Below are 115343 nucleotides of genomic sequence, written 5' to 3'. Positions count from 1 at the left end.
CTCGACCTTGTCGAGCATGGCACGGTGGATGAGGATTTCCTCGCCAAACAGGTCCGCCATGCCGATAGGACCGATGGTGAAATCGATACGCTTTCGGCGCGTATCGCCCAGATCAGAACATGGACCTATGTGTCGAACCGGCCCGGATGGCTTGCCGATCCGACACACTGGCAGGAAAAGACACGGAAAATAGAGGATCGGTTGTCGGATGCACTGCATGAGAGGTTGACGAAACGCTTCGTTGACCGCAGGACTTCCGTGCTGATGAAGCGCCTGAGAGAGAATGCGATGCTTGAAGCTGAAGTGAGCGTGAACGGGGATGTCTTTGTGGAAGGACATCATGTGGGGGAACTGGCGGGCTTTCGTTTCAAAGCCGTGACCGGCGCCGAGGGGCCGGATGCCAGGGCGATCGAGGCTGCCGCGCTGAAAGCGCTGGCGCTCGAATTCGAGGCGCGGGCCGCGCGTCTGCACGCCTCCGGCAATTCCGACCTGGTGCTGGATTCCTCCGGAACGGTGCGGTGGCTCGGCGATCCGGTGGCCCGGCTCGTTGCCTCCGAAAATGTCTTGAGGCCGCGCATCGTGCTGCTGGCCGACGAACAGTTGACTGGCGCGGCCCGCGATCATGTCGCGGCCCGCATCGAGCGCTATGTGGCGCACCAGATCCAGACGGTGCTGAAGCCGCTCGATGATCTCGCCAACGCCGATGACATCGAGGGGCTGGCGCGCGGCCTCGCCTTCCAGCTGGTCGAGAATTTCGGCGTGCTGTTCCGGCGCGATGTCGCCGCCGAGGTCAAGGCGCTCGATCAGGATGCGCGGGCCTCGCTTCGCCGCTACGGCGTGCGCTTTGGCGCCTATCACGTCTTCATGCCAGCTCTCTTGAAGCCGGCGCCGGCCGAGATGATCACCCTGCTGTGGGGTCTCGCCAATGACGGCCTCGACAAGCCCGGCTATGGCGAACTCATTCCGGTGCTGGCGGCCGGTCGCACTTCGGTCGTTACCGATCCGGCTTTCGAACGCGCCTTCTACAAGCTTGCCGGTTTCCGTTACCTCGGCAAGCGCGCCGTGCGCATCGACATTCTCGAACGCCTCGCCGACATCATCCGCCCGCTGACGCAGTGGAAGCCGGAAGCGGGTGGCGCGCAGCCGGAAGGCGCCTTCGACGGCCGTCGCTTCGTCACTACGCCGGCGATGATGTCGATCCTCGGCGCAACGCCCGACGACATGGAAGAGATCCTGAAGGGCCTCGGCTATCGCGCCGATGTGGCAACGCCCGAGGAAGTCGCGGCGCTTGAGGCCGTTCAGGCCGAGCGCGATGCCGAGAAGGCCGCAAAGCAGCATGCAGGCGTCGCCGTCGAGACGGTTGCCCGGCGCGCCGAGAAACCGGTTGCCGCAGAGCCTGCCGCCACGGAGACGCCGGCGGCTCCGGCTGCTGAAACGCCCGCTGAAGACAGTGGCGCGGTCGAGAAGGCCGATAAACCCGCTGCCGAAGCTGCGGAAGCCTCCGGCGCGCCCGCCGAAATCGCTGCGTCAGAGCCCAAGGAGGAGGAAGAGCCAAAGCCCGTCCTGCTCTGGCGTCCGGGCGCGCGCGGCAACAACGAGCGCAACCGGCAAGGCCATCAGGCGCGCGGCCAGCGCAATGAGGGTCGCGGTCGCGGTCAGCCGGGTCGAAAGGGCGGTGACGGCGAGCAGCACGAGCGTTCCGGCAAGCCCGGCGGCAAGGGCGGTAAAGGCGGCAAGGGACCGCGCCGCGATCGTGGCGAGAACGAGGGCAACAAGCCGCGCGAGCAGCGCCGCGAGCGCGACAAGCCCGTCGATCCGGATTCGCCCTTCGCCAAGCTTGCCGCGCTGAAGGCGCAGATGAAGCGGTAAACCGATGGCTGAGGGCGAAGCAGCGGAACGCCAGCGCGTCGACAAATGGCTGTTCTTCGCGCGCATCGTCAAGTCGCGGTCACTGGCGCAGAAGCTGGTCCGCGACGGCCATGTGAAGCTCAATGGCGCGCGCATCGTCCGCCCCAGCGTCGACGTGGCGGTTGGCGACAGGCTGGTGGTGGTCCTTGAGCGACGGGACGTGCATCTCGTCGTGCGCGCGCCCGGTCATCGGCGCGGTCCTTTTTCGGAAGCGCAGGAACTCTACCGGGATGTGAGCCCGCCGCCGGCAGCGCGCGAGAAGCTTTCGGCGTTCGAGCAGGCGCAGCGCGTGCCGGGTGCCGGGCGTCCGTCCAAGAAGGAGCGCCGTTCACTGATGCGGCTGCGCGGCGAGGAGTAGAGTTTTCCTTCGCCTTTGGAAACTTCTACCCGAAGCAGCCCCGTTTGTGGAATGAAATCACCTTGCGGCATGCGCGGAAAGCCGTTACCTCACGGTTCGATTGCTAGCCGGCGCTGCCGGTGGCCCGCCGGCCTGAAACTGATCTCTGGAGCCTTTCATGACCTATGTCGTGACCGATAACTGCATCAAGTGCAAATATACCGACTGCGTTGAAGTCTGTCCGGTGGACTGTTTCTATGAGGGCGAGAACTTTCTGGTTATCCATCCGGACGAATGCATCGATTGCGGCGTTTGCGAGCCGGAATGCCCGGCCGAGGCAATCAAGCCGGATACCGAACCGGGCCTTGACCAGTGGCTGAAGCTCAACGCCGAATATGCCGAAACCTGGCCGAATATCACCATCAAGAAGGAGCCGCTGCCCGACGCCGAGGCCATGGACGGCGTCGAAAACAAGTTCGAGCAGTTCTTCTCTGACAAGCCGGGCGCCGGCGACTGAGAGTGGCCCGCTGCCGGCGCGGCGCGGCCCCCGGCCTTGCCAAGATTTTTGAGCGCGCGCGCAATTTGGGGCTTGGCGAAGCTGCACAATTCGGTTAGGTCTCGGCCAAGCTTCCCTCTCGCCGGCGACGTCTTGTCGCGGGTGCATGGCTCATTGATTTCTGCTGCTTAACGTGCTATATACTGGTCACTGACCCAGAAAACGGCATTTTTGCCTTATAGCCCAAGAAAGCAATCAACCCTAGCGTCGACAAAATCATTCGAACTGCGGATGCCTTTCGAAACAAGGAATTCGTCGCGCTTTTCGTTGTCCGTTTGATGGTTACAGTGGGTGCGACCCTCCAATCCGTCCCACCCGCCGGATCATGCATGTCCGGGACCGGCGCCCGCCGGATGCGTAACAGGGAGTTTTTAAAAGCCTATGACAGTACAACAGAAAAAGTCTGCCGGCCGCCATGGTTTCAAGACCGGTGAGTCCATCGTCTACCCCGCTCACGGCGTTGGCACGATCAACGCGATCGAGGAGCAGGAAGTGGCCGGCATGAAGCTCGAGCTTTTTGTCATCGATTTCGACAAGGACAAGATGCGCCTGAAGGTGCCGGTTGCCAAGGCCATGAGCATCGGCATGCGCAAGCTGTCGGAGACCGATTTCGTCGAGCGCGCTTTGAAAGTTGTGCAGGGCAAGGCCCGCGTGAAGCGCACCATGTGGTCGCGCCGCGCCCAGGAATATGACGCCAAGATCAATTCCGGCGATCTGATCTCGATTGCGGAGGTCGTTCGTGATCTCTTCCGCGCCGATACCCAGCCCGAGCAGTCCTATTCCGAGCGCCAGCTTTACGAGGCGGCGCTTGACCGCATGGCGCGCGAGATCGCCGCCGTCAACAAGCTCTCGGAAACCGAGGCCGTCCGTCTCATCGAGTCCCACCTTGCCAAGGGTCCCAAGCGCGGCAAGGGTGCGGACGAAGAGGACGACGCGCGCGAAGAGGCCGCCTGAGGTCTTTCCGAACAGGCCTTGAACGAATGAGAAAAAATCCGGCCCCGGTGGCCGGATTTTTTGCGTTTTGGCCGCCTTTCACGTTTTTGTGCACGAAAACCTGCCGCCGGCGGTGAACCAAATGGCCGCCCGGCGCGTTTGCATGGTTGAGGAGTGCTGGGGCGGTTGCGGTTCTGACCGGGCCACCCGGTGCTCATGGCCTTGATCGTCTTGCCTTTTCGGGAGTGATGCCATGAATGTCGACGTACAGGATCACCGCATAGCCAGCGCAGCAATGGCCGCGCCCTATCTGACCCGCGAACAGGAAACGGAACTGGCGGCGCGGTGGCGCGGCAGCGACGACAGCAACGCCCGAAACGATATCGCCATGGCGCATCTCAGGCTGGTGGTCGCCATGGCCGGCAAGTTTCGCGGCTTCGGCCTTCCCAAGTCCGATCTGGTCCAGGAAGGCTATGTCGGCCTTCTTGAGGCGGCGGCCCGGTTCGATCACGAGCGCGGCGTCCGCTTCTCGACCTATGCCAGCTGGTGGGTGCGCGCCTCGATGCAGGATTATGTGCTGCGCAACTGGTCGATCGTACGCGGCGGCACGAGTTCCAGCCAGAAGGCGCTGTTTTTCAAACTGCGTCAACTGCGCGCCAAGATTGCCGCACGCGACCGCGGGACGAGTTCCCAGTCGATCTATGAGGAAATCGCCAAGAGCCTCGGCGTTCCGGTCTCGGATGTCCAGGTGATGGATGCGCGGCTTTCCGGCAACGACGCCTCGCTGCAGGCCCCGGTCGGCGGCGAGGGCGAGGAGGGCACCGAACGCATCGATCTTCTGGTCTGCGACCAGCCGCTGCCGGAGGAGCAGGTCTCCGGCATGATCGACGGCGAGCGCCTGAGCGCCAGGCTGAAGCGCGCGCTCTCCAAGCTGTCGCCGCGCGAAAACCGGGTGATCCGCGCCCGCAAGCTCGCCGAAGACGGCGCGACGCTCGCCGAACTCGGCGCCGAACTCGGCATCTCCAAGGAACGGGTGCGCCAGATTGAAACGCGCGCGCTGGAGAAGTTGAAATCGGCGATGACCGCCGATAGCGGCATGATCGCCGTTACGGCCTGAGATTTTCGCGCCTATTGCGAAACGATCTTCACGTCCTGGCCGACCGAAAGGGTTGCGCCGGGGCCAAGCGCGTTCAGAACCCTGAAGAGCGCCAGCTTGCGGCTTGTCCCCATCATCTTGGCCGAGAGGCTCGCCATCGTATCGCCGGGCTGAACCTTGACGATCCGGATTCTGAGCGGCTTCAGGGCGGCAAGCTCCTGCGGCGACATCTTGTGGAAGGACGCGCGGACCGCGCCGGCAATGTCCTCCAGATAGCCGCTGCCGCGCGGCGCCGCCGTCAGCAGCCTGTAAATCTCGTTGCCGTCGCGGATCACCGTCACGTCGAAGGACCAGTCGCCGGCGACCGCGTGGGCCGTCGCAGCCGGCATGCCGTTGACGCTCGTGGTCTCGACCGAGCCGGGCACGAGGCCGGTCACCCAGCCGCTCTGGATATAGTCCTGAAGGTCGCGGCGGCCCTTGGCCTTCACCCCGTCGAAACGGATCGCCACATCATTGGGGCCGGTCGCCACCACGGCATTGGCCTTGTCGGTCATGGAAAAGCCGGGGGGAACCTCAAAGGCGATCTGAAGCTTCGGATGATAGAAGTTGCGATCTCGGATATACCCCTCGTCGGCATTGCTGCCATAGAGCAGGCCATTGATCCCGTTCAGGAAATAGTCATGCCCGACCTCCTTTGCGCCGACATTGGCGTAGAGGGCGGCCTGCTCGTCGGCAAGCTGCACGCGGCGCGGCGTATTGGGGTGGCTTGAGAGAAAGTCGAGGCTCGCATCCTCGGCGCCGGCGGATTCATACTGGGCAAAGGCGGCCATGGAGCGCAGGAACCGCGCGGCAGCCGTCGGGTCGTAACCGGCTTCGGCCAGCATGCGGATGCCGATCGCGTCGGCCTCAAGCTCCTGCTGGCGCGAGAAGGCGGCAAGCCGCATTTTGCCGCGGGCGGCAATCTGCTCCACCGCGGGCGTATCGGGCAGAACCTCGGCGATCACTTCGTTGGAAATGGCCTCGGCCTCTTCGCGGCGCTGGCGCTCGATGCCGTGATTGGCGGTCACATGCGCCATTTCGTGCGACAGCACGGCAGCGATCTCCGAGGCGTCATTGGCAAGCGCCAGAAGACCCCGGGTGACGTAGAGATAGCCGCCGGGCAGCGCAAATGCGTTGATGCTCGGCGAATTGAGGATGGTGATGCGGTATGTCTGCTGCGGATTTTCCGAGACCGCCGTCAGCGCGCCGGCAATACGGGCGACAAGCCGTTCGACCTGGGGATCGCGGTACTGCCCGCCATAGGTCTCCAGGATGCGCGGATGCTCGCGCGCGCCCATGGCGGCATTGGGATCGTTGCGGGTCAGCGCCTCGACGGTCTGCTCGTTGCCGCCCGTGTCCGGCACGATGAAATAGGTGTCGGTCGTCGTGCAGGCGGAGAGCGCAAGCATGGCGGCAAGGGCAAGCGCGGCACGATGCCTGCCGGTCCGGCGGCGGTCCGTCTGCAGGCGGCCAGGATTATTGTTCATGCTTGTTGCGCCTGTCAAAACGCGACCCTTGTCCGGTATTTTTGTGACGGCCGTCAAGCCGCTTCTCCACAATCATATTTGGCGTTCGCGGCCGCAAGGGTCAATAGCGCATCGAAATCGCCTCATTCTCGATGACAAGGCGGTGATCGGCGATCTCTTCGACCTCGCCGGGCTCGTGCGAGACGATCATCACGGTATTGCCGGTTTCCGCGTGCAGTTCAAGCAGGAGCGCGCCCATTTCCCCGCGCATCTCCGGGTCGAGCGCGGCAAAGGGCTCGTCGAGCAGAAGAACCGGGCGATTGCGCACCAGCGCGCGGGCAAAGGCGGCGCGCTGGCGCTCCCCGCCGGAAAGCGAGGCGGGCATGCGGCGTTCAAAGCCTTCAAGGCCGACGCGGGCAAGGGCATGACTGATCTTTTGCCTGTCGTTTCGATCAAGCCTGAGGCGCGCATTCAGCCCAAGGCCGGTATTGGTGAAGATATCGAGATGGGCAAAGAGATTGTTTTCCTGAAACACGACCGTGACCGGACGCTTTGCCACATGCAGGCCATTCATCGCCGCGCCGCCGATGATGACGCGCCCGCTGTCGGGTTCTTCAAAGCCGGCGATCAGGTTCAAAAGCGTGGTCTTGCCGGAGCCGGAGCGGCCGGTCACCGCCGTCACCCGCCCGCCGGCGATTTCGCCGCTGAAGCGGAAATTCTTGTCGCCGAGGGCAAGAGCCGCGGAGTCCAGAACGATTGAGGGAGATTGCGTCACGTCTGTCCTCTTCCAGCGTTTCGGGGCGCGCGCGTGCCGGCGATCATCAGCACGAGGCAAAGCGCGCCCAGGATCAGCGCCAGCCCGTTGGCATCGTCGGTACGATAACTGCCGAGCCGGCTGTAGAGCAGCCAGGGCAGGGTGGTCAGCTGATCGCCGCCGAAAAGGGCAACCGCGCCCAGATCGCCGAGCGACAGCGCCATGGCAAAGGCCAGTGCCGTCAGCACGGGTCTCCTCAGACCCGGCCAGTCAACGATCCGCAAGCGGGCAAGGCCGGAAAGCCCGAGGCTTGCGGCAAGTCGGGCGGTGCGGGACCGATGGACGGCGAAGGCCGGCTGCAGCACGCGCAGCACGAAGGGCAGCGCCATCAGCGCGTTGATCGCGGCGACGATTGCCGGCGCTGCCGTATCGGTGAGGCCGAAGGGGCGCAATAGCAGAAACCAGCCGGTGCCCAGCACGATCGGCGGCACCAGAAGCACAAGCGAGCCCATGGCCGACATGGCGCCGGCGCTGCCGCGATAAAAGGGTTCGGGTGCCCTCAAGGTCCGGATCGCTCCGATGGCGGCAATAAAGGAAAGCGCCACGGCAAGCGCGGCCAGCGCCGCCGACAGGGCAATGGCGAGGCTGGTCGCCGTCGCTCTGAGGAAGACGGGTTCGACGAGCAAACCGATCAGATCGGCGCCCGCGCCCTTTACCACGATGACGGCGAGCGGCAGGATAAGCCAAAGCGTGAAAAGCGCGATCAGCGCGAAATCGAAGCCGCGCGACAGCCGATGGTCCGCATCGGGGCGGCGGCCGGCCTCGCTGCTGGCGCTTGTTCCCGGATCGCCCGCCCGCGGCAGGAAGGCAAGTGCAGCAAGGACCAGCGCTGTCAGCACGATCTGCAGGCCGGAAAGAGCGACGGCGCGGGCGGGATTGAAATCAAACCGCAGCGCCTGGTAGATCGCGACCTCGATCGTGGTCGCCGCCGGCCCGCCGCCAAGGATCAGCACCAGCGTGAACGAGGTGGCGCAGAGCATGAAGATAAGGCCGGCCACGCCCGCGATCAGCGGCGCGATCACCGGCCATTCGATCAGGCGGAACACGCTGCGCTGCGGCATGGCGAGCATCGCTGCCGTCTTGAAATATTCCTGCGGCACGCGTTCAAGCCCCGCCAGAATGAGGCGGGCGGCAAGCGGCAGGTTGAAATAGACATGGGCGATCAGAATGCCCTGCAGGCCATAGATCTGCAGCGGGCGACCGAGCGCGGCCAGATCCAGCATATCGTTGAACAGGCCCTGTCGTCCCCAGATGCCGATAATGCCGAGCGCCCCGATCAGCACCGGAAGCCCGAGCGGCACGGCCATGAGCCGGACGATCCAGATGCGACCGGGAAACTGCGGACGCCTTGCCATGGCAAGCGCTACGGGGATGGCCAGAGCGACGGAGATCAGCGTTGACAGGCAAGCCTGATAGAGCGTGAAGCGCAGGATGCGCCAGACATAGGGCTCGTTGAGGACCGCCGCCGCATCGGCAAGCCGTCCGAAACCGGCAAGCGACGCGACTGCCACGGCGATGAAGCCGAGGACGGCGAGAAGGGCGACAAGGCCGGCGGAAAGGCTGCGGCGGAACTCCGCCCCTGTCAGATACACGGTTACGGTCCCGTCACCGCGCGCTCATGGCGTTCAGCCACTCATCGATCCAGGCCTGACGGTTTTCGGCCACCACGTCGGGGGCGAACTGCAGGGTCTTGTCCGGCATGACCGCGTTCTGGAATGCCGCGGGCAGGGGGTCGGATGTCTGCGCCACGGGCATCATCCAGTTATGCGTCGGGATCGCGTCCTGAAAGCCGGGCGTCAGGACAAATTCGAGGAAGGACTTTGCCAGCGCCGGGTCCTCGGCCATCTCCGTCATGCCAGCGACCTCGATCTGGACATAGAGCCCGTCTTCGATATCGGCCGCCTTGTAGCGGTCGGTCTCCTCGGCAATCTGGTGATAGGCGGGCGAGGTGGTGTAGGACAGCACCATCGGCGCCTCGCCGCTGGTGAAGAGACCGTAGGCCTCGGACCAGCCGGGCGCGACCGTCAGAATGCGCTTTGAAAGCGTCTCCCACTTCGCCGCCGCCTCGTCGCCGTAGACTGCCTTCATCCACAACAGCATGCCAAGCCCCGGTGTGGAGGTGCGCGGATCCTCGATGACGATTTTTTCGTCGCTCGGTCCATTGACGAGGTCATCGAGCGTTGTCGGCGGGGTTTCGATACTCTCGCTGTCGTAAACGATGTCGAAATAGCCGTAGTCGAAGGGCACGAAAATATCGTCGTCAAAGCCGCCGGGAATGGCGAGGTTTTCGGTCGAGACCCCGGATGCGGCAAAAAGTCCCGTCTCCTTCGCCTCGTGGATCAGGTTGTTGTCGAGGCCGAGCACGATATCGGCCGGGCTCGTGCGGCCCTCGAGCTTCAGCCGGTTCAACAGCGCGACGCCGTCTTCCGCGCCGACGAATTTGACGGTGCAGCCGCATTGGGCCTCGAAGGCGTCCTTTACCAGCGGCCCCGGGCCCCATTCCGTGTTGAAGCTTTCATAGGTATAGACGGTCAGCACCTTGCCATCCTGGGCATGGGCGCTGCCGGCTGCACCGAATGCCAGTGCCGCAATCGCGATTTTCATATGGTGGGCTGACATGACGCCTCCTTCGTGCTGTCGCAATCAATAAGGGAAAAGGGCGTCTTCTGGTTCACGCGTCTAATCCCTCCGCCGGTCTTAACCGGATCAGGTTCCTCGGGTTGGTCTTCGTACCTCTCAGCGGTTGACGCTAGGATCAGCGTTCCGCACCCCGTTAGAGCTTTCCGACACCTATCGCGGCCGGGCCGCGAATTCAAGGGCTCCGGCCTATTTGAAATAGTCGGCGAAAGTGACTAGGTATGGGGCACATCCGGATTTCCGGATGTGCCCGCCAGTCGTCATGCAGGAAAGTGTGTCGGCTCAATCCTCTGCAGCGCGCGAGAATGACCTTGTACGCGCTTCAGGAAAGAGAAACGGCGCTACGGCGCGGGCCGGGCATTTGCCTGTCTTTCGCTGTCGCGCTCGGTGTTCAAGGAAGGAGCACACGAAATGGCAGAAGCAAAGAGCGGGGACACCGTTCGTATTCACTATACCGGAACGCTCAACGACGGTTCGACCTTCGATTCTTCGGAGGGTCGCCAGCCGCTGGAGTTCACGGTCGGCGCCGGCCAGATCATTCCCGGACTCGACCGCGAGATCGCCGGCATGACTGTCGGCGACAACCGGCAGGTTCAGGTTCCCTCCGACGAGGCCTATGGGCCGCATGATCCGCAGAAGGTTCAGGTCGTGCCGCGTTCGGCCATGCCGGCGGAGGTCGATGTGGCGCCCGGCATGCAGCTGCAGGCCCGCACGCCAGACGGCCAGACCGTGCCGCTGATCGTTACCAAGGTCGAGGAAGAGCAGGTCACCGTCGACGCCAACCATCCGCTCGCCGGACAGGATCTGAACTTTGCCATAGAGCTCGTCGAAATCGTGAAAGCCGCCTGATAAAAAAGGCGTTTTTCGGCAGCGCCGCCATCTTGACGCCGTCCTCCGGACGGTCGAAAATATTGCGGCGCGAAGAAGGCATATTGCCATGATCTTGCCATTCTTTGGTTGAATGGCTGCCTTATAAATGGGGCTGGAATGCAACGCGGCGTTCCAGCCCCTTTTGGTGCGCGCAAGAATGGGCCCTATCTGTTAACGCATGGAAACTTGCATTGGTTTTTTGCCTGGACGTGGAACCGAACCGGCGCTCCGCCGTTACGGACTCGTCCGCGCGTGCCGCGAAGGCAATTTCCGCGCTGTTTCGGGACAAGGGCAGACCTTTCCAAAGAAGACGTTTCGGCGCTGGATTTGGTGCCATGCAACATTGCGGAAGCTTCTTTTTCAACCGACGGGAATTTGAATGAAGAGACGTTTTTTTCTGGCGCAAACGGCGGTCGGCGCGCTGGCTTTTTCCGGCTTTGCAGGGCGCGCAATCGGGCAGGACGCAGCCGTCGAACCCGCCAAGGTGCCGGACCAGAACGACGCCGTGCAGGCGGAGGCGCCGTCGCCGGACGCCTTTACCTTCGATACGCTGACGGCCCGAATGAAGGCGCGCGCCGCCAAACCGTATCAGGAACCGGCACAGAATGTCCCCGCGCCGTTCGAATCGCTCCATTACGATGACTATCGCGCGGTCCGCTACGATCCGAACAAGGCTATATGGCGGGACCAGTCGGATTTCCAGCTGCAGGCTTTTTCGCTCGGCTGGTTGTTCAAGACACCGGTCGAGATCTACGAGGTTGCCAACGGCAAGGCTGAGAAACTGGTGTTCTCGGCCAGTGACTTCATTTTTCGCGCGCCGCTTGACGCCGAGCAGTTCAAGGATGTCGAACTGCCCGGCGTTGCCGGTTTCCGCATCAACTATCCGCTGAACCGGTCCGATGTTTCCGACGAACTGATCTCCTTCCTCGGCTCATCCTATTTTCGCGCGCTCGGCCAGGGCAATCTCTACGGGCTTTCGGCGCGCGGGCTGGCAATCAACACCGCGACGAACGAGGGCGAGGAGTTTCCGCGGTTCTCCGCCTTCTACATCGTCCGGCCGGCAGCCGAGGGCGAGAAGATCATAGTTTTTGCCGAACTCGACGGTCCGAGCGTGGCCGGGGCCTACCGGTTCGTGATCACGCCCGGCAAGAACACGCGCATGGATGTGACGGCGCGGCTGTTTTTCCGGAACGATATCGCCCGTCTCGGCGTTGCTCCCATGACGTCGATGTTCCTGTTCGGGCCGGCCAACCACCACGCTTTCGATGACTATCGCGAGCGGGTCCACGACAGCGAGGGTCTGAAGATCGTGCGGGCGGACGGAACCGAGCTGTGGCGCAACCTGCAGAACGCGAAGAAGCTCGCCAATTCCTTCTTCGCCGAGACCGATCCGCGCGCCTTCGGCCTTTACCAGCGCCATCGCGATTTCGAGGACTACCAGGATGCCGAAGCCCATTACGAGCGTCGGCCGTCGCTGTTGGTCGAGCCGCTCGGCAACTGGGGCAAGGGGTCGATCTCGCTGGTCGAGATCCCGACCGACAAGGAGGTGAACGACAATATCGTGGCCTTCTGGCAACCGGAGGCGCCCGCCAAGGCTGGCGGTTCGGCCGAATATTCCTATCGCCTGACCTGGGGCGCGATCGAGGAGGACCGCGCGCGGATTGCGCGCGTGGTCGACATCCGAAGCGGCGAAGGCGGCGTATCAGGAACGGAAGCCGATGAGGACGTCCGCAAGCTGGTGGTCGATTTCGCCGGCGGCGCGCTCGATGATCTCGGCGGCGGGTCGGAACTTCAGGAGCGCCTGCACATTACCAATGGCGAGATCGTTCATTCGACGGTTTCGGCGATCAGGGGCGAAGGCGTCTGGCGGCTTGCCATCGATGTTCGCCCGGCCGGCGAGGCGCCGGTGGAACTGGTTGGAGCGCTTTCCGACGGCAGCCGCGATCTGAGTGAAATATGGCTTTATCAATGGAGAAGAGGCGATGACCAGCCAGACTGACGGAAACAAGGATATGACCCGGTTTCTCCCCGAAACGGCCCCGCTGCCGATGCCCGACCAGATGATCGAGCGTCCGCGCCGAAAGGGACTGGTGGCGATCCTGCTGTCGCCGGTTCTTGTCTGGCAGCGCCCGCGCGCGGCGCGATCGTTTTCGAAGGGATAAGGACGGAACGAAAAGGCCAGCACGGGTTTCCGGTGCCGGCGTCAATGCGAGGATGAGCGATGCTGGCTCTCAGGCGAACCATTTCCATTCTGTTTGCGGCTTTCGTGGCGGCGATCGCCTCGCGGCTGGCGATGGACGTGTTCTTCGCCGATGGCACCGACTGGGTGGACTTCGTCAGGATCGCGCTTTGCGCCGCCACGGCCGCCTGGATCGCCTGGGGCGCGTCCCTCGCGCTTGGCGGGCTTTTCGGCGCGCCGATGAGGACGCCGCAGCGCGCAACGCTGTCGGAGGGCGGGCATGCCGCCCGCACGGCCATCCTGATTCCGGTCTATAACGAGGATCCGCGCGCGACCTTTTCCTCCGCCGCCGCCATGGCCGAGAGCCTTCAGACGACCGGACACGCAGATCTTTTCGACATAGCCATCCTGTCTGACACCCGTGACCCCAGGATCGCGGCCGAAGAGGAGGCATGGTTTCTGAGGCTTCATGCGGAGGTCGCTCCGCCCGTTCAGGTCTTCTATCGCCGCCGCACCGATAATTCCGGCAAGAAGGCCGGCAATATCGGCGATTTCGTTCGCCGCCACGGCGCCCGCTACCCCTATATGCTGATCCTGGATGCCGACAGCCTGATGGAAGGCGAGACGATCGTCGAGATGCTGCGCCGCATGGAAGCCGAGCCGAGGCTCGGCCTGCTGCAGTCCCTGCCGAAGATCGTCGCCGCACGCTCATGGTTCGCCCGCGCGCTGCAGTTTTCGGCCGGCCTGTTCTCGCCGATTTTCACGCGCGGTCTCGCGCGCATGCAGGGCCATGAAGGCCCGTTCTGGGGCCATAATGCAATGGTGCGCACGCAAGCCTTTGCCGAAAGCTGCGGCCTGCCGGCGCTGACCGGCGCGCCGCCCTTCGGCGGGCACATCCTCAGCCATGATTATGTCGAGGCGGCGCTTCTGGCGCGCAAGGGCTGGATCGTCCGCGTGGATGCCGATCTGGAGGGCTCTTTCGAGGAGGGGCCGCAGAATGTCATCGACTATGCCAAGCGTGATCGTCGCTGGTGCCAGGGTAATCTCCAGCACATCCGCCTCATCCACGCGCCTGGGCTGAAGGGCTGGAACCGTTTCACCTTCGTGCAGGGCGTGATGGCCTATGTCAGTTCGCCCCTGTGGATGGCTTTCATTGCCGCCTCGATCGTCGCGCCGCTCTTCGCCCCGCCGCCGGAATACTTCCCAAGCCCCTATCTGCCGGCGATCTTCCCGCGTGCGGAGACCGCGCTTGCCGTGACGCTGCTCGTCGGCGTCGGCGGCCTGCTGATCGGCCCGAAACTGCTGATCGCACTGCGCTCCGGCGTCACCGGCGAGGCGCGCCGCTTCGGCGGCTTCATCGCCGTATTCGCCTCGACGCTTGCGGAAATCATCTGGTCGTCGATCCTGGCGCCGATCACGCTGATGTACCAGTCGCGCTCGGTCATGCAGATCATCTTCGGCATGGACGGCGGCTGGCCGTCTTCGGATCGTGAAGGCCACACGATCGGTTATCGGGAAGCCTTCAAGGCGAGCTGGTGGATCGTCCTGACCGGCATCGTCATGCTGACGGGTGCCTTCGTGCTCGCGCCTGCACTGTTCTGGTGGCTGACGCCGATCGCCGTGCCGCAGATGCTTTCGCCGCTGCTGATCGCGGCCAGTTCCTCGCCGGCGAGCGGCCGCCTTGCCGCGCGTTGCGGCCTGCTTCTGACGCCCGAGGAACGCGTGCGTCCGGCGGTCATGCTTCTGCGCGATGCGGTGCTCGCACGCTGGCGCCTCCCGACTGCCGGCGACGATGCGGCGCACGAGGCTCTTGCGGGCGAACCGCAGACGGGCAAGGCCGAACCCGCCTATTCGGCCGTTCAGGGATAGCGGATGTGAAAGAGGGAGGAGCGCAAGCCTTCGTGCGGGTGCCATCGGAGAGGAGCCGACGCGATCCGCGCCTCGACGTATTGAGAGGCCTGGCCCTGATCATGATCTTCATCGATCATGTGCCGGAGAACCTGTATTCGTTCTACACCATCCGCATGATCGGCTTTTCCGATGCGGCCGAGGCCTTCGTGCTGATCTCCGGCATCTCGGCCGGGCTTGCCTACAGCCACCGTTTTGCCGGCGCGATGATGAGCACTGCCAGAGTGATCTGGAGGCGGGCGTTGACGATCTACGGCGCGCATGTGCTGTCCACCCTGCTCGCCCTCTTGATGACGGTGCCGGCCGTCTTTGCCTTCGGCCTCTTCGAGTTCGGCGCGACAAACGGTGTCGACTGGGCCTGGCGTGAGCCTTTCGCGACCGCAATCGGCATCTTCACGCTCTCCTATCAGGTCAGCTATTTCAACATCCTGCCGCTCTATGTGGTGCTGTTTGCCGCAGTGCCGGGATTACTGTGGCTCGGGCGCAGAAGCGTCCTGCCGATGCTCGCCGTCAGCGCCGCGATCTGGCTTGCAGGGCGCTGGAGCGGGCTTAAAATGCCGGCCCATCCGGGCGACTGGGCCTGGTATTTCAATCCGTTCTGCTGGCTCTTCCTGTTTGCGATCGGCTTGGCTGTGGGCATAACGGCGCGTCGGGGCAAGGCGCTGGTGCCGTTTTCGCCCTTCCTTTACGCTGCGGCCGTTGCCTTCGTTCTCTTCGCGGCCTGGTGGCGGTTCACCGGCCATTACAGTTTTCCCTGGCCGGAGGGACTGACGCCGTCTGTCATCGCCGATACATCCAAGGAAACGCTCGGCCTGCCGCGCATCGCCCATATCCTGGCGCTCGCCTATATCGTCGTTTACCTGCCCGGCTTCCGCCGTTTTCTGGAAACGCCCGTGTTTCATCCGGTCAACATCATGGGACGGGCAAGCCTCGTCACCTTCGTGACGGGATCGTTGATCGCCTTCGCCCTGCAGATTTTCCGCACGGTTTATCCGACGGGGCTTCTTGAAGATACGCTGCTGCTCGCCGCGGGTCTCGTGATTCAGTATTGCGCCGCGCGCTACGCGCTGCAAAGGGCCGGCAGGCTTGTGCTGCCTGCCGCGCGGCCGGGGCAGGAACAGGTCCGGTCCATGGAAAATCTCACCGTCACGCCGCCGCGCAAGGCCAACCGGTAGCGCGCCGGTTCAGGCCGGCGACTTGACCGTGCCTGGTCCGTGGTGGGCTGCGCCGAGCGCGATCGGCTTCAGGCTCATCGCGGCGAGGAGGCCTGCAAAGGCGAGGCAGGCTGCGAAGGTGAAGATGGCGGAAAAGGTGTCGGCATAACCGGCAATGGCGGCCGCATGGGCGGCGCCCGTGAGATCGTGAATGGCGACCGGCGTAAGGTCGGCAAGCGGGCCTGCGCCCGGCACAGGCGGCGCCTGGCTGAGGCCCCGTGCAAGCAGCGCGCCATAGATGGAGATCGCCGTTGCCGCGCCGATCATGCGCGACAGCGTGACCGTACCGGTCGCAGCCCCGACATCGCCGCCGCGCGCCGCGTTCTGCACGCCGAGCACCGGCACCTGCTGGCCGAGGCCGACGCCGATGCCCTGAAGCCCCATGATGACGGCGACCGCATAAAGGGGCGCTTCACGGCTGTAGAGCGCCAGCAGCGTGAAACACAGCGTCGAGAGCGCAAGGCCCATGATCGCATAGGGCTTGTAGCGCCCGGTCATCGACATCAGCCGTCCGCTGCTGATCGACCCGATGACGATGCCCGAGGTGATCGGGATGAAGAACAGGCCTGCGGTCGTCGGCGACAGGCCGTAGACGGTTTGCAGATAGAGTGCGAGATAATTGACCATGCCGATGGCCACCGCTCCGCTCGCAATCGAGATGAAGATCAGCAGGGCAACGGTGGGATTTGCAAGAAGCGACAGCGGAATGATCGGCTCCGGCGCGCGCCGTTCGGCCAGCACGAAGGCGAGGCCGCAGAGGACGGCTACGCCGACGACGACAAGGCTCCGGGGTGCGATCAGCGAGCCGAAGATCTCGCTCGAATCGCTCCACAGGACGACGGCCGTGACCGCGACGGCCAGAAGGGCGGCGCCGGCGAAATCGATCCTCGGCTGTCTGTCCGGCTTGCGGTTGGGCAGGAGAAAGAACAGGCCGCAAAGGACGATGAGGGCGAGCGGCAGGTTGATGAGGAAGATCGACCGCCAGCCGAAGGCTGCCGTCATCGTGCCGCCGAGGAGTGGCCCGAGCGCGCCCGAGGTCATGATGACGAGGCTTGCATAGCTCTGGTATTTCGGCCGTTCGCGCGGCGAAAACAGATCGGCGTTGAGCGCGAAAATCGACACCATCAACCCGCCGCCGCCAAAACCCTGCAGCGCGCGCGCGGCAATCAGCGTGTTCATCGAGACAGCCAGACCGCAGGTCAGCGAGCCGAGGAGAAAGATGACGATTGCGGTCATCAGCACATATTTTCGCCCGATAAGGTCGCCAAGCTTGCCGTAAAGCGGCATCACGGCGCAGGAGGCGAGCAAATAGGCCGAGGCCACCCAGCCGAAGCGCTCGACCGCGCCGAATTCGCCGACAATCGTCGGCAGGGCGGTGGAGACGATCTGGTTGTCGAGCGTGGCCAGGAACATCGCCATCAGAAGGAACAGAAAGGCGACGATGCGCAGGCGGGGATGCTCGACCAGCGAAATGAAGGGCTGAGGCGGCGATGAGGCGTGGGTTGTCATTACGCGAATATGTGATAAACGCAAATATATGTCAATGGCATTGAATTGCCCTTGGCATGTTTCAACTCCTCAGGGAATCTGGTATAAAACAGGAATGACCAAGACGATGCCAGCAGCCAGTGAAGCCGAAGAAGAGGCCATGGAACGGATTTCGGGCGCGATGACCCGCAACCGCCTGATGACCCGGCGGCGCATTATCGGCCGCCTCGCGATTGCAAGGGTCGCGCCGGCGCTCGAGATTACCCATCTTGATGTGCTCGATGTCGTCTCCCGCGTCGAGGCGCCGGCAAAGGCCACGATCGGCGCGGTTGCCGAAGGCATGCGTATCGACCCTTCGCGCGCAAGCCGCATCGTCGCCGAGCTTGTTGCCCAGAACGTGCTGGAACGACGCGTCTGCCAGAGCGACGCACGCCGCTCGATCCTGGTGATCACGCCGAAGGGACGCAAGCTTCTCGAGGAGATCCACGCCGTCAAGCGTGGCCTCATCGAGCGCGTCACCGAAAGCTGGCCGGCGGAGGATATCGATGCCTTCTCCCGGCTCTACGACCGCTTCGTCGCGGGCGTCGAGGACTATGTCCGCGAACATGCGGGCGAAGACGAGCGTCATGCCGTCGATGAGCCGGGCGTCCGTTCGGTGGGCTGAAACCGGCGGTCGTTTCCTGGATTCTGCTTTTGTTTGGCCGTGACATTCGATATGGCCTTAGCCTATGAAAGCAGCAGAAACCTTCACCCTTCTTCTGGGCGGCGCGCTTGTCGTGGACTACCGCGTCAGACGGCTTGTCGATGGCAGCCGCGTCATCGCCGCCGATGGCGGTATGGTGCATGCCGAGGCGCTCGGCGTGTCCCCCGAAATCTGGGTCGGCGATTTCGATTCCACCGATGCGGCGCTCATCGAGCGGTTCCCGGATATCGAACGGAAGGGCTTTCCGCCGGCCAAGAACGCGACCGACGGGGCGATCGCGACCGACGAGGCGATTGCTCGGGGCGCGAAACGGATCATCATGGCCGGCGCGCTGCAGGGCGAACGCACCGACCACGGAATGATGAACATGCTGCTTGCCGTGAGGCTGGCGGAAGCAGGCTATGACATGGTGCTGACCTCCGGCGAGGAGGAAGCGCGGCCGCTTCTGACTGGCGCGAGCGAGATCGAGATGCCGGCCGGCGCTCTGTTTTCCGTGCTGGGCTTCTCCGATCTCCATGGCCTGTCGATCGAAAATGCCGTCTATCCGCTTGACGCGTTCGAGGCTCCCTTCGGCCTGCCGCGCACGGTGTCCAACAAGGCGGGCAATGGTGATGGTCCCGTCCGCTTCGGGTTGAAAAGCGGCCGCGGCATCGTCATTTTCCGCCCGCATGATTTTTCGGGAGTTTGAGGCATGGCGCCTCCGATATTAAAACTGGACGACATCCATCTGAGCTTCGGCGGCACGCCGCTTTTGTCCGGCGCCGGCCTGCAGGTCGAGCCCGGCGACCGCATCTGCCTTGTCGGCCGCAACGGTTCGGGAAAGTCGACGCTGCTGAAGATCGCCGCAGGGATGGTCGAGCCGCAATCGGGCGAGATATTCCGTCACCCCTCCGTCACCGTCCGCTATCTCGAGCAGGCGCCGGATTTCGCCGGCTATGCGACCGTTGAGGACTATGTGGCCGAAGGGCTTGCGCCCGGCGATGCCCACTACCGCGCCGACTACATGATGGAGCATCTGGGCGTCGATCCGAAGGCCGATCCGAGGACGCTGTCCGGCGGCGAGGCGCGCCGCGCGGCCCTTGCCCGCGTGCTTGCGCCGGAGCCCGACATCCTGCTCCTCGACGAGCCGACCAACCATCTCGACCTGAACACGATCGAATGGCTGGAAGGCGAGCTTGTCGCCACCCGCTCGGCGCTGGTGCTGATCTCCCATGACCGGCGGTTTCTGGAAAACATCTCCACGGCCACCGTCTGGCTCGATCGCGGCACGGCCCGGCGGATGGACCAGGGCTTCGCCGGTTTCGAGGAATGGCGCGACAAGGTGCTGGAGGAAGAGGAGGCCGAGCAGCACAAGCTGGCGCGCGCCATCGTGCGCGAGGAGCACTGGCTGCGCTACGGCGTCACCGCCAGGCGCAAACGCAATATGCGCCGGCTCGGCGAACTGCACGACATGCGCGCCCGCCACCGCGGCCATCGCGGGCCGCAGGGCACGGTGAATGCCACGGTTACGGAAGCCAGGGACAGCGGCAAGCTGGTGATCGAGGCCGAGAATATCACCAAGTCCTTCGGCGACCGGCAGATCATCAAGCCGTTTTCCTTGCGGGTGGGGCGCGGCGACAGGATCGGTCTCGTCGGCCCCAACGGCGCCGGCAAGACGACGCTCCTGAAGCTTCTGACCGGCCAGCTTGAACCCGACAGCGGTTTCGTCCGCCTCGGCGTCAATCTCGAGATCGCCGTCATCGACCAGAAGCGCGAGGATCTCGATCCCGACGATGCGCTTGCCCATTACCTCACCGACGGGCGCGGCGACACGCTGCTGGTCAATGGCGAGCAACGCCATGTGACCGGCTATATGAAGGATTTCCTGTTCCAGCCCGAACAGGCGCGTACGCCGATCCGCAATCTCTCCGGCGGCGAACGCGCCCGTTTGATGCTGGCGCGCATCCTGGCAAAGCCGTCGAACCTGCTCATTCTCGACGAGCCGACCAATGACCTCGATATCGAAACGCTTGATCTGCTGCAGGAGATCGTCGCCGGTTTCAAGGGCAGCGTCATCCTGGTTTCGCATGACCGTGATTTTCTCGACCGGACCGTGACCTCGACGATCGCGCCCGCCAACCCGCTCGCCCCTGACGGCGCCTGGCTCGAATATGCCGGCGGCTATTCCGACATGCTGGCCCAGCGAAAAGGCGCGGCCGCGGAAGCAAAGGCTCAGGAGAAGCGGGAGAAACAGGCCGCGCAGGAGGAAAAGGGATCGAACGACCGGACGGCAAAAAGCAGGGGCAAACTCTCCTTCAAGCAGAAATTCGCCCTCGAAAACCTGCCGAAGGAGATGGAAAAGCTCGAGGCCGAGATCGCAAGGCTTGAGGAAAAGATGGCCGACCCCACCTTCTTCCAGCGCGATCCCGAAGGCTTCAACAAGGCGGCAGGCAAGCTTGAAGGCCTGAGGGCAGATCTCGCCGCCAAGGAAGAGGAATGGCTGGAACTGGAAGTGCTGCGCGAGGAGCTGGAGGGCTGATGCCGGAAAGCCGCGCCTACTTTGCCTATGGCTCCAACATGCTGAGCGAACGGCTTATTCGCCGTTGTCCCTCTGCGCGCGCGCTCGGGCCTGCCTTTCTGGAAGACCATGCCATCGATTTCGCCAAGCCGGGCAGGGATGGTTCCGGCAAGGCGACGATCACGGCAAAGGCGGATGGGCGCGTATTCGGCGTGCTGTTTTCGCTTCATCCCGACGATTGCGACCTGCTTGACGGGTTCGAGGGGCGCGGCAAGGGGTATGACCGGATCGAGGATTGCACGGTGCGCATGCTCTCCTGTGAGAAACCGGTTTCGGCGTTCACCTATATGGCGCCGCCGGCCTTCCGCGTATCGGGGCTCTTGCCTTTCGACTGGTATCACGCCCTCGTTCTCGCCGGCGCGCGCGAGCACGGCCTGCCGGAGGGCTATGTCGCCGGGCTTGAAGGCGCTGCGGTCTCTCGCGATCCCGAGCCCGGCCGCGCCGCCCGCCTGGAGGCTCTCGATATCCTCTCCGGCCTGACAACCGAAGCGCGCTTGCAGGCGGGGCCGGGACTCCCGTAAATAGGAAGCCGCGCCGCCTTGCAGGCGGTCGTGACAATTGTGAAGGCGAAAGCAAGAATGCCGGAAGCACCGCAAAAGGACCACAGAATGCAACGCTGGATCGGCCAGGCCGCCGTGGGACGCGCGCCGCTGATCCCGTCGGTCACCGCCGCGCGCTGGCTGCTGCTCGGTGTGGCGATCGCTGCGGTCTACTTCTTCCACGGTTTTCTGGTCCCGGTTCTGGCGGCCCTGATCATTGCCTTCGCCTCGCAACCGGTGTTTCGGGACCTCAACCGGAGGCTCGGCAACCGCCGCACGCTTTCGGCGACGATCGCCATTCTCCTCATCCTCCTGTTCCTGATCCTGCCGATCATCTTCGCGGTGATCTACATGTCGCGTGAGCTCGAAGCCTGGATTTCCTGGGCGGCGGAGGCGAACCGCGTCGGCGCACCGGTGCCGGACTGGATATTCAACCTTCCCGTGGTCGGCGCATGGATCGCCGCCAAATGGCAGGAATATCTGGGCAAGCCCGGCGACATCGGCCAGCTGATCCAGGCCGTCAGCGGTGAGAATATCGGCAGCATCTACCGCACCGCCCTGTTCGTCGGCGGCCGGGTCTTCGGCCTGCTCCTCTCGGCCCTGTTCATGCTGATCGCGCTGTTTTTCCTGTACAAGGACGGTGACAAGTTCGCCCGCCAGCTCGACATGATCGGCGAGCGGCTGTTTCCAGACCGCTGGTACCGCATTTCCCGCGTCGTGCCGGCGACGATCTCCTCGACGGTCACCGGCATGACGCTGATCGCGATGGGTGAGGGCGTCGTGCTGGGAACGGCCTATTACTTCGCCGGCGTGCCGAATTTCGTATCCTTCGGGCTGCTGACGGCCGTCATGGCCATGGTGCCGGGCGGTGCGCCGCTGACCTTCACCCTGATTTCTGCCTATCTGATCGCGCGCGGCACGCCCGTACACGGGATCGCGCTTTTCGCGTGGGGCACGATCGAGCTCTTCATCGTCGACAAGACCTTGCGCCCGCGCCTTGTCGGCGGGCCGATAAAGCTGCCTTTCCTGCCGACCTTCTTCGGCCTTGTCGGCGGGGTGAAGACGATGGGGCTGATCGGCCTCTTCGTCGGCCCGGTGCTGATGGCGCTGATCGTGGCGATCTGGCGCGAATGGGTGCTGGAAGCCTCCGGCACGGCCCCGGAAGCCGCCAATCCCAATGCCGAAGCTGCCCCGCCCGCCGGTGATCCGCCGGTAGACGGCGACGAGCGCGTGCCCCGCCCGGGCGCTTATGCCGGCTCTGCTGAAACGACCGCCCCGCGGGGAGGCTGAGGTTCAGCCGAGGACGGCAAGCCGGACGCCGCGCCGCAGATGCGGCAGCAGCACGCGCATGGCCGACGGCGCAACAGCGACGCAGCCGGACGTCGGCTCGAAGCCTGGTCGGGCGAGATGAAAGAAAACGGCCGAGCCCCGCCCTTTGACGCGACAACGCATGTTCCAGTCGAGAACGACGACGATGTCGTAGATCCCGTCTTCGCGTCTCAGCCGTTCATGGCTTCCGGAAAAGGGCAGGCGGACGGGGCGGTTGTAGTTCGGGGCGCCAGGATCGTCGCACCAGCCGTCATCGGGTCTGATCCGGCGAAGGCCGAGCGGGCTTGACGGCAGGATCGGCAGCCGGTCGCGGACAAGGCCGCCGGCCAGTGGCATGACGGCAAGCGGCGTTGCGCCGTCGCCCTCCCGTTTGCGCGCCGAAATGCCGCCGCGTCCTATGGCTGCGGGAAAGCGCAGCGGCCCGAAGGCGAGGATCGCGCGGTGGGATCCGCCCGGCGCGCGGCGCACGGTGATCACGGTCCTGTTGCTGCGGCGCGTTTTGATGGTTTTCTTCACTTTTTTTTGCTTTGTACGTGAAATCATATAGTTTCATAGGACTACGCCCGGCGATAGCCTGCCGCAATATTGTCATTGACGGAACACGCCATGCGGGAGAGCGAATGGCGCATAATCATACGAGAGGGCCGAGTGCATGACGGAGAGGACGATCCTTCTGGTCGATGACGACCAGGATTTGCGCGAAACGCTGGTCGAGCAGCTGGAACTCTACGATGAATTTGCCATCCGTTCGGCCGATTGCGCCGCCCGTTCGCTTAAAATGCTGAAGGAAGAACAGGTCGACCTCCTGATCATGGATGTCGGCCTGCCGGACATGGACGGGCGGGAAGCCGTGAAGATGGCCCGCAAGAACGGGTTCAAGGCGCCGATCATCATGTTGACCGGCCACGACACCGACAGCGACACGATCCTCGGTCTCGAGGCGGGCGCCAATGATTACGTCACCAAGCCTTTCCGTTTCGCCGTTCTGCTTGCCCGCATTCGCGCGCAACTGCGCCAGCACGAGCAAAGCGAGGACGCGACCTTCAATGTCGGGCCTTACGTGTTCAAGCCGGGGCAGAAGCTCTTTACCGGGGTCGGCAACAAGAAGATCAGGCTGACGGAAAAGGAAGCGGCGATCATCCGCTATCTTTACCGCGCCGGCCAGAAGGTGGTAACCCGCGACATGCTTCTGGAAGAGGTCTGGGGCTACAATTCCGGCGTCACCACCCACACGCTGGAAACCCATGTCTACAGGCTGCGCCAGAAAATCGAGGAAGATCCGTCGAATGCGCGGATTCTCGTGACCGAAAACGGCGGCTACAAGCTGGTGCCCTGAACGGCGCTGGCGGTGGGTCGCAAGGGGGCGCGGCCCGGGGGATATGACTGATGGCACTGTCGCGCGATATCGAGACGATCCGCCGGACCGGGCTTTTCTCCGGTTTCTCCGTCGACCAGCTGCGGCTGATCGCCTTTACCGTCACCCGCCTGTCCTGTGAAGCGGGCGAAACGCTGTTCGAGGAGGATGCCGACAGTCTCGGCGCCTATCTGGTCGAAAGCGGGACGCTGACGCTTGAGGCGGCCGGGCGTTCGGCGGGCATCGCCGGCGCCGGCAGCCTGCTGGCCGAGGCTGCGCTGATCAGTCCGGTTCCCCACCGCGTCGCGGCGATTGCAGCCGAACCTGCCGAAATCCTTCTCATCCGCCGCGACCAGTTCCTGCGCCTGATCGAGGAATATCCCGATATCGCGACGGAAATGGACCGCCGCCTGCGTCGCAACTTCTCGGAAATGGTCAGCGCCCTTTCCGCCGTTAAGACGCGGCTTTCGGATTTCTAAGCGGAGGCGGGCTCGCCCTTCGATGCGAACCCGCAACGTCGACCGGCTCTCAGTGCGAAAGCATCACCGTGTCCGCATCGACGCTGCCCTGGCTGAAGGCCTCGAGCGGCACGAGCTTCGGGCCGTTAGCGCCTTGCTTCAACGCGGCAAGATCGAAGGAGACATAGCCGAGGCTTCCATAGGTGCGCAGCATCAGCTTGCCGCCCGCAAGGTCGATCAGCGTGATCCAGGACGTATATTCGGTGATGAAGTCCGGCTTTTCGGCCGCCGCGCCGCCGGTCAGTTTGGTCGCCGATTCCGTCAGCGCGCTTGCCTTGGCGCTGGAATAGACGGACGCGCCCTTCGGCCGGTCGAACTTGTTCATCACATGGCCGAGCTGGCGCAGCGCCGCCTCGGAACCGTCCACCTTTTCGGAAAACTGGGCGTAGTAAACGGCGCGCACGAAACGGTCGACGGCGGTGTCGGAGCCCGGAAGCGTCACCGTGGCGATGCCGGAGTCGGGCTGGATGAAGTCCTTGCCCAGGAATGTCGCGCTGGAATGGTCGACATTGTTGAGATGCGTGTAGTTGTTGAGGTTGGTCAGGTGCCAGTCGAAGCGCGGGCTGTTGGTCATCACGCCGAGCGGGTTTTCGAAGATGTGCCGCTTTCCGTCGAAGAACTCGATGACGATCGAGGCGCCGCTCTTGTCATGAACCGTATAGTGAAAGGGCGGCACCACGCCGCCGAGCGCTTCCAGCGGGTCGACCAGAACCGTCTGCTTTTCCAGTGCGTTCTTCACCTCGGCCACGGTCGAAAACTGCGCCAGCATCCATGCGCCGAGATCGATCGCCGACAGCACCGGCGTGTCCTTTGCTTCCGTGTCGTCCGGACCGTGCGTATCGGCGAAGGCGAGCAGCGAGAAATTGAGCCCCGCCTCGTTCAGTCCCTCGACGACCTTGAGGTCTTGCGCATTCCCGTTCGGAACGACGATGCCGAAAACGTCGTAGCGGCTCTCATAGGTCAGCGGCGCGTGCCCTCCTGCTCTGGAGGCAAGCGGTGTTCCCTTTGGCAGAAAGGCTGCGAAATAGGGCAGTTCCACAGGCAGTTCCAGCGTTCTGCCGGCAAAGACGGAGCCGGACAGGTCGGTGTAGAGGAGGGACGTGCACATGGATGACCTCGCTGAAAATGTTTGTTTGGCGACAGAGTATTGTCGGGCTTACACATACGCAAGACCGCGCCCTTTCGAAATCCCGCCGAACCTGTATACCGGTCACAGGGTGCCCTTTGCCGTCCAGGACGCTAGCGCCGGCCGTAGACCACACATGCCCATCGGGAGGAGATCAGAATGGCCACCTATCAGATTGACCCGAAATACCTGATTGATGACGACGAAGCGCTCAGGGCGCTTCACGCGCCGGTTGGAGGCTTGGCCGCGAAGAAATGCCTTTCCGCGCTTGATGACCATGCGATCGCCTTCATCGAACGCGCGCCCTTTCTCTGCCTGGGAACCCAGGGCAGCGATGGCCGCGCCGATGTCAGCCCGCGCGGCGATCCGGCAGGCTTCGTCAAGGTGCTCGATGCGCAGACGCTCGCCATCCCCGACCGGCCCGGCAACAACCGGCTCGACAGCCTGTCAAACATCATCGCCAATCCGAATGTCGGCCTGCTGTTCATCGTCCCGGGTTTTGACGACACGCTGCGTGTCAACGGCAAGGCCAGTCTTTCGCGCGACCCGGACCTGCTGGAGATGATGAGCGTTCGCGATCGCGCGCCGAAACTCGCCATTGTCGTCAACATCGGCGAAGTCTTCATGCATTGCGCCAAGGCGTTCCGGCGATCGCATCTCTGGGATGCAGCCCACCGCCAGGATCGCGCGAGCTTTCCCACGCTGTCGAAGATCATCCTCGATCAGACGACCGGCGCACCCGAAGACGAGGGCGAGATGAAACGGATCGATGCCGATCTCGAAGATCGCTACAGGAAGACGCTCTACTGACGAATGGTTCAGGCGGCCATGCGCTTGCCGGCTTCGTCGAAAAGGTGAATATCGGCAATGTCGAAAGTGACGTCGATCGATGTCCCCGTCTTGAGGAGATGCTGGCCGGAAAGCACCGCCATCACCCGTTCGCCGCTTCCCGCCGTGCCGTAGACCACGGTTTCGGTGCCAAGCGCTTCGACAAGGGTGATATCGACGGCAAAGCTGTTTTCGCCGTCGCTTGCCAGACGGATATTCTGCGGGCGCACGCCGACGGTAACCTCTGACCCTTCCCGCGGGAGGTCGCCGTTAAGCGGCATGTCGATCGTCTCCTCTCCGAGCAGGTTGAGGGTGATGCCGCCGCCCTCGGCCCTTGTAACGGTCGCCGGCAGAAAATTCATGGCCGGCGAGCCGATAAAGCCCGCCACGAACAGGTTCGCCGGCGTGTTGAACAGGTCCAGCGGCGTGCCGATCTGTTCGACGATGCCCTGGCGCAACACCACGATCCGGTTGGCAAGCGTCATCGCCTCCACCTGGTCGTGTGTCACGTAGATCATCGTCGTTTTCAGCCGGTTGTGCAGCGCCGACAGTTCGCCGCGCATGTGCACGCGCAACTCCGCATCAAGGTTCGACAAGGGCTCGTCGAAGAGGAAAACGTCCGGATGGCGGACGATGGCGCGGCCGATGGCGACGCGCTGGCGCTGGCCGCCGGAAAGCGCCTTCGGCTTGCGCTCGAGATAGGTCTCGAGTTCCAGCATCTTCGCCGCATCCATGACGCGGGCCTCGATCTCCTTTTTGTCCATGCCGGCAAAACGCAGGGCAAAGCCCATGTTCTCCCGTACGGTCATGTGCGGGTAGAGCGCATAGGTCTGGAACACCATGGCAATCCCGCGCTTGGCCGGATCCTCGTCGGTCATGTCCCTGCCGCCGATGGAAAGCGAGCCGGAGGTGATGTCCTCAAGTCCGGCGATCATGCGCAGAAGCGTCGATTTTCCGCAGCCGGACGGGCCGACGAAGACGACGAATTCGCCGGACTTGATGTCGAGATCGACGCCCTTGATCACCTCGATCGACCCGAACGACTTGCGGATGGCATTGAGCGATACGTCAGCCATGGGGAAAACCTCAGGATAGCGTGAAAGTGACGGTCTGGTCAGCAAAGGGCCGGCAGCGGACGGCAAGCGTCAGCGTGCCGGGTTGATCGCCGGCCTCGATATAGAGCCCGGCCGTGCCGCCCTTGAAGCTGACGAGATCCGGCCCGACGATCCGGCCCGGGCCTTCAAGCGACAGGGAAGCCGGATCATCGAAGAAGGGCAGGATATTGCCGGCCTGGTCGAGCGCGCGCAGGATCACCCGGACGCAGTCCTTCTCTCCGGCCTTCAGTGCTGTGTCGTCCGGCGCGATCTCAAGCGTCGTTGGCACCGGATCGGCGGTGAGGTTCATTGTCTTCACGGCCTTGCCGTCGACATAGCCGGTGATCCGGCCGTCTTTCCACACGCGGCCCCACTCGCCGAATTCTTCCGGCGTGACCGAGCGCAGGTCGATGACGACGGGGGGATGCGGCAGATGCGGATAGGTCGCGTGGTCGGGCTCGAGCCTGCGCGGCTCCATATCGCCGAAGCTGAACTCGACATAATCGCAATTGGTGAGGATGATCAGCGGCAGAACGCCGCCGATATTGCGCTCGCCGCGCGCCCAGAAGGTCACGGGTTTCAGCACCGCATTGTTTTCCGGCTCGCCCTGCGAGGCATAGGCATAGGCCGCGAATTTCGGCTCGCGATACATGTCGAGCACGCCGTGATAGCAGATGCGGTCGCCCGAGCCGAAATCCTGATGGGTGTTGTAGTCGAACATGCACCATCCCGTGCCGCCGGCAATCGTCGGGTCGCCGGCGATCGCGTTCAGCATCTGCAGGTGGCGGGTGACGTGCTCGGCCTGGCGCTGCTCCTGGTCGAAGCGCTTGGTCGGATACATGTGGCCGCAATATTCGGTGATCATATAGGGCACATCGCGGGAAAGCCCGGTGACCTTTTTCTGCTCGCGCCGGTGCATGCGCAGATGGTTGCTGCCCGGCATTTCCTCCGAACCGAGGACGAAATCGTTCATCGTATAGACGTCTTCCAGCAGCTCGCTGTCCTCGATGCAGCGCACGCCGCCCGTCGGCCGCGTACTGTCGAGGTCATGCGCAAGCCGGTTGGTCTCTGTGTAGAAGTCGTGGTCGTCGGCCGATTCGTTGATACGCACGCCCCAGATGATGATCGACGGATGGTTCCAGTCGCGCTTGATCATCCGTTCGACATTGGCGATGGACTCCTGTTTCCAGCCATCGCCGCCGATATGCTGCCAGCCGGGGATCTCCTCGAACACCAGGAGGCCGATCTCGTCGCAGCGATCGAGGAAATACTTGGACTGCGGATAATGCGAGGTGCGCACGACATTGCAGGCAAGCTCGTATTTCAGGATATCGGCGTCCTGTTCCTGCCCGCGTTTGCCCATGGCATAGCCGAGATGCGGGTAGCTCTGGTGGCGGTTGAGGCCCCTGAGCTTCAGCGGCCTTCCATTGAGATGGAAGCCGTCCGTGGCAAAGGCGACGGTGCGGAAGCCGAAGCGGGTGGCGACGGCATCGGTGCCGTCTGCCGTTTCCAGCGTGATTGCAAGCGTGTAGAGCGCCGGGTCGTGAATGTCCCACAGCCGGATGTTTTCAAGGCCGTCGATCTCGAACGAGGCCTTGTCGCCGCCGACTGCGATCTCGGTCGTGGCAAGGCTGCGGCCCTCGGCGTCGTAAAGCGTAGCCTTCAGCGTCGCCGCTTCCGGAACCGGCCCTGTCAGGTGAACATCCGCCTGCACGCATTTCTGCGGGGCAAGCGCATCGGGCGTGTCGATCTTGACGTTGTCGATCGCTGTCGGCGTCGTCACCTTCAACCAGACATCGCGGTATATTCCGCAAAAAGTAAGATAGTCGATCATATAGCCGAAGGGTGGGATCTCCGGGTTCTCGGTCCCGTCAATCTTCACCGTCAACAGGTTGTCGCCGTCTTTCAGACGCCCGGTCAGATCGACTTCGAAGGGCGTATAGCCGTCCTTGTGGGCACAGAGTTTTTCGCCGTTCAGCCAGACCACGCTGTCGGCCATTGCCGCGTCGAAGACGAGCGAGACGGACTTGCCTTCGAAAGCGGGATCGCTGGCGATGATCTTCTGATAGGTGAACGGTTTCTGGTAACTGTTCTCGTCGAAATAGTTGAACGGCAGTTCCACGGCGGTGTGCGGCAGCATCACAGCTTCGCCGCCCTGCAGGGCGCCGGTCCAGCTTTCGTCAAAGCCTTCGGTGAAAACCCAATCGCTGTTGAATTTCTCGAATGTGCGCATCGTCATGACCTATTTGACCGAGCCAAGCATGCCCTGAACGAACTGGCGCTGCATGGCGAAGAAGATGAAGAGGGTGGGAAGCGTGGCAAGGATCGTGCCGATCATCACCGTGCCGTAATCGGGGTAGTAGGCCGATGCCAGCGACGAGACGACGAGGGTGATCGTCTTGGTCTCGTTCGACTGCAGCACGATCAGCGGCCACAGATAGTTGTTCCAGTTTAGCATGAAGACGATGACGAAGGCCGCCGCATAGGTCGACCGCATCACCGGAAAATAGATGTAGAAGAAGATCTGCCATTCCTTCAGCCCGTCGACCTTCGCCGCGTCGCGCAATTCCGACGGGAAAGCCTTGGTTGCCTGCCGGAAATAGAAGATGACGAAGGCCCAGGCGATGGTCGGCAGGATGATGGCTATATGGGTGTCGATCAGCCCCGCCTTGGCCATCAGCATGAACAGCGGGATCATGATCGCGGCAAAGGGGATCATCAGCGTCAGGAGCACGAGCGTGTAGATCCGGTCGCGGAATTTTGAACGAAAGATCTCGAAACCGTAACCGGCAAGCGAGGAGACCAGAAGCGTCAGAAACGTGCCGGCGATCGCGATCTTCACCGAGTTCCACATGATCAGCGGCACGTCCACCTGGGTGAAGAACATCTTCAGATTGTCGAGGAAGGCCGCACCGAAGGAGGCCTTGCCGGTGACGATATCGGCCGTGGTGTTGGTTGCCGAGATCACCATCCAGACGAAGGGAAAGACGGAAATGAAGGCCGCAAGCCCGAGCGCGCCGTAGAGCAAGGCGGAGGAGAGGTAGCGGTTTGTATAGCGCGGCATCATTTGCGTTCCCTCGCGGCATAAAACTGCAGGAAGGACAGGATGGCGACAATGACGACGATGACGTAGGAGACCGTCGCCGCATAGCCGAAATTGGGCGTGAAACGGAAGGTCAGGTTGTAGATGTAGAGCGAGAGCGTCAGCGTCGAATTCGCCGGTCCGCCCGTACCCTCGGTCAGATTATAGACCTCGTCGAAGAGCTGCAGCGTGCCGATGGTTGAGGTAATGGTGGTAAACAGGATCACCGGTTTGAGCATCGGGATCGTCAGATGCAGGAACTGCCGCCATTTCGGCACGCCATCGACGCGGGCGGCCTCGTAGATCGACTTGTCGATGTTCTGCAGCGCGGCCAGGTAGAAGATCATGTTGTAGCCTGTCCAGCGCCAGGTGATCGCCAGGATGATCAGCAGCTTGGCCCAGAAGGGATCGGTGAACCACGGGATCGGGATGTCGATGATTCCGAGCGTCTGCAGCGTCGAGTTGATGATGCCGTCGGTGGCGAACATGCTCTTGAAGAGGATCGAATAGGCCACCAGCGAGGAGACGCAGGGCAGGAAGATCGCGGTGCGGAACAGGCCGCGGAATTTCAGCTTCGGACTGTTGAGCGCGCTTGCCAGGATGAGCGCCAGCATGATCATCACCGGCACCTGGATGATCAGGAAGGTCAGCGTGTTGGTCAGCGCCTGCAGGAACACCGGGTCATTGAACAGGCGCTCGATATTCCCGAAGCCGACGAACTTCATCATCATGCCCCGTCCCGAATAGAACGAGAGCACCAGCGAGCGGATGATCGGGTAGAACATGAAGGTACCGATCAGGATGAGGGCGGGGGCAACGAAGGCCCATCCGTTCACATCGTAAAACCGCCTCAGATTGCCCGGTCTGGCAGTCACCATTTTTTGACCTCGCGCCGCATGCGACATTGGGGGAAATTCGCCAAATCATCGGCGGACGGGGTTCCGCCCGCCGCAAAGCCTGCCGGGCGGACGACATGTCGCCCGCCGCGCGCATCTGGCTTCTGTTACTGGATCTGGTACTTCGCCTGCTGCTCGATCGCCTTGAGCACCTCGTCGACCGGCTTGCCGTCGACAAGCGAACGCAGGTTCGCGGTTACGGCCGTGTCGAGCTCATTGGTGAAGATGCCGTAGTCGACCGGCGGGATCTGGTTCAGCCAGTCCGAGAACTGCTGCCAGACTTCCTCGCCGCCGAAGAACGGGTCGGCCTCCTGATAGGCCGGTCCCTCGCGGGCGGCCAGAAGCGAGCCGACGGCGCCGCGCTCGGTCAGGATCTTCTGGTAGAAATCGACATCCTTGGCGTAAATTTCGTTGAGGAAGTCTATCGCCTCGTCCTTCACGTCGGAGGACGAGAGCACATACCAACTCGACCCGCCGAGATTGGAGGCGTGCGACGCGCCCTCGACCCCGTCGAGCGAGGGGATCGGCGCCACGCGCCATTTGCCGGACTGCGCTTCCTGGGCTTTGATCGTGCCGGTGATCCAGACGCCGGTGATCACGGATGCGGTGTTGCCGGAGGTAAAGGCGTTGACGTAGTTGGCCCAGCCGGTTGCCGGATAGAGAATGCCCTCGTTGGCCATCTTGGCCTGGGTCTCGAGCGCGGCCTTGAGCGCCTTGTTGTCGACGACGTCGAGGTCGCCGTTCTCATCGAAATACCACTCGCCGGCCGACTGCATCATGATGCGGGTCATGCCGCCGTCATTGAGGTCGATCGAGGTCATCTTGTGGCCGGTCTTCTCCTCGACCTGCTTGCCGATCTCGATGAACCGATCCCAGGTAATGCCGTCCATGTCGTCGGCCGTAAAGCCGGCTTCCTCGAGATAGTCGCTGCGGTAGTAAAGCCCGGTGACGCCCGAATCGAACGGCATGCCGTAGACCTTGCCGTCAAGCGTCATGAGCTCGACCTTGTAGGGCGCGAACTTGGAATAGTCGACGACGTCATCCATCGGCGCGAAGGAGCCGGGGAAGGACTGGAGGTATTTCTGTGCGCCGTAATCCTCGATCAGCACGATGTCCGGCAGCGCATTGGTCGTGCCCGAGGCAAGCGCGGTCTGCAGCTTCTGCTCGACATCGAGCTTGGCGAAGTCGACGACATTGAAAGTCGTGTCGGGGTGGGCCTTCGAATAGATCTCGCCCGCTTCCTTCATGATGGCGACGTTGAAATTCGGGTCCCAGCACCAGATCGTGATCTCGCCGGCAAAGGCCGCCGATGCACTCATGACGCAGGTGCCGGCAAGGGCCGCACCCGTAATCCGCTTCAGCACGGTATCCATTGGTTTCCTCCCGTTTGGACGATCGCTGGCGGCGCTCTCCTTGCCGCCCGTCAAAAAGCTAACGTCAAAACCGGCACATTCGCAATAAAAAATTTAGTAAAAAAAAGGTAAAATTTTTATTGCGATGGCGGGCGGCGGCAGCTGTCGCGCCAGATCATGTCTGTGGGGATAACGACGTGCTTGGTGTATTCGCGACCGTTGATGCGTTCGACAAGAAGGTCTACGGCGCATTCGCCGATGGCTTCGCCCGGGATTTTCATGGTCGAGAGCGGCGGCGTCAGGAACTGCGCCACGGGGATGTCGTTGAAGGAGGCGACGGCGATATCGCCCGGTATCGAAAGCCCCGCTTCCTGAAGCGCGCGGCAGGTGCCGATGGCGATATTGTCGTTCGCCGTCATGATCACATCTGGCCGCTCGGCATGCGCGAGCAGGCTGCGGGCGTTTTCGTACCCGACTTCGAGGCGCAGGTTCTGGCCGTTGTTGCAATCGTCATTGAGCGCGATCAGCGCCGGGTCGAAGCCGCCATGTTCCTTCTGCCACTCGACATAGGCGTGGCAGCGCGTCTCGCTGTAGGGACTTCCCTTGCGGCTGATGCGGTCTTCCGCGCCGATAAAGGCGATTCGGCGGTAGCCGGCGGCGTGAAGTCCGTCGAGAATGGTGCGCGTCGCCTTGGCCAGGTCGCTGGAAACACAGTCGAATCGCTCCTCCTCCGGCACGAAGTCGGCGAAGACGAGATGCCGGCTGTTCTCTTCCAGCAAGGCGATCTCGTGCGGGCGGTGCTTGCCGATCGCGATCACCCCGGTCATCGCCTGCAGCGTTGCCGCTTCCGCCTCCAGATCGTCGTGAAACACCTTGACGATCTCCGTGCCATAGGTCTGGCAGCGACGCTCGATGCCGAGCCGGACGCCGATATAATAGGGGTCGATCAGTTCCTCGTCGCGCTCAAGGAAATGCACCGTGGCCATGCGGGGCATCGCCTGTTTGCGCCGCGGCGCGCGCACCGGACCCGTTTTTGCGCGCAGCCTGTTGCGCGGCGTCGCGTAGTTCAGCGCCTCGGCCGTCTCGATGATCGCCTTGCGCTTGACCTCGGAGACGGAGAGCGTCGGATCGTAATTGAGGACGCGCGACACCGTGCCGGCCGAAACGCCGACCGCCTTCGCAATTTCCCGCAATGTTACCATGTTGCCGTGCCCCGCAATCGAATGTCGGGGGTAAACTTTTACCAATTCGGTCCCGCTCGCAAGCCTTAACTGGAAATTTGCGGTGTGTCGCCGCGCATCGGGCTGGGGATCAGCCGTTTTCGATCATCTCGATCCGCTCCATGCCGCCGACGACCGGCGCGAACTCGGCCCATACACCCCTGGCGCCGGACCGCCACGCGTCCATGTCCTCGGGCTGGAACACTTCGCCGCCGTTTTGACGCGCGGTTTCCATCGCCGCCGTCTCGTCCTCCACGATCAGCGCGTTGAAATAGAGGGCGGCCTCTGCCGATATCTCCATCAGCAGGCCTTGCGTTTCGGGATCAAGGCCGTTCCAGAAACCTTCGGAGAAATAGATCACGCCGGAGGCGCGGATGTGACCGGTCTCCGTCAGGCACGGCACGACCTCGTAGAGCTTGAACCCGGCATAGGCGGATTTCGTCAGGTCCATCGCTTCCGCCACGCCCGTTGCCAGCGCATTGTAGGTCTCGGTGATCGGGATGCCGACGGGCACCGCCCCGAAGGCGCTCCAGAGCCCGGTATGAAGCGGACTGTTGATAACGCGGATGGTGACGCCCTCGAGTTGCTCCGGCCGTGTCACCGGCGTTCTGGTCAGGAGGTGGCGGGCGCCGTAATCGATGAAACCGCCGACGATGAAGCGCTCGCCGGCGAGCCGCTCCTTCAGATTGTCGCCGACCGGCCCAGTGACCACGCGCCGGAGGTGCTCCGGACTGCGGAACAGGAAGGGCAGGTCGAGAAGCTGCAGCTCCGGAACCCAGGACGAAAGTGCCGAAACGGTCGACAGGCTCGCCTGCACCGCGCCGAGGCGGATGCTGTCGGCCACCTGTTTTTCGCCGCCGAGCGCGCCATTGGTGACGATATTGAAGCGGAAGCGGCCGGGAAGTCGTTCCTCGGCCTTCTCGGCAAAGAAGCGCCAGATCTTGGTCTCCGGCTTGTCCTCTCCGAGCAGCGAAGCGACCGTTATCGTGGTCTGGGCGAAGGCGGGGCGGGCGAGATAGGGGGTCGAAAGGACGGCCAGCGTTCCGGCCTTCAGAAGGGTGCGGCGATTGAGGGTTCTCATGATGTTTCCTCTCAGATCAGAAGGGTGAAAGCGCAGAAGAGCGCGACTGCCGCAAGCAGTGCGGCCAGATAGGGCAGCGTCGTGCGAAACAGCGATGCTGCCGGAATTTTGGCGACGCCGCCGACCACCAGCACCAGCATGCCGACGGGCGGCGTCAGTCCGCCGATCATCAGCGTGGTGACGGTGATGACGCCGAAGGCGATCGGGTTGAGCCCGGCATCTGTGGCAAGCGGCAGCAGAAGCGGGCCGAAAAGCAGGATCGCCGCTCCGATATCGAGAAAGAGGCCCGCGAGAAGCAGCACGGCCACGCAAAAGGCGAGGATCGCTGCGGGCGAACCGCCAAGCACGCCGGCCGCCGAAGACAGCATGCCGGCGACCCCGTCGACGGCGAGCTGGAAGGCAAACGGCCCGGCTGCGCCGATCAGGAGGCCGATGGCGGCTGCTTCCGTAGCCGACTGCCGGAACACCGAGAATAGTGTCGTGAGGCGCGTTTTCGCGAAGGCCGCAAGCGCAAGCGTATAGGCGGCGGCAAGCGCGGCCGCTTCCGTGGTGGTGACGATGCCGATGCGGATGCCGAAGACGACGATGACGCCGAGCCCGAAGGCCGGGACGGCAGCGAGGAAAGCCTTCTTTCGCTCAGCCGGGGTCGCGCGCGTGCTGCCCGGCCGGTCGCGTGTCGTCAGGTGAATGGCGACGGCAAGGCTCGCCGCCATGACAAGGCCGGCGGCGAGCCCGCCGACAAGCAGCTTGCCGACCGAGAGGTCGGTCGCGGCCGCAAGAATGAGAAAGGCGATTGACGGCGGGATCACATTGTCGAGCACCGAAGAGGCGGCGATGATCGCCCCTGCGCGGGCCGGCGGGTAGCCGTGACGCACCAGTTCGGGCTGGAAGGTTGTGGCTGAAAACACCGCATTGGCAACCGACGAACCGGACGCGCCGGAAAACAGCGCGCCGGTGGCGAGTACCGTCTGCGCCAGGCCACCGCGCCGGTGGCCGACAAGCGATGCTGCGAAGGCGACAAGATGCGCGGCCGCGCCGGAGGCCGAAAGGGCCGCTCCCGTCAAGAGAAAGAAGGGGATCGCCAGAAGCAGGAAATGCGACATGCCGGAAACCGCCGTCGTCACCATCGTTTCCGGCGCCAGACTGCCGCCGAAGGGCATGGCGACAAGGGCCGCGGCGAGGAAGGCATGGGCAAGCGGGGCAGCCGCGATCAGGCCGATGGCGGCGAAAAGCGCAATCGCGGCGCTCGGCGGAACGGCCGTTGCCAGATTGAAACGCAGGCATGCGAGGGAGATGAGGCCGGCCAGGCCGGCAGAAACCGCAAGCGACAGGAACCGCCGTTCGCTGATGCGCCTGAGGGCAAGGGTCGCGGCGATCAGCGCGCCGCCCGTGCCGGTGACGGCAAAGCGCACCCATTCGGGCAGGCCGAGGGTCGGCGAGGTGCCCCCGATCAGCGTTGCGACGCGAGCGCTGCCAAGGGCGAGCACAAGGGCAGCGATGAGGCTGACTGCGTCGGCGATGATGCGGGCAGGCAATTCCGCCCGCCTTGAAAAGGGGAGTTCAAGCCGCATGGCGAGCGGGCCGGTCATGGCAAGCGGCGCGGCAAGAAAGACCAGCGCCACATTCAGCCAGATGCCGAGCTCCTCGGTGCCGATCAGCCCGGTCCGGAAGACATAGCGGAGCACGACGCTGAGGAGGACGAGCGCGAGCATCAGCGCCAGAACGACGCCCGCGATCATCGAAAGCGTCGTCTGAAGCCTGTCCGCAAGGCGGCCGGCCACGCGCTCGATTGCAGCCGATGTCATCGCGCCCGGATCGCGATCGCCGCGTCGACGGCCCGGCGGAAGTCGCGGGTCGCCTTCGTCACATCGGGCGCATGGAAGATTGCAGAGATCACGGCAACGCCGTCGGCCCCGTCGGCGATCAGCTCGGGCACGTGTTCGAGCTTGATTCCGGCGATCGCGCCGACCGGCAGGTCCGGCCTCGCCTTCTTCAGGCCGCGGCGCAGCGCGCGAAACCCCTCAAGGCCCACCGGCGGGTCGGAGTTGATCTTGGAGAGCGTATGAAACACGCCGCCGATACAGGCATAGTCAACCGGAGCCGCTGCCGCCCGCGCGCCGTCGGACGCATTCTTGACGGTCAGGCCGATAATGGCGTCCGTCCCGAGCAGCCGTCGCGCCGTTTCCGGTTCCATGTCGTCTGCGCCGAGATGGACGCCGGCGGCTTCTGCCGCGAGCGCGACGTCGACCCGGTCATTGACCACCAGCGGAACGCCAGTCGGCTCAAGCGCCTTGCGAATTTCCACGGCCCGTTCGATCATCTGGCGGGTCTTGGCGTATTTGTCGCGATACTGGATCAAGGTCGCGCCGTTTTCGGCGGCATGCCGCGCCAGTTCGGCAAGCGGCGCGGTCTCGACCAGCCCGGCATCGACCAGGGCGTTCAGGCGATAATCGACCGTCCTCATGGCTGCGTCTCACCCGCCTGCAAAAGGCGGCTGCGGCGAAATTCCAACGACATATGACGACCTCCATGGTATTGCGGAGACCGGCGCGGAAGCGAAAACAAGGGGGAATAGCCGATTTTTCCGTTCCTACGCCGGAATGACCCGGATCAGGTTCAAGGGTCCGGCTCGTTGCCATCTCAGCATCGCAGGATGCTCCCCTCGGAATGAACGGGATTCTGTCGGGCTTTCAGCCCGGTGTCAACCGGTCTCGACCGGCGTCAAGGGCCAGCGTCCCGAAATCGGAAAGCGCCGTGAGCACCATGTCGGCGCCCGCGGCCCGAAGCCGTTCGGCATGAAGCGGCCTGACGCCCTCAAGATGGCTGCCGCCGGTAAACCCGAAAACGCGCATGCCGGCGCGTCCCGCGCCGGTCACGCCGGCGATGGCGTCTTCCAGCACCACGCACTCCTTCGGCAGGGCGCCGCGTTTTTCGGCAGCGTAGAGGAAAAGATCGGGCGCCGGCTTGCCGTGTTCTACCGATTCGGCGCTGAAGGCCCGGCCTTCGAAGCGTTGGGCAAAACCGATCGCCTGAAGCGCGACGCCGAGCCTCTTGTAGGACCCGCCGGAGGCGATGCAGTAGTCGATCCCGGCCGCCTCCAGCCGGTCAAGCATGGCTTCAGCGCCGGCCATCGGCTTCAACTCGCGGCGATAGCGGTCAAACAGCCGCGCATACCACGCCTCCTGGAAATCGGGATCGACCGCCCTGCCGGTCTGTCCCTCCACGAAAGCGATGATCTGCCTGACCGAAGAACCCAGGAATTCCTCGACCAGCATATCCCAGTCAACCGCGACCCCGTATTGGGCAAGCGATACCTGAAGCTCGGCAAGCGCGATGATCTCGCTGTCGGCAATCACGCCGTCAAAGTCGAAAATGACTGTCTTTATCATGGTTTCCTGGCCAATACGCTTCGGTTGAGACGACGCCGTCGAGGCCGCGCCGTTCCCATCTTGCTGCCTGCTATGGCCTGTTTTGCGGCCAATTGCAAATCCGGATGCCGGGAGGTCCGATCGAAAATTAATGAATATCAATTGCTTATGCAGGTCTCGCGCGGCGGTCGAGACGGCGCTTAATTGCCGAAGCCCGAGGTGAAGCTCTGACATCAAGAACGCTGACGTCTGAAATCAGAGATATTGGATATTCATCTTTCCTGATCCCTGCTAATTCTGGCGCAAGGGATATTTCGGGAAAGATATCATGCAACAAGCCAGGAGCAGCGGCATCGACCGCGACATGCTGATCATCATGCTGGCGGGCGGGCTGGTGCTGGCCCTGTCCTTTGGCGTGCGCTCGGTGTTCGGCGGTGTCGTCCTGCCGCTCTCGGACGATCTGTTCGCCGGCCGGATCGAGATTTTCTCGCTGTCGATTGCCATCCAGAACCTCGTCTGGGGGCTGGCGCAGCCATTCTTCGGCATGCTGGCCGACAAGTTCGGCGACCGGCGCGCGCTCTGGCTCGGCTTCGGCTGCTATGTGCTCGGCATGCTCATCTGCGTTTTCGGGGCCTCACCCTTCGCCCAGCATATGGGGGCGGGCGTTCTCGTCGGCATGGGCGTTTCGGGCACGGCCTTCGGCACGGTTCTGGCCGTGGTCGGCCGCGCCGCGCCTGCGGAGAAGCGCGGCTTCTACCTTGGCGTCGCCTCGGCCATGGGTTCGGCCGGCCAGGCGGTTCTGCCGCTTCTGACGGCCTTCCTGATCAGCCGGTTCGACTGGCAGACGACGCTTCTGATCATCACCGCGCTGCTGGCGCCGATGGCGCTCGCCATCCCCTTCCTGCATGTGAAAAACAAGGGCTCTGCCGCCGAGACCGACATCGACCTGCCGCAGACCATCCGCGCCGCCTTCGGCCATGGCAGTTTCGTCATGCTGGCGGCCGGCTTCTTTGTTTGCGGTTTTCATCTCGCCTTCATCACCGCGCATCTGCCGAATTATGTGCAGAATTTCTGCACCGGCACGACGCTTTCCGCGCCGGAACTGCGCGCGCTCGGTCTGAAGGCGCTGGCGCTTGCCGGCTTTGCCAACATCTTCGGCACGCTGATTGCCGCGCGGCTTGGCAATTTCTTCGCCAAGCCGCATGTCCTGGCCGCCATCTATGCCTTGCGCGCCGTGGTTATTCTCGTCTTCATCTGGCTGCCGCTGACGCCGGTTTCGGTGCTCATCTTCGGCCTCGTCATGGGCGTGCTCTGGCTTTCCACCGTGCCGCTGACGAGTGCGCTGATCGTCGTCATGTTCGGCCCGCGCGCCATGGGCACGCTGTTCGGGTTTGTCTTCCTCAGCCATCAGCTCGGCGGCTTTTTGGGCGTCTGGCTCGGCGGCGCCTGGTTTGACCGCTACGGCAATTACGACGTGATCTGGTATGCCGCGATCGCGCTCGGCATTCTCTCCGCCGCCATCCACCTGACCGTGCGCGAGCGCGCCGCGCCCGCTATTGCCGCCGCCGCGTGAGGCCGTCGGCCCTGCCTTAACACTTCCGAAAGCATGATCGCATTAATCTCGGCGCTCCCGTTCAAGGCGGGCGCCGGGCGTTTATTTCCGTCGGACTCTTTTCGCGGATTCCCCAAGCGTCTATGTTTTGAAAAGGGCGATTCGGTCCGGCAACGGCCGGATCTTCATCAGATGTGAATGGCCTCTTGAAGGCGGCCTTCGCGCTTTGCGGCAGCGCGGCCCGCCGAAAGACAGATGCGGAAGAGACGAATGGAGCGGGGCGGCAAAAGCAACGAGGGCCGGATGATTCGCGGCATGCGCGGAAAACGCGCAATCGCGCGATGGCTTGCAGCCGGCACGGCGCTTTCGCTCACCGCCGCTCACGCCTTCGCCCAATCTCCGGACGTCGCGCCCGTGCTTTCTTCCCGTGAGGTCATGGCCCTTTCGGCCTTTTGCGGCATTCTGGCGGCCACCGTTCTTTCCACCCTCTGGTTCATGCGCCTGCGTGGCCGCACCGAAGCGGAGAACCAGCGGCTTGCCCTCGAGCTCGAAAACCACCGCGAGCGCATCGCCAATCTGAAGGCGCTGAACGCCGAGCGCAATCGTCGTATCATTTTCTGGGAAGGCCCGGACGCAGATCCGGAATTTCTCGGCGCCCTGCCGTACGAGGCCGGCGCGCCGGAAGACGATCATGCCTTCCTCGCCTTTTCCGACTGGCTCTCCCCTGGCAGCACGAAACAGCTCGAGACAGCGATTGCCGCGCTGCGCCGCAAGGCCAAGGCCTTCGAGATGCTGGCGGAGGCCAGGAACGGCTATGTGCTGGAGGTCGTCGGCGGCACCACGGGCGGGCGCGCCCATGTGCGCTTCGGCGCGCTGGAAAGCATCCGCGCCGAACTGGCCGAACTGAAGGTCGAGCACAAGCGCACGAAAGCGGTGCTTGCCCGGTTCGAGACGCTCTTCGATGCGATCGACATGCCTTGCTGGCAGCGCGACGGGGACGGCGCGCTCACCTGGGTGAACCGCGCCTATATCGCGGCCGTAGAGGGAGAAACGCGCGAACGCACGCTTGAGGAAAACCGCACGCTTCTCGGCGCGGTCGTTCAGCAAAAACTTGACGAGGCGGTGCGCGCCGGCGCGCGCTTTGACGGCCGCCAGCCGGTGGTGACCGGTGGCAACCGCACATTCTACGAACTCAGCGAAGTGGCGAGCGGCGACGGCTCGGCCGGCATTGCCCGTGATGTCTCGGAACTGCAGAGCGTCGAGAACGCGCTGGAACAGACGCTTGAAAGCCATGCCGATACGCTCAACCACCTGAACACGGCAGTGGCCATCTTCGATGCGTCGCGGCGGATGACCTTCTACAACCAGGCCTTCGAAAAACTCTGGAAGCTCGACATGGGCTTTCTCGAATCCCATCCCGACAATGGCGAATTGTTCGAGCGCCTGCGCGCCGATGGCAAGTTGCCGGAGCCGCACCAGTGGCGCGAGTGGAAGGACAAGGCGCTCTCCGTCTACCGCGCCGTCGAGCCCTATAGTGATCTCTGGTACCTGCCGAGCGGCGAGACGCTGAGCGTGTTCGCCTCCGCCCACCCGCGCGGCGGCACCACCTGGGTGTTCGAGAACCATACCGAGCAGGTGGCGCTGAAGACGCGCTACAATACGCTGGTGAAGGTGCAGGGCGAGACCATTGATCATCTCTCCGAAGGCGTTGCCGTTTTCGGTCCGGACGGCAGGCTGAAGCTCTCCAACCCTGCCTTCCTGGCGCTCTGGCGCATTGCCGACAGGGACGCCGCGCCCGGCACCCATATCCGCGCGCTGATCGAGACCTGCGCTGACGATCCCGGCGCCAGCGACGGCTGGAAGCTCTTTGCGAGGATGATCACCTCCTTTGACGACGAGCGCGTTTCGCGCCAGGGTCGGCTCGATCTCGCCTCCGGCCTGGTGCTTGACTACGCGGTGACGCCGCTGCCGAACGCGCAGACCATGCTCACCTTCGTCAACAAGACCGACTCGGTGAAGGTGGAACGCGCGCTGACGGAAAAGAATGACGCGTTGCGCAAGGCGGAAGAGCTCAAGAACGCCTTCCTCGAACACGTCTCTCACGAACTGCGAACGCCGCTGACATCGATCATGGGCTTTGCCGAACTGCTGAAGGCGCCGGAAACGGGCGCGCTGACGTCGCGCCAGAGCAGTTACGTCGATCACATCGCCAATTCCTCGTCCGTGTTGATGACCATCGTCAATGACATGATCGACCTGAAATCGGCCGATGCCGGCATCCTGCAGCTCGAACTCGACCGGATGTCGATCGACGACCTGATCGATTCCGTCGCCGATGACATTTCGAGCCGGCTGCAGGAAAGCGGGGTGACGCTGGAAATCACCGCGCCGCCGAAGCTCGGGGCCATTACCGCCGACTTCCAGCGGCTGAAGCAGGTGCTCCTGAAAATTCTCGGCAACGCCGTCAAATATGCACCGCGCGGCTCGATCATCGCGCTGTCGTGCTGGCGGGAGACGGACGATTTCGTCTTCACCGTCACCGACAATGGCCCGGGCATTGCCGATGACGCGCTGGAAAGCGTATTCACCCGGTTCGAATCCGGCGGCAGGCAGGCGCAATATGCCGGCGCCGGTCTCGGCCTTGCCATCGTCGAAAGCTTCGTCGCCCTGCATAATGGCCGCGTCTTCATCGACAGCGAGCCGGGTGCCGGCACCACCGTTTCCTGCCGCATTCCCGACGCCAGCGCCGGCAAGGGCGGGGCGGAAATCATCGCTGCGGAATGATGGAGCGTTTTCTCGCCGACGAGGACGCGACTGTCGCGCTGGCCAGGGCGCTGGCGCCGCTTTTGCAAACGGGCGATTGTCTCGCGCTTTCCGGCGATCTCGGCATGGGCAAGTCCACTTTCGCCCGCGCGCTGATCCGCGCCCGCATGGAGGAGCCGGAGCTTGAAGTCCCGAGCCCGACCTTCACCCTGGTACAGTTCTATGACGGCGCGCCGCCGCTTTATCATTTCGACCTCTATCGTCTTGCCGATCCGGACGAGTTGATCGAGCTCGGCTTCGACGAGGCGCTCGAGGACGGCATCAGCCTGATCGAATGGCCGGAACGCGGCGAAGGCATGCTGCCGGAAGACGCGCTCACGCTTGCCTTCAACGAGGAGGGCGAGGGCCGAAGGGTGCGGCTTGACGGGCCTGAGGCCCGGCTTGCAGCACTGGCCGATGCATTTCTCTGAGGTTCTTCCTTTTCCCACCGACGCTTGCGCGACCACCCATTGGCCCCTAAAACCGTCAGTGAATCGCTTGGGAACGGGAGCCGGGAATGGCGGCGCAAAATGCCGGATTGTGGACGATACCGCCGGGCGTGCCGTTTCTCCACTGCCTTGCCGAGAGCCTTTTGTCCGGTCGTCTGGCGCCGGCCTTCAGATATGACCCGAAGGACCCGCTCGCCCTTGCCGATGTGAAGATCTTCCTGCCGACACGGCGCGCGGTGCGCGTGCTGCGCGGCGAATTTTCAGCCCTTCTTGGCGGGCAGGCGGCGATCCTGCCGGAGATCCGCGCGCTCGGGGAAACCGACGAGGACGAGCACTATTTCGAGGAGAACCTGCCGGAGGCGGCCGAAAGCCTGCCGCCGATCGAGCCCGTGCCGCGGCTCCTGGAGCTTGCCGGCCTGATCCTGCCGTGGCGCAACCGGCTTTCGGACGAGCTTGCCGGCCTTCACGGCGGCTCTCCACTGGTGGCGCCCGCAAGTCCTGCAGATGCCGTCTGGCTCGCTCGCGACCTTGCCGAACTTATCGATGCGATGGAGACTGAGCGGATCGGCTGGGATCGGCTCGCTGCGCTGGAAGAAGACAATTACGCCGTCTGGTGGCAGCTGACCGCCGAATTCCTGAAGATCGCGGCGCTCTACTGGCCGGGACGGCTCGATGAGCTTGGCCGCTCTTCGGCCATTGCCCGCCGCAATGCGCTGCTGGCAGGCGAGGCGGAAAGGATCGCCGCGATGACCGGAAATGCCCCGGTGATCATCGCCGGCTCCACCGGTTCCGTTCCCGCCGTCGCCGATCTGATTGCCGCTGCCGCCTCTCTGCCGCAGGGCGTGGTGGTGCTGCCGGGCCTTGATTGCGACATGGTCGAGGAGGACTGGCAGGCGCTGACGGCGGCTGATGCCGATCCGTCCATGCCCGATCCCTCGATCCGCAGCCATCCGCAATATGAAATGGCGCGGCTTCTGGAGCGCCTCACGCTGACGCGTCAGGATTTCTCCACGCTTGCGGAGGCGGAGCCTGCGGGCGCCATGCGCAACCGCGTCCTGGCCTCCGCTTTTGCCCCGGCGGAGGCAACCGACCGCTGGCAGGACTGGAGGGCCGCGCTTGCCGCGGAAGATCTGGAACAGGCCTTCGCCGATGTCGCGCTGATGGAGGCGGGCAATGAGCGGCAGGAGGCGCTTTCGATCGCCGCCGCTCTGCGGCTGGCGCTGGAACGCACGGGCGAAGACGGCAGGCCGGCGCGCGCCGCGTTGATTACGCCCGACCGCAATCTTGCCCGCCGCGTCGCCGCCGAGCTGCACCGCTTTGCCATAGAGGCGGATGATTCGGCCGGCACGCCGCTTTCGGCCACCGGCCAGGGCAGGCTGGTGACTCTGATGCTGGAGGCGGCGCTGAAACCCGGTGATCCTGCCGTGCTGGCGGCACTGCTCAAACATCCGCTGGCGCGCTTCGGCCTTTCGGCCCGCAAGATGCGCGCTGCCGGCGCGGCCTTCGAGCTGATTGCGCTGCGCGGCGGCACAAAACCCGCCGAACTCGGCCATCTCGCGGCGTTTGTCGATGAGGCGCAGGAAAAGCAGAAGGACGAGCGTTACCCGCCGCACTGGCGCACGGCGCTGCCGAGGGATGCGGCCGAGGCGGCGCGCGATCTGGCGACAAGGATCGATGCAGCCCTTGCGCCGCTGATTGAAGCCCATGTGCCGCGCGGTCCCGACCAGCCGCCGCTGACGGAGACCATGCCGCTTTCCGGCTGGGCGGAGCGCACCGGACGGGCGCTGGAGGCAATCGCGGCGGACGAGGCAGGCGATCTGTCGGCGCTGTGGTCCGGGGAGGCGGGCGAGCGGCTTGCCACCGTGCTCTCCGAAACCATGGGAACTGAAACCCCGATCGAAGCCGATGGGCCGCAATGGATCGATATCATGGCCGCGCTGACGGCATCGGAAGCGGTGAAACCCCGCTCCATGGGCAATCCGCGCGTCTTCATCTTCGGCGCGGTCGAGGCGCGGCTGCAGGATGTGGAGACCATCGTCATCGGCGGGCTCAATGAAGGCGTATGGCCGACCCAGGCGAAGAACAACCCCTTCCTGTCGCGCGGCATGAAGGCCGAGATCGGGCTGGAGCCGCCGGAAAAACGCGTCGGCCAGCTGGCCCACGACCTGACGATGGCCGCCGGCGCGCCGTATCTGATCTTTTCGCGGGCGCTGAGGCAGGGTTCGGCGCCAACGGTTGCCAGCCGCTGGCTGCAGCGGCTCCTGGCCTTTGCCGGGCCTGAGATGGAGGATGCGCTGAAACGGCGCGGCGCGGTGCTTGCCGGCTGGGCTGCCGCCCTTGATGACGAGCCGCGCGCGCCAATCCCACAGCGCCCGGAACCCTACCCGCCGGCGGAGGACCAGCCGAAGCGCTATTCCTTTTCCGAGATCGGCAGGCTGCGGCGCGATCCTTACGCGATCTATGCGCAGAAGGTGCTGAAGCTTGATCCGCTCGCCCCCTTCAATGCCGATCCGTCGGTGAAGGAACGCGGCATTCTCTATCACGCGCTTGCCGAGCGCTTCATCAAGTCCGGCGCGGACCCCGCAAGCGAAGCGGGGCGGGCGGCGATGGAGGACGTGCTGGCCGAACTCCTGCTCGAAGTCGAGCTGCCGCCGCATCTGGCCTTGAGCTGGGTGCCGCGGCTCAAATCGGTGGCGGATGAATTGCTGAAGTTCGAGGCGGCGCGGCGGCTGTCGACGTCGATCGACACAACACTGACGGAAGCCGGCGCCGGTTTCGACATTCCCCTTGCCGAAATCCGCCTGACCGGCATTGCCGACCGGATCGACATTCTGGACGACGGAACGGCCGAGATCATCGACTACAAGACCGGCATGTCGCCCTCGCTCAACCAGGCACGCACGCTTCTGGAACCGCAATTGCCGCTGGAGGCGGCGGCCCTCGCTGCGGGCGCCTTCAAGGACGTGCCGGCGCTTGAAACGAAGAGCCTCAAATATGTGCGGCTGAGGCCCGGCCACCGCTTTGGCGTCGATGCGCTGGAAAAGGCGGAAATGAAAAAGGAACCTGCCATCACGGCGGAGGGACTTGCAAGCGATGCCTTGCGCGAATTCACCCGCTTCGTCATTGCGCTGAAGAGCGGAAACCGGCCCTTCGCCTCGCGGCTGATCCCGGCAAGCGCGCGGGATTTCGGCGGCGAGTATGATCATCTCGCCCGCGTTGCCGAGTGGTCGACGGCGGATGACAACCGGGAGGACGGCGATGACTGACGATCCGAACCTCGATGCCGCGCCCGAGGACTGGCTCTCCTGGACCACCGGTCGCCAGCGCCTGGCGTCCGACCCCGCCCGCACGGTCTGGGTCTCGGCCAATGCCGGTTCCGGCAAGACCCATGTTCTGACCCAGCGCGTGGTCCGGCTGCTGCTTGCCGGCGCCAGGCCGTCCGCCATTTTATGCCTCACCTATACCAAGGCAGCGGCGTCCGAGATGTCGAACCGTGTCTTCGCCCGGCTTGCCGACTGGGCAGTGCTGCCCGAGGCGGATCTTGCCGCCGAGATAGAGGCGATCGAGGGCGCGCGGCCGGATGCCTTGAAGATCGCGGTGGCAAGGCGGCTCTTTGCACATGCGCTGGAGACCCCCGGCGGGCTGAAGATCCAGACCATCCATGCCTTTTGCGAGAGTCTGCTGCATCGTTTTCCGCTGGAAGCCAATGTCGCCGGGCATTTTTCGGTGCTTGACGATATCGCCGCCGCCACGCTGTTGGCCGACGCGCGTCGGCAACTGCTGACCGCCACGGCAAGCCGGGAGGACCCGGCGCTGACCGAGGCCTTTCAGACGGTGCTGGACATTGCCGATGAAAGCGGGCTTGAGAAACTTCTCGGCGAGATCGTCGGCGCGCGCCACGCCATTCGGCCGTTTCTCGAGGCGGCACGGCGGAAGAACGGGCTCGAGTCGGCGTTGCGGGCGGCCTACGGATTTGGCGAGGACGCGAATGAAGAGACGGTGGCCGGCGATGCCTGGCCGCTTGCGGGGCTCGAAAACCTTGCTGCGCTGATCGCCATTGCCCGTGATGACGGCGGTTCGCGGGCCGCCGGTTTTGCCGATGCGCTGCAGGCGGCCATCGAAGCGCCCGACGCCGTGTCGCGCTTTGCCGCGCTGGAAAGCGCCTTCCTGACCGGGGCGGGAACGCCGAAGGCTCACTCGACCTTGGCGTTCAAATCGCTCAGGGTGAAGGCGCCGGAACTCGGCGAGGCTGTTATGGCAGCTGCCGCGCAGGTCTTCGCCGTTCGCGACCGGCTGAACCGGTACCGCATCTTCGAGAAGACGCTTGCCGCCCTCATCCTCGCCGACCGGCTGGATGCGCGCTACGAGGCGCTCAAGCAGCGGCGCGGCAAGCTTGATTTCGAGGATCTGATCGCCCGCACGGCAGCGCTTCTGTCGCGCGCGGATGCCGGGCCATGGGTGCATTACAAGCTCGACCAGGGCATCGACCATATTCTGGTCGACGAGGCGCAGGATACAGCACCCCTGCAATGGGATGTGGTGCGGGCGCTGAGCGAGGATTTCTTCACCGGTGAGGGCGCGCGACCGGGACTTCGCACCATGTTTGCCGTCGGCGACGAGAAACAGTCGATCTATTCCTTTCAGGGCGCGCGACCCGAGCGCTTTGCCGCCGAAGGCAGGCTGACGGAAAAGCGGGTAACGTCGATCGCGGCGGATTTTTCCAGGATCGGCCTGCCTTTGTCCTTCCGCTCCACCGCCTCCGTCCTCTCCGCTGTCGATTGCGTCTTCTCGGTGCCGGAAAACCGCAAGGGGCTCTCGGCGGAAGGAGAGGACACGGTGCATGTCTCGAACCGCATCGGCCATCCCGGTAGCGTGGAGGCCTGGGAGATGATCGCGCCGGAGGAACGCGAGGACGAGGAAGACTGGACCGCGCCGTTTGACGCCACGCCCGAACAGGCCCCGGCAGCCATTCTGGCGCGGCGCATTGCCCACCGTATTTCGCAGATGATCGGCCAGGAGATGATCGTCGAGAAGGACCGCGCGCGACCGGTTCGCGCCGGCGACATTCTGGTTCTGGTCAGGAAGCGCGATGCCTTTGTCAATGCGCTGACGCGGGCGTTGAAGTCGCCCTATGACATTCCCGTCGCCGGCGCCGACCGCTTGAGGCTCGCCGATCACATCGCGATCAAGGACCTGATCGCGCTCGGCCGCTTTGCCGTTCTGCCAGAAGACGATCTGTCGCTGGCCGCGCTGTTCAAGAGCCCGCTTCTCGGTCTTTCGGAGGATGACCTGTTTTCGGTCGCGGCAAGGCGCGGGAAGAGCGAGCATGTCTGGTCGGCGCTGCGCCGGCTTTCGGCTGCCGGGGACGAGACATTCGGCGAGACCGTCGTAACGCTGGAGCGGGTGATCGGCGCGGCCCGCCGGAAGAGCGCGTTCGACTTCTACGCTGACATTCTGGCGCGCGAGGGCGGCAGGCGCGCCTTTCTCGCCAGGCTCGGCAGCGAGGCGGGGGATATTCTCGACGAGTTCCTCAACGCGGCGAAGGATCACGAGGATAACGGCCTGCCGGGCCTGCAGTCCTTCCTCGACGTGATGGAAGAAGGCGGTCTCGAGGTCAAGCGCGAGCAGGACAAGGGCCGCGACGAGGTGAGGATCATGACGGTCCATGCCTCCAAGGGACTGGAAGCGCCGATTGTTTTTCTGGTCGACAGCGGCGGCAGGCCCTTCGTCGCAAGCCATCTGTCCGGCTTCCGGATGATGGAGGCGGGGCCGCCCGTCTGGCATTCGGCAAAGAAGGAGGCCGACAGCGGCGTTCTCGCCGATATCGCGCGGCGCGAAGAGGAGGCGAAGGAAGAATACCGCCGCCTTCTTTATGTGGCGATGACGCGGGCCGCCGACCGGCTGTTTGTCACCGGTTATCGCGGAAAGACGGAGGTGCCCGATTGCTGGCACAGGCTCGTCTGGTCGGCGCTTGAGGCCGACGTGAAGGAACGGGCGGAAACGATCGAGGTGGCCGGACCTGCCGGGGAAAACTGGCCGGGTCTTCTGTGGCAGGAGAAAATTCCGCCGCGCGATTTCGCGCGCGAGGCCGGCGCTCAAGGCGAGGGGAACGCGTTGCCGCCGCTGCCGGCGGCATTGACCGAGCCCTTCCGCGAAGAGGCGCGTCCTGCCCCGCCGCTCAGCCCGTCGCGTGCGGGGCTTGAGGTGGATGACCCGCCGCCGGTGACCGCCTCGCCGCTTTTCGCCGGGCAGAGCGCCAATATCGCGCTGGAGCGCGGACGGCTCGTCCATCGGCTCATGCAATTGCTGCCGGGGTTTGAGCCTGCGGAGCGGGAGGCGGCCTGCCGTCGTTATCTGGCGCGGGCGGCCTTCCACCTGCCGGAAGAAGAAAGCGATGCCATCCTCAAAAGCGTGATGGCGGTGATTGACGACCCCGAACTGGCACCGGTCTTTTCCTCTGCCGCCCGCGCCGAGGTTTCGGTGACGGGAACGGTGCGGCTGGAGGCCGGCGATTTCACCGTGTCCGGCCGGCTCGACCGGCTTGCGGTGCTAGAGGACAGGGTCGTGCTGGTCGATTTCAAGACCAACCGCAATCCGCCGGTAGCGGGCGAGGAAGCGCCTTTCTCCCACGTTGCGCAGATGGCCGTCTACCGCGAGATCCTTGCGCCGCTCTATCCCGGCAAGGCGGTGGAATGCCTCCTCGTCTATACCGAAACGACCGCAACCCGCCGGTTGAGCGAAGGGGAGCTTTCTGAGGCGCTTGCGAGCCTCTCGACAAAGTGAGCGCGGGCCATTGATTTTTCTTCCACCTGTGCTCACATGAAGGACAAATCTACGATATTGCGAAGGTATCGCGCGAAACGGAAGCGATCCTCGCCTTTGCCAAGGAGTTCAAGATGACGACAGTCAAGGTCAATACCGCCAATTTCAAGCAGGAAGTTCTCGAGTCGGAAACGCCCGTCGTGGTTGATTTCTGGGCCGAATGGTGCGGTCCGTGCCGGATGATCGGTCCGAGCCTCGAAGAGATCGCCGAGGAAATGGACGGCAAGGTCAAGATCGCCAAGGTCAATGTGGATGACAATCCCGATCTCGCGGTCCAGTACGGCGTGCGCTCCATTCCGATGCTGGCCATGTTCAAGGGCGGCGAACTTGCCGACGTCAAGGTCGGCGCGGCCCCGAAGACGGCGCTTTCGAGCTGGATTTCCGGCGTCGTTCGCTAAGTTCGGACGGTCGTTCAAGCGCATGAGAGCCCGCGTTCGCGCGGGCTTTGCCATATCTGAACGAAGGCGGGAACCTGGCGGCGTCCAAAACGTTCACGCATTCAGAGTGTTTTCGGCCTTTTCGGAGTTTGCCCCAGATGACGAACCGTTCGCCTGCCCGTCTGTCGCTTCTGTTTTTGCCGGTGTTTGCATTGTTTTCAATGCCCGTCGCAGCCGCTGCACAGGATTTCGAGCCCGCTCTCGGCCCGGCCGAGCCGTTTTCCTTCGAGACGCTCGCGGAGGAGGCGAAGGCGCTTTCTCAAAAGCCGTTCGAGCCCTATCCGGTCGAGCATCCCGAACTCTTCGAGGCGATCGATTATGACGCGCACTGGAAGATCATGTTCCGCAAGGACCATACGGTCGATGTCGGCGACGCGCCGGTGCAGTTCTTCCATCAGGGCCGCTATTTCAAGGAACCCGTGAGGATCAGCCTGGTCGAGGACGGCGAGGCGCGCGAAGTGCTCTACAGCGCCGATTATTTCACCATGCCGGATGACAGCCCCGCCAAGGCGGTCGAGGATTTTGCCGGCTGGGCCGGTTTCCGGGTGATGCGGCCGGACATGAAGACCGACTGGATCTCCTTTCTCGGCGCGAGCTATTTCCGCACTGACGGACCGGACAAGCAGTACGGTCTCTCCGCCCGCGCGCTTGCCGTCGATACCGGTCTTGCGCGGCCGGAAGAGTTTCCGCGCTTCACGTCCTTCTATCTGGAAAAGGACGACAAGCCCGGCGACAGCATCGTCATCTATGCCCTGCTCGACAGCAAGAGCGTTGCCGGCGCCTATCGCATCGAGGCGGAAAACGAGGATGGCGAAGGTCAGGTTCTGCATATCACCAGCCGGCTTTTCTTCCGCGAGGCGGTGGAGCGACTCGGCGTCGCGCCGCTGACCTCGATGTACTGGTATTCCGAAACCCACCGCAACATGGCCTTCGACTGGCGCCCGGAAGTCCATGACAGCGACGGGCTGGAAGTGGTCACCGGTTCGGGCGAGCAGATCTGGCGACCGCTCAACAACCCGCCGCGCGTCGTGACCTCGAGCTTTTTTGACGAGAATCCCGAAGGTTTCGGCCTGATCCAGCGCGACCGGAATTTCGACCACTATCAGGATGACGGCGTGTTCTATAATCGCCGGGCGTCGGCCTGGGTCGAACCCGAGGGCGACTGGGGCCGGGGCGCGGTGCAGCTTGTCGAACTGCCGTCCGATGACGAGATTTACGACAACATCGTCGCCTACTGGCTGCCGGAAGACCTGCCCGAGGCCGGCGACGAGCGCGATTTTTCTTATACGCTGACCTGGGCGAAGACCGCGCCGCCGAATGAGCGCCTGGCCGAGACGACAGCAAGCCGGATCGGTCGCGGCGGCGTGCCCGGCCAGCCGCGCCCGGGCGACCAGGTCAAGGTCGTCGTTGATTTCTCCGGCCCGGCCGTTGAGGGCCTGACGGCCGAAGACGGCGTGGAAGCCGAAATTTCGGTCGGCGGCGGCGCCGAGGTCATCAACGCCTATGCGATGCCGATCGTTGGCACGGACGACTGGCGGATGACCTATGACCTCAAATTCGACGGAACTGCCGATACGATCGATGTGCGCGCCTATCTTTCCGAGGGTGGCGAGCCGCTGACGGAGACCTGGCTCGGCCAGTTCCATCCCCGCCAGTTCGCGCCGCACTGAGCGACGGTGTTTCCGGCAATGTGAAAAAACACCATCGCTCCGTCGCGGTATCGGCGTTATCCTCCGCCCGCAATAACCGGAAGGAGGCGTTATCATGGGCGAATTTCAGGGGCGGCGGATCCTTTACACGGGCGCAGCGGGCGGGCTCGGACTTCCGGCGAGCCTTGCCCTGATGAAAGCCGGCGCTGACGTGATCGTGCTGGACAATGATCCGGCCAAGATCGAGGCGCTGAAGGCGGCGGCGGCCGACAAGAAGCTCTCGGAGAGGCTCATGGTCTGCAAGGTTGATCTGACCGACAAGGCGGCGCTTGAGGCAACCCTTTCCGAGTTGCTGCAACAGGGGTCGATCGACACGGCGATCAACAATGCGGCGATCTATCCGTCAAAGCCGTTCGAGGATTTCACCATGGAGGAGCATGCGAAGATCCATGCCGTCAATGTCGAGGCGGCGCTCATGATCGTTAAGGCGCTGCTGCCGGGCATGCGTAAGGCCGGTTTCGGGCGGATCATCAATATCAGCTCGATCACGGTCTCGGGCGGCTGGGAGAACCTCACCCCCTATATCCAGTCGAAGGGCGCGCTGATCATGCTGGCGCGCGGCTGGGCGCGCGAATTCGGAAAATGGGGCATCACGGTCAACACGCTGTCGCCGGGGGCCTTTCCGACGGATGCGGAGAAGATCCATCCGGATCAGGAAGCCTATCAGCGCCGCATCATCGACAGCCAGGCGATCAAGCGCCGAGGCGCGCCGGAAGACCTTGCCGAGGCGCTGATGTTCCTGATCTCGACGCGCGCCGGCTTCATCACCGGGCAGAACCTCCATGTCGACGGCGGCTGGGTGATGCATTGAGGCCGCAGCGTTCTCGCCTTCGCCGGGCCGATCGGTTTATAGAGGGGCACCACAGACTGAAGGAAAGCGAACCGCATGATACCCGTCAACGACATTCAAGGACTGAAGGTTCTCATCACCGGCGCGAGTTCCGGCATCGGGGCGGCTGCAGCGCGGGCCTTTTCGCGCTCCGGCGCCGAGGTGACCATTCACTACAATACGCGCCGGGAAGAGGCCGAAAGCCTTGCCGCGGCCCTGCGCGAGGAGGGCGGCACGGCCCATGTCGTTTCCGGCGACGTGACCCGGGCCGAGGACGCTGAGGACATCGTCGCGCGGTCAGTGGCGATGATGGGCGGGCTTGACTGCCTGGTGAACAATGCCGGCGCCATACTGCGCTCGCCGTCGGCCGATTTCGACGAGGCGATCTATGATCAGGTCTTCGACCTCAACACCCGTTCGATCCTGCGCATGGTGCGCCATGCGGGGCCTGCCCTGAAGGCGAGTGATCGCGCCTCGGTCATCAATCTCGGATCGATCGCCGGCCGCAATGGCGGCGCGCCGGGCTCCGGCCTTTATGCCGCCGCCAAGGCCGCCGTGCATTCGCTGACGCGGGCCCTCGCGCGGGAGATGGCGGCGGACGGCGTGCGCGTCAACGCGATCGCGCCCGGCGTGATTGAAACACCTTTCCATGACGAGACGCCGGTTTCCGCGCTTGACGCGGCGCGCGCCGCGATCCCGCTCGCAAGGCTCGGCACGGCGGAAGACTGCGCCTGGAGCTTCGTCTTCCTCGCCTCGCCGACCATGGCCGGCTATATCACCGGGCAGATTCTCGACATCAATGGCGGCCAGTTAATGCCTTAGGCGCGCGTCCTTGTCGCCGGCGGAGACCAGCCGGTTGCGCTCCATCATCAGACCCCAGTTCTGGGCGGAGGCAAGGTGCAGCGCGATGGCGTCCGTCCAGCCCTTCTCCGTCCACTGCTTGAGCGTGCGGGCGGGAAGGTTGCGGTAGCGCTCGTGGTCGATGACGCCGAAGCCGTCGAGCCGGTAGCGGCTCTTGTCGGGGAACTCCATATCGACGTGACGGGCGAGCAGGATATCGGCCTCGGCGATCGCCTTCAGGAAGGCCGCGTCCTGGGCGCGGTGCTGGTGGTAGGCCTCGCAAAGCTCCAGCATCGGCGCGACCGTCTTGCTCGCCGTGCCGTCGTCGTTGAAGATCGGCGCGGCGTCGGGGTTCTCGGCAAGCGGCTTCACCCGCCCGCTTTCGCTGTCATAGGCGAGATAGCGCGTATCCTCGTCGGGCGACTGCACCAGAATGAAGGGATAGCGGCGGATATAGGCGGGCACATAGGCATGCGGCGCCCAGCTGCCGTCCTTCTCCAGCATCAGGTTCTGGCCCTGCCTGAGGCCGACAATGGCGACCGGGGCCGGCTGGCCGGCAGCCTCGATGAAGACGATCGGATAGTGGCGCACGGCCGGCATGAACTCGCTCACCGAAAGCGGGATCGCCGTCGCCTCGGCGGAGAACGCGTAGTCGTTCCTCGCCACCAGACCGAGGCCCTTGTGTTCTTCGAAGCGCAGCACCTGCGGCTTCTTGTAAAAAAGCGGCATCGCGTTCTCTTTGGTCATCGATCAGGTCTCCTTCATCCGACGGCCGGAATGCGTCTTCTACTATTGATGTCGGTTGGCGACAATCGTCAGGCTCCGTCTCTTTCTTGATGCTGGACTGCATGTCGCCATTTCCCGGAAAGGTTGAGGCTTTGGTTGGAACACGCCCGAACCTCTCGCTTTCAGCGATTGACGCGGTTGACAGTGTCGCGCCTCGTTGCGAAGGTTTACAAGTTCTTAACAACGCGAGAGAGCATGACAGGAGCGGGGACATGAATTCATTGATGACGGCGCTGATGGGGACAATGGCGCTTATTGCCCTCGCCGGCTGCAGCGGCGGCGGCGGAGGAGGCGGACCGGTTGCCCCGAACGCGCTCGGTTATTATTCGGATTTCGACACCTGGAACGAAGCCGTAAGGGGTTCGGGATCGGCGTCGGCCAATATCCAGATGAATGGCGACGGCACGGTCGGCGTCGAGATCACCGGCGGGCCCGACGCAGGCGAAACGGCACTCTTCTATCCGGACGGCGATGGCTATGCGGCCGATCTCGGCGATGGCGCGGAAGCCTATATGCGGCTCGGCTATTTCGGCGTTGACGGGATCAAGGACGGTCCGGTCGTTGCCTTCATCGATGCAGATACCTGGGACGACAATGTGGTGGGGATGGCCTTCCGGGCAACCGATGGCGTGACCGCGCCCGGCGACATGCCGCTCAGCGGACGTGCGACCTATTCGGGCCAGCATCTCGGCGCGGCGGCGCTTCCGGGCGAGTATCTCGACTATATCGACGGTTCGTTCAACGCCAATGTGAATTTCGGCAGCGGACAACTGGCCGGGGCGATGGACACCCAGGTGGGCGACGTCACCTTCCAGGCGACGATTTCCGGATCGGAGTTCAACTCCAATGCCAATTCGATCGCCGTCGGCAATGACTATGTGAATGTCGATCAGGCAAACTCGAACGTGAACGGGGCCTTTTACGGCAATCGCGCCGCCGGCATCGCCGGAACCTACAGGGTGAACGGCGCGCGGGCTGATGCCGGGGCCGGCATGATCGGCACCTTTGTCGGCGAACGGAACTGAGTTTTCGCGCTTTGAAAATCTCGCCGGGCCGGCTGGCCCGGCGTCTTCTGTATCGCGTTTAGTTCCGGGATTTTCATGCGGCATTTTCTGTTATTGATGCGTTTGAGGCTGTCAGGCGGCCTGGCGGGTCTTGCCTTTCTGCTGACGGTCCTCGCCGCCGGCATGGCCTTTGCGTTCGTCAATCCGTTTCCGCAAATCAAGGTGCTGATCGAGAGCGGCCAGTATGAGAAAGCGATGGCGCTTTCGGCGCAGCTTTCCGATGACCCTGAGCTGTCCGCACTGTCGCAGCAGTTCACCTATGCGCTGATCCTGAAGCATGAGGGCCGGTTCAAGGAAGCGGCGATCCTGATGCGCGGCGTTCTCGACAAGAAGCCGGATTTCACCCGCGTGCGTCAGGAGCTTGCCCATACGCTGGCGCTGATGGGCGAGAAGAAGGCGGCGATCTATCACTTCTCGCTTCTGGCTGACAACGCGCCGAGCGAATCGCTCCGCTCCTTCTACGAGGACTTCATCGACCGGGTGAATATCGACCGCCCCTGGACGCTCGGCGGCTACCTCGCCATTGCGCCAAGCACCAATATCTCCAACGCCACGGATCAGAGTCTTGTCCATGTCGGCGGCATTCCGCTTGCGCCCGGCACGAAGGCGGAAAGCGGCGTGGGCCTCAATTACGGCGTCAACGGCACCTATTCCTTCGATCTCCAGGATGATCTGTCGCTCACCTTCGGCGGCTCCGTCACCGGCCTTGCCTACAAGGAAAAGGCCTATAACCAGACCCAGTTCGGCGGCTTTTCGCAGCTTTCCTGGCGCAACGACCCGTGGATCTTCAGCGGCGGCATGGCGGCGGAATATGTGCTGATGGGCAATGAGCCTTACCGCGTCGGCTATGGTCCGGTCTTTTCCGTGCGACGCTCCTTCGGGCCCTTCGGCGTCACGTCGGCCAATTTCTCGTTTCAGTGGCTCGATTACCACGACATGGATGCCTATGATGGCTACCAGGCCGGCATGAGCATCAACCATCGCTATGCTCTGACGCCGTCGAGCAGCATCCGCATGGGCGGCGGGTTCAATTATGTCTCCGCCGAGAAGGACTTTAATTCCTATACTGGATACAACATCAACGCCAAATATGCCCGCGAATGGTCGGGCGGGATACTGACCGACATAGAGGTCGAGGGCACGCTGCGCGACTATGAGGGCGATTTTCCGCTGATGACCAAGTCGCGGCTTGACCGCAGGCTCGACATAGCCGTCGGCGCCACCTTTCGCACGCTTGCGATGAAAGGCTTCGCGCCGCGCCTCGAATATGCCTATTCGAAGAATTTCTCCAATGTCGAACTTTACGAATACGACAAGAGCACGGTTTCGCTGTTCGTCACCAAACAGTTCTGATCTCAGCAGAAAAACGGCCCGGTCGTCTTCCGCACGGCTGTGCTGAGAGCCTCCTCGACATGGCGGAGCGGGATCGCGTCGACATCGCTTTCGCCGCTGCCGATCAGTGCGGCGAACCGGCTGTACACGGCCTCATATTCCCGCTGCCGCCTGTCGAGAAGCAAGGCGCCGTTGAAGGCGAGCCGCTCGCCGCTGCGGTCAAGCAGGAGCATGCCGCGGTCGGTCTCCACCTCGAGCGCCTTGTCGTCAGCGCCCTCATGGTTCCAGTCGAAGGCGGCGGTGAACGCGTCGCAGCCCGCCATGGCGATATCGAGTTCGGCCGTCACCGGAACCCTTCGGTTCTCCGGATATGCGAGCCTCGCGCCCTGAACGGCAAAGGAGCCTGGCAGAACGGCCGAGGCGAGCGACAACCCGTTGATGCCCATGTCGAAAACGCCGAGGCTTTCGGGCTCGAATATCCAGCTCTGGTCGGGGTGCCAGCGGCGGACATCTTCCTTCCAGATCAGCCTTACCGAACGGATATGGGCATCCGACAGCAGGTCACGCGCCGTGGCGACGCCCGGGGAAAAGCGCGAGTGCCAGGCGGCAAACAGCGACAGCCCCTTTGCCGCTGCTTTTTGTCGCAGCGTCTCGATCTCTTCCAGCGTCACGGCCGGCGGCTTTTCCAGCAGCACGTGCTTGCCCGCGTCAAGCGCCTCGACGGCAAGCGCGAAGCGCGCGGACGTCGGCACGCAGAGCGCGACGCAATCTACAGCCGGCCCCTTGTCGAAAAGGCCGGCAAGATCGGAAAAGACGGGAAGAGCGGCAGTCGCGGCGCCTTTGGTGACAATCGCTGCAAGCTCGAAATCACGGGCTCGGTCGATCGCCGGGCGATGCTCGTCAACGGCGATCTTGCCGTAACCGACAATCGCGATCTTGAAAGCACTCATACTGTCCTCGATGCTTCGGCAGGCGGAAGGATCGGCAAGCCTGCCCATCACCGTTAACGCGCTTGCGGTCCGTTGAAAAGAGCCGGCGCGAAGTTCACCGGCCGATCAGGTCCTCGGGAAACTGCTCAGGCCTTCGCTTGATTTCCCGGTCGATCAGAGCGAGCACCCGTTCGACCGGCGGCGGCTGGACGGCGGTGACGCGCTGGATGATCGAATAGGGGCTGACATCGATGCTTTCGCGCACGGGCAACTGGCAGATATCAGCCCCCAGCCTGCCGTCGATGTGCAGGAAATCCGCTACCGGACGGGCTACCGGCGTCACGGCGTCCGTGTCGGCAATGATGGCGAGCGACAGAAGCGGCGATGTGGTGACAAAGACGTGACGGGGCAGGGTAAAGCCGTTGGCGAGAAGATGCGCCTCGATCGAGCGGCGCATCGGCGCCCCGACGGGCTGCAGCACCCAATCATAGTCCAGGCATGCCCCGATCGAGATCGGCCCCCTGTCGCAAAGCGGGTGGCCGGTGCGGGCTATCATGTTGATCGGCTCGACGCCGAGCGGGCGCATGGTCACCGATTTGGCGTCTACCTCCTCTGGCAGGCGGCCGATGTAGAAATCGAGATCATGGGAGAAGAGCGCCTCGGCGAGCTTGTCGGAGGTGTCGACCAGCACCGAAAGTTCGATCTCGGGATAATTCTCCCGAAGTTCATGGATCACCGGCAGCACGAGCTGCATCGAGGGGCCGGTCACCGCGCCGATCCTCACCTGGCCGCGGGCGCCGTCAACGATCTGCGATATCTCCTGGTGAGCGCTGTCAAGCTGGTTCAGGATAATCATCGCCTGGCGCGCCATGGCCTGCCCGGCCTCGCTCAATACGACGCCGCGGCCATGGCGCTCGTAAAGCTTCGCGCCGACCGTGTGCTCGAGTTCGGACAGGAGACGCGAGGCCGCCGACTGGGTCATGCCCAGCTGCGCTGCGGCTGAAGAAATCTGCCCCTTGCGGTCAAGAAGGGCGATCAGGCGCATCTGCGAGAAGCGCAGACCGCGGCGGATAAATTCGTCCTGACTTTTCTGGCGTGGGTCGTGCGCCATGATATCCATACCAATTCTGCTATATCAGAAACACGATTATTCATTTGTCCGTATGGCGGGAAATTGCAAGAATTCCCCACGTCGCAAGGCCTTTTTAACGCAGAAAAAGCGGGCACATCACCCCTTTCGCCCTGTGGCAGGCCGACACGGTTTCGCCGGGAGGAAAAGGCCGAAAACCGTGTCAACCTTGGCATTGCGATGGATCGGCCGCAAGGGCCGAAAGGCAGGGTCTCCCCATCCGGCGGAGGCCGGTGCCGGAACGGCAATCAAGATTGCCATCTGTTCCTAACGGGAGGACAAGACTGATGAAATCGATATTTCTAGCAGGCGTCGCCGCCTTCACCCTCGCTGCGACCGCCGCATCGGCGCAAACCGTCGGCTTTTCGCAGATCGGCTCGGAATCGGGCTGGCGCGCAGCCGAGACGACGCTGACCAAACAGCAGGCCGAAGAGCGCGGCATTGACCTGAAATTCTCCGATGCCCAGCAGAAACAGGAAAACCAGATCGCCGCGATCCGCGCCTTTGTCGCGCAGGGCGTCGATGCCATCCTGCTCGCCCCGGTCGTCGCAACGGGCTGGGATTCGGCGTTGGAAGAGGCCAAGGATGCCGATATTCCGGTGGTCCTGCTTGACCGCCAGGTCGACAGTTCCGACGATCTCTACCTGACGGCGGTCGGCTCCAACCTCGTGCATGAGGGCGAAGTAGCCGGCCAGTGGCTGGTGGATACGGTGGGCGACCAGCCCTGCCGCGTTGTCGAGTTGCAGGGCACGACCGGTTCGTCGCCGGCCATCGACCGCGCCACCGGCTTCCGCAATGCGCTGGAAGGCCATGACAATCTCGAGATCGTCCGCAGCCAGACCGGCGACTTCACCCGCTCGCAGGGCAAGGAAGTCATGGAAAGCTTCCTGCAGGCCGAAAACGGCGGCGCGGACATCTGCGCGCTCTATGCCCATAATGACGACATGGCCGTCGGCGCCATCCAGGCGATCAAGGAAGCCGGGCTCAACCCCGGCGACGACATCCTGATCGTCGCGATTGACGCCGTGCCGGACTATTTCAAGGCCATGGCCGAGGGCGATGCGAACGCCACGGTGGAACTGACGCCGAACATGGCGGGTCCGGCCTTCGACGCGCTGGAAGCCTACTGGGCCGACGGCACCATGCCGCCGAAATTCATCCAGACGGAATCCAGGCTCTATACCCAGGCCGACGATCCGCAGGGCGAATACGAGCGCCGCAAGGGCCTCGGCTACTAAGTCCGCTTCCTCCCGGGTGCGGTCGGGACTTAAGGGTCCCGGCCGCCTCGGTTCCTGATCATGGCGCCGCGCGATCGATCCAAGGTGCTGGGAAATGCTTCTGACAATCAAAAACCTCACAAAGACCTTTGTCGGCATGAAGGCGCTCGATGACGTTTCCTTCGAGCTTGAAGCCGGCGAGGTTCACGCCCTTCTCGGCGAAAACGGCGCCGGCAAATCGACCCTCATCAAATGCCTGACCGGGGCCTATAGCCGCGATTCGGGCATCATCACGCTGAACGGCGAGACCATCTCGCCGCGCTCGACACTGGAAGCGCAGGATCTCGGCATCGGCACGGTCTATCAGGAGGTCAACCTTCTGCCGAACCTCACCGTTGCCCAGAACCTTGTCTTCGGGCGCGAAAAACGCCGCTTCGGCATTATCGACGGGCGCGCAATGCGCCGCGATGCGGAGGCGATGCTGGAAGGCTACGGCCTCGATATCGACGTCAATCGCGACCTCGGCAGCTATTCCGTCGCCGTCCAGCAGATCGTCGCCATTGCCCGCGCGGTGGCGCTGTCCGGCAAGGTGCTGATCCTCGACGAGCCGACCGCAAGTCTCGATACGCGCGAGGTCGAAATGCTGTTCGAGGTCGTCCGGCAATTGCGCGACAAGGGACTCGGCATCATCTTTGTTTCGCACTTCCTCGACCAGGTGTTCGAACTGACAGACCGGCTGACGGTGCTGAGGAACGGCTGCAAGATCACCACGGAAAAGACCGCCGAACTCGACCGGGTGCGGCTGATTTCCCATATGCTCGGCCGCGAGCTGGACGAGGCGGAAGAGACCGGCGCCCGGCGCGATACGGCGGGACGCGTCGGCGAAAAACCGCTCCTCAGCTTCAAGGGCGTCGGACGGAAGAATTATGTCGAACCCTTTGACCTCGAGGTACACAAGGGCGAAGTCATCGGCCTTGCCGGCCTTCTGGGCTCGGGTCGCACGGAGACTGCGGAGCTTGTCTTCGGCGTGCGCACAGCCCAATCGGGAACGGTCTCGGATGAGAGCGGCAAAATCGCGATCGGCAGCCCGCGCGATGCGATCGCCGCGGGCTTCGGCTTTGCCCCGGAAGACCGGAAGACAGATGGCATCATTGCCGATCTTTCGGTGCGCGAGAACATCGCGCTGGCGCTTCAGGCGCGGCGCGGCTGGGCGCGGCCGATCAGTCGGGGCGAACAGGCGCGGCTTGCCGCCGACTATATCGAAAAACTCGATATCCGCACCTCGAGCGCGGAAAAGCCGGTCGGCGAACTGTCGGGCGGCAACCAGCAGAAGGTGGTGCTTGCCCGTTGGCTGGCGATGAACCCGCGCTTCCTCATTCTTGATGAACCGACGCGCGGCATCGATGTCGGTGCGCATGCCGAAATCCTTCATCTCATTCACCAGATCACGGCGGAAGGCATGTCGATCCTGATCATCTCCTCCGAACTCGACGAGCTGATCGCGGTCTCCGACCGGGTCATCGTCGTGCGCGACCGCCGCCATGTGGCTGAACTGACCGGCGCGGACATCGCGACGGAGAACATCGTCAAGGCAATTGCCAGTTCGGCAGCCGAGAGAAGGGAGGCGGTCTGATGCCAGGCGGTCTGAAGCGGGTTATTCCGCAACTTGTCACGCTCGTCTTTCTCGTGGCGCTGGTCAGCCTTTTCTTCCCGACCTTCCTGCAGGTCGAGTATTCCGGCGGCCGCTTTGTCGGGCCGGTGATCGATGTTCTGAAACGGGGTGCGCCCGTGGCCCTGCTGGCGATCGGCATGACGCTCGTGGTCGCGACGCGCGGGATCGACCTTTCGGTCGGCACCGTGATCGCGATTTCGGGCGCGGTCGGCGCGGCGACGATCGCAAGCGGTTACGGTCTCGTGCCGGCGCTTGTCACGGCGATCGCCGCAGGGCTTGCCGCAGGACTGTTCAACGGCATTCTGGTCGCCTTCATCGGCATTCAGCCGATTGTCGCGACGCTGATACTGATGATTTCCGGGCGAGGTATCGCGCAGTTGATCACCGAGGGGCGGATCCTGACCTTCAATCTGCCGAGCTTTGCCTTTCTCGGCTCCGGCCAGGTGCTCGGCATCCCGGTTCCGGTGTGGATTTGGGTGCTGACGGCGGCCTTCGTTATCCTTCTCGTTCGCCGGACAGCGCTCGGGCTACTGATCGAATCGATCGGCGTCAACCGGCGGGCAAGCGCGCTAGCCGGCGTCAATGCGCGGGTTCTGCTGATCGCCGTCTACATGGCATCGGGGTTCTGCGCGGCGCTTGCCGGCATCATCATCACGGCGGATATTCGCGGCGCGGACGCCAACAATGCCGGGCTCTGGCTGGAGCTTGACGCGGTGCTGGCAACCGTTATCGGCGGCAATTCGCTGCTTGGCGGGCGGTTCTCGATCTCGGCCGCCGTCATCGGCGCGATGATCATCCAGACGATCGACACCGGCATTCTGCTGGCGGGTTTCCCGTCGGAATACAATCTGGTGATCAAGGCGGTTCTGGTCGTCATCATCCTGGTGCTGCAATCGCCCAACATCGCCGGCGACCTGAAGTTTTTGAAACAGAACCTGTTTGCGGGGCGCGCCAAGCCCGAAGCCCGGCAGGAGGCAGGCAAATGAAAAATCCGCGTCTCTATCCCCTGTTTGCCACCATCGCCATTTTCATCGTGGCCTATGCGATCTGCTACATCCAGTTTCCGTTCATGCTGTCGACCCGGGTGGCGGGTAATCTTCTAACCGATAACGCCTATCTCGGCATCGTCGCCGTCGGCATGACGGTGGTGATCCTGTCGGGCGGGATCGATCTTTCGGTCGGCTCGGTGATCGCTTTTTCCGGCGTGTTCATCGCCGTGCTCCTGCGCGATACAGGGCTTCACCCGCTCGTCGTCTTTGCCCTGCTTCTGGCGGTCACGACGGCCTTCGGCGCGGCTATGGGCTGGCTGATCTACACGCTCGGCATGCCGGCTTTCATCGTGACGCTGGCCGGCATGTTCCTGGCGCGCGGCGTCGCCTACATGCTGACGATCGATTCCGTGCCGATCGACAACCCTTTCTTTGACATGCTGCAGGGAGCCTATTGGCTGATGCCGGGCAAGGGGCGGCTGACGCTGATCGGCATTGTCATGCTGATCGCCTTCGTTATCGGCCATTTCGTCGCCCACAAGACCCGTTTCGGCGCCAATGTCTTCGCCATCGGCGGCGGCCAGCAGACGGCAGCGCTGATGGGCTCCAAGATCGGCCAGACGACGGTGCTGATCTATGCCTTCTCCGGCTTCATGGCCGGCCTTTCCGGCATCGTCTTCGCCATCTATACCGGGTCCGGCTATCCGTTGGCGACGGTGGGCACCGAGCTGACGGCGATTGCGACCGTGGTCATCGGCGGCACGCTTCTGACCGGCGGCGCGGGATATGTCTTCGGCACGCTGTTCGGCGTGTTGACCATGGGCCTGATCCAGACCTACATCGTTTTCGATGGCACGCTTTCCAGCTGGTGGACCAAGATCGCGATCGGCATCCTGCTTCTGCTCTTCATCGTGCTGCAGAAGGGGCTTCTGAAGCTGACTGTCGAACGCACTGCGGCACCCTGACCCTGCAAGAGAAGGTTGCCGGCGCGGACAAGGCGGCGCCGGCAACACAATGAGACAATAAGAACGAGGCACACAATGTTCTCCATCGGAATCGATTACGGAACCAATTCGGTTCGCGCGCTCGTTGTGGGCTGCGACGACGGTTTTGAATACGGAACCCATGTCTACAACTACCCAAGCGGCGACCAGGGCGTTCTGCTGGACCCGTCCGATCCGCTGCTCGCGCGCCAGAGCCCGGCGGACTATCTGAAAGGGCTCGAGGAAAGCGTGCGCGGCGCGCTCGCCGAAGCGGCGAAGCATGAGGCCTTCGACGCGGCGAAGGTGATCGGGATCGGTGTGGATTCGACCGGCTCCAGCCCGCTTCCGGTCGACGAGAAAAACGGCGCGCTGGCGATGGACCCGCGTTTCACCGACAATCTCAACGCCCATTGCTGGCTGTGGAAAGACCATACGAGCTGGCGCGAGGCGGAGAAGATCACCGCGCTCGGCAAGGCCGAGCGGCCGCACTACCTCGCCATGGTCGGCGACACCTATTCCTCGGAATGGTGGTGGTCGAAAATCTGGCACTGCCTCAATGTCGACCGGGCCGTCTTTGATGCGGCGGCCTCCTGGGTCGAGCTCGCCGACTGGATTCCTTCCGTGCTTGCCGGCGTCAAGGCGCCGGCCGATATCAAACGTGGCGTGTGCGCCGCCGGCCACAAGGGGCTCTACAACCCCAAATGGGGCGGTCTGCCGGACAAGGAATTTCTCGGCAAGCTCGATCCGGCCATCGCCGACCTGCGCGACCGGCTCTATGACACAGCGCAGGATATCTCTGTGCCTGCCGGCACGCTCTGCCCTGAATGGGCGGAAAAGCTCGGCCTGCCGGAAGGCATCGCCATTGCCACCGGTGCCTTCGACAACCATCTGGGTTCGATCGGCTGCGGCATCGAGGAGGGCATGCTGGTCAAGGTCATCGGCACCTCGACCTGCGACTGCGCGATCGTCGATCTCTCCAAATCCGACACGATCCCGGGCGTCTGCGGTATCGTCGAAGGCTCCATCCTGCCGGGCTTTTTCGGCATCGAGGCCGGACAGTCTGCCGTCGGCGACATCTTCAAGTGGTGGGTGGAGCGCGTCTGCCAGGGCGGGCCGGAACTGCACCGTGAATTGACGGAAGAAGCGACCGCGATGAAACCTGGCCAGAGCGGCCTTCTTGCGCTTGACTGGAACAATGGCAATCGCACGATCCTCGTCGATCAGCGGCTGACGGGTCTGATCCTCGGCCAGACGCTCTATTCGACCCGCGCGGAAATCTATCGCGCTCTTGTCGAGGCGACGGCGTTCGGCGCGCGCGCCATCGTCGAGCGGATGACGGATTTCGGCGTGCCGATCGACAAGGTCGTCTGCGCCGGAGGCATTGCCGAAAAGAACCCGATGCTGATGCAGATCTATGCCGATGTGATGAACCGCACCATGCTGGTCACGCGCTCGGCCCAGACCTGTGCGCTGGGCGCTGCCGTGGCCGCGGCCGCCGTTGGCGGATCGCATGAGAATATCGGCGAAACGACGCGCGCGATGACCGGGCTGAAGGACATCCGCTACGACCCCATTCCCGAAAACGTCGCGATCTACGAGGAGCTCTACGGGCTTTATCTCACGCTTCACGATGGTTTCGGCGGCATCACCCGCGACAGCGACATGTCGCAGGTGATGAAGGATTTGATCGAAATTCGGGACAAGGTGCGCGGCTGAGGCCGCCCCGTTCCGCCAATTGCAGAAGGATTAAGTAACATGATCGGCCTGAAGCCCCTCAAGATCTGGTTCGTGTGCGGCTCGCAGCACCTTTACGGACCCGAAGCGCTGGCGGAAGTCGACGCTCAGTTCAACGCCATTGCCGACGCGCTTTCCAAGGATGGCAATCTGCCGCTCGAGATCGTGCCGCAACCCGTCGTCAAAAGCCCGGCGGAAGCCGCCGAGCTTGCGGTGCGCGCCAATTCCGATCCCGAATGCGGCGGGCTTATTCTCTGGATGCACACATTCTCGCCGTCGAAAATGTGGATCCGCGGGCTCTCCATGCTCAACAAGCCCTTCCTGCATTTCCATACGCAATATGCCCGCGAGCTGCCGTGGGATACGATCGACATGGATTACATGAACCTCAACCAGTCGGCCCACGGCGACCGCGAGGCGGGCTTCATCCACACCCGCATGCGGCTTGGCCGCAAGGTGGTTTCCGGCCACTGGTCGGACCCGGATGTCCATGCCCGGATCGACGCCTGGATGCGCGCCGCGCGCGCCTGGGACGACTGGCAGGGCGGCCGCTTCTGCCGCTTCGGCGACAATATGCGCGAGGTTGCGGTGACCGAGGGCGACAAGGTGGCAGCCGAAATGAAGCTCGGTTTTTCCGTCAATGGCTACGGTATCATGGACCTGGTCGACGTGATGAACACGCTTGCCGACGATGACGTCGCAGCGCTTGCCGCCGAATACGAGAACCAGTATGATGTCGTCGATGTGCTGAGACGAGGCGGCGCGCGCCACGACGCGCTGCTGAACGCCGCGCGCCAGGAGCTCGGCCTCAAGGCCTTCATGGAGGCCGGCGGCTTCAAGGGCTTCACCGACACGTTCGAGGACCTGCACGGCATGGAAACGCTGCCGGGCATGGCAACCCAGCGGATGATGGCGGCGGGCTACGGCTTTGCCGGCGAGGGCGACTGGAAGACGGTGGCGCTGGTCAGGGCGCTGAAGGTGATGGGCCACGGCATGAGCGGGGCGACCTCGTTCATGGAGGACTATACCTATCACATGGCGCCGGGCCACGAGCAGGTGCTCGGCTCGCATATGCTGGAAGTCTGCCCGACGATAGCCGATGGCAAGCCGAAGGTGGAGATCCACCCGCTCGGCATCGGCGGCAAGGCAGATCCGGTGCGCATGGTTTTCAACGCGAAGCTCGGTCCGGCGCTGAATGCCTCGCTGATGGATATGGGCAACCGTTTCCGCCTGCTGGTCAACGAAGTGACGTCGGTGCCGCATCCCGATCTGCCAAACCTGCCGGTTGCGCGCGCGGTGTGGGAATGCAAGCCTGACTTCAAGACCGCGCTCTCGGCGTGGATCCTTGCCGGCGGCGCCCATCACACCGCCTACAGCAATGACGTGACGACGGAGATGCTGGACGATTTCGCCACCATGGCGGGGATCGAACTTGCGGTCATCGACGGCGATACCAAGCTCGATCGCTTCAAGCAGGATCTCCGCAACAACGAGATCTACTGGCATCTCGGTCTCGGCATCAAGGCCTGAGAAAGGGGTAAGCAATGTATACGGAAATCCGGCGCGAGGCTTACGAGGCCAACCTCGCGCTTCCACGCCACGGGCTGATCAACCTGACCTTCGGCAATGCAAGTGCGGCTGATCGCGACAAGGGCGTTTTCGCCATCAAGCCCTCCGGCGTCGATTATGACGATCTGTCACCGGAAAACATGGTGATTGTCGATTTCGACGGAAAGATCGTGGAGGGCAACATGCGGCCCTCCTCCGACACGCCGACGCATCGCTGCCTGCTGCTCGCCTTCGAGGGCATCGGCGGCGTGGTCCACACCCATTCGACCAAGGCGACGGCCTTCGCCCAGGCCGGCAAGCCGATCCCCAATTTCGGCACCACCCATGCCGATTATTTCTACGGCGAAATTCCGGTGACGCGGAAGATGACGCCGGAGGAAATCGCGTCGGCTTACGAGTGGAAAACCGGCAATGTCATCCTCGAACGGTTCAAGGGCCTGAACCCGCTCGATTTTCCGGGCGTGCTCGTCAACCGCCACGCACCCTTCACCTGGGGCAAATCAGTGGCCAAGGCCGTTGAGGTTGCCGTCGCGGTGGAATGCATCGCTGAAATGGCGCTGATGTCGATGCAGCTCAATCCGGGCCTGCAGGCGATCGAACAGGAACTGCTCGACAAGCATTTCCTGCGCAAGCACGGCGCTACAGCCTATTACGGGCAGCCGGAATAGGCGGGACATTCCGGGGCCATTCGGGCGTGTCTGGCGGAGTGTCGGTTGCGACGCCGTATATCATGTTGAACTGAAGCAAGCCTCACCCTAGTGTTAGGGTCACCGGATCGGGCCGCGGGCCCGGCCGGTTGTCATCCAAGAGAGGTCTGCTCCGCCGATGAAATCGCTGCGCCGTCTGTTCACTTCGCCGAAGCCGAAATCCGCACCGCGCCCGGAGCCGGCGCCGACCTTTCGCGGCGGCCTGCCGAAGCCGGACCGCGCCTTTGTCGCGATCGGCGACATTCATGGCTGTGCCGAGAACCTGGAGCGGCTTTGGGAAAAGCTCGATCGGACAGTGCCCGATCTGCCCCTGGTGCATGTCGGCGATTATGTCGATCGCGGAGATCATTCGGCGAAGGTTCTGGACATGCTGTTCGCCCGGCAAAAGGAACGTGCCGATGTCATCTGCCTCAAGGGCAATCACGAGGAGATGTTTCTCGAGTTTCTCGACGACCCTTTGCAGAATGGCGAGCGCTGGCTGCGTTATGGCGGCCTGCAGACCGTCGCCAGTTTCGGGCCGACCGGGGACGCCTACGGCAGGAAAGACATCCCGCGCCTGCGCGATGCGGTGATTGAACGGCTCGGAGAGGAGCGGCTCGACTGGCTGAAGGAGATGCCGCTTGTCTGGACGAGCGGCAACATGGCCGTGGTCCATGCCGGCGCCGATCCGCGCAAGCCGCTTGACGAGCAGTCTTCCCGAAACCTCACATGGGGGCATCAGGCCTTCGGCCAGCTGCCGCGCCGTGACGGGAAGTGGATCGTTCACGGCCACACGATCGTTCAGGTGCCGCAGATGGCCAATGGCGTGATCTCCATCGACACCGGCGCCTATGCCACCGATCGCCTGACGGCGGCCATCATCAGGCCGGATCGCGAGGTTGAGTTCCTCCAGGCCACATCGGGCAAGCCTGCCCGCTGAGCCGTCTGAATCCTGTCATGATACAATTGACGAGACCGCGAGCCGCCTGGTCCTGCTGATACCGGCGCCGTGGGTCGTTTGCACAAAAGAAAACGCCCACCGGGGGAGGAGGATCCGGTGGGCGTCATCATGGTGACCAGCGATTGGGAGGAGGAGGATCGCCGGTCCAGATCGAAGCGCGCTGGGAGGAGGAGGGCGCGGCTCCGAAAACTTTTCCGCGGCCCGCTCAGGCGGGCCGGGTCAATTCCTTAGAACGCGGCCTTGCGGGCAACGCGGCGGATATCTTCGCGATTGATGCCGAGGTCGTGCAGTTCGCGGTTGCTCATGCGGCCAAGCTCGGTCACGGTCTCGCGGTATTTGAGCCAGTTGTTGAACGAACGGGTCATGCTCATTTCCGGTCTCCTGTGTTGGCTTCGTCTTCGCTGTTGTTGATCCCTATATACGCGGTGGCTTTGCAATGAGGCAGTGGGGCAAAAGCAATGCCCCTATGCAAAAAATGCAAGGCTCGTTTTGTATGCCTTAAATGTGGGCAGATGGCGGGCGAGGGCGTCGCGCCGGTCGTTCGCCGAAGGCGGCCGCGGCTGCAAGAGAAAGCACGATGCGTGGTTTCAACAGGTTAGCGTCCTTTGTGCGTTCGAATGGACGCAGGGCGCACTAACGGCCGAATCCCGGGACGAAGAGCGAGCCGACCGCGATCGTCCCGTCGATGATCCTGAGGCCGATCTGGCTGTTCTGCTTCGTATAGATGTCCGGATGGGCGGCAAGAAGACGCGCCTTCTGCAGATCGTCGCATCCCTGCATTCCGCCTGCGAAATGATGGCCGTTACGCTCGACATCGGCGAGGCCCAGGGTGGCCGCCACCAGGGTGTCCTGCTGCCAGCAGAGGCCAGGCTGGCATGTCAGGTCTTCCGCCGAAATGAAGACCCGTCTGCCCTCGGCGCGGGCTGCCTGCACGCGGCAGAAGTTGAGAAGCGCGCGCAGAACGCCCTTGCAGGATTTGATCGATGTTCCCGACCAGCCGCGTTCCAGCGCGCTCGCAAAGGCCCCATCATGATCGTCGCTTTCATCGATGATCAGCGGGAAACGTCCGATCTCCGGCGTGATGTCCTGTGCAAGCGCTTCCTCCCGGTCGAAAGGCTGTTCGATGAAGGCAATCGCCTCGCGGAAGGAAGACAGCGCCTCGTCGGCAACAAGCCGGTCGAGAAAGCCGGCGAACCGCGCAGCGGAGTATTGTTCGTTGGCATCAAGCGTCACGCGCAAACCGTCCATGGCGCCCACGATCCGGGCAATCGCCGAAAGCCTGTCGATATCGGCGTCCGGGTCGCCCTTGAGCTTGATCTTGAAGGCGCGGATGCCGGTGGCGCGGATGATCGCTTCAAGACTGACCGGACGGCTGTCTTCGGGCATGTCCGTGGTCACCGCCTCCGCCGTCAAAGGAGCGTCGAAACCGATGGTCTGGCGCGGCGTGATCGCCGGCAGCGGGGCGATGCGGGCGAGCGTCGCTGTGATTGTCTGCGGCGCGATATCGGGCGCCGTCATGGCCGCCACGCCGAAGAGATCGGCCCGTGCAGCCTGGGTGAAGTTCAGGCCGAAGGCAAAGCACAGCGCGTCGATCAACGCCATTTCGACAAGGGCGGGGCCGAAATGGGCGGCAAGGCGCGGCGTGCCGGCGGGCATCGCCGCTTCAGTGCCGGCGCGCAGGCGGGTTGTCGCTTCGCCGATCGTTTCCCCTGAAATGGTCTCGGCCAGCCGGCAGGCAATCTCCAGCGACAGGCGCAGATCCGCGACTGTCTCGTCATTGCTGCGGACGGCGCGCTTGTCGAACCAGCGTGGCACGAGAAGCTGGGCGGAGCGCCCTTCCGCCCGTTTGCCGCCGACGGTGATCGTCAGCGAGACAACGCCCTCTTCCGTCTCGGTGACGACGCTATTGCCGAAATGAAATGGCAGGCGGAAGCGGACCCGCCGCGTGGCGAAAGAGACGGCGTTGACCTCAAGCCGCGGCGCGTCCGTCATCCGCCTCTCCCGAGCGCGCCATGACGGGCTTTGGCGAACGGTGCGCTGGCCCTAGCTGTGGCGACGGCAAGAGGCTTCATGCCTCCTCCCCTTTTTGCCTCAGCCAGCCGACCACGGCCTCGGTGGCGCGTCTGGCGTGAGCGTTGAGTCCCTGCTCGCTGGTGTCGAAACCGAAGACCTCGGCAAGCGTGAAACGGTTGGACACCGGAAAATAGCAGAGCGAGGCGATCATGATATAGACCTCGAGCGGCTTGGCGCGGCGCTTGAAGACGCCGTCCTCCCAACCGCGCTCGAGCACGTCCGAAAGCTTGACCAGAAGCTTCGACTGGATTTCGCGCCGGTCTCCGATGGCACTGACGGAAGAGCCGTGCCGCAGGTTCTCTGTGTTCAGCATGGTGATGAACCAGGGTCGGGTGCGGAAATGGGTCATTGTGAACATCACGAGCGCGGCGACCGCCTCTTCCGGCGAAAGCGCGTCGAGGGCGAGTTTTTCCTCGCCGGCGCGGATCTGCACATAGGCCTCCCGCAGCGCCGCCTTGTAGAGCTCGTCCTTGTCGCCGAAATAGTCGTAGAGCAGCGGCTTCGAAAGCCCCGCCTCGGCGGCGATCCGGTCGACGCGCGCGCCGTCATAGCCGACGGACGAAAATTCATCGAGCGCGGCCTGGAGGATTGCGGCGCGCGAGGCCTCCGCGTCGCGCACGCCCCGCCTTGCCCTTGTTATCGTCGTCTTGCCGCTTCTCGCCACCGCGTTTCTCCCTAATCCGCGCCGTTGCCTGTCTCTTCACTGTTAGCACTGCCGCCTCTGCGTTTGAACTGCAGAAGACGACGGACCGGCGGGATAGAAAGCAGGATGATAAGAGCGATCACGATCGCAAAGCCCGCCGAGACCGGTCGTGTGAAGAAGGCTGTGATATCGCCGTTCGACAGAATGAGGCCGCGTCTCAGGCTCTTGTCGAGCAGGCTGCCGAGAATGATGCCGAGCACGAGCGGGGCCATCGGATAGTTCAGCCTGCGCAGCACATAGCCGACGACGCCGAAGAAGAACATGACCCAGATATCGAAAATCCGCTGGGTCAACGCATAGGGCCCGATGACGCAGAGGCAGAAAACCAGGGGCATCAGGATGGTGCGAGGCACTTTCAGAACGCGGACGAAGACCGGCGTCAGCGCCATGCCGAAAACGCCCATGGCAATCGTCGCGAAGATCAGCATCACGGCAATGGTGTAGATCATTTCCGGCTGGTCGAACATGATCATCGGGCCGGGGCGCACCCCATGCAGGAAGAGTGCCGCAATCAGCACGGCGGCGGAAGCCGAGCCCGGGACGCCAAGCGTCAGCGTCGGAATCAAAGAGCCCGGCACCACGGCGGAATTGCCTGTTTCGGCGGCGATCAGACCCTCCTGACTGCCCTTGCCGAATTCCGCGCGCTCCTTCGAATGGCGCTTGGCGGCGGCGTAGGAACCCCAGGCGCCGATATCCTCGCCCACGCCGGGAATGATGCCGACCAGGGTGCCGATCACGCCGCTTTCGAAGACGGTGCGCTTGTAGCGCCACACGCTTTTCAGCAGGTCTCGGATCGGGGCGGGGACGGATTTCTTCTCCACCATCTGGGCGGCCGGCAGCGTCATGGCGAACAGAACCTCGGCAAAGCCGAAAGCGCCGACCATCGCCGGAATCAGGTCGATGCCGCCATTCATCTGCTGGATGTCAAAATTGAAACGGACGTATGAATGAATGCCTTCCGAGCCGATCATCGCCACCGAAAGCCCGATGAGGCCGGCCATATACCCTTTCAGCGGCTCGCCGGAATGCGTGAGCTGGCCGGAAATGACGATGCCGAACAGCGCCAGCCAGAAGAATTCATAGGAACCGAAGCCGAAGGCGGCTTCCGCCAGGGGCGGCGCAATCGCGATCAGCATGACAATGCCGACCAGCGTGCCGAGCATGGAGCCGAGCGTCGCGATCGCCATGGCAAGCGCGCCCTTGCCCTGGCGCACCAGCGGAAACCCGTCGAGCGCGGTTGCGGCACTTGCCGGCGTTCCGGGAATATTGAGCAGGATGGCGCTGCGCGAGCCGCCGTAGATCGCGCCCACATACATGCAGATCAGCACCAGGATCGCCGCGTCGCGGTCGAGCGAATAGGTCAGCGTCGTCAGAAGCGCGACGCCCATGGTTGCCGTCAGGCCGGGCAGCGCGCCGACGAATATGCCGAGCAGCGTCGCCCAGACGACGTTGAACAGCATCATCGGCGTCGAGAGGTTGGCGAAAGCGGAGAGAAGCGCGTCGAAAACCGTGTTCATGGCAGTCGCACCAGAAAGAGATCCTCAAACAGATATGACAGCGCGCCCCCGAAGGCGACGGCGATGATCACGGCACGCGCGATCATAAACAACAGCGCCCTGCGCGGCATGGCGGAGGAAAATTCGAAGATGATGATGAAGCTCGCGACAAACAGGCTGCTTGCCGCCCAGAAATGGATGCGTCCGACCAGAAAAAGCGCATAGGCGGCGCAGATCGCGATAAGGCCCAGAAGCTTCAGCAACTCTGTGTGCGCAATGAAACCGGACACATGGGCGCCGTCATCATTGTCCCCCCGGCGCATCAAGCCCCAGAGCTGCAGCCCGGCCACAATCGTGATGGCGATGCCGAGGATCATCGGCAGCAGGCCGGGAATGCTGGCGGGGTGAATGCGTCGCATCTCCAGCCTATCCATGGTCAAACCGCCGACGAACTGGGCAATGCCGACCGCCAGAAGAATGACGGTCACGGTAAGGTCTACGGAACGTAACTTCAGCATGTCGTCCTCCGGGTTTCGGGGGGGGTGAGTGAGACGGCGGGCGCGAGGACGCCTTTAGTCCTTGCCCCGACCATATGTGCCGAGAGAAGAGGGCAGGGCCTGCCGGCCCTGCCGCAAGTTCCGGCCCCGGCGCCAGAGCATGTCCGCGTTTCCTTGCATCGCGGACATGCCCTAACCTTTTGTTTTTCCGCGCGTCCGGACGGAAAACCGGGTTTCACTTTTCCTGGACGGCCCTATTCGCAGGTGATGCCGAGTTCCGACGGGTCCTTGACGGCCTCGCCCCGCGATTTGAGCGCACAGGCTTCCGAGATCACCACCGGCATGGCGCGTTCGCGGGCCTGATCGCCATAACTCGGATTGAACATGGCGCCGCGTTCATTGGCGTATTTCTTCAGTGCCGGAGCGTTCATCACATGCTCTTCCCAAACCTGGTCGACGGTATCGTAGACCTCCTGAGGCGCGCCGGCGGGGATGAAGACGCCGAAATAATCGGGCGCGACATGCATGTCGAGCCAGTTGGTGACCGGTGGAACCGGCTCCAGGCCTTCGATCTCGAGCGGCGTGTCGGAAATGACGGCGAGTGGGCGCAGGCGGCCGGCCTTGATCATCTCCGTCTGCTCTACGGCAAGTTGCGTGGTCATGTCGACCTCGCCGGAGGCCGCTGCGATCACGGCCGGATTGCCGCCGTCATAGGTCACCATGCGTGCGGTCATGTCGCCGCCGGCGGCATCCCTGAGCGCTGCCAGCGCCATGCCGCCCGACGAGGTGACGCCGGCGGTGCCGACGGTCACATTGCCGGTTTTCATGGCTTCCAGCAGCTCGCCGAAATCCTTGTAGGGCGCGTCGGCGTTGACCGAGATCACCGGCGCATTGGCGACATGAAGATAGACCCGGTAATCATCGATACCGGATTCCTCCAGAAGGCCCGAGACCTGATAGGTCGCGTTGTTGGCGATCGCGTTCGCCGTCCAGGTATAGCCGTCGCGCGGTGCGTCAAGCGCCGCCTTGGTGCCGATCGATCCGGAGGCGCCGGGCTGGTTGACGACGACGACCTCGGTCCCGAGCGCTTCTTCCAGGATCGGCGCGACGACGCGGGTCACCTGGTCGGTGGAGCCGCCGGCCGACCACGGCACGATGATGTTGATCGGGCGGTCGGGCTCCCATGTCTGTGCGGTTGCCGCGCCTGAGGCGATAACGGCGAATGCGGCCGCGGAAACGGCCAGCTTCAAGAACGTGGTATGCATAGTCTCCTCCCTTGACGACCGGATGGTCGATTGAGTGCGCCCGGCTTGCTGCCGGGTGCGGCGAATGCGCAGTTTCCGGGCCACACCGCCGCCGGGAACTCCTCTTCCCTGAAAGCGCGGCGCGCAGCCACCTGCCTGCGCGGGCAGGCATGTTCCTCGTTCAGCAGTAAGCGGCGGCCCGCGCGATGATCGTCTCCAGCACCTCGTCGGGATCGCGCTTCCACCAGTTCTCCGCCGAGAAGATCTCGACCTCGTTGAGGCCGGCAAAGCCTTCCGCTTCGACAGCCTGTCTCAGATCGGGAATATCTATCACTCCGTCACCCATCATGCCCCGGTCGTTCAGCATGTCGGTGGTCGGCACCAGCCAGTCGCATAGATGAAAGGCCATGAGCCGGTCTTTGCCCGCGCGCGCGATTTGTGCCTTGACGTCCGGGTCCCACCAGATGTGATAGACGTCCGCGGCGACGCCGATGCCGTCGCCCAGCCGGTCGCAGATGTCGAGCGCCTGGGCCATGGTGTTCACGGCGGCGCGGTCTGCGGCATACATCGGATGAAGCGGCTCGATGGCGATCTTCACCCCGACGGTGCGGGCAAACTCAAGCGTTTTGCCGAGACCTTCCTCGATCATGGTCCGCGCGCCCTCAAGGTCGCGACTTCTGGGGGCAAGTCCGCCGACCACCATGACGAGGCAGACCGCCCCGATGGTTGCCGCCTCGTCCACGGCGCGGCGATTGTCGTCCAGCACGCTCTTCGTCAAGGCGCCTTCGGCCGTGAACCAGCCGCCGCGGCAGAGCCCGGAAACGGAAAGTCCGGCTTCGCGAAGCTGGCGCGCCGCTTTCTCCGCGCCGAGTGCCTGCAACTGGTCGCGCCATGGCGAAACGCCGCCCAGGCCGTGGCGCGCGGCCCCGTCGATCGCCTTGTCGAGCGCCCATTGCGGGCGCGTCGTGGCGGTGTTCAGAGAAAGCCGTTCGGGAGTAATCGTCTCCATGCGCTCAGGTCCCTATGCCATACGTTGCCATCACGCGGGCGGTACGCGTTGCCGCCATGTCGGCATCGGCGATCAGCCCGGCCTTGTCGGCAAGGCGCACGACGTCGGCCAGATGCTGCGCGGAACGGGCGCTCTGCTGGCCGCCGAGCATGGTGAAATGGTCCTGATGGCCCATCAGATAGGCCAGAAACACGACGCCGGTCTTGTAATAGCGCGTCGGCGCCTTGAAGATGTGGCGCGAGAGCGGCACGGTCGGCTCCATCACCGCGTTCCAGCGCTGCATGTCGCCCTTGGCAAGGGCTGCAAGACCGGTGGCGGCCACCGGCGCGATCGGATCGAAAATGCCGAGGAGCGCGTGGCTGTAGCCCTGGTCGTCACCGGCAATCAGTTCCGGGTAGTTGAAGTCGTCACCGGTATACATCTTCACGCCGTCCGGCAGCCGGCGACGCATGGCGATTTCCTTTTCGGCCGAAAGCAGCGAGATCTTGATGCCGTCGACCTTGTCGGCGTTGCCGGCGATTACCTGCAGGCAGGTGTCCATCGCCGTCATGTGGTCTGCGCTCGCCCAATAGCCTTCGAGCGCGGGATCGAACATTTCGCCGAGCCAGTGCAGAATGGCAGGCCTTCTGAGCCCCTGCAGGATGCGGCCATAGACGCGGGCATAGTCATCGGCGCTCTTGGCGACCCGGCAGAGTGCGCGGGACGCCATCAGGATCACCTGACCGCCGGTCGCCTCGACCGCTTCGCACTGCATTTCGTAAGCCGCGATCACGTCATCGATGGTCTTTGCGTCAGCCGGATCAAGATGGTCGGTGCCCGCGCCACAGGCGATCGAATGACCGCCGGCCTTTGCCTCTTTCACCGAGCGCTGGATCAGTTCCAGCGATGTCGGCCAGTCCATGCCCATGCCGCGCTGGGCCGTGTCCATGGCCTCGGCCACGCCGAAGCCGAGCGACCACAGATGGCGGCGGAAGGCGAGCGTCCTGTCCCAGTCGACATTGCAGTCGGACCAGGGATTGTTGTCGGCGAGCGGATCGACGACGACATGGGCAGCTGCAAAAACGGAACGGTTCCATTCGCCCTTGTCTGCGGCGACCGGCTTGCCGGAGAAGGTGAAGGTTTCGAGGCCGCCTGAAACGGTCGGAAGCTTGATAGCGGTCATGATCAGATCCCCAGATCTTCGATGTCAACCCAGCGGCGTTCGCGCGCGCTCTCGTAGCCGGCCTCGGCAAGCTGCACGCCCTTGGCGCCTTCGCTCAGCGTGTAGGCAAAGGGAGCGTCTTCAAGAACGTGGCGCAGGAATTGTTCCCACTGCACCTTGAAGCCGTTGTCGAACACGGTGTTGTCAGGCACTTCCTGCCAGTCATCGAAGAAGTTCATCTTCTGCGGCTCGTCCGGGTTCCAGACAGGTTTCGGCGTGTTGGCGCGGTGCTGGCTATAGCACTTGTGCAGGCCGGCGACGGCCGAGCCATGGGTGCCGTCGACCTGGAAGGTCACAAGGTCGTCGCGGCGCACTCTTGTGCACCAGCTCGAATTGATATGGGCAACGATATCGCCTTCGAGCATGAAGGTTGCATAGGCCGCGTCATCGGCGGTTGCCTCGTACGCCTTGCCGTCTTCATCATAGCGGGTCGGAATATGGGTCGCGGTGGTGCAGGACACGGATTTGACCGGCGCCACCACATTGTCGAGCACATAGCGCCAATGGCAGAGCATGTCGGAGACCATGCCGCCGCCATCTGCCGCGCGGTAGTTCCAGCTCGGGCGTTGCGCCGGCTGGTCCTCGCCGGTGAAGACCCAGTAGCCGAACTCGCCCTTCACCGAGAGGATCTTGCCGAAGAAGCCGTTGTCGCGCAGCCGCTTCAGCTTGAGAAGGCCCGGCAGGTCGAGCTTGTCATGGACGATCCCGTTCTTGACGCCCTTTTCCCTGGCGTAGCGGGCGATCGAGACGGCCTCCTCAAGGCCTTCGGAGACGGGCTTTTCGGAGTAGACGTGCTTGCCGGCATCAATCGCTTTCTTGAGCAATGTCGGGCGCAGCTTGGTTGAGGCCGCGTCAAAGAAGATGATGTTGTAGGGATCGGCAAGGGCCGCATCGAGATCGGTCGTGTAACGCTCAACGCTATGGCGCCTGGCCAGTTCCTCGATCTTGGCGGCGTTGCGGCCGACAATGATCGGGTCCGGCATCGCCCTGGAGCCGTCTTTCAGGCGCAGTCCGCCAGAATCGCGGATGGCCAGAACCGAACGGATCAAATGCTGGTTCATGCCCATGCGGCCGGTAACGCCGTGCATGATGATCCCGATACGATTGGTATCAGACATTTATTCTCCTCCCATCAACCTGTTTATTACCTACCAGTTAGTAATAAATCGGTCAAGGATGGACAAGATGGAAAATCAGGGTGCTGGATGGGAGGTGACTTCAGGGATCAGGCGATTGAAACGGGGCGTAAAAAGGCAATCGAAGGCCCCTTTTCTCTCGGTGTCACCCTCGGGCCCTGTGCCGAGGACCCAAGCGCCCTGCCCGGCGACAGGCGTTTGCGGCGTCATGAAACCTTGAACTGTCACGTCACTCGTTCGCCAACGCGTCTCGCGTCAGACGTGGTTAGATGCTCGGGACAGGCCCGAGCATGACGCAAGTGGGTGGTGAACGACCATCAGGGAACCGAAATCCCGGCGGGACAGATGCGGCAATGGACAAGTCGTGTGCGCCCTCACACCTCCTCGAACAGGTCGATCACTTCCATCTCCGGCACCAGAACCAGTCCCTTGTCGGTGAGGCGGATTTCGGGGATGACGGAGAGCGGGATGAGGTTGAAGCCCATATAGGGGATGGCGCAGCCCGCTTCCTCCCATTCGAGCTTCAGCACGCGCACGGCGTCTGCGACATCGTTCACGCGCTTGTCGGAAAGAAGCCCCGCGATCGGCAGTTCGACCATGGCGCGGACCTTGCCCTCATTGACCACGCAAACGCCGCCCTGGCTCTCCTCGATGGCGCGCACAGCCACCTGCATGTCGGCCTCGTTGGTGCCGGCGACGATGATGTTGTGGCTGTCATGGCCGACGGACGAGGCGACGGCGCCGCGCTTCAGCGAGAAGTCGGCAAGCAGGCCGTTGGCGACATTGCCGTCGGACTTGCCGTGGCGCTCGATCACCGAGACGAAGCAGAGGTCGTGCCGGTCGAAATGGTCCTGCCAGTCATTGGCCAGTTCGAGCTCGATCCTGTCGTGGATCAGCGTGATACCCGGCAGTTCGGTGCGGATGCAGTGGGCCACGACCTTCTTCGTCGGAAGATCGGGCGTCAGCTTGATCTCCTTCGGCAGTTTCACCGTATGATAGGCGGCTTCCGGGTAGCGATAACGCTTCGACAGCGCTTCATCGAGCAGCGGCGTCACTTTTTCGTCTTCCACAACGAGCTCGCCGCCATACCAGGTGTTGACCGGCTTCAGCGTGTCGTCCAGCAGCACGATATCGGCGCGTCTGCCGCCGCCGAGCCCGCCGATCTCCTCGCCCATGCCGAAACGCGTGGCACCATGCAACGAGCCCATCGACCAGGCCTGTTCCGGCTTGATGCCGGCCTTCACCGCCTGGCGCGTCACCCAGTCCTGGCCGAACATCAGGAGGTCGTCGGCGTCGCGGTCATCGGTGCAGACGGCCACCCGCTTGTGCGAGGCGCCGAGCTCGGTGACGGCCTTGATCGCCTCGGGCAGAGAATGCCAGGGCGTCGTCGGCGGGCCACCGCGCAGGAAGACCCAGACGCCGGCTTCGATCAGGTCATTGGCGATCTCGCGATCGATCGCCTCATGCGTATCGGTCACGCCGGCTGCCGCATAGGCCGCGACGAAATCGCGGCCATAGACATGGCCGGAGACGGGCCGACCGCGCTTCAGCGATTCGGCGATGATGGCATGCGAGCGCTCGTCGCTCATGGCGACCGGCACGAAGTCCATCTTCTCGCCGAGCGCTACGGCCTCCGGCCAGCGGTCGAAGATTTTAGCGATCTTTTCCGGCGTCAGGTCGCCGCCGGCCGTTTCCATCCCGGGGCTGGTGGCTGGTACCGTGCTGGGAACTGTGAGGAAGATCGAAAGCGGCGCCTCGCGCGCATCCTCCAGCATCGCCTCCACGCCCGCGACATCCATGACATTGCCGATTTCGTGGCTGTCGCAGAAGATCGTCGTGGTGCCGTTCAGAAGCGCTGCCTCGGCATAGGCGCAGGCCGTGACCATGCTGGATTCGATATGGAGATGCGGATCCACCAGGCCGGGCGCAATGATGCCGCCCTTGACATCGTGGACGTTCGCCGCCTTGCCGCGATAGGTTCCGGCCGGCTTCATCGCGGCGATGCGCCCGCCCGCAATCCAGAGTTCGCGGTCATCGAGCATGCGTTCCGAATAGGTCGACAGCGCCCGCGCGCCGGTGATGACCAGGTCGGGCTCCGCGCGGCCAAAGGCGACGTCGGCGAGCCGCCGCGTCATTTCGGAAAGTGGGGCGACGGAAAAACGTGTCAGCTTGCTCATGATCGGCCTTCGTACTGGTCAGGTTGGCGCGCGTCACGGACGGACGCTCTCGCCGTGGAGGCTAACCATGGCGCGGCGGACGGTCCAGAGCTTTCTTGCAAAGGTCTGTCCATGCGGTTTTACGGCGTTCAGCCTGCCGATCGCGCCTCGGCGATCGCCGACTCCAGCATGATCCTGTCGAGCACGCCCGGATAGACCATGCGGCCGATGACATAGGAGGGCGTGCCGTTGAACTGGAAGGCTTCGGCCTGGTGGTAGTTGCGATCGAGCAGGTCGGAGATTTTCTTCTCGTTCGCCTTCACCGCCTCGGCAATGGCGTCGAAATCCAGCCCGGCGGAGGTCAGAAGCGTCTCGATCCGCTCATGCGTGAGACGTCCCTGCGCGGTCATCAGCGCGTTGAGCGCCGTGTCATATTCGCCGAGCGCCGCCGCGCCCTGAACAGCCTGGGCAGCATAGACGGAGACTTCGCCGAAGATCGGCCAGTCCTTCATTACCAGCCTCACATTGCCGTCCTTTGCCACGACGTCGCGCACCATCGGGTAGTCGCGCTTGCAATAGGCGCACTGAAAGTCGAAATATTCGACCACGGTAACGTCGCCTTCCGGGTTGCCGAGGACGGGCGCGTTCGGGTCCGCGAAAACCTCCTGCGGCGTCGGTTCGTGGGCGAGGGCTGCGCCGAAAGGCGACAGCGCCAGTCCCGAACCAGCGAGGACGCCCTTCAGCAGGCTGCGTCTTTGCATCATCTGAAACTCCTTTGATCGCATGAGCGCCGAGTATAGGAGATGCTTCCGGCTTGCCGCCCATCAACTTTGCGCGAGGCGCTTTATGATAAAATTTTTCTATCGAAATATGAGAAATTGAAATTGGACATGGACAGCCTTGTTCCGCTTCACTCACCATAAGGAAATAGAGGGAGCGACATAGTGGACGACCGAAAACTCTACCTCAAATTCATAGACGCCGACGTTCAGGGCATAATTTCTCTTTATTGGGAGAATGCGCCGGAGACCTGCAAGGCCATCTGGGGCGCGCTCGAAAAGCCAATCCAGTGGCCGGCGACCCATGCCATGTTCGCGGGTCCCGAGATCATGATGGGCCTGCCTGAGGAAGCGCGCAATTTCGACCCGACGAAACTGCCGCCGGAAAACCAGACGATCCTGCCCGAACCCGGCGAAATGCTGTGGTTCTACCAGCCCAAGAACTTCTTCAAGAACGATCCGTCGGAGTTCTGGGAGCTTGGCATGTTCTATGGGCAAGGCGGGCGTACTTTTGGCCCGACCGGCTGGATTTCCTGCACCTATATCGGAAAAATGACAGAAAACCTTGATGCGGTTGCCGAGCAGTGCAAACGCATCCGCATCGAAGGCGCAAAGCGGGTGGAAGTCGGGCGTCTCGCCTGAATCCCCTGAAACATAAAAAAGAGGAAGGGAATAGCATGAAACGCGTAACCACACTGCTGGCGACTGTGTCAGTTCTCGCCGCCTCGCAGGCTTCTGCCGTCGCGGCGGAAATCACCATCAACTCCTTTGGCGGCGCCTATGAAGAGGCCCACCGCAAATGCGTCATCGAGCCGTTCACGGCAGAGACCGGCGCGGATGTGAAGATCGTCACCGCCTATTCGGCGGACGCCTTCGCCCAGCTGCGTGCCCAGAAGGACGCGCCGCAGTTCGATGTCATCCATTTTTCCGGCGGTCAGGAGATCGTCGGCGCCGAGGAGGGCCTGCTCGCGCCGATCGATCCCTCGAAACTCTCGAATGCCGCCGACCTCTACCCCTTCGCCGGCGCCAACATGGAAAAGGGCGAGGGCCCGGCCTACCAGATCGCGGCCATCGGCCTGCTGTACAACAGCGACGAGCTTGCCGAAGCGCCGGCAAATTGGGCCGACCTGATGAAGCCGGAAATGGCGGAAGGCCTGGTGCTGACCGACATCTCCAACACCTACGGCCTGTTCGGCTTCCTGATGCTGAACCAGGTCGCCGGCGGTGACCTCGAAAACATCCAGCCGGGCCTCGACGCGGTGAAAACCATGCTCGACAACGGCGCCTATGTCGTTTCCAAGTCGCCGGAAATCCAGCAGTCCTTCGCGCAGGGTGGAGCTTTCGTTGCGCCTTATGCCTCCGACTATGCCTTTACGCTGAGAAAGGCTGGTCTGCCGGTCAAGTTCCAGCAGGGCGCGGAAGGCACGCCGGCAAGCTACATCACCGCCAATCTGGTGGCCGGCCGCGACAATGAAGACCTGGCGCTGAAGTTCATCGATGTCGAGCTTTCGCCCGAAGCCCAGGCCTGCTTCGCCGAGGCGCTGCGCTATACGCCGACCAATGCCAAGACCGAACTGCCGGCAGAGGTTGCCGCCGATGTCGCCTATGGCGAGGAAGGCGTGAAGAGCCTGCTGCGCTTCGACCCGGAAGTGATCGAGGCAAGCCGCGCCGACTGGGTCGTCGAGTGGAACAAGGCCATCGCCCAATAATCATGGGGTGCGCCCGCCCCGTATCCCGCCTCCAACCGGGATGCGGGGCGAACAAACCGCCCGGCGTCGCAACCGGCCGTCGAATTGCGAGAAAGCCATGCCCCTTGGGGGAAGAGCATCAATCTTGCAGCTTGTTCCTGCCATTCTCTCCCGCTTGCGGGAGAGATGAGCCGAAGGGGCAGCGAGGGAGACGCGGCCTTTCAATGTTGTGAGAGCGCCCGTGCCGACGCTCGTCCCCCTGGCTGCCTCGATATCGCGCCCTTCCGGAGCGGGAAAGTGCGGAGGCTGTGCTGCAAGGCGACCTGCGGCAGCCCCCCTCGATGAAAAACCCGTGAGGGGGCCAGGTCTCGGCGCTATCACCTTCGGAAAGGCTCGCGCTTTTTGCGCGGAAGGTGGATATTGCGATTGTCCCCACCGTCAGAAGGAACGTGGATGAACACTGACCGTGCAGAAAACGCGCTCCTGGTTTCGCCCGGGCTTCTGCTGCTGGCGCTCGCCTTCTTTCTCCCGATTGCCCGCATGCTCGGGCTTTCGGTGATGGCCGAGGAGGGGGGCTTCACGCTTGCCCATTTCGCCCAATTTGTCAGCGAGCCATATTATCTCGGCGTCTTGTGGCGCACGATCCGGCTCTCCTTCATCATCACGCTGGTTTCCGCGCTGGTCGGCTTTCCGCTGGCCTATATCATGGCGCGGACGGGACCGCGCGCACGGCTGTGGCTGATCATCGTCATCCTGCTGCCGCTGATGACCAGCGTCGTCATCCGCACCTTCGGCTGGATGGTGATCTTCGAGCGCGGCGGCATCGTTTCCGGCACGCTCTACGATCTCGGCTTGGTCAAGCGCAATTTCACCCTGATGCGGACCGAGACCGCGATCGTCATCGGCATGGTGCAGGTTTTGCTGCCCTTCATGACGCTGTCGATCCTCGGCGTGATCACGCGGATCGACCAGCGGCTGGAAGAGGCCGCGCGCACCATGGGCTGCAATTTTCTCCAGTCCTTCCGTCACGTTGTGCTGCCGCTGTCCATGCCGGGGATTGCCGCCGGCTCGCTGCTCGCCTTCACGCTTTCCGCGAGCTCCTTCGTCACGCCGAGTCTTCTCGGAGGCCCCAGGCTGCAGGTTCTGGCCTCCTCGATATATTCCTCGGTAACGCAGACGCTCGACTGGCATTTCGCCGCTGCTCAGGCGGTCATCCTGTTCCTCGGTATCGCACTGACCCTCATTCCCTATTTCAGGCTCACGGGAGGCCGGCATGGTTAAGGCGGTTCCGCTCTGGCTCAAGATTGCGACCTATGTCTTCATCGCGCTCATCGTCGTGCTGATGCTCGCGCCGCTGATCGTGGTGGTCGGCACGTCCTTTTCCGCCAACCAGTTCATCGCCTTCCCGCCAAGGGATTTCTCGCTGGAATGGTACCGAAAGGTTCTGTCGTCGGATGCCTATCTCGGCTCGGCCGGGCTCAGCCTGGCGATCGCGCTTCTGGTCACGCTTTCGGCCGTCATCATCGGCGGGGCGGCGGCGATCGCGATCCACCGGCGGCAATTGCCGAAATCGGAGCTTCTCGGCGCTCTTTTCCTGTCGCCGCTGATCCTGCCGACGATCATCTATGCCATCGGCCTGTTGATGTTCTGGAGCGCCGCCTTCGGTCGTGTTTCCTTCGTCACGCTCTGGATCGGCCATACGGCGATCACGTTGCCCTATGTGGTGCGCACCACGCTTGCCGTGCTGACGGAATCCGATCCCTTCATCGAGGAGGCGGCGCGCACCATGGGGGCCGGGCGCATCCAGCGTCTCTTCTTCGTGGTGCTGCCGCAATGCCGGCCAGGCCTTGCCGCAGGGGCCTTCTTCGCCTTCAACATATCCTTCGACGAGGCGGTGCTGTCGCTCTTCCTTAGAACGCCGGACCTGACCACGCTGCCGGTACAGATCTACGGCCAGCTCGAATTCAGTCCCGACCCCTCCGTCGCCGCGGTCTCCACGATCATGATCGCGCTTACCGTTCTGCTCATTCTCGTGATCGACCGCGTTCTCGGAATCGGCAAGTTCGCGAGCGCATAGGAACACAATCATGTCAGACATTCATCTCGACCGGATCAGAAAATCCTATGGCCATGTGGAAGTGCTTCACGGCATTGACCTCCAGCTCTCCTCCGGCGAATTCGTCAGCCTCCTGGGCGCTTCGGGCTGCGGCAAGACCACGCTGTTGCGCACCGTCGCCGGGTTGGAAGCGGCGTCTGCCGGGCGCGTGGTCATCGACCATCAGGACGTCACCAACCTGCCGCCGGAGCGCCGGGACATCGCGATGATGTTCCAGTCCTATGCGCTGCTGCCGCATCTCAACGTCTATGAAAACGTCCGTTTTCCCCTGCGCATGCGCCGCATCGGCACGCGCGCCGAACAGGACCAGCGGGTGAAGGACGCGCTTGAGACCGTGCAGTTGCCGCATCTTTCCGACCGTTTCCCGCGCCAGCTTTCCGGCGGCCAGCAGCAGCGCGTGGCCCTTGCCCGCGCCATCGTCTCGAACCCGAAAGTGCTGCTGCTCGACGAGCCGCTTTCCAATCTCGACGCGCGTTTGCGCGAGGACATGCAGGTGGAGCTGATCGAGATCCACCGCCGCCTCGGCCTGACGACGCTGTTCGTCACCCACGACCAGGAGGAGGCCTTGAGCCTTTCCGACCGGGTCGTGTTGCTGAATGCCGGAAAGGTGGAACAGGAAGGGGCGCCGGAGGCGATCTATGCCGAGCCCGCCACCGAATTCGTCTCCGGCTTCATCGGTTCGGCCAATATTCTGCCGGCCACGGTCGAGGCGGGGGATGCGGTTCTGGAAGACGGGCAACGGCTTGCGCTGCCGGTTTCCGACAGGCCGGACGGCCCGGTCTCGGTCGCGCTCCGGCAGGAGGATCTCGGCGTGGCTGCCGATGGCGGGGGTCTGAAGGCCAGGGTCAGGACCCGCGTCTATCTCGGCGGGCGCAACCGCTATGTCCTTTCGCTTGCCGGCCAGACCATCCGCATGCTGACGGCAAACGAGATCGTGCTGAAGCCGGGCGAAGACGTGATGCTTTCCATAGCGCCCGACCGCATCCGCGTTCTTGATCGCTAGTGGAATGAATTTGACATTTGATTCCCGTCGCAGCGAGCGCATACATCAAATGTCAAATTCGAAAATTCCACTAGAAACATAAACTTACTAGTGGTCCTGTTGATTCCAACATTTGGCACCGAGGTCGCTGAAACGGGAACCAAATGTTGGAATCGGACCACTAGAACGCCTGATCCCAACCGAAGGAAGATCCCATGTCGGATTTCGAAACGCGACTTTTCATCAATGGCCGGTTCGAGGCCGGCGAAGGCAGTCCTGAAACCGCGTTCGAGCCCGCGACCGGCCGAAAGCTCGCGGATGTCGCCTCTGCGAGCGAAGCGCAGATCAACCGCGCGGTCGAAGCCGCCGACGCCGCGCGGAACGGCTTTGCGCTGACGACGCCGAGGGAACGGGCAAAAGCCCTCAACGCCATCGCCGACAAGGTGGAAGGCAATGGCGAACTGGCGGCAATCGAATCCGTCAATGCCGGCAAGCCGCTGCGTTTCGTCGTCGCGGGCGAACTGGCCAATGTCGCCGACGTCTTCCGTTTCTTTGCGTCCGCGATCCGCAATATGCCGGCATCGGCCGCCGGTCACTACCGCTCGTCCGCGATGATGAGCATGATGCGGCGCGATCCGGTCGGCGTGATTGCCCAGATCGCGCCGTGGAACTACCCGCTGTTGATGGCGGCGTGGAAGATCGCGCCCGCCGTTGCCGCCGGCAATACGGTGGTGATCAAGCCGTCCGAGCATACGCCGCTCAGCCTGCTGAAGCTTGCCGAAATCATCGGCGATCTCCTGCCGACGGGCGTCATCAATGTCGTGCTCGGCAACGGCCTCGACGTCGGCCAGAAGCTGATCTCGCACGATCGGGTGCGGATGATTTCCCTGACGGGGGATGTCCGCACCGGCCGCGCCGTGCTCCAGGCGGCCGCCGGCCCCATGATCAAGCGCACCCATCTGGAATTGGGCGGCAAGGCGCCGGTGATCGTCGCCGACGATGCCGATCTCGATAAGCTTGTCGCGACGCTGCGCGAGGCGAGTTTCTACAATGCAGGACAGGACTGCACCGCCGCCTGCCGCATCCTCGTCGTCCAGTCGCGCGCTGACGAGTTGAAAGAACGTCTGGTCGCCATGATCGGCGATCTCACCTATGGCGCGCCGGAACGCGACGATGTCGAGTTCGGCCCCGTCATCACCGCCCGCCACCGCGACCGCATTGCCGGTTTTGTCGAGCGCGCGAAAGCCGAGGGCGGCATCGTGCTTGCCGGCGGCAAGGCGCCGGAAGGCGACGGCTATTTCTTTGAGCCGACGCTGGTGGAAGCGCGTGCCGAAGCCGAGATCGTGCAGAAGGAGGTCTTCGGCCCGGTGATTTCGCTCACAAGCGTCGCCGACGACAAGGAAGCGCTCGCCATCGCCAATGCCTCGGAATACGGTCTCGCCTCCTCCGTCTGGTCGAAGGACAGCGCATGTGCGGCGCGCATTGCCGGCGCGCTCGAATACGGCGTCACCTGGATCAACACCCACGGCGTCTTCGCAACCGAGATGCCCCATGGGGGTATGAAGAATTCAGGCTATGGCTCGGATCTCTCCATGCAGTCGCTCCTCGACTATACCCAGGTCCGCCATGTGATGACCGCGCTCGACTGAGCCTGATTGTCTGCGGCGAGGGAGGCTGGTAATAGATGCCCATGCGCATCATCGACATGGCCACCTTCGTTGCCTTGGCACGCAATCGGCATTTCGGCCGGACGGCGCAGGAGATGAACACGACGCAGCCGGCCATTTCCTCGCGTCTCGCCATTCTGGAGCGCGAATATGCCTGCCGGCTGGTGGAGCGCGGCGACCGCGAGTTCCGCCTGACGCCGGCGGGCGAAGAGGCGCTGATCGTGTTTCAGGATGTCCTGGAAAAGCTTAATGCCCTCAGATCCGACCTGAAGGAGGGCGGCAGCGATGCAGCCTATATCGTGCGCATCGGCGCGATCGATTCCGTGGTCGCCACCTGGATGCCGGATTTCATCGAGGCGCTCAGCCAGGCCATGCCCAATCTCAGGGTGGAGCTCACCATCGAGGGCACGCGTGATCTGGTTGCCGGCCTTTCGCGCGGCGAATTCGACCTGATCTTCGGCATCGAGCCGGCGATCGGCGATAATTTCCGCTCCTTCATCATCTGCTATTACGAGATGGTCTGGGCGGCAGCGCCTGCGGTGATCGACGAGAAGACCACCTACAGCGTCGACGAATTGTCGAACATGCCGATCATCACCTTTCCCAAGGGCACGCCGCCCTATGCCTATGTGGCGCCCTATTTTCAGGACGAGCGGGTGCTGGCCTCCAAGCTCACCAGTTCCAACTCTCTTTTTGCCATGATCAATCTTCTGATCGGCGGATTCGGCGTCGCCGCCATTCCCTCCGTCGCGATCGCGCGCGAACTTGAAAATCGGCTGCTTTGCCGCGTGAATGTTGCAAAACCGTTTCCGCCGATGCCGATCGTTGCGAGCTACCAGACCGCCGTCGGCCAGAATATTCTCAGAGCCGTCGCTGAGGAGGCCCGCAAGAGCGCCGCCGCATTCTGCGAACGGGCGGCGTCCGAAAGCGCCTGGGTGCCGCCGACCCCTTGAAAGAGCGGTTCTCCGGCTGAGAAGCGTCTGGCTCGATTGCAAGCATCCCCCGGTCGGTTGATTTCAACCGGCTTCCCCGAAAAGGCGGTGAAACAGATAGAGGGAGCGGCAAGATGTTTCGGTTAAACGCCGTTCAGCTCTAGCGCATCGGCCCGAAAATCGGAATCGATTTTCGGAAAGCACGATGCGTAGATTCAAGAGGTTAAAGCGTCCTTTGTGCGGCCGAATGGACGCATGGCGCTCTAGCTGATGACCGCCACGGATTTGATCTGCGCGAAAACCTTCATTTCTGGCTTCAGGTCGAGCAGGTAAGAGGAGCGCGCCGTCACGCGGGCCATGATGATCGTATTGCCTATTGCGAGCGTGATCACGTGTACGGACGGGTCTTCGCTTCGGCTGATCTGGCGGATCGTCGCCGGAACGCGGTTGACAATCGAGACCTTGGGATTTTCGACAAGCGCGATCGAGACGTCGCGGGCATGGATCATCAGCCGCACGCACTCGCCCACCGCCTTTCCGGTGTCGCTGACCCACAGCGCGCCGCCGTCGAACTTGGCGAGCGCCAGATGCCATTTCAGGTCGATATCGGCGATTGTGGCGTCGACGGCGATGCCGGCCCGGCGCTCGTGAGCGATCGGCAGGTCGAGCCGCGCAAGCGTCTCCGGCGTCGGTCCGGCGCCAATCACCCGTCCCTCGCGCAAGACCACGAGATGATCGGTGAAGCGCGCCACTTCCTCCGGCGCGTGGGTGACGTAAAGCACGGGAATGGAGAGCGTGTGGCGGAGGTTTTCCAGATAAGGGAAAATGTCCTGGCGGGCCTGCAGGTCGAGCGCAGACATCGGTTCGTCCATCAAAAGCAGGCGCGGGGCGGACAGCAGCGCCCGGGCAATGCCGACGCGCTGGCGCTCGCCGCCGGAAAGCCGGCCCGGTGTGCGTTCGAGAAGGTCTTCGAGGCCGAGAAGGGATGTCAGTTCGTCGAAACGGCCGGCGCTTTCGCCTCTGGCCCGTTTCATGGCGAAACGCAGATTGTTCCTTACCGTCAGATGCTGGAAAAGATTGGCATGCTGGAAGACGTAGCCGACGGCGCGCCGGTGTGCGGGCCGGAAGCGTCTTCCGTCCTGCCAGACCTCGCCGTCGATCGAGAATGTGCCGTCCTTGAGGTGTTCAAGGCCGGCAAAGCACCGCAGAAGCGTCGTCTTGCCGCAGCCCGAGGGACCGAAAAGCGCTGTCACCCCGTTTTGCGGAAAGTCGAACGCCGCATCCAGCGAAAATGCGCCGAGCGTTCCGGCGAAACGGGCCTCCAGCATGACATCACTCATGGAAACCGCCTCCGGACATGACGCTCGATCAGCATAGTCGACAGGATGACGGCAAAGGAGAAGGCCACCATGCCGAAGGCAAGGATGTGAGCCTTCTGCCACTGCAACGTCTCGACATAATCATAGATCGCGACGGAAAGAACCTTCGTTTCGCCTGGAATATTGCCGCCGATCATCAGCACCACGCCGAACTCGCCGACGGTGTGGGCAAAGCCGAGGATCGCGCCGGTCAAGAGGCCGGGGCGCGCAAGGGGAAGCGCGACGTTGAAGAACCGGTCGAACGGTCCGGCCCTGAGCGTTGCCGCCGCCTCCAGAGGATCATTTCCGATTGCCTCGAAGGCGTTGCGCACCGGCTGTACGGCAAAGGGCAGGGAATAGATTACCGAGCCTACAACCAGCCCGGCGAAGGTAAAGGGCAGGGAGAAACCCGTTACCGCCTTGATCGCCTCGCCAAGCGGGCTCTGGGGGGCAAGCGCGATCAGGAGGTAGAAGCCGAGCACCGTCGGCGGCAGCACCAGCGGCAGCGCCACGATCGTGCCGACCACTTCCTTCCACCACCGCTGCGACCGCGCCAGCCACCAGGCGAGCGGCACGCCGAAGAGCATGAGGAAGAACGTGGTGACGGCCGCCAGTTTCAGCGTCAGAAATACGGCTTCCCCCATCTCTCCTCCTTGCTCGGCCGGTAACCTCGGGAATCACGGGGCGATCTGGTAGCCGTGGTTCTGGACTATTTTGTGTGCGGCGTCGCTTTTCAGAAACGCCATGAACGAAACCGCCGCCGGATTGTCCGCGCCGGAGTTCAGAAGCACGGCATCCTGGGCGATCGGTTTGTAGAGATCCTGCGGCACGCGCCAGCGCGATCCGCCTTCACGTCCGGCAACCTGGGAGAGAGCGACGAAGCCGATATCGGCGTTGCCGGTTGCCACGAACTGGAAGGCCTGGGTGATGTTTTCACCCTGCACGATCCGGTCCTTCAGCCTGTCGTAGAGCTTCAGGGCTTCAAGCGTTTCAACGGCGGCAGCGCCATAGGGCGCGGAGGCCGGATTGGCGATGGCGAGCCGGTTGAAATCGGCGGGCCGTTGCAGAATGCTGCCGTCATCGAAGAGGTCTTCCTCGGCGCTGAAGAGCACCAGCGCGCCCAGCGCATATGTGAAGCGGCTGTCGGCAAGCGCAAGCCCGGCCTCGACGGCAAGGCGCGGTCGCTCCTGGTCGGCGGCGAGAAGGACGGAAAACGGCGCGCCGTGCAGGATCTGGGCGTAGAGCCTGCCGGTTGAGCCGAAGCTGAGAACCGCCTCATGCCCGGTCTCCGCGGCAAAGAGGGCGGCAATCTCCTCGGCCGCCGCCGTGAAATTGGCGGCTACGGCGACATTGACCGTCTCGGCGGAGGCGGGACGCGTTGCGGCAAAGGCCGAGGCGATGACGAGGAGGGCGATGAACAGGGGCTTTTTTTTCATGATGGCGCTTGCACGTGAAGAATGCCGACGAGAGTGCATCGCCGCGCGGCCTGCGTCAAACCACTATTGTCAAAGAACGCGCCCGGCCGGTTAAAATTTCGGCAATCGCAGCGAAATGTCGGTTCGCGCAAACCTTTAAATGGATTAAAAGGTGAGCCGTCATCGCCGAGAAGCGCAGACCGAGCGGCAGGAAACGGGACGGAGCATCATGACAGAAGCAGCGAGACTGAACCTCAATGACGGCTGGACGGCAACATGCGAAGAGGCGGACATCGCCGTCCCGCTTGCGGTTCCGGGCGACATCCACTCCGCCCTGCTTGCCGCGGGCAAGATAGAGGATCCCTACTGGCGCGACAACGAGACGAGGACGGACTGGGTCCACCGCTCGGTCTGGACCGCGCGGCGGTCGTTCGATCTCGAACATCTGCAAGACGGCCATTTTACCCTCCGCTTCGACAGCGTGGACTGCCTGGCAGATGTCATCGTCAACGGCAAGCCGGCCGGGCGCTGCGAAAGCCAGTTCCTGCGCTATGATTTCGATGTGACCGGCCTTCTCAATGAGGGAGAGAACGTGATCGAGGTCGTGTTTCGCTCCAATTCGCTGGAGGCTGAGAAGCGGGCGCAGCAGTCCGAGTTTCCGATGCCGTATACGGCCAACAGCCGAATCGGCCATCTCAATTTTCTGCGCAAGGCGCAGTGCCATGGCGGCTGGGACTGGGGAATCGCGCTCTGCCCGCTCGGGTTCTACGGCGATATCACGCTGGTCCGCACCGGCGACCTGCGCCTGGATGACGTCGCCATCCGCCAGCGCCACACGGAAGGCGCGGTCGAGCTGGACGTGACGCTGCACGCCTTTGCCTTCGCTCCGGCGGTGGAAGAGGCGGCGGTCGCGATCGACGGCCATGAGGAGAGGGCCACGCTTCGCGCCTATCCGGGCGAAAATCGCGTCCGCGTCACCGTGAAGGTGGACAATCCGCGTCTGTGGTGGCCGGCGGGCCAAGGAGAACAGGCCTTTTACGACCTTGCCGTTTCGCTCGGCGGACAGAAACGGGAATTCCGCATCGGCCTTCGCGATGTCGAGCTCCTGACCGACGCCGACGGGATCGGCAACCGCTTCGCCTTCAGGGTTAACGGCCGCGAGATCTTCATGAAGGGCGCGAACTGGATCCCGGGCGACGCGCTGCCCGAACGCGCCTCGAAGGAACAGGTGCGCGACCTGCTGGTCTCGGCGGTCGAAGCCAATATGAACATGATCCGCGTCTGGGGCGGCGGGCAGTATGAGGCCGACTGGTTCTATGAACTGTGCGACGAACTCGGCCTGATGATCTGGCACGACTTCATGTTCGCCTGCAATCTCTATCCCGCCCACGAGCGTCCGTTTCTCGATCTCGTGCGCAAGGAGGCGCGCCAGCAGCTGCGCCGGCTTTCCCGCTTTGCGGCAATGGCGCTGTGGTGCGGCGACAACGAGCTTGTCGGCGCGCTGACCTGGTACAGGGAGAGCCTTGAAAACCGCGACCGCTACCTGGCGATATACGACCGGCTGAATCACGTCTTGGAAGAAGCAGTGGAAGATGAGGATCTCGGCCTGCCCTTCCGGCCCTCTTCACCCTCGGTCGGCCGTCTCGACTTCGGCGACGGCTGGCATGTGGATACTTCCGGCGACATGCATTTCTGGGATGTCTGGCATTCGGCCAAGGATTTCGAGCATTACCGCAGCGTCCGCCCGCGCTTCTGCTCGGAATTCGGCTTCCAGTCCTTCCCCTCCATGCGCGTGATTGAAAGCTTCACCGAGGCGGAGGACCGCAACGTCTCCTCGGCCGTCATGGACGTTCACCAGCGCAATGAGGGCGGCAACAGCCGGATCGTTGAAACCATCGCCCGCTACTTTCGCTTTCCCGACAGTTTCGAGGATATGGTTTATCTCAGCCAGCTAAGCCAGGGGCTGGCGATGAAGACGGCAATCGAGTTCTGGCGTTCCAACCGTCCGCGCACGATGGGCACGCTGTTCTGGCAGTTGAACGACACCTGGCCGGTGGCGAGCTGGTCGAGTCTCGAATATGGCGGCGGCTGGAAGGCGACTCAATATCTCGCCCGCCGTTTCTTCGCCGATCTTCTGGTGACGGCACAACCTGATGCCGAGACCGGCGCGATCACGCTGCTCGCGGTTTCCGACACGATGGTAGACGCTTCGATCACCGTGCGGCTTTCAAGCGTCAACGCGGCGTCCGGCAAAGTGACGGAAATCGGCGTCTATCCGGTGAGGGCAGAGGCCCGGAGCGTTGTCGAGGTTGCGCGCATTCACGAGGAGACGCTGGAAGACGGCGCCTTCCTCGTCTTCGACTGGCAGGATGCTGCAGGCAATGTTCTCGGCGAGAACGAGTATCTGCCGCAAAGGCCCAAGGCCTATCGCTTTGCCGAGCCCGAGATCGCGACAGCGGTCGAGATGCTTGGCGACGGTACGCGTCGCATCACGCTGACCAGCGACCGTCCGGCCCTCTACGTGACCTATGACCACGGCGGCGACGACGTCTACTCGGACAATTGCTTCACGCTGCTGCCCGGCGTGGGGAAGACGATTACCGTAAGCCGCAGGCGGCAGTCACATCTTCCGCAAGGCGGCACGGCAGACGTGAGCTATCTGCGCGGTTGAGAGAGGCCGCCTGCTCCATGAGCGGGTCAAGGCGGCAAGAGGGCGGACAAACGAAGGCTTGCTCTTGCAGGCCGTTTGCCCTATTGCTCTCGCGCCGAGGCCGATCAGGGACCGCGACGCTGAGACAAGCGCCGTCCCTTCGAAGAACGGAGGCCACGAACCTATATGGAAATGCGGATCCCCATGCAGCTATCCAAGCCCTTTGCCGGTTTGCTCAACGCGCTGGCGGCGCGGTTCCTTCCAAGAGCGAACCGCAGCCTGCTCTACCGCCTTTTGTCGGAAAACCTGCGCGCCCAGGCGCCCTGGTATGCGCTCGCAACCGTCGCGATGCTGATCGTTGCCGGCATGACTTCCCTCAGCGCCTGGATCATGAAGGACATCGTCAACGAGACCGTGGTCTCGCAGAACATGAACCGCATGTTCATGCTGGCCGGGGGCGTGGCGATGATCTTCATCGTCAAGGGCATCGCGACCTATTTCCAGATCGTGATCCTGAGCAAGGCCGGCAACAACATCATCGCCAGGACGCAGAGCAGCATCTTCAGCCGGATCCTGCAGCAGGACCTCAACTTCTTCATCCGGTTCCCGTCGTCCGATCTCGTCATGCGCCTGACCAACAATGCCCAGGCGGCCCGCACGGCGATGGACCTGATTTTGACGTCGGCGATCCGCGACCTGTTCTCGCTGGTCGGGCTGGTGATCGTGATGTTCATCCAGCAGCCGATCCTGTCTCTGGTCTCCTTCATTCTGGGGCCGGCAGCCTTTATCGGCGTACGCTATCTGACCAACAAGGTCCGCGACATCATGCGGCAGGAACTGACCGCTTTCGCGAAAATCATCGAAAGCGTGCAGGAGGCCTCCACCGGGGTGCGCATCATCAAGGCATTCGGTCTGGAAGAGCATATGCGCACGCGCATGGACCGGCAGGTCACGCAGGTGGAGCATCGCGCCAACAGCATCGCCAGGCTGTCCGCCGCCACAAGCCCGATCATGGAAACGCTTTCGGGGCTGGCCATTGCCGGCGTCATCGCGCTGAGCGGTCTCTGGGTCGTCGGCGGCGACCAGACGCCCGGCGAGCTGATGTCCTTCATCACCGCTCTTCTCCTGGCCTATGAGCCGGCAAAACGTCTGGCGCGCATGCGCGTCAACCTGGAGACCGCGATGGTCGGCGTCAGGATGATGTACGAGATCAAGGATCATCCGATCATGCTGACGGAGGCTGAGAACGCCCAGCCGGTTCCGCCCGGCGGCGGCGAGATCGTATTCGACGACGTTGGTTTCTCCTATGACGCGGACAAGCCGCTGTTCAAGAACCTGAATCTGGTCTTTCCCGCGGGAAAGACCACTGCTCTGGTGGGCGCGTCCGGCGGCGGCAAGTCGACGATCATCAATCTCGTAATGCGCATGTTCGATCCGGATGAAGGAACAATCACGGTCAACGGCCTCGATCTCAGGCAGGTTTCCTTCGAATCGCTGCGCGCCCACATGTCCTATGTCGGCCAGGATACATTCCTGTTCAACGGCACGGTGCGGGAAAACCTGGCGCTCGGACGACAGGGCGCGACGGAAGAGGAAATCATCGAGGCGGCCAAGGCTGCGCATGCGCATGACTTCATCATGAACATGAACAATGGCTATGATTCGCTCGTCGGTGAAAACGGCGGCAACCTCTCCGGCGGCCAGAAACAGCGCCTGGCAATCGCCCGCGCCATGCTGCGCAACGCCGACATCCTGATTCTCGATGAAGCCACCAGCGCTCTTGATTCCTATGCTGAATCGCTCGTGCAGGACGCGCTAGCGCGGCTGACGAAGGACCGCACGACGATCGTGATCGCCCACCGCCTGGCGACGATCACCTCGGCGGACAATATCGTCGTGCTCGAAAACGGCGAAATCCTCGAACAGGGACCGCAGCGCGATCTGCTCGCCCATGACGGCCCTTATCGCCGTCTCTACGAGTTGCAGATCCTGCCGCAGCTCGAAGAGGCTTGAGCCTCGCCTCCCTGCCGACGCCAAGAAGCCTCATCGCACGAAGCGGTGGGGCTTTTTTGATGCTGTCCTCGCTCTCGGTTTCGTGGTCGTTGTCCGGGCCTTCCAGCCGGGCGCAACCCCCTGTCCTGGCGGCGCTGGAGCCTGTCGGGCCCTGACGCCGAACGCTTGCGACGGCCCGCCGGGCGGGGACAGGGTTGATTTGCATGGCGGTTTTGGCGATGTTAGGCGAAATATGGCATTTTCGTGTCCGGCTTTGTCGAGCCGTACCGGCCCGCCACCGAAGGCGCGGCAGAAGAGGAAGGAAAGATGCGGGTCGGCAAGCCCGCAAACGGTGAAGGACCGTAGTTCAACATGTTCAAGAAAATCATGGTGCCCGTCGACCTTGCGCATGCCGACAAGCTGACGCGCGCGCTCAACACGACGGCCGAAATCGCGAAACTCTATGGTGCGCCCGTCACTTATGTCGGCGTGACCTCTTCGGCGCCTGGCGCACTCGGCCACAACCCCAGGGAATTCGAGGCAAAGCTCAAGGCTTTTGCCGGGGAACAATCCGCCCGTTACGGCATTTCAACCGATAGCCGTACCGTCATCGCGCACGACCCTGCGGTTGATCTCAATCGGTCGCTTGCCCGCGCGGTGGACGACAGCGGTTGCGATCTGGTGATCATGGCCACCCACGTGCCCAATCTCGCGGATCACTTCATGCATTCGCACGGCGGCCAGCTCGCCACCCATACCGACGCATCGGTATTCCTGGTTCGCGGCTGATGCCGCGACTGCCCGGATTGATCCGGTTAGGCGCGAAACGATTGCAAAACAAGGAGATTTTTTATGACCGACACGGGGATACCCGAGCCCGAGGGCGAAACGGAGATTATCGATACCGATTACGAGATCGGCCAGGATAATATCACGACGAACATCGGTCCCTTCGGGCTGGACATCCATAATCCGGTCTTTCTGATCTCCGGTCTCGCCGTTGTTGCCTTCGTGTTGGCGACACTGGCCTTTCAGGAAGAGGCCGCGACTATTTTCAACGGCATGCGGGACTGGCTGACGTCGACTTTCGACTGGTTCTTCCTCATCGCCGGCAACATCTTCGTTCTGCTCGGCATTTTCCTGATCTTCTCGCCCTATGGCAAGATTCGCCTCGGCGGCGCGGAGGCAACGCCGGACTATTCCTACACCGGCTGGTTCGCCATGCTGTTTGCCGCTGGCATGGGCATCGGCCTGATGTTTTACGGCGTGTCCGAGCCGATTTCCCACTACACGGCCTCGGTCGCCGAAAATGCCGGCACCGCCGACAGCTGGGCGCCGCTCGGCGGCGCGCCCGGCAACCCGGCCGAAGCAAAGAGCCTGGCGATGGCCTCGACCATTTTCCACTGGGCGCTCCATCCCTGGGCGATCTATGCGATCGTCGCGCTGGCCCTGGCGCTGTTTTCCTACAACAAGGGTCTTCCGCTCGCCATGCGCTCGGTGTTCTACCCGATATTCGGCGACCGGGTCTGGGGCTGGACGGGCCATGTCATCGACGTGCTCGCCGTGCTTGCCACGTTGTTCGGCCTTGCCACCTCGCTCGGTATCGGCGCCGAACAGGCGAATGCGGGTCTTAACCACATTTTCGGCCTTCCCGTGGACGACCTCTCCAAGGTGCTGCTGATCCTCGCGATCACCGGCATTGCGCTCGGCTCCGTCGTTGCCGGCATGGATGCCGGGGTGCAGAGGCTGTCGATGATCAACATGGCGCTCGCCGGCATTCTGCTGTTCTTCGTCATCATCGTTGGCCCGACGCTGGCCATTCTCGGCGGACTTTTCTCGAACTTCGTCGACTATGCGCGCTACCTGCCGGAACTTGCCAATCCGTTCGGGCGAACCGACAAGAACTTCCTGGATGGCTGGACATCGTTCTACTGGGCATGGTGGATTTCCTGGTCGCCCTTCGTCGGCATGTTCATCGCTCGCGTTTCGCGCGGCCGCACGGTGCGTGAGTTCATCACCTGCGTGCTTATCATTCCGTCGGTCGTCTCGATCGTGTGGATGACGGTGTTCGGTGATACCGCGATCCGCGAGATCATCGTCAACAATTACGAGGCGCTCGGCAATGCGCCCCTCGACCTGAAGCTGTTCGTTATGCTGGAGGCGCTGCCGCTGGCGACGATCACCTCTATCATCGGCATCATCCTGGTCATTGTCTTCTTCGTGACATCGTCGGACTCGGGCTCGATCGTGATCGACACCATCACCGCCGGCGGCAAGGTCGATGCGCCGGTGCCGCAGCGCGTGTTCTGGGCGAGCTTCGAGGGGCTGGTCGCGATCGCGCTTCTGCTCGGCGGCGGACTGACGGCGCTTCAGGCCATGGCGGTGTCGACGGGCTTCCCGTTCACCATCGTGCTGCTGCTCGCCTGTTTTGCCATCCTCAAGGGGCTCCACAGCGAACCGCGATAGGGCAACGCGCAGTCTTGCGCATTAGAGCGCCGTGCGTCCATTCGGACGCACGGCGCTCTAACCTATTGAATCTACGCATCGAGCTTTCCGAAAATCGATTCCGATTTTCGGGCCGATGCGCTAGGGCGGCGGACCGGCAGGACCGCCGCCCTACTATTTGATGAGGCGCTGGCAGGGAAAACGCCGGTTTCAAGCGTGGTCGCGCCCTTTTTTTCTTGGTATGACTCGACCGCTGGCGCTCTGGCCCTTCTCCTCTTGACGCTTGCTAAAAAGTACGAACATAATGATTTTATGTTTAGACTAGCAATTGATATCGGCGGAACGTTCACGGATATCGTGTTGGAAGGCGACGGCCTCTCCTCTCTGAAGGTCCTGACGACGCCCGAAGCGCCTGAAAAGGCCGCACTTGAGGGTAGCCTGGCGCTGCTTTGCGAAAACAATGTGGATTTTTCCGACGTCTCTGCCGTCATTCACGGGACGACGCTTGCGACCAATGCGCTGATCGAGCGGCGCGGCGCGAAGACGGCTCTGGTTACGACCAGTGGTTTCCGCGACATACTCGAAATGGGTTACGAGCGCCGCTTCGAGCAATACGACGTCAATCTGGAATTGCCCGCCCCGCTGGTGCCGCGCGAGTTGCGGATGACCGTCGACGAACGCATGGATGCCCATGGCAATCCCATCCGCGTTCCGCAGCAAGGCGAGATTGATGCGATCGCAGCGCGATTACGCGAAAACGGGGTGGAGGCCGTGGCCATCGGCTTTCTTCATGCCACCGCCAATGACGTGCATGAACGGCAGGTGGCTGAGTGGTTGCGGGACCGCCTGCCCGAGAATGTAACCATCTGTCTTTCGAGCGAAGTTTCCCCGGAAATCCGTGAGTATGAGCGGTTTTCGACCGTGGCGGCCAATGCCTATGTTCGTCCGCTGATGTCGCGCTATCTCAACCGTTTCGACGCGGCGATGCGCGCGCGCGGCTTCTCCGGCGAATTTCTGCTGATGCTGTCGGGCGGCGGCCTGACGACGGTCGATCAGGCGGCGCGCATGCCGATCCGTCTGGTCGAATCGGGTCCTGCCGGCGGCGTCGCGCTCGGCGCGCGGGTAGCCCGCGAGGTCGGCGTTTCCCGAATGCTGGCCTTCGACATGGGCGGCACCACGGCGAAGATCTGCTTTCTGGAGAATGCGCGGCCGGCGACCGCGCGCCGCTTCGAGGTGGCGCGCGCCTGGCGTGACATCAAGGGTTCCGGTCTGCCGGTGCGCATTCCGACGACCGAGCTCGTCGAGATCGGGGCCGGCGGCGGCTCGATCGCCCGGCGCGACACGCTCGGCAGGCTTGCCGTCGGGCCGAAGAGCGCCGGAGCGGCGCCGGGGCCGGCCGCCTACGGTCTTGGCGGCACGGAACCTACGATCACTGACGCCAATGTCGTTCTCGGCAAGCTTTCTCCGGAGGGCTTTGCCGGCGGACGGCTGACGCTCCGGCCGGAACTGGCCGTTTCTGCAATCGAGGAAAAGGTCGTGGGACCGCTCGGCATGAGTTCGTGCGAGTGGGCAGCGGCCGGCATCACCGAAATCGGCGAGGAGGCAATGGCCAATGCGGCGCGCGTCCACGCCGTCGAACAGGGAAAGAACGTTTCGGCCTACACGCTTATGGCCTCCGGCGGTGCCGGGCCGCTTCACGCCGCGCGTCTTGCGGAAAAACTCGGCATTTCGCGCATCGTCATTCCCGCTTTCGCGGGCGTCGGCTCGGCGGTCGGCTTTCTGAGCGCGCCGATCGCCTATGAGGTGGCGCGCAGCGTTCTTGCGCCGCTCGGCAGGATCGACCTCGACCGTCTCAAGCGTCTGCAGTCGGAGATGGCGGACGAGGCCAACGGGGTCGTGAAGCCGGCGCTGGCCAAAGGGTTCGAGCCGGATATCGCGATCGCCGCCGAACTGCGCTACGAAGGCCAGGGGCATGCTCTCAGGATCGGCCTCGACGGTCCCGTCGAAACGCAGGAGGCGCTGGAAAAGATGCGCTCCGCCTTTGTCGAAACCTATCGTTCGGTCTACGGCGCAGAGCACAATGGCAATGGGATCGAGCTCGTGGCGCTCAGCCTTGTCGCCAAGGGACCGGAACCGGTGGTCGCGACTGTGACCGACGGCTCCTTCGACCCGCGTCCCGCTACCCCCATCGGCGAAGCAGCCGTGTTCTCGTCGCTCTCGGGCGAGCGGGTCACATTCGCGCGTTACCGGCGCGGCGACGAGAGCCCCGGCGCGGTCTTCGAGGGCCCGATGCTGATCGTCGAGGACCAGACGACGATCTACGCGCCCGAAGGCTGGCGCGGCTATGTCCATGCGCTCGGCCATATCGTGCTCGAGCGGGAAGGGGTCGTATGATGACCGAAAAGCAACTCACCGACGCCGACATCATCGCCATGAATGTCATGTGGAACCGCCTGATCTCGGTCTGCGAGGAACAGGCGAATGCGCTTCTGCGCGTCGCCTTCGGGGCCATCGTGCGCGAGGCGGGCGACCTGTCGGCCGGCATTTTCGACGCGAGCGGTCGGATGATGGCCCAGGCCGTCACCGGCACCCCCGGCCACGTCAACACCATGGCGAAATCGGTCAATGCCATGCTGGAACATGTGCCGGCCGAAACGCTGGAAGACGGTGACGTTCTGGTGACCAACGACCCCTGGCTCGGGGCCGGCCATGTCTTCGACTTCGTTCTGGTCACCCCGGTCTTCTGGAAGGGGACGATCGTCGCCTATATCGCCTCGACCTGCCATGTCGTCGATATCGGCGGGCTCGGCTGGTCGGCGGAGGCGCGTTCGGTGTTCGAGGAGGGCGTGGTCATCCCGGTGACGCGGCTTCGGCGCAAGGGCGTGGTCAACGAGGAACTGCTTGCGCTGATCGCCGTCAATTCCCGCGTCCCGCGCGAGGCGCGCGGCGACGTGATCTCGCTGATGAGCTGCAATGACGAGGGGCTGAGGCGGCTTCTCGCCCTGATGGAGGAATATGACGCGGATTCACTCGAACCGCTTGCGGAATTCATCTTCACCCGCTCGGCCGAAGCAACGCGGGCGGCGATCGAGAAGGTGCCGGAAGGCGTCTACCACGCCGAGATCGAACTTGACGGCTATGACGCGCCGATCCGGCTGAAGGCGGAGATGACGGTCAGGGACGGCGAGATATCGGTCGACCTCAAGGGATCGTCGCCAGCCGTCGCCAAGGGCATCAATTGTCCGCTGAACTACAGTCAGGCCTATGCCTCCTTTGGCATCAAGGTGGCGATCGCACCGGAGGTTCCGAACAACCATGCCTCGCTCGCGCCGATCCGGATCGATGCGCCGCCGGGCCTGATCGTGAGCGCCGAACGGCCATGGCCCGTGACGGCGCGCCACGTCGTGGGGCAGGCCCTGCCGGACCTGATGCTCGGCTGCCTGGCGGAGGCCAAGCGCGGGGAAATTCTCGCCGAAAGCGCCGGCGCGCTCTGGGTTCTGGCAATCACGGCGGAGGGCGAGGGCGGCTTTGCCTCGCTCAATGTCGCGCTCGGCGGCATGGGCGCGCGTCCGGCCTCCGACGGTCTGTCGACCACGGCCTTCCCCTCCGGCGTCGGCACGGTGCCGGTCGAGGTGGCAGAAACCGTGGCGCCGCTGATCTACGAGAAGAAGGAATTCGCGCCGGACAGCGGCGGGGCGGGGGAATATCGCGGCGGCCTTGGCCAGGAGATACGCATCCGGTCGGCGCTGGGCCAGAGCCTGATCCTGTCGGCGGCGGCCTTCGAACGCCTGCGGAAGGGAGCAGAGGGCCGGGAAGGCGGACAGGCCGGCGCGCCCGGTCATGCCGAGATTACCGACGGCACGGTGATCGCGAGCAAGGGGCTTTATACCATCCCGCCGGGCGAGGCGCTGATCCTGAGGACGCCGGGCGGCGGCGGCTTTGGCCCGCCCGGGCGTCGTGACCGGAAAAAACTGGCGATCGATCTTGAGCGCGGGCTCGTCAGCCCCGCTGCGGCCGGGCGCGATTACGGGTACAATGAAAACGGGCACAATGTTAAGGTGCATGAAACCGATAGAGGAGAATAGGGCAATGCGAACGATCCCCATGCTGGCCGTTGCGGCCGTCAGTCTGAGCGCCGCTGCGGCTTCGGCTGAGACGACACTGGACTTCTCGACTCCGTGGCCGGACACCAATTTCCAGGCGAAGGCAGCGCGCCAGTTTGCCGACGCCGTGGCCAAGGCGACCGACGGCAACGTCCAGATCAACGTCTTCAACGCCGGCGAAATCGGCGTTTCCGGTTCCGAGAGCATGGCGGCGGTGGAAAGCGGGATCGTTCAGATGGCCGATTTCCTGCTGTTCCTGCAGGCCGGCGAGGAGCCGCTTCTGGCGATCGACACGCTGCCTTATCTGATCCAGGGTCAGGAGGAGATGGCGACCTTCCTCGAAATCGCCTCGCCGGCGTTCGACGAGATCGCGGAAAGCCACAACCAGAAGATCCTCTATTATGTTCCGTGGCCTTCGCCCGGCCTCTACTCGCGTTCGGAAATCACCACGGCCGAGGATCTCGAAGGCCAGCGCATTCGCGCCTTCAACCCGGCCAGCTTTGAATTCCTGACCAAGCTCGGGGCAGCGCCGCTGGAAATGCCCTGGGGCGATGTCGTGCCGGCGCTTGCGGCCGGAACGATTGACGGCGTGGCGACCTCGACCTCCTCGGGCGTCGACGGCAAGCTGTGGGACACGACCTCCTATTTCAACCCGCTGCAATGGTCGACCTCGACCGATGCGGTGACCATCAATCTCGACGCATGGAATGCGCTTTCCGCCGAGGACCAGGCCGCGATCGAAGGCGTGGTCGAGGCGCTCGAGGCCGAGTTCTGGGCGCAGAGTGCGGCCGAGGACGAGGGCAAGACGGAGATCCTTGTCGAAAACGGCATCACCGTGACGGAGGCCGCAGACTCGATGAAGGCGGTCATGTCCGAGGCCGGACACGAGATGTGGGGCAGCTTCATCGAACGCGTGCCCGCGGCCGGTCCGATCATCGATGCCTACACGGAGGCGGCCGGCAAGTAGCGGCCGCTGCCCGCGGTCTGTCGCCGCGGGCGCTCCTTTCATGAACGGGGTTTCCGGGGTGCCGATCCCGGAAGCCTTCTTGCCATGGATATGCAATGGTTCGTGCCTTTCTGACATTTACCGACTGGACCGCCAGGATTGCACAGACCGTGGCCATGGCGCTGCTCTACTGTTTCTGCGCGATGATGCTGGCGGAGGTCTTCAGTCGTGGCTTTCTCAGCCGAAGTCTGGCTTTTTCGTGGGAATATTCCGCCTTCGCCATGTGCGGCGTGTTTCTGCTCGGTCTCGGTCCCGCGCTGCAGCACGGGACGCAGGTGCGGGTTTCTCTGCTCCTGTCGCGTGGACCTCGCTTTTCCCGGGTCGTCGATATCGCCGCAACGCTTGTCGGCCTCGTCCTCGCCTGCCTGCTGCTGGAAGCCTTCTGGACCGTCTTTCATGCTTCCTTCACGCGCGGGCTGCGCCAGTCGAGCTACATGAATACGCCGCTTGCAATCCCCCAGGCGCTTGCAGTCGCCGGTGCGGTGGAGTTCGTGCTCGCCATGGCGGCGCGGTTGCTGCGGCTTTTGCTCGGCCTGGAGCCGGAGCTTGCACGGGAGGCGGAAGATGGTTGAGATCGGCCTCGTCACGCTGCTGCTCTTTGCGGTTCTGCTTCTCGGTTCCGTATGGGTCGGCCTTTCGCTTTTTGGCGTCGGCTATATCCTGCTTTCGGTGTACAAGCCCAATATCCCGCTCGAGGCCTTTGCCGGCAAACTGATGTGGCAGGCGGGCACGGCGCAGGAACTGCTCGCCCTGCCGCTGTTCATCCTTATGAGCGATATTCTCGTGACGGCGCGCCTCGGCCGCTCGCTGTTTTCGGGCCTTGCGCCCTGGGTCAGCCGGCTTCCGGGCGGACTGGTGCATGTCAATGTCGCCGGCTCCACGCTGTTTGCCGCCGTTTCCGGCTCGTCCGCGGCAACGACGGCGATCGTCGGAAGGGTAACGCTTCCCGAGCTTCAGGCCCATGGCTATGACCGGCGCCTATCGATCGGTTCGCTTGCGGGCGCAGGCACGCTCGGCTTTCTCATTCCGCCATCGATCATCATGATCATTTACGGCGTCGTCTCAGAGCAGAGCATTCTCAGGCTGTTCATCGCCGGCATCGTGCCCGGACTGCTGCTTGCCAGCCTCTATAGCCTCTATATCGCCGCCGCGCACACGGTGTCCGGCGGCCGGGCGAGCGCAGAGCGTTACAGCTGGGGTGAGCGTTGGCGAGGTCTGGTCGAGATCGCGCCGATGGTGGCGCTGATCGCCGGCATCATGGGCGCGCTCTATTTCGGCTTTGCAAGCCCAACGGAACTGGCCTCCGTCGGCGTTCTCGGCGCCATCATTCTGGCGGCGCTCAGGCGCGAGCTGACCCTGGCCAACCTCCTGAAAGCGGGCAACAGCGCGGTGCGGACCAGCGCGATGATGGGGCTGATCCTCATCGGCGCGGCGCTTCTCAATGCCGCGCTCGGCTTTCTCGGGCTTCCACGCGCGATCGCCGGATGGATCGCCGCGCTTGATCTCGCGCCCTTTGCCCTGATCACCATCCTTCTGCTGTTCTATGTACTGATCGGCATGTTCCTCGACGGAACGTCGATCATCGTCATGACTTTGCCGATCACGCTGCCTTTGGTTACGTCCGCAGGTTTTGATCCGATTTGGTTTGGTATTTTTGTCGTTGTTGCTGTAGAGATATCCCAGATAACGCCACCGGTGGGATTCAACCTGTTCGTCATACAGGCGCAAACCGGCGAAACGATTGGAAGACTGGTTCGCGCCGTTGCGCCCTTCTTCCTTATTCTGGTCGCCTTTGCCCTGCTTCTGGCGACCTTCCCACAGATCGTTCTTTGGCTGCCGGGAAAGATGGAATGAGCGCACCGCGACACAAATTGCTAACCCGTTCTTTGCGTGAGGAAATTACCTCGGGCCGCTGGAAAGTCGGCGACCGGCTGCCGCCGGAGGTGGAGTTCGCGGTTGAAAGGGGCGTCAGCCGTACGACGCTGAGGCGCGCTCTGAGCGAACTCGAGTCCGAAGGCCTGGTCGCGCGGCGCAAGCGGGTCGGCACGATCATCGCCTCGCAAACCCCGCAACAGCATTTCCGCATGGCCACCAACAGCATGCCGGAATTGATGCGCGTGACGCGGGAAACGGTGCTGGAGGTCTGGACATCGCGGCATGTGGAGAACCATTCCGATCCGGCGCTCGGCAGCCATGAGAGCGCCACCGGTTTCTGGCTGGAAGTGATTGGCGTCCGGCGGATCCCCGGCAGGCTGAGGCCGTTCAACTGGTCGCGCATGTTCGTCGCCGGGCCCTATGCCGGCATTGAACCGTCGCTCTCGCGCCACCGGGTCGGCTCGGTCTACAATCTGATCGAGGAGATGTTCGACCGGCCGATCGTCCGCGTCAGTCAGAGTGCCAACGCAATCGCCTGTCCGCAGCCCGCCGCCGATGCTATCGGCCTTTCTGTGGGAACGCCGGTGCTGTCCATCGAGGCCGAACTCTATAGCCAGAACGGTGAGCTGGTTGAAATCTCGCAGGCAATATACGATCCCGCGCGCTTCCAGCTGCGCAATGACGTGCTCCTGAAATAAAGTCCGTCAGGCGTTTACGATCTCGGCGATGATCGTGTCCGCCAGCCGTCTTGCCACAAGCAGGCTATCCTCTGCCTGGTCTCTTTGTACCAGCGCGAAGCGGAAGGGCAGGCCGCCGGGCATCTGCGCCAGGCGCGGCAAGTCCGCCGAAATGATTGTCGCGATCTTGGGGTAGCCGCCTGTCGTCTGGCGCTCCGCCGTCAGCACGGTCGCCGTGCCCGAGCCGGGCACCTGGATGGAGCCAGGCGGCGTTCCGTCGGAAATGATGTCGTGGCCGCGCGATGCCTTGAGTGCCGGCCCGAAAAGCAGGCTCGCCATCCGGTCGCGGCGCGTCGAGACGGCAAAGGGTTCTTCGAGAAACAGAGACCAGGCGCGGGCGTCGAAATAATCATCCTGGGGCCCGGCGATCACCCGGATCGGCCCCGAAGGCCTGCGGAAGATCGACCGCATCCGGCGTGGCGAAAGCGCCGGGGACGCAAAAAGGTTCAGCCTGTCTCCGGCCGTAAGCGCCCGCCCCTCGAAGCCGCCCATCCCGTTTCGCACATGGGTGGCGCGCGAACCGAGCAGGACGGGAACGTCGATGCCGCCGGAAAAGGCGACATAGCCCCACATGCCGCCGCGCAGCACGCCGACATCGAGCCGTTCGCCGGGTCTCAGGAGATGACTTTCCCAGCAGGGCGCGGGCCGCCCGTCGATCATGACTTCAACCGCCCCGCCGGTGACGGCCACAAGCGCAGGCTCGGAAACGCGGTAGCTTCCGCCATACTGGGCGAATTCGAGCGCGGCGGCATCAGGACCGTTGCCGACAAGCGCCTGGGCGATGCGGAAGGCATCCTCATCCATCGGCCCCGACGGCGAGACGCCGGCCGCCAGGTATTCCGTGCGCGGCTTTGCCTGGACCGTCACCAGCAGGCCGGCCCTCAAAACGTCCAGCATCACCATGGCGGCTGCGCTTCCACGATCGCTTCTCCAAGGTCTGCCCGTCTGTCAAGGTCGGCCATCTCGGCGGGCGAGACGGCGGCAAAGCGGATGACGTCTCCCGCGCGGAAAAAGGCAGGTTCGCCGCGCCCGGCGTCGAACAGCCTCAGCGGCGTGCGGCCGATATAGCGCCAGCCGCTCGGGCCGGGGAGTGAGTTGATTGCCGCCTGTCGTCCGCCGATCCCGACTGCGCCGGCCGGCACATGCTGACGCGGTTCGGCAAGCCGCGGCGTGGCGAGCGCTTCCGGCAGGCCGCCGAGATAGGCAAAGCCCGGGGCAAAGCCGATCATGAAGACCCGGAAGGTGGCGCCCGTGTGAAGGGCGATGACCTCGTCCGCGCTCATCGCCCTCTCTGCCGCCACGGCCTGAAGATCGAGCGCATCTGCGCCCTGATAACAGACCGGGACGGTGAAATGACGGGCCAGCGTCTCGTTCGACGCCTTCGTCGCTGCCGCGCGCGCTTCGAGGCGTTTCGCAAGGTCAGCGCCGGCGACGATTGCCGGATCGTAGAATACAAGCAGCGAGCGGTAGGTCGGAACGGTTTCGGTGATGCCGGCGAACGGGTCATCCTTCAGGTCACGATCGAGGGCGATCACGCGCGCGCTGACCGCCTCGTCGATGCTGTCGCCAAATTCTATCGTCACGGCCTGATCGCCGGCCGGCTTGATCCGCACCAAAAGCCTGTCCCTGGCTCGACATTGTCCGCACGGCGTTTTTTCGCCGCGCGACCTTATGTCTATCAGCTATCGGCGGTCGCGCGAAAGGCCTCAATGGTACGGCGGGTGCCTTCTTCAAGAGAAACGGCGTTCCAGTCGCCGAGAAAATCGCGCAGCGGCGCGTTGTCGAGCGCGTCCGGCATCGGCCGGGGCCGTTCGGCAATGGTGATCCGCGCCTCCGGCACCACCGTGCGGATCGCCTCTGCCACATCCTCGCTCGAACCGATGGTCGTGGTCAGGTCGCTGACGATCGGCGCGGGCGCCGGCCGGTCGAGCGATCGCAGGAATATCTCGGCCACCTCGTCGATATGCTGGAAGCACATCTTTCCGGAAAACGGGATCTCGTAAGGTTCGCCGCGTGCGGCGGCCTGCATGGCAAGCGTGATCGCCGCCGTTTCCCCGCTGGTGCGGCCCGGTCCGTAGACCACATGCGGCCTCAGGCCCACCGAGCCGAGACCGTGGTCGAGGAAATAGATCTTGGAGATCTCCTCGCAGCAATGCTTGAACGCGCCATAGAGGTTGACGGGTGAGGCGAGGGGGCCGCGCGGTCGCGCGGCAAGCGAACTTGCGTAGACGATGCGGGAAATGCCGGCCTTCAGCGCCGCCTGCATGATGTTGATGTGGCCGACGACATTGACCTGGGCGCCGAGCGCCGGATTTGCCCGGCAGGCGGGAATGACGAGGGCGGCAAGATGCAGGATCGCCTCGGTCCCGAAGCGCGCGATGGTCCCTTCGACCGAGTCCGGTTCTGTGATGTTGCCCTCGACATAGGTGACGCCGGGAATGCGCGCCGTCTCGGCCGGAAGTTTGAGGTCGAGAACGGTGACCTGGTCGCCGCGCGCGGCGAGCGCCTTCGTCAGCGCCTGGCCGAGAAATCCTGTGCCGCCAGTGACCAGGACCTTGAGCGGCGTATGCGGGGTGTTGTCTATGCCGTTCATGATGCCATTCCCTGTCCGCCGTTGACGTCGAGAAGCTGGCCCGTGATGAAGCCTGCCTCTTCGGAAGCGAAGAAGGCGACGGCGGCGGCCACATCCTCCACGCGGCCATGGCGGCGCACAGGCACGCCTTCAAGCGCGCGCCGGCGTTCTTCCGGTGTCATGCGCTCATTGAGCAGCCGTTCCACGCGCGGCGTGGAGATGGCCCCGGGGCAGACGGCGTTGCAGGTGATGCCCATCGGCCCGAACTCCTGCGCCATCTGCAGCGTCATCGACTGGATGGCGCCCTTGGCGGCGACATAATTGGCGCCGGTGAACAGGCTGCCGTAGCGCCCGGCCTTGGAGCCGAGATTGATCACCCGACCGAAGCCTGCCGCAATCATGCCCGGCAGCACGTGGCGGCTGATCCTGACCGCCGCTGTGACATTGAGCGTCATCACCCGGTCCCAGTCCTCGTCCGTCTCCTCCAGAAAGGCGCGCGGGGTGTGCAGCGATCCGCCGGCATTGTTGACGAGGATGTCGAAGACCATGTCCCGCGCGGCAAAATCGGCCATCATCCGGGCAATGTCGTCGCCATCAGTCAGGTCGCCGGCGATGAAGACCGCAGAGGCCAGACTATCGCTCTGCCGCGCCTTCTCGATCGCCTCTTCCGAACGGTCGATGATGCCGATGCGCGCGCCCTCGTCGGCGAGCCGCGCCGCGATTGCCGCGCCCAGCCCGTCGGCCGCGCCGGTGACCAGCGCGGTTCTTCCCGTCATTCTCTTCAAAACTTTCCTCCCAGTGGACTGAACAGAGTCCGACCATCAGTAAAATGGTACATAATACCACTATGCAGAACTTATGATCGGCAGGCCAGCGGTTTTTTGTGTCAAAGGCCGGAGAAGGCTTGCGCGCAAATGGCCCATGCTCGTTTTTGATGTCTGGACGATCGTGAGCTTTTATGTCTTCTGGTTCTTTTTCCAAAAATAAAGGCGACCGCAATGGGTCGCCTTCTTCGTCATGACATGAAGATCGCCTGATCAGCCCGCCGCGCGGGACTTCTCAAAACGCTTGCGCTCGTTGGAGTCGAGATACATCTTTCTGAGGCGGATCGACTTCGGTGTGACCTCCATCAGTTCGTCGTCCTGGATCCACGACAGGGCCCGGTCGAGCGTCATGCGGATCGGCGGCGTCAGCTTCACCGCTTCGTCCTTGCCGGCGGAGCGGATATTGGTGAGCTGCTTGCCCTTCAGCACGTTGACCTCGAGATCGTTGTCGCGGGTATGGATGCCGACGATCATGCCGGCATAGACCTTGTCGCCGGGCTCGATGATCATCGGGCCGCGATCCTCAAGGTTGAACATCGCGTAGGCCACGGCCTCACCGGCCTGGTTCGACAGGAGAACGCCCTGGTTGCGGCCGCCGATCTCGCCCTTGTAGGGCTGGTAGTTGTGGAACAGGCGGTTCATGATCGCCGTACCGCGCGTGTCGGTCAAAAGCTCCGACTGGTAGCCGATCAGGCCGCGCGTCGGGGCGAAGAAGACCAGACGCACGCGGTCGCCGCCCGAGGGACGCAGCTCGACCATCTCGCCCTTGCGCTCGGCCATCTTCTGGACGACGACGCCGGAATGCTCCTCATCGACGTCGATGACGACTTCCTCGACCGGTTCCATCAACTGGCCGGTTTCCTCATCCTTGTGCATGACCACGCGCGGACGCGAAACGGCAATCTCGAAGCCTTCGCGGCGCATGGTTTCGATCAGCACGGCAAGCTGGAGTTCGCCGCGACCGGAAACATAAAATGAATCCTTGCCCTCGGCTTCCTCGATCTTCAGCGCGACATTGCCTTCCGCTTCCTTCATCAGCCGGTCGCGGATGACGCGGCTCGTCACCTTGTCGCCCTCGGTGCCGGCAAGCGGACTGTCATTGACGATGAAGGACATGGTGACCGTCGGCGGATCGATCGGCTGGGCCTGAAGCGGCTCGGTCACGGAGGGATCGCAGAACGTGTCTGCAACCGTGCCCTTGGAAAGACCGGCAATGGCGATGATGTCACCCGCCTGCGCTTCGTCGATCGGCTGGCGCTCGATGCCGCGGAAGGCGAGGATCTTCGAGACGCGGCCGGTTTCAACCGTCTTGCCGTCCTGGGAGAGGACCTTGACCGGCTGGTTCGGCTTGATCGAGCCGGAGAAGACGCGGCCGGTGATGATGCGGCCGAGATAGGGGTTGGCCTCCAGCAGCGTGCCGATCATCTTGAACGGGCCTTCGGCAACCTTCGGCGCGGGAACATGATCGACGACGAGGTCGAGCAACGGGCCGAGGCCCTGGTCCTGCGGACCTTCCGGCGCGGTGTTCATCCAGCCGGCGCGACCGGAGCCGTAGAGAATGTGGAAATCGAGCTGTTCGTCGGTGGCGTCGAGTGCGGCAAACAGGTCGAAGACCTCGTTGACGACTTCATCGGCGCGGGCATCCGGGCGGTCGATCTTGTTGATGGCGACGATCGGCTTGAGGCCGACCTTCAGCGCCTTGCCGACCACGAACTTGGTCTGCGGCATCGGGCCTTCGGCGGCGTCCACCAGAACGATCGCGCCGTCCACCATCGAAAGGATGCGCTCGACCTCGCCGCCGAAATCGGCGTGGCCGGGGGTGTCGACGATGTTGATGCGGGTATCCTTCCAGACGACCGAGGTCGCCTTGGCGAGAATGGTGATGCCGCGTTCCTTCTCGAGGTCGTTGCTGTCCATCACGCGCTCATCGACGCGCTGGTTTTCGCGGAATGCGCCGGACTGCTTCAGGAGCTCGTCAACGAGCGTCGTCTTGCCATGGTCAACGTGCGCGATGATCGCGATATTGCGAAGTGCCATTTTTATCGATCTCTGGGGCTGGGCGCGGGCATGTCGCAACGGTGGGAGGACCGCTGCCAATTGGGAGGCGCCTGTTACACTTGCCGCGCTCTTACACATTTTTTGACGAAAACGAAAGAGAATGTTTTGTGGCAGGGGCTTTGCGGCTGTCGTCAGGGCGCGACAGACGCCTCGCAAGCCCTGTTCCCGCGACCTATTCAAAGCCCAGAAGCAGGGCGCCCTGGTAGAACAGGAAGGCGATTACCCAGGCATAGAGGAGAGAGAAGATCAGCGAGAAGATCATGAAGCCCCAGGACCGGCTTTCGGCCTTTACCGTTGCCACTGTCGTCAGGCAGGGCGTGTAGAGCAGGCAGAACAGGCAGAAGGAATAGGCGGCCGCCGGCGAGACCGAGATGGCGATCTGGTGCGCGACGAGGCCGGATGACATGGCGTAGATCGTCGACAGCGACCCGATCACCACTTCCTTGGCGATGAAGCCGAAGATCAGCGCCAGCGTCAGATAGGGGTTGATGCCGATCGGGGCCATGACCGGCTGGAGAAGCTCGCCGAGCTTGCCGCCCCAGGTATCAAGTCCAGTGGCATCGGTCGGGAAATTGGTCAGGAACCAGACGGCAACCGTGCCGATGATGATGAAATTCGTTGCTCGGTGCAGGAATTCCCTGAGCTCGCCATAGCCGCGCAGCCACACCTGCCTGAGTGTCGGCACCCGGTAGGGCGGCAGTTCCAGCACGAAGGGCTCGGTATTCCTGAACTGCTTCGAGCGCGAAAAGATCGCGGCGGCGAGGAAGGCCGCGGCAAAGGAGATGACGTAGAAGGAAAACAGGACGATCGGGCCCTGGGCGGGCGGGAAGACGGCGGCGATGATGAAGACGAATACGGCAAGCCGGGCCGAGCAGAGCGAGAACGGGATGATCAGCATGGAGAGCAGCCGGAGCGGCTGCGAGCGCATCACCCGCGTGCCCATCAGCGCCGGCACATTGCAGCCGAAACCCATCATCTGCATGACGAAGGAGCGGCCGTCGAGGCCGATGCGGCGCATCCAGGTGTCCATCAGATAGGCCGCGCGCGACAGGTAGCCCGAATCCTCCACAGCCGCCATGCAGAAGAAGAACAGCATGATCAGCGGCACGAAGGAAGCGACGGTGGCGACGCCAAGCCAGATGCCGTTGATGACGAAGTTTCGCAGCCAGCCCGGTCCGAGGCTCAGGACCGGTTCGAGGATGTGGTTCTGGATCCAGTCGGTGATGAAGCCGACCCAGTCCTGCGAGGGCAGGCCGATGGACCAGACGATATAGAAGACGAACAGCATGACCGCGAAGAACAGCGGCAGGCCGAAAACCGGATGAAGCAGGAAACGGTCGAGCTTCTGGGTGATCGTCTGCGGCGGCGCTTCGGGATAGACGACCGCGCCGGAAAGCGTTTCGGCAAGGGTTTCCTCGGTCATCAGCGTCGAACGCAGCGTCTCGTAGTCGGCCAGCACCGGAGGCTGACCGGCGCGTGCTTCGAGCATGGCGGAGACGCTTTCGATCGCCCTGGGATAGCCCTCGCCATATTTTGCGCTGATCAGTTGGACCGGCAGGCCGAGGCGGGCGGACAGCGCTTCCGTATCGATCTCGATGCCGTTCTTGCGGGCCTCGTCGGCCATGTTCAGCATGACGACGGCGGGCAGGCCGAGCTGCTTGACCTGCAGCGGCATCAGGATCTGGCGGTCGATCTGGCTGGCATTGATGACGATGATGACGAGATCGACGGGATAGGTCTTGAGGAAATCGGCGACGACGGTCTCGTCCTCGGAAAAGCCCTCGAGGTCGTAAATGCCGGGAAGATCGACGAATTCCAGCGTCTTGCCGCCGAGTTTGACGCGCGCATTGGAGAGCGAGACCGTGATGCCCGGCCAGTTGCCGACATAGGCGCTGGCGCCGGTGATGCGGTTATAGAGCATCGACTTGCCGGTATTCGGCTGGCCGATCATGGCGATGCGGGGAACGTCGTTCAGGTCGAGATTGGCTTCTGCCGGCGAACAATGAGACATGGCGTCTTCCGGAGCTTGGGCCGGCGGAAAAGCTCCGCCTGACGGTGTTTTCAGTCTGCTCGTTTTGACCCGCGCGCCGTCGCCGGCATTCTTTTCGTTTATGATGGCCGGCGCGCGCGACGCACGCCGGCGTTCTTCGGTCAGCCTTCGATCTTGCGCACCTTGACCAGTTCGGCCTCGGTGCGGCGGATCGCGATTTCCGTCGCCTTGCCGGCGCGCACGACAAGCGGCCCGCCGAACCAGGCGCGCCTGACCATGGAGACCTGGTGCGGGCTTGAGAGACCAAGGGCCCTGAGGCGCACCGAAAGCCCGTTCTCGAAACTGCCGGCTTCGACGATTTCGACAATGCCGCTTTCGCCGGGCTGGAGGCTTTCAAGCGAGACGATGCGGCCCTGCCTAACCGTCTCCATGGTCGGGTCGTTGCTCATACCTTTCCGTGCTCCGCGTTGTCGCGCTCCCGGGAGTGAGCCGGCGCCTTGTCCGTCGTCATCGAACCTGTTTCTCCGAAACCGGCGATGAACCGAAGGCGGCCATCTTAGGTTTCCCGTTTCATTTTCTATGCCACGCGGAATGCTTGCGCGCAAGATACTTAACTCAAACAGGAAGCATTTATTAAGGTCCTGTAATTGCCTTCGAAATGATTGATTGTCGTCGGAACGTCATCTTTGTCGCTCGAAGATTGACAAAACGCAGGTTGCATTGCGTGTGTCTGCGATTTTCGGGTTTAGTCGCGCCAAGAACGACACGGGCCGGAAACCTTCCGGCTTCCGGCCCGTGTCGAAAAAGTGGCTTTCCGTCGGACTACATCGTGGCGCCAACCTGCCACGGCACGAATTCATTGTCGCCGAGGCCGAGCGCTTCCGACTTGGTCTTTTGCCCCGAGGCCGTGGCGATCAGGTAGTCGAGCAGTTCCTCGCCCTTCTTGTGAAGGTCGGCGCCCTCGGAGAGAATGTCGCCGCAGTTGAGGTCCATGTCGTCGGGCATGGAGGCGAAAAGCGCGGAGTTGGTCGCGACCTTGACCGTCGGCGTCGGTTTGGAGCCGAAGGCGGAGCCGCGCCCGGTGGTGAAACAGAGGATCTGGGCGCCGCCGGCGATCTGGCCGGTGGCCGAGACCGGATCGTATCCGGGCGTATCCATGAACAGGAGGCCCTTCTCGCGGATCTGCTCACCATATTCGAGAACGTCCATCAGCGGCGTGCTGCCGGCTTTCGCGACTGCGCCGAGCGATTTTTCCAGAATGGTGGTCAATCCGCCCTGCTTGTTGCCGGGGGAGGGATTGTTGTCCATCGAGCCGTGATTGGCTTCGGTATAGTCTTCCCACCATTTGATGCGGGCGAGCAGCTTTTCGGCGACTTCCTTGCTTGCCGCGCGGCGCAGGAGTAGCTGCTCGGCGCCGTAGATTTCCGGCGTTTCGGAGAGAACCACAGTGCCGCCCATGCCGACGAGAAGGTCGGAGGCGATGCCGAGCGCGGGATTGGCGGTGATGCCCGAAAAGCCGTCGGAACCGCCGCATTGCAGGGCAAGCTTCAACTCGGAAACCGGAATTTCCACCCGACGCGCCTCATCGACCTTCGACAGGAGTTCCTTGATGTGGTCGACAATCTTGTCGATCGATTTCTGCGTGCCGCCGTTTTC

Annotated in this window: 96 protein-coding genes and 2 riboswitches (2 of these 98 cut by a window edge); of the genes, 54 read left to right on the top strand and 42 right to left on the bottom strand. The window is 63.3% G+C overall.

Features of this window, described 5'->3' with window-relative positions; all coding sequences use genetic code 11:
- The 5 genes from JET14_RS19030 to JET14_RS19010 all read left to right on the top strand — a co-directional run.
- Positions 1–1869: the 3' portion of a helicase-related protein gene (locus JET14_RS19030; RefSeq protein ID WP_200338170.1), read on the top strand. 1161 nt of this gene lie to the left of the window's left edge; only the last 1869 of its 3030 coding nucleotides appear in the window; its start codon lies beyond the left edge, outside the window; it ends in the stop codon at positions 1867–1869.
- A 4-nt stretch (positions 1870–1873) separates the two neighbouring features.
- A complete protein-coding gene (locus JET14_RS19025) occupies positions 1874–2266 on the top strand; it encodes an RNA-binding S4 domain-containing protein (protein ID WP_200335610.1) in 393 nt (130 codons plus the stop codon).
- Positions 2267–2423: 157 nt separating this feature from the next.
- Entirely contained in the window at positions 2424–2762 is a 339-nt protein-coding gene (gene fdxA / locus JET14_RS19020; RefSeq protein ID WP_200335608.1) for a ferredoxin FdxA, read from the top strand.
- Positions 2763–3182: 420 nt separating this feature from the next.
- The gene (locus tag JET14_RS19015; RefSeq protein WP_200335607.1) at positions 3183–3755 is read left to right on the top strand and encodes a CarD family transcriptional regulator; all 573 of its coding nucleotides are present in this window, start codon (positions 3183–3185) and stop codon (positions 3753–3755) included.
- Positions 3756–3987: 232 nt separating this feature from the next.
- On the top strand, positions 3988–4851 hold the full coding sequence (locus JET14_RS19010; protein ID WP_200335606.1) for an RNA polymerase factor sigma-32: 864 nt from the start codon (positions 3988–3990) through the stop codon (positions 4849–4851).
- An 11-nt stretch (positions 4852–4862) separates the two neighbouring features.
- On the opposite strand, the gene JET14_RS19005 is transcribed toward JET14_RS19010, so the two are convergent.
- The 4 genes from JET14_RS19005 to thiB form a co-directional block, all read right to left on the bottom strand.
- On the bottom strand, positions 4863–6356 hold the full coding sequence (locus tag JET14_RS19005) for a M48 family metalloprotease (RefSeq protein ID WP_200335605.1): 1494 nt from the start codon (positions 6354–6356) through the stop codon (positions 4863–4865).
- A gap of 100 nt (positions 6357–6456) precedes the next feature.
- A complete protein-coding gene (locus JET14_RS19000) occupies positions 6457–7110 on the bottom strand; it encodes a thiamine ABC transporter ATP-binding protein (RefSeq protein ID WP_200335598.1) in 654 nt (217 codons plus the stop codon).
- Entirely contained in the window at positions 7107–8741 is a 1635-nt protein-coding gene (gene thiP / locus JET14_RS18995) for a thiamine/thiamine pyrophosphate ABC transporter permease (RefSeq protein WP_200335593.1), read from the bottom strand. The genes JET14_RS19000 and thiP overlap by 4 nt, the downstream gene beginning before the upstream one ends.
- A gap of 13 nt (positions 8742–8754) precedes the next feature.
- The gene (gene thiB / locus JET14_RS18990; protein ID WP_200335592.1) at positions 8755–9768 is read right to left on the bottom strand and encodes a thiamine ABC transporter substrate binding subunit; all 1014 of its coding nucleotides are present in this window, start codon (positions 9766–9768) and stop codon (positions 8755–8757) included.
- 47 nt (positions 9769–9815) lie between these two features.
- A riboswitch (TPP riboswitch) is annotated at positions 9816–9932 on the bottom strand.
- A 265-nt stretch (positions 9933–10197) separates the two neighbouring features.
- On the opposite strand from thiB, the gene JET14_RS18985 reads away from it, so the two are divergent.
- From JET14_RS18985 to JET14_RS18965, 5 genes are all read left to right on the top strand, one after another.
- The gene (locus JET14_RS18985) at positions 10198–10635 is read left to right on the top strand and encodes an FKBP-type peptidyl-prolyl cis-trans isomerase (protein WP_024710009.1); all 438 of its coding nucleotides are present in this window, start codon (positions 10198–10200) and stop codon (positions 10633–10635) included.
- A 400-nt stretch (positions 10636–11035) separates the two neighbouring features.
- Complete coding sequence (locus JET14_RS18980) at positions 11036–12655, top strand: glucan biosynthesis protein (RefSeq protein ID WP_200335591.1); 1620 nt, start codon at positions 11036–11038, stop codon at positions 12653–12655.
- Between the two features lie 13 nt (positions 12656–12668).
- On the top strand, positions 12669–12818 hold the full coding sequence (locus tag JET14_RS18975) for a hypothetical protein (RefSeq protein WP_200335590.1): 150 nt from the start codon (positions 12669–12671) through the stop codon (positions 12816–12818).
- Positions 12819–12877: 59 nt separating this feature from the next.
- Entirely contained in the window at positions 12878–14704 is a 1827-nt protein-coding gene (gene mdoH, locus JET14_RS18970; protein ID WP_200335589.1) for a glucans biosynthesis glucosyltransferase MdoH, read from the top strand.
- Between the two features lie 5 nt (positions 14705–14709).
- Complete coding sequence (locus JET14_RS18965; RefSeq protein WP_200335588.1) at positions 14710–15918, top strand: OpgC family protein; 1209 nt, start codon at positions 14710–14712, stop codon at positions 15916–15918.
- Between the two features lie 9 nt (positions 15919–15927).
- On the opposite strand, the gene JET14_RS18960 is transcribed toward JET14_RS18965, so the two are convergent.
- Complete coding sequence (locus tag JET14_RS18960; protein WP_200335587.1) at positions 15928–17466, bottom strand: MDR family MFS transporter; 1539 nt, start codon at positions 17464–17466, stop codon at positions 15928–15930.
- Positions 17467–17560: 94 nt separating this feature from the next.
- On the opposite strand from JET14_RS18960, the gene JET14_RS18955 reads away from it, so the two are divergent.
- The 5 genes from JET14_RS18955 (at position 17561) to JET14_RS18935 (ending at position 22534) form a co-directional block, all read left to right on the top strand.
- Positions 17561–18109 (top strand): MarR family winged helix-turn-helix transcriptional regulator, encoded by a 549-nt coding sequence (locus JET14_RS18955; protein ID WP_200335585.1) that lies wholly within the window; start codon positions 17561–17563, stop codon positions 18107–18109.
- Positions 18110–18173: 64 nt separating this feature from the next.
- Positions 18174–18836 (top strand): thiamine diphosphokinase, encoded by a 663-nt coding sequence (locus JET14_RS18950; RefSeq protein WP_200335583.1) that lies wholly within the window; start codon positions 18174–18176, stop codon positions 18834–18836.
- A gap of 3 nt (positions 18837–18839) precedes the next feature.
- Entirely contained in the window at positions 18840–20666 is a 1827-nt protein-coding gene (locus JET14_RS18945; RefSeq protein WP_200335580.1) for an ABC-F family ATP-binding cassette domain-containing protein, read from the top strand.
- Positions 20666–21226, top strand: a complete 561-nt coding sequence (locus tag JET14_RS18940) for a gamma-glutamylcyclotransferase family protein (RefSeq protein WP_200335575.1) — start codon at positions 20666–20668, stop codon at positions 21224–21226. The genes JET14_RS18945 and JET14_RS18940 overlap by 1 nt, the downstream gene beginning before the upstream one ends.
- Before the next feature lie 57 nt (positions 21227–21283).
- Positions 21284–22534: an AI-2E family transporter gene (locus tag JET14_RS18935; protein ID WP_432443050.1), complete on the top strand. Its 1251-nt coding sequence runs from the start codon at positions 21284–21286 to the stop codon at positions 22532–22534.
- Positions 22535–22537: 3 nt separating this feature from the next.
- On the opposite strand, the gene JET14_RS18930 is transcribed toward JET14_RS18935, so the two are convergent.
- Entirely contained in the window at positions 22538–23089 is a 552-nt protein-coding gene (locus tag JET14_RS18930; protein ID WP_200335574.1) for a L,D-transpeptidase family protein, read from the bottom strand.
- Positions 23090–23225: 136 nt separating this feature from the next.
- On the opposite strand from JET14_RS18930, the gene JET14_RS18925 reads away from it, so the two are divergent.
- Both JET14_RS18925 and JET14_RS18920 read left to right on the top strand, forming a co-directional pair.
- Positions 23226–23909, top strand: coding sequence for a response regulator transcription factor (locus JET14_RS18925; protein WP_024710021.1), 684 nt, complete (start codon positions 23226–23228; stop codon positions 23907–23909).
- Between the two features lie 50 nt (positions 23910–23959).
- Positions 23960–24406, top strand: a complete 447-nt coding sequence (locus JET14_RS18920) for a Crp/Fnr family transcriptional regulator (protein ID WP_024710022.1) — start codon at positions 23960–23962, stop codon at positions 24404–24406.
- A gap of 49 nt (positions 24407–24455) precedes the next feature.
- Here JET14_RS18920 and JET14_RS18915 read toward each other — a convergent pair whose 3' ends face one another.
- Positions 24456–25553: a linear amide C-N hydrolase gene (locus JET14_RS18915; protein ID WP_200335573.1), complete on the bottom strand. Its 1098-nt coding sequence runs from the start codon at positions 25551–25553 to the stop codon at positions 24456–24458.
- Positions 25554–25730: 177 nt separating this feature from the next.
- On the opposite strand from JET14_RS18915, the gene JET14_RS18910 reads away from it, so the two are divergent.
- Positions 25731–26381, top strand: a complete 651-nt coding sequence (locus JET14_RS18910) for a pyridoxamine 5'-phosphate oxidase family protein (RefSeq protein WP_200335572.1) — start codon at positions 25731–25733, stop codon at positions 26379–26381.
- Between the two features lie 8 nt (positions 26382–26389).
- Here JET14_RS18910 and JET14_RS18905 read toward each other — a convergent pair whose 3' ends face one another.
- The 10 genes from JET14_RS18905 to JET14_RS18860 form a co-directional block, all read right to left on the bottom strand.
- A complete protein-coding gene (locus JET14_RS18905; protein ID WP_200335571.1) occupies positions 26390–27475 on the bottom strand; it encodes an ABC transporter ATP-binding protein in 1086 nt (361 codons plus the stop codon).
- Between the two features lie 10 nt (positions 27476–27485).
- Entirely contained in the window at positions 27486–29726 is a 2241-nt protein-coding gene (locus JET14_RS18900) for a glycoside hydrolase family 2 protein (RefSeq protein WP_200338169.1), read from the bottom strand.
- Between the two features lie 9 nt (positions 29727–29735).
- Positions 29736–30557 (bottom strand): carbohydrate ABC transporter permease, encoded by an 822-nt coding sequence (locus JET14_RS18895; protein ID WP_200335570.1) that lies wholly within the window; start codon positions 30555–30557, stop codon positions 29736–29738.
- Positions 30557–31453, bottom strand: a complete 897-nt coding sequence (locus JET14_RS18890; protein ID WP_024710028.1) for a carbohydrate ABC transporter permease — start codon at positions 31451–31453, stop codon at positions 30557–30559. The genes JET14_RS18895 and JET14_RS18890 overlap by 1 nt, the downstream gene beginning before the upstream one ends.
- Before the next feature lie 125 nt (positions 31454–31578).
- Positions 31579–32844, bottom strand: coding sequence for an ABC transporter substrate-binding protein (locus JET14_RS18885; protein ID WP_200335569.1), 1266 nt, complete (start codon positions 32842–32844; stop codon positions 31579–31581).
- 116 nt (positions 32845–32960) lie between these two features.
- Positions 32961–34025: a LacI family DNA-binding transcriptional regulator gene (locus JET14_RS18880; RefSeq protein WP_200335568.1), complete on the bottom strand. Its 1065-nt coding sequence runs from the start codon at positions 34023–34025 to the stop codon at positions 32961–32963.
- 109 nt (positions 34026–34134) lie between these two features.
- Positions 34135–35124, bottom strand: a complete 990-nt coding sequence (locus JET14_RS18875; RefSeq protein WP_200335567.1) for a TRAP transporter substrate-binding protein — start codon at positions 35122–35124, stop codon at positions 34135–34137.
- An 11-nt stretch (positions 35125–35135) separates the two neighbouring features.
- On the bottom strand, positions 35136–36929 hold the full coding sequence (locus tag JET14_RS18870; protein WP_200335566.1) for a TRAP transporter large permease subunit: 1794 nt from the start codon (positions 36927–36929) through the stop codon (positions 35136–35138).
- A complete protein-coding gene (gene thiE, locus JET14_RS18865) occupies positions 36926–37588 on the bottom strand; it encodes a thiamine phosphate synthase (RefSeq protein ID WP_200335565.1) in 663 nt (220 codons plus the stop codon). Before thiE ends, JET14_RS18870 begins: the two co-directional genes overlap by 4 nt.
- A 106-nt stretch (positions 37589–37694) precedes the next feature.
- A riboswitch (TPP riboswitch) is annotated at positions 37695–37797 on the bottom strand.
- A gap of 17 nt (positions 37798–37814) precedes the next feature.
- Positions 37815–38513 carry an HAD family hydrolase gene (locus JET14_RS18860; protein WP_200335563.1) on the bottom strand — a complete coding sequence of 233 codons (699 nt, stop codon included), beginning with the start codon at positions 38511–38513 and terminating at the stop codon, positions 37815–37817.
- A 307-nt stretch (positions 38514–38820) separates the two neighbouring features.
- On the opposite strand from JET14_RS18860, the gene JET14_RS18855 reads away from it, so the two are divergent.
- The 9 genes from JET14_RS18855 to JET14_RS18815 all read left to right on the top strand — a co-directional run bounded on the left by JET14_RS18855 (position 38821) and on the right by JET14_RS18815 (position 53914).
- Positions 38821–40065 (top strand): MFS transporter, encoded by a 1245-nt coding sequence (locus JET14_RS18855; protein ID WP_200335562.1) that lies wholly within the window; start codon positions 38821–38823, stop codon positions 40063–40065.
- Between the two features lie 249 nt (positions 40066–40314).
- Positions 40315–42828, top strand: a complete 2514-nt coding sequence (locus JET14_RS18850) for a PAS domain-containing sensor histidine kinase (protein ID WP_200338168.1) — start codon at positions 40315–40317, stop codon at positions 42826–42828.
- On the top strand, positions 42825–43277 hold the full coding sequence (gene tsaE, locus JET14_RS18845; protein WP_200335561.1) for a tRNA (adenosine(37)-N6)-threonylcarbamoyltransferase complex ATPase subunit type 1 TsaE: 453 nt from the start codon (positions 42825–42827) through the stop codon (positions 43275–43277). The genes JET14_RS18850 and tsaE overlap by 4 nt, the downstream gene beginning before the upstream one ends.
- Before the next feature lie 86 nt (positions 43278–43363).
- Complete coding sequence (gene addB / locus JET14_RS18840) at positions 43364–46561, top strand: double-strand break repair protein AddB (RefSeq protein ID WP_200335557.1); 3198 nt, start codon at positions 43364–43366, stop codon at positions 46559–46561.
- A complete protein-coding gene (gene addA, locus JET14_RS18835) occupies positions 46554–50078 on the top strand; it encodes a double-strand break repair helicase AddA (RefSeq protein ID WP_200335556.1) in 3525 nt (1174 codons plus the stop codon). The genes addB and addA overlap by 8 nt, the downstream gene beginning before the upstream one ends.
- Positions 50079–50191: 113 nt before the next feature.
- Positions 50192–50515, top strand: coding sequence for a thioredoxin (gene trxA / locus JET14_RS18830; protein WP_138747676.1), 324 nt, complete (start codon positions 50192–50194; stop codon positions 50513–50515).
- Positions 50516–50652: 137 nt separating this feature from the next.
- Positions 50653–52224: a glucan biosynthesis protein gene (locus JET14_RS18825; protein WP_246750378.1), complete on the top strand. Its 1572-nt coding sequence runs from the start codon at positions 50653–50655 to the stop codon at positions 52222–52224.
- Between the two features lie 94 nt (positions 52225–52318).
- Positions 52319–53074 carry an SDR family NAD(P)-dependent oxidoreductase gene (locus tag JET14_RS18820; protein WP_200335552.1) on the top strand — a complete coding sequence of 252 codons (756 nt, stop codon included), beginning with the start codon at positions 52319–52321 and terminating at the stop codon, positions 53072–53074.
- Positions 53075–53149: 75 nt separating this feature from the next.
- The gene (locus JET14_RS18815) at positions 53150–53914 is read left to right on the top strand and encodes an SDR family NAD(P)-dependent oxidoreductase (protein ID WP_200335550.1); all 765 of its coding nucleotides are present in this window, start codon (positions 53150–53152) and stop codon (positions 53912–53914) included.
- On the opposite strand, the gene JET14_RS18810 is transcribed toward JET14_RS18815, so the two are convergent.
- A complete protein-coding gene (locus tag JET14_RS18810) occupies positions 53903–54679 on the bottom strand; it encodes a SapC family protein (protein WP_200335548.1) in 777 nt (258 codons plus the stop codon). The genes JET14_RS18815 and JET14_RS18810 overlap by 12 nt on opposite strands.
- Before the next feature lie 251 nt (positions 54680–54930).
- Here JET14_RS18810 and JET14_RS18805 point away from each other — a divergent pair, with 251 nt between their 5' ends.
- Positions 54931–55743, top strand: coding sequence for a Slam-dependent surface lipoprotein (locus JET14_RS18805; RefSeq protein ID WP_200335546.1), 813 nt, complete (start codon positions 54931–54933; stop codon positions 55741–55743).
- Positions 55744–55818: 75 nt separating this feature from the next.
- Positions 55819–57135, top strand: a complete 1317-nt coding sequence (locus JET14_RS18800; protein ID WP_200335543.1) for a surface lipoprotein assembly modifier — start codon at positions 55819–55821, stop codon at positions 57133–57135.
- Between the two features lie 2 nt (positions 57136–57137).
- Here the strand turns inward: JET14_RS18800 and JET14_RS18795 are convergent, their stop codons facing one another.
- Complete coding sequence (locus JET14_RS18795) at positions 57138–58064, bottom strand: Gfo/Idh/MocA family protein (protein ID WP_200335541.1); 927 nt, start codon at positions 58062–58064, stop codon at positions 57138–57140.
- Positions 58065–58158: 94 nt separating this feature from the next.
- Entirely contained in the window at positions 58159–59163 is a 1005-nt protein-coding gene (locus JET14_RS18790; RefSeq protein WP_200335539.1) for a LysR family transcriptional regulator, read from the bottom strand.
- A 296-nt stretch (positions 59164–59459) separates the two neighbouring features.
- Between JET14_RS18790 and ytfQ the strand changes: the two genes are divergently transcribed.
- The 8 genes from ytfQ to JET14_RS18750 all read left to right on the top strand — a co-directional run bounded on the left by ytfQ (position 59460) and on the right by JET14_RS18750 (position 68962).
- Positions 59460–60410, top strand: a complete 951-nt coding sequence (gene ytfQ, locus JET14_RS18785; protein WP_200335537.1) for a galactofuranose ABC transporter, galactofuranose-binding protein YtfQ — start codon at positions 59460–59462, stop codon at positions 60408–60410.
- Between the two features lie 94 nt (positions 60411–60504).
- Entirely contained in the window at positions 60505–62022 is a 1518-nt protein-coding gene (locus tag JET14_RS18780) for a sugar ABC transporter ATP-binding protein (RefSeq protein ID WP_200335535.1), read from the top strand.
- Entirely contained in the window at positions 62022–63047 is a 1026-nt protein-coding gene (locus JET14_RS18775) for an ABC transporter permease (protein ID WP_200335534.1), read from the top strand. The genes JET14_RS18780 and JET14_RS18775 overlap by 1 nt, the downstream gene beginning before the upstream one ends.
- The gene (yjfF, locus tag JET14_RS18770; RefSeq protein ID WP_200335533.1) at positions 63044–64015 is read left to right on the top strand and encodes a galactofuranose ABC transporter, permease protein YjfF; all 972 of its coding nucleotides are present in this window, start codon (positions 63044–63046) and stop codon (positions 64013–64015) included. Before JET14_RS18775 ends, yjfF begins: the two co-directional genes overlap by 4 nt.
- Before the next feature lie 75 nt (positions 64016–64090).
- On the top strand, positions 64091–65749 hold the full coding sequence (locus JET14_RS18765) for a ribulokinase (RefSeq protein ID WP_200335532.1): 1659 nt from the start codon (positions 64091–64093) through the stop codon (positions 65747–65749).
- A 39-nt stretch (positions 65750–65788) separates the two neighbouring features.
- A complete protein-coding gene (gene araA, locus JET14_RS18760) occupies positions 65789–67297 on the top strand; it encodes an L-arabinose isomerase (protein ID WP_200335531.1) in 1509 nt (502 codons plus the stop codon).
- A gap of 14 nt (positions 67298–67311) precedes the next feature.
- Positions 67312–68004 (top strand): L-ribulose-5-phosphate 4-epimerase AraD, encoded by a 693-nt coding sequence (araD, locus tag JET14_RS18755; protein ID WP_200335529.1) that lies wholly within the window; start codon positions 67312–67314, stop codon positions 68002–68004.
- A 157-nt stretch (positions 68005–68161) separates the two neighbouring features.
- Positions 68162–68962, top strand: a complete 801-nt coding sequence (locus JET14_RS18750; protein WP_200335527.1) for a metallophosphoesterase family protein — start codon at positions 68162–68164, stop codon at positions 68960–68962.
- A gap of 248 nt (positions 68963–69210) precedes the next feature.
- Here JET14_RS18750 and JET14_RS18745 read toward each other — a convergent pair whose 3' ends face one another.
- The 11 genes from JET14_RS18745 to JET14_RS18695 form a co-directional block, all read right to left on the bottom strand.
- Positions 69211–69354: a DUF1127 domain-containing protein gene (locus tag JET14_RS18745; protein ID WP_081725895.1), complete on the bottom strand. Its 144-nt coding sequence runs from the start codon at positions 69352–69354 to the stop codon at positions 69211–69213.
- 262 nt (positions 69355–69616) lie between these two features.
- On the bottom strand, positions 69617–70975 hold the full coding sequence (locus JET14_RS18740) for an enolase C-terminal domain-like protein (RefSeq protein WP_200335525.1): 1359 nt from the start codon (positions 70973–70975) through the stop codon (positions 69617–69619).
- A 76-nt stretch (positions 70976–71051) separates the two neighbouring features.
- Positions 71052–71720 (bottom strand): TetR/AcrR family transcriptional regulator, encoded by a 669-nt coding sequence (locus tag JET14_RS18735; protein ID WP_246750377.1) that lies wholly within the window; start codon positions 71718–71720, stop codon positions 71052–71054.
- 11 nt (positions 71721–71731) lie between these two features.
- Positions 71732–73276, bottom strand: coding sequence for a tripartite tricarboxylate transporter permease (locus JET14_RS18730; protein WP_200335523.1), 1545 nt, complete (start codon positions 73274–73276; stop codon positions 71732–71734).
- Positions 73273–73773, bottom strand: coding sequence for a tripartite tricarboxylate transporter TctB family protein (locus tag JET14_RS18725; RefSeq protein ID WP_200335521.1), 501 nt, complete (start codon positions 73771–73773; stop codon positions 73273–73275). Before JET14_RS18725 ends, JET14_RS18730 begins: the two co-directional genes overlap by 4 nt.
- 233 nt (positions 73774–74006) lie before the next feature.
- On the bottom strand, positions 74007–75017 hold the full coding sequence (locus JET14_RS18720) for a Bug family tripartite tricarboxylate transporter substrate binding protein (RefSeq protein ID WP_200335519.1): 1011 nt from the start codon (positions 75015–75017) through the stop codon (positions 74007–74009).
- Positions 75018–75177: 160 nt separating this feature from the next.
- Positions 75178–76005, bottom strand: a complete 828-nt coding sequence (locus JET14_RS18715) for a sugar phosphate isomerase/epimerase family protein (RefSeq protein WP_200335517.1) — start codon at positions 76003–76005, stop codon at positions 75178–75180.
- A 4-nt stretch (positions 76006–76009) separates the two neighbouring features.
- Entirely contained in the window at positions 76010–77167 is a 1158-nt protein-coding gene (locus JET14_RS18710) for a dihydrodipicolinate synthase family protein (protein WP_200335515.1), read from the bottom strand.
- Positions 77168–77169: 2 nt separating this feature from the next.
- A complete protein-coding gene (locus tag JET14_RS18705; RefSeq protein ID WP_200335513.1) occupies positions 77170–78324 on the bottom strand; it encodes a Gfo/Idh/MocA family protein in 1155 nt (384 codons plus the stop codon).
- A 392-nt stretch (positions 78325–78716) separates the two neighbouring features.
- Complete coding sequence (locus JET14_RS18700) at positions 78717–80519, bottom strand: adenine deaminase (protein WP_200335511.1); 1803 nt, start codon at positions 80517–80519, stop codon at positions 78717–78719.
- Positions 80520–80647: 128 nt separating this feature from the next.
- The gene (locus JET14_RS18695) at positions 80648–81262 is read right to left on the bottom strand and encodes a DsbA family protein (protein ID WP_200335503.1); all 615 of its coding nucleotides are present in this window, start codon (positions 81260–81262) and stop codon (positions 80648–80650) included.
- A gap of 180 nt (positions 81263–81442) precedes the next feature.
- Between JET14_RS18695 and JET14_RS18690 the strand changes: the two genes are divergently transcribed.
- From JET14_RS18690 to JET14_RS18660, 7 genes are all read left to right on the top strand, one after another.
- Positions 81443–81919, top strand: coding sequence for a DUF3830 family protein (locus JET14_RS18690; RefSeq protein ID WP_200335501.1), 477 nt, complete (start codon positions 81443–81445; stop codon positions 81917–81919).
- A 35-nt stretch (positions 81920–81954) separates the two neighbouring features.
- Positions 81955–82986 carry an ABC transporter substrate-binding protein gene (locus JET14_RS18685; protein ID WP_200335499.1) on the top strand — a complete coding sequence of 344 codons (1032 nt, stop codon included), beginning with the start codon at positions 81955–81957 and terminating at the stop codon, positions 82984–82986.
- Between the two features lie 432 nt (positions 82987–83418).
- Positions 83419–84246, top strand: a complete 828-nt coding sequence (locus tag JET14_RS18680; protein WP_200335497.1) for an ABC transporter permease — start codon at positions 83419–83421, stop codon at positions 84244–84246.
- Positions 84239–85042, top strand: a complete 804-nt coding sequence (locus JET14_RS18675) for an ABC transporter permease (RefSeq protein ID WP_200335495.1) — start codon at positions 84239–84241, stop codon at positions 85040–85042. The genes JET14_RS18680 and JET14_RS18675 overlap by 8 nt, the downstream gene beginning before the upstream one ends.
- A gap of 10 nt (positions 85043–85052) precedes the next feature.
- Positions 85053–86084: an ABC transporter ATP-binding protein gene (locus JET14_RS18670; RefSeq protein ID WP_200335493.1), complete on the top strand. Its 1032-nt coding sequence runs from the start codon at positions 85053–85055 to the stop codon at positions 86082–86084.
- Between the two features lie 194 nt (positions 86085–86278).
- Positions 86279–87712 carry an aminobutyraldehyde dehydrogenase gene (locus JET14_RS18665; protein WP_200335491.1) on the top strand — a complete coding sequence of 478 codons (1434 nt, stop codon included), beginning with the start codon at positions 86279–86281 and terminating at the stop codon, positions 87710–87712.
- 35 nt (positions 87713–87747) lie between these two features.
- A complete protein-coding gene (locus tag JET14_RS18660) occupies positions 87748–88683 on the top strand; it encodes a LysR family transcriptional regulator (protein WP_200335489.1) in 936 nt (311 codons plus the stop codon).
- Positions 88684–88925: 242 nt separating this feature from the next.
- On the opposite strand, the gene modC is transcribed toward JET14_RS18660, so the two are convergent.
- From modC to modA, 3 genes are read right to left on the bottom strand one after another with little or no spacing between them, the layout of a single operon-like run.
- A complete protein-coding gene (gene modC, locus JET14_RS18655) occupies positions 88926–90002 on the bottom strand; it encodes a molybdenum ABC transporter ATP-binding protein (protein ID WP_200335487.1) in 1077 nt (358 codons plus the stop codon).
- Positions 89999–90664 carry a molybdate ABC transporter permease subunit gene (gene modB / locus JET14_RS18650; protein WP_200335486.1) on the bottom strand — a complete coding sequence of 222 codons (666 nt, stop codon included), beginning with the start codon at positions 90662–90664 and terminating at the stop codon, positions 89999–90001. The genes modC and modB overlap by 4 nt, the downstream gene beginning before the upstream one ends.
- 33 nt (positions 90665–90697) lie before the next feature.
- Complete coding sequence (gene modA, locus JET14_RS18645; RefSeq protein WP_200335485.1) at positions 90698–91456, bottom strand: molybdate ABC transporter substrate-binding protein; 759 nt, start codon at positions 91454–91456, stop codon at positions 90698–90700.
- A 208-nt stretch (positions 91457–91664) separates the two neighbouring features.
- Between modA and JET14_RS18640 the strand changes: the two genes are divergently transcribed.
- The 10 genes from JET14_RS18640 (at position 91665) to JET14_RS18595 (ending at position 106204) form a co-directional block, all read left to right on the top strand.
- Complete coding sequence (locus JET14_RS18640; protein WP_200335484.1) at positions 91665–94106, top strand: beta-mannosidase; 2442 nt, start codon at positions 91665–91667, stop codon at positions 94104–94106.
- 183 nt (positions 94107–94289) lie between these two features.
- A complete protein-coding gene (locus tag JET14_RS18635) occupies positions 94290–96098 on the top strand; it encodes an ABC transporter ATP-binding protein (protein ID WP_200335483.1) in 1809 nt (602 codons plus the stop codon).
- A 351-nt stretch (positions 96099–96449) separates the two neighbouring features.
- Positions 96450–96866, top strand: a complete 417-nt coding sequence (locus JET14_RS18630) for a universal stress protein (protein ID WP_061449802.1) — start codon at positions 96450–96452, stop codon at positions 96864–96866.
- Between the two features lie 63 nt (positions 96867–96929).
- Entirely contained in the window at positions 96930–98543 is a 1614-nt protein-coding gene (locus tag JET14_RS18625; protein WP_200335482.1) for a BCCT family transporter, read from the top strand.
- Positions 98544–98834: 291 nt separating this feature from the next.
- Positions 98835–100916 (top strand): hydantoinase/oxoprolinase family protein, encoded by a 2082-nt coding sequence (locus JET14_RS18620; RefSeq protein ID WP_200335481.1) that lies wholly within the window; start codon positions 98835–98837, stop codon positions 100914–100916.
- Positions 100916–102607 (top strand): hydantoinase B/oxoprolinase family protein, encoded by a 1692-nt coding sequence (locus JET14_RS18615; RefSeq protein WP_210342049.1) that lies wholly within the window; start codon positions 100916–100918, stop codon positions 102605–102607. The genes JET14_RS18620 and JET14_RS18615 overlap by 1 nt, the downstream gene beginning before the upstream one ends.
- A 4-nt stretch (positions 102608–102611) precedes the next feature.
- Positions 102612–103592 (top strand): TRAP transporter substrate-binding protein, encoded by a 981-nt coding sequence (locus JET14_RS18610; protein ID WP_200335477.1) that lies wholly within the window; start codon positions 102612–102614, stop codon positions 103590–103592.
- 95 nt (positions 103593–103687) lie between these two features.
- Positions 103688–104203, top strand: a complete 516-nt coding sequence (locus JET14_RS18605) for a TRAP transporter small permease subunit (protein ID WP_200335475.1) — start codon at positions 103688–103690, stop codon at positions 104201–104203.
- Entirely contained in the window at positions 104196–105485 is a 1290-nt protein-coding gene (locus JET14_RS18600; protein ID WP_200335473.1) for a TRAP transporter large permease, read from the top strand. The genes JET14_RS18605 and JET14_RS18600 overlap by 8 nt, the downstream gene beginning before the upstream one ends.
- Complete coding sequence (locus tag JET14_RS18595) at positions 105482–106204, top strand: GntR family transcriptional regulator (protein ID WP_200335471.1); 723 nt, start codon at positions 105482–105484, stop codon at positions 106202–106204. The genes JET14_RS18600 and JET14_RS18595 overlap by 4 nt, the downstream gene beginning before the upstream one ends.
- A 6-nt stretch (positions 106205–106210) precedes the next feature.
- On the opposite strand, the gene JET14_RS18590 is transcribed toward JET14_RS18595, so the two are convergent.
- From JET14_RS18590 to JET14_RS18555, 8 genes are all read right to left on the bottom strand, one after another.
- A complete protein-coding gene (locus tag JET14_RS18590; protein ID WP_200335468.1) occupies positions 106211–107146 on the bottom strand; it encodes a biotin-dependent carboxyltransferase family protein in 936 nt (311 codons plus the stop codon).
- On the bottom strand, positions 107140–107826 hold the full coding sequence (pxpB, locus tag JET14_RS18585) for a 5-oxoprolinase subunit PxpB (protein WP_246750376.1): 687 nt from the start codon (positions 107824–107826) through the stop codon (positions 107140–107142). The genes JET14_RS18590 and pxpB overlap by 7 nt, the downstream gene beginning before the upstream one ends.
- 95 nt (positions 107827–107921) lie before the next feature.
- Entirely contained in the window at positions 107922–108836 is a 915-nt protein-coding gene (locus JET14_RS18580; RefSeq protein ID WP_200335464.1) for an NAD-dependent epimerase/dehydratase family protein, read from the bottom strand.
- Positions 108833–109591, bottom strand: a complete 759-nt coding sequence (locus tag JET14_RS18575; RefSeq protein ID WP_200335463.1) for an SDR family NAD(P)-dependent oxidoreductase — start codon at positions 109589–109591, stop codon at positions 108833–108835. Before JET14_RS18575 ends, JET14_RS18580 begins: the two co-directional genes overlap by 4 nt.
- A gap of 261 nt (positions 109592–109852) precedes the next feature.
- Positions 109853–111676, bottom strand: a complete 1824-nt coding sequence (gene typA / locus JET14_RS18570) for a translational GTPase TypA (RefSeq protein WP_200335462.1) — start codon at positions 111674–111676, stop codon at positions 109853–109855.
- Between the two features lie 193 nt (positions 111677–111869).
- The gene (gene feoB / locus JET14_RS18565; RefSeq protein ID WP_200335461.1) at positions 111870–113708 is read right to left on the bottom strand and encodes a ferrous iron transport protein B; all 1839 of its coding nucleotides are present in this window, start codon (positions 113706–113708) and stop codon (positions 111870–111872) included.
- A gap of 140 nt (positions 113709–113848) precedes the next feature.
- A complete protein-coding gene (locus JET14_RS18560; protein WP_200335460.1) occupies positions 113849–114136 on the bottom strand; it encodes a FeoA family protein in 288 nt (95 codons plus the stop codon).
- A 373-nt stretch (positions 114137–114509) separates the two neighbouring features.
- Positions 114510–115343 carry the 3' portion of a UxaA family hydrolase gene (locus JET14_RS18555; RefSeq protein WP_432443091.1) on the bottom strand. The gene runs 696 nt beyond the window's last position, so only the last 834 of its 1530 coding nucleotides appear in the window; its start codon lies beyond the right edge, outside the window; the stop codon is at positions 114510–114512.

The organism is Martelella lutilitoris (assembly GCF_016598595.1).
Classification (GTDB): Bacteria; Pseudomonadota; Alphaproteobacteria; order Rhizobiales; family Rhizobiaceae; genus Martelella; species Martelella lutilitoris_A.
This window is presented reverse-complemented; position numbering and strand designations above follow the sequence as displayed.

Excerpts from the sequence above, each read along its gene's own strand:
- JET14_RS19025 (WP_200335610.1), top strand. The coding sequence starts at position 1,874 with ATGGCTGAGGGCGAAGCAGCGGAACGCCAGCGCGTCGACAAATGGCTG.
- fdxA (WP_200335608.1), top strand. The coding sequence starts at position 2,424 with ATGACCTATGTCGTGACCGATAACTGCATCAAGTGCAAATATACCGAC.
- JET14_RS19015 (WP_200335607.1), top strand. The coding sequence starts at position 3,183 with ATGACAGTACAACAGAAAAAGTCTGCCGGCCGCCATGGTTTCAAGACC.
- JET14_RS19010 (WP_200335606.1), top strand. The coding sequence starts at position 3,988 with ATGAATGTCGACGTACAGGATCACCGCATAGCCAGCGCAGCAATGGCC.
- JET14_RS19005 (WP_200335605.1), bottom strand. The coding sequence starts at position 6,356 with ATGAACAATAATCCTGGCCGCCTGCAGACGGACCGCCGCCGGACCGGC.
- thiB (WP_200335592.1), bottom strand. The coding sequence starts at position 9,768 with ATGTCAGCCCACCATATGAAAATCGCGATTGCGGCACTGGCATTCGGT.
- JET14_RS18985 (WP_024710009.1), top strand. The coding sequence starts at position 10,198 with ATGGCAGAAGCAAAGAGCGGGGACACCGTTCGTATTCACTATACCGGA.
- JET14_RS18980 (WP_200335591.1), top strand. The coding sequence starts at position 11,036 with ATGAAGAGACGTTTTTTTCTGGCGCAAACGGCGGTCGGCGCGCTGGCT.
- JET14_RS18975 (WP_200335590.1), top strand. The coding sequence starts at position 12,669 with ATGACCCGGTTTCTCCCCGAAACGGCCCCGCTGCCGATGCCCGACCAG.
- mdoH (WP_200335589.1), top strand. The coding sequence starts at position 12,878 with ATGCTGGCTCTCAGGCGAACCATTTCCATTCTGTTTGCGGCTTTCGTG.
- JET14_RS18960 (WP_200335587.1), bottom strand. The coding sequence starts at position 17,466 with ATGACAACCCACGCCTCATCGCCGCCTCAGCCCTTCATTTCGCTGGTC.
- JET14_RS18955 (WP_200335585.1), top strand. The coding sequence starts at position 17,561 with ATGACCAAGACGATGCCAGCAGCCAGTGAAGCCGAAGAAGAGGCCATG.
- JET14_RS18950 (WP_200335583.1), top strand. The coding sequence starts at position 18,174 with ATGAAAGCAGCAGAAACCTTCACCCTTCTTCTGGGCGGCGCGCTTGTC.
- JET14_RS18945 (WP_200335580.1), top strand. The coding sequence starts at position 18,840 with ATGGCGCCTCCGATATTAAAACTGGACGACATCCATCTGAGCTTCGGC.
- JET14_RS18940 (WP_200335575.1), top strand. The coding sequence starts at position 20,666 with ATGCCGGAAAGCCGCGCCTACTTTGCCTATGGCTCCAACATGCTGAGC.
- JET14_RS18935 (WP_432443050.1), top strand. The coding sequence starts at position 21,284 with ATGCCGGAAGCACCGCAAAAGGACCACAGAATGCAACGCTGGATCGGC.
- JET14_RS18925 (WP_024710021.1), top strand. The coding sequence starts at position 23,226 with ATGACGGAGAGGACGATCCTTCTGGTCGATGACGACCAGGATTTGCGC.
- JET14_RS18920 (WP_024710022.1), top strand. The coding sequence starts at position 23,960 with ATGGCACTGTCGCGCGATATCGAGACGATCCGCCGGACCGGGCTTTTC.
- JET14_RS18915 (WP_200335573.1), bottom strand. The coding sequence starts at position 25,553 with ATGTGCACGTCCCTCCTCTACACCGACCTGTCCGGCTCCGTCTTTGCC.
- JET14_RS18910 (WP_200335572.1), top strand. The coding sequence starts at position 25,731 with ATGGCCACCTATCAGATTGACCCGAAATACCTGATTGATGACGACGAA.
- JET14_RS18905 (WP_200335571.1), bottom strand. The coding sequence starts at position 27,475 with ATGGCTGACGTATCGCTCAATGCCATCCGCAAGTCGTTCGGGTCGATC.
- JET14_RS18900 (WP_200338169.1), bottom strand. The coding sequence starts at position 29,726 with ATGCGCACATTCGAGAAATTCAACAGCGATTGGGTTTTCACCGAAGGC.
- JET14_RS18895 (WP_200335570.1), bottom strand. The coding sequence starts at position 30,557 with ATGCCGCGCTATACAAACCGCTACCTCTCCTCCGCCTTGCTCTACGGC.
- JET14_RS18890 (WP_024710028.1), bottom strand. The coding sequence starts at position 31,453 with ATGGTGACTGCCAGACCGGGCAATCTGAGGCGGTTTTACGATGTGAAC.
- JET14_RS18885 (WP_200335569.1), bottom strand. The coding sequence starts at position 32,844 with ATGGATACCGTGCTGAAGCGGATTACGGGTGCGGCCCTTGCCGGCACC.
- JET14_RS18880 (WP_200335568.1), bottom strand. The coding sequence starts at position 34,025 with ATGGTAACATTGCGGGAAATTGCGAAGGCGGTCGGCGTTTCGGCCGGC.
- JET14_RS18875 (WP_200335567.1), bottom strand. The coding sequence starts at position 35,124 with ATGAGAACCCTCAATCGCCGCACCCTTCTGAAGGCCGGAACGCTGGCC.
- JET14_RS18870 (WP_200335566.1), bottom strand. The coding sequence starts at position 36,929 with ATGACATCGGCTGCAATCGAGCGCGTGGCCGGCCGCCTTGCGGACAGG.
- thiE (WP_200335565.1), bottom strand. The coding sequence starts at position 37,588 with ATGAGGACGGTCGATTATCGCCTGAACGCCCTGGTCGATGCCGGGCTG.
- JET14_RS18860 (WP_200335563.1), bottom strand. The coding sequence starts at position 38,513 with ATGATAAAGACAGTCATTTTCGACTTTGACGGCGTGATTGCCGACAGC.
- JET14_RS18855 (WP_200335562.1), top strand. The coding sequence starts at position 38,821 with ATGCAACAAGCCAGGAGCAGCGGCATCGACCGCGACATGCTGATCATC.
- JET14_RS18850 (WP_200338168.1), top strand. The coding sequence starts at position 40,315 with ATGGAGCGGGGCGGCAAAAGCAACGAGGGCCGGATGATTCGCGGCATG.
- tsaE (WP_200335561.1), top strand. The coding sequence starts at position 42,825 with ATGATGGAGCGTTTTCTCGCCGACGAGGACGCGACTGTCGCGCTGGCC.
- addB (WP_200335557.1), top strand. The coding sequence starts at position 43,364 with ATGGCGGCGCAAAATGCCGGATTGTGGACGATACCGCCGGGCGTGCCG.
- addA (WP_200335556.1), top strand. The coding sequence starts at position 46,554 with ATGACTGACGATCCGAACCTCGATGCCGCGCCCGAGGACTGGCTCTCC.
- trxA (WP_138747676.1), top strand. The coding sequence starts at position 50,192 with ATGACGACAGTCAAGGTCAATACCGCCAATTTCAAGCAGGAAGTTCTC.
- JET14_RS18825 (WP_246750378.1), top strand. The coding sequence starts at position 50,653 with ATGACGAACCGTTCGCCTGCCCGTCTGTCGCTTCTGTTTTTGCCGGTG.
- JET14_RS18820 (WP_200335552.1), top strand. The coding sequence starts at position 52,319 with ATGGGCGAATTTCAGGGGCGGCGGATCCTTTACACGGGCGCAGCGGGC.
- JET14_RS18815 (WP_200335550.1), top strand. The coding sequence starts at position 53,150 with ATGATACCCGTCAACGACATTCAAGGACTGAAGGTTCTCATCACCGGC.
- JET14_RS18810 (WP_200335548.1), bottom strand. The coding sequence starts at position 54,679 with ATGACCAAAGAGAACGCGATGCCGCTTTTTTACAAGAAGCCGCAGGTG.
- JET14_RS18805 (WP_200335546.1), top strand. The coding sequence starts at position 54,931 with ATGAATTCATTGATGACGGCGCTGATGGGGACAATGGCGCTTATTGCC.
- JET14_RS18800 (WP_200335543.1), top strand. The coding sequence starts at position 55,819 with ATGCGGCATTTTCTGTTATTGATGCGTTTGAGGCTGTCAGGCGGCCTG.
- JET14_RS18795 (WP_200335541.1), bottom strand. The coding sequence starts at position 58,064 with ATGAGTGCTTTCAAGATCGCGATTGTCGGTTACGGCAAGATCGCCGTT.
- JET14_RS18790 (WP_200335539.1), bottom strand. The coding sequence starts at position 59,163 with ATGGATATCATGGCGCACGACCCACGCCAGAAAAGTCAGGACGAATTT.
- ytfQ (WP_200335537.1), top strand. The coding sequence starts at position 59,460 with ATGAAATCGATATTTCTAGCAGGCGTCGCCGCCTTCACCCTCGCTGCG.
- JET14_RS18780 (WP_200335535.1), top strand. The coding sequence starts at position 60,505 with ATGCTTCTGACAATCAAAAACCTCACAAAGACCTTTGTCGGCATGAAG.
- JET14_RS18775 (WP_200335534.1), top strand. The coding sequence starts at position 62,022 with ATGCCAGGCGGTCTGAAGCGGGTTATTCCGCAACTTGTCACGCTCGTC.
- yjfF (WP_200335533.1), top strand. The coding sequence starts at position 63,044 with ATGAAAAATCCGCGTCTCTATCCCCTGTTTGCCACCATCGCCATTTTC.
- JET14_RS18765 (WP_200335532.1), top strand. The coding sequence starts at position 64,091 with ATGTTCTCCATCGGAATCGATTACGGAACCAATTCGGTTCGCGCGCTC.
- araA (WP_200335531.1), top strand. The coding sequence starts at position 65,789 with ATGATCGGCCTGAAGCCCCTCAAGATCTGGTTCGTGTGCGGCTCGCAG.
- araD (WP_200335529.1), top strand. The coding sequence starts at position 67,312 with ATGTATACGGAAATCCGGCGCGAGGCTTACGAGGCCAACCTCGCGCTT.
- JET14_RS18750 (WP_200335527.1), top strand. The coding sequence starts at position 68,162 with ATGAAATCGCTGCGCCGTCTGTTCACTTCGCCGAAGCCGAAATCCGCA.
- JET14_RS18745 (WP_081725895.1), bottom strand. The coding sequence starts at position 69,354 with ATGAGCATGACCCGTTCGTTCAACAACTGGCTCAAATACCGCGAGACC.
- JET14_RS18740 (WP_200335525.1), bottom strand. The coding sequence starts at position 70,975 with ATGACGGACGCGCCGCGGCTTGAGGTCAACGCCGTCTCTTTCGCCACG.
- JET14_RS18730 (WP_200335523.1), bottom strand. The coding sequence starts at position 73,276 with ATGAACACGGTTTTCGACGCGCTTCTCTCCGCTTTCGCCAACCTCTCG.
- JET14_RS18725 (WP_200335521.1), bottom strand. The coding sequence starts at position 73,773 with ATGCTGAAGTTACGTTCCGTAGACCTTACCGTGACCGTCATTCTTCTG.
- JET14_RS18720 (WP_200335519.1), bottom strand. The coding sequence starts at position 75,017 with ATGCATACCACGTTCTTGAAGCTGGCCGTTTCCGCGGCCGCATTCGCC.
- JET14_RS18715 (WP_200335517.1), bottom strand. The coding sequence starts at position 76,005 with ATGGAGACGATTACTCCCGAACGGCTTTCTCTGAACACCGCCACGACG.
- JET14_RS18710 (WP_200335515.1), bottom strand. The coding sequence starts at position 77,167 with ATGACCGCTATCAAGCTTCCGACCGTTTCAGGCGGCCTCGAAACCTTC.
- JET14_RS18705 (WP_200335513.1), bottom strand. The coding sequence starts at position 78,324 with ATGTCTGATACCAATCGTATCGGGATCATCATGCACGGCGTTACCGGC.
- JET14_RS18700 (WP_200335511.1), bottom strand. The coding sequence starts at position 80,519 with ATGAGCAAGCTGACACGTTTTTCCGTCGCCCCACTTTCCGAAATGACG.
- JET14_RS18695 (WP_200335503.1), bottom strand. The coding sequence starts at position 81,262 with ATGATGCAAAGACGCAGCCTGCTGAAGGGCGTCCTCGCTGGTTCGGGA.
- JET14_RS18685 (WP_200335499.1), top strand. The coding sequence starts at position 81,955 with ATGAAACGCGTAACCACACTGCTGGCGACTGTGTCAGTTCTCGCCGCC.
- JET14_RS18680 (WP_200335497.1), top strand. The coding sequence starts at position 83,419 with ATGAACACTGACCGTGCAGAAAACGCGCTCCTGGTTTCGCCCGGGCTT.
- JET14_RS18675 (WP_200335495.1), top strand. The coding sequence starts at position 84,239 with ATGGTTAAGGCGGTTCCGCTCTGGCTCAAGATTGCGACCTATGTCTTC.
- JET14_RS18670 (WP_200335493.1), top strand. The coding sequence starts at position 85,053 with ATGTCAGACATTCATCTCGACCGGATCAGAAAATCCTATGGCCATGTG.
- JET14_RS18665 (WP_200335491.1), top strand. The coding sequence starts at position 86,279 with ATGTCGGATTTCGAAACGCGACTTTTCATCAATGGCCGGTTCGAGGCC.
- JET14_RS18660 (WP_200335489.1), top strand. The coding sequence starts at position 87,748 with ATGCCCATGCGCATCATCGACATGGCCACCTTCGTTGCCTTGGCACGC.
- modC (WP_200335487.1), bottom strand. The coding sequence starts at position 90,002 with ATGAGTGATGTCATGCTGGAGGCCCGTTTCGCCGGAACGCTCGGCGCA.
- modB (WP_200335486.1), bottom strand. The coding sequence starts at position 90,664 with ATGGGGGAAGCCGTATTTCTGACGCTGAAACTGGCGGCCGTCACCACG.
- modA (WP_200335485.1), bottom strand. The coding sequence starts at position 91,456 with ATGAAAAAAAAGCCCCTGTTCATCGCCCTCCTCGTCATCGCCTCGGCC.
- JET14_RS18640 (WP_200335484.1), top strand. The coding sequence starts at position 91,665 with ATGACAGAAGCAGCGAGACTGAACCTCAATGACGGCTGGACGGCAACA.
- JET14_RS18635 (WP_200335483.1), top strand. The coding sequence starts at position 94,290 with ATGCAGCTATCCAAGCCCTTTGCCGGTTTGCTCAACGCGCTGGCGGCG.
- JET14_RS18630 (WP_061449802.1), top strand. The coding sequence starts at position 96,450 with ATGTTCAAGAAAATCATGGTGCCCGTCGACCTTGCGCATGCCGACAAG.
- JET14_RS18625 (WP_200335482.1), top strand. The coding sequence starts at position 96,930 with ATGACCGACACGGGGATACCCGAGCCCGAGGGCGAAACGGAGATTATC.
- JET14_RS18620 (WP_200335481.1), top strand. The coding sequence starts at position 98,835 with ATGTTTAGACTAGCAATTGATATCGGCGGAACGTTCACGGATATCGTG.
- JET14_RS18615 (WP_210342049.1), top strand. The coding sequence starts at position 100,916 with ATGACCGAAAAGCAACTCACCGACGCCGACATCATCGCCATGAATGTC.
- JET14_RS18610 (WP_200335477.1), top strand. The coding sequence starts at position 102,612 with ATGCGAACGATCCCCATGCTGGCCGTTGCGGCCGTCAGTCTGAGCGCC.
- JET14_RS18605 (WP_200335475.1), top strand. The coding sequence starts at position 103,688 with ATGGTTCGTGCCTTTCTGACATTTACCGACTGGACCGCCAGGATTGCA.
- JET14_RS18600 (WP_200335473.1), top strand. The coding sequence starts at position 104,196 with ATGGTTGAGATCGGCCTCGTCACGCTGCTGCTCTTTGCGGTTCTGCTT.
- JET14_RS18595 (WP_200335471.1), top strand. The coding sequence starts at position 105,482 with ATGAGCGCACCGCGACACAAATTGCTAACCCGTTCTTTGCGTGAGGAA.
- JET14_RS18590 (WP_200335468.1), bottom strand. The coding sequence starts at position 107,146 with ATGGTGATGCTGGACGTTTTGAGGGCCGGCCTGCTGGTGACGGTCCAG.
- JET14_RS18580 (WP_200335464.1), bottom strand. The coding sequence starts at position 108,836 with ATGAACGGCATAGACAACACCCCGCATACGCCGCTCAAGGTCCTGGTC.
- JET14_RS18575 (WP_200335463.1), bottom strand. The coding sequence starts at position 109,591 with ATGACGGGAAGAACCGCGCTGGTCACCGGCGCGGCCGACGGGCTGGGC.
- typA (WP_200335462.1), bottom strand. The coding sequence starts at position 111,676 with ATGGCACTTCGCAATATCGCGATCATCGCGCACGTTGACCATGGCAAG.
- feoB (WP_200335461.1), bottom strand. The coding sequence starts at position 113,708 with ATGTCTCATTGTTCGCCGGCAGAAGCCAATCTCGACCTGAACGACGTT.
- JET14_RS18560 (WP_200335460.1), bottom strand. The coding sequence starts at position 114,136 with ATGAGCAACGACCCGACCATGGAGACGGTTAGGCAGGGCCGCATCGTC.